Source organism: Streptomyces termitum (genome assembly GCF_014650175.1).
GTDB classification, from domain to species: domain Bacteria; phylum Actinomycetota; class Actinomycetes; order Streptomycetales; family Streptomycetaceae; genus Streptomyces; species Streptomyces termitum.
On sequence record NZ_BMUL01000014.1, the window covers coordinates 57,672 to 170,548 of the forward strand.

The 112,877-nt window shown below is 73.2% G+C and carries 104 protein-coding genes, 5 tRNA genes and 2 pseudogenes (2 of these 111 cut by a window edge); 27 read left to right on the forward strand and 84 right to left on the reverse strand.

The features are described 5' to 3' along the window. The 12 genes from IE219_RS24000 to IE219_RS24055 all read right to left on the reverse strand — a co-directional run. Nucleotides 1–1,221: the 5' portion of a proline--tRNA ligase gene (locus IE219_RS24000; RefSeq protein WP_189980949.1), read on the reverse strand. Its footprint begins 483 nt before the window's first position; 1,221 of the gene's 1,704 nt are visible here — the first part of the coding sequence; the start codon lies at nt 1,219–1,221; its stop codon lies beyond the left edge, outside the window. 71 nt (nt 1,222–1,292) lie between these two features. After that, nucleotides 1,293–1,838: a GNAT family N-acetyltransferase gene (locus IE219_RS24005; RefSeq protein ID WP_189980951.1), complete on the reverse strand. Its 546-nt coding sequence runs from the start codon at nt 1,836–1,838 to the stop codon at nt 1,293–1,295. A 41-nt stretch (nt 1,839–1,879) separates the two neighbouring features. Next, on the reverse strand, nt 1,880–2,722 hold the full coding sequence (locus tag IE219_RS24010; RefSeq protein ID WP_189980953.1) for a GNAT family N-acetyltransferase: 843 nt from the start codon (nt 2,720–2,722) through the stop codon (nt 1,880–1,882). Nucleotides 2,723–2,884: 162 nt separating this feature from the next. Further along, the gene (gene ispG, locus IE219_RS24015) at nt 2,885–4,042 is read right to left on the reverse strand and encodes a flavodoxin-dependent (E)-4-hydroxy-3-methylbut-2-enyl-diphosphate synthase (RefSeq protein ID WP_189980955.1); all 1,158 of its coding nucleotides are present in this window, start codon (nt 4,040–4,042) and stop codon (nt 2,885–2,887) included. 104 nt (nt 4,043–4,146) lie between these two features. After that, nucleotides 4,147–5,454 carry a M50 family metallopeptidase gene (locus tag IE219_RS24020; protein WP_189980957.1) on the reverse strand — a complete coding sequence of 436 codons (1,308 nt, stop codon included), beginning with the start codon at nt 5,452–5,454 and terminating at the stop codon, nt 4,147–4,149. Next, nucleotides 5,451–6,701 (reverse strand): 1-deoxy-D-xylulose-5-phosphate reductoisomerase, encoded by a 1,251-nt coding sequence (dxr, locus tag IE219_RS24025; RefSeq protein WP_189980959.1) that lies wholly within the window; start codon nt 6,699–6,701, stop codon nt 5,451–5,453. Before dxr ends, IE219_RS24020 begins: the two co-directional genes overlap by 4 nt. A 34-nt stretch (nt 6,702–6,735) precedes the next feature. Continuing rightward, nucleotides 6,736–7,983, reverse strand: coding sequence for a 3-phosphoshikimate 1-carboxyvinyltransferase (aroA, locus tag IE219_RS24030; protein ID WP_189980961.1), 1,248 nt, complete (start codon nt 7,981–7,983; stop codon nt 6,736–6,738). A gap of 129 nt (nt 7,984–8,112) precedes the next feature. Beyond that, on the reverse strand, nt 8,113–9,558 hold the full coding sequence (locus tag IE219_RS24035) for an aldehyde dehydrogenase family protein (RefSeq protein WP_189980963.1): 1,446 nt from the start codon (nt 9,556–9,558) through the stop codon (nt 8,113–8,115). Nucleotides 9,559–9,759: 201 nt separating this feature from the next. Further along, nucleotides 9,760–11,169, reverse strand: coding sequence for an outer membrane protein assembly factor BamB family protein (locus IE219_RS24040; protein ID WP_189980965.1), 1,410 nt, complete (start codon nt 11,167–11,169; stop codon nt 9,760–9,762). Nucleotides 11,170–11,264: 95 nt separating this feature from the next. Next, nucleotides 11,265–12,278, reverse strand: coding sequence for an EamA family transporter (locus tag IE219_RS24045; RefSeq protein WP_189981194.1), 1,014 nt, complete (start codon nt 12,276–12,278; stop codon nt 11,265–11,267). A 195-nt stretch (nt 12,279–12,473) separates the two neighbouring features. After that, entirely contained in the window at nt 12,474–14,030 is a 1,557-nt protein-coding gene (locus IE219_RS24050) for a PucR family transcriptional regulator (RefSeq protein WP_189980967.1), read from the reverse strand. A 154-nt stretch (nt 14,031–14,184) separates the two neighbouring features. After that, nucleotides 14,185–16,545: an ATP/GTP-binding protein gene (locus IE219_RS24055; RefSeq protein WP_189980970.1), complete on the reverse strand. Its 2,361-nt coding sequence runs from the start codon at nt 16,543–16,545 to the stop codon at nt 14,185–14,187. Nucleotides 16,546–16,799: 254 nt separating this feature from the next. On the opposite strand from IE219_RS24055, the gene gabT reads away from it, so the two are divergent. Together gabT and IE219_RS24065 are read left to right on the forward strand one after the other, a co-directional pair. Further along, entirely contained in the window at nt 16,800–18,134 is a 1,335-nt protein-coding gene (gene gabT, locus IE219_RS24060) for a 4-aminobutyrate--2-oxoglutarate transaminase (RefSeq protein ID WP_189980972.1), read from the forward strand. A gap of 105 nt (nt 18,135–18,239) precedes the next feature. Next, on the forward strand, nt 18,240–18,974 hold the full coding sequence (locus IE219_RS24065) for a phosphatase PAP2 family protein (RefSeq protein WP_189980974.1): 735 nt from the start codon (nt 18,240–18,242) through the stop codon (nt 18,972–18,974). Here IE219_RS24065 and IE219_RS24070 read toward each other — a convergent pair. The 8 genes from IE219_RS24070 to IE219_RS24105 form a co-directional block, all read right to left on the reverse strand. Then, nucleotides 18,940–20,712, reverse strand: a complete 1,773-nt coding sequence (locus IE219_RS24070; protein ID WP_189981196.1) for a chitinase — start codon at nt 20,710–20,712, stop codon at nt 18,940–18,942. The two genes, IE219_RS24065 and IE219_RS24070, sit on opposite strands and share 35 nt — an antisense overlap. A 346-nt stretch (nt 20,713–21,058) precedes the next feature. Further along, the gene (locus tag IE219_RS24075; RefSeq protein ID WP_189980977.1) at nt 21,059–21,541 is read right to left on the reverse strand and encodes a hypothetical protein; all 483 of its coding nucleotides are present in this window, start codon (nt 21,539–21,541) and stop codon (nt 21,059–21,061) included. A gap of 149 nt (nt 21,542–21,690) precedes the next feature. After that, nucleotides 21,691–23,109: an NAD(P)/FAD-dependent oxidoreductase gene (locus tag IE219_RS24080; RefSeq protein WP_189980979.1), complete on the reverse strand. Its 1,419-nt coding sequence runs from the start codon at nt 23,107–23,109 to the stop codon at nt 21,691–21,693. A 37-nt stretch (nt 23,110–23,146) separates the two neighbouring features. Next, nucleotides 23,147–23,941, reverse strand: a complete 795-nt coding sequence (locus IE219_RS24085; protein WP_189980981.1) for an ABC transporter permease — start codon at nt 23,939–23,941, stop codon at nt 23,147–23,149. Beyond that, entirely contained in the window at nt 23,941–24,870 is a 930-nt protein-coding gene (locus tag IE219_RS24090; RefSeq protein ID WP_189980984.1) for an ABC transporter permease, read from the reverse strand. The genes IE219_RS24085 and IE219_RS24090 overlap by 1 nt, the downstream gene beginning before the upstream one ends. Further along, nucleotides 24,867–26,015: an ABC transporter ATP-binding protein gene (locus IE219_RS24095; RefSeq protein ID WP_189980986.1), complete on the reverse strand. Its 1,149-nt coding sequence runs from the start codon at nt 26,013–26,015 to the stop codon at nt 24,867–24,869. Before IE219_RS24095 ends, IE219_RS24090 begins: the two co-directional genes overlap by 4 nt. A gap of 43 nt (nt 26,016–26,058) precedes the next feature. Continuing rightward, entirely contained in the window at nt 26,059–27,306 is a 1,248-nt protein-coding gene (locus tag IE219_RS24100) for a polyamine ABC transporter substrate-binding protein (protein WP_189980988.1), read from the reverse strand. Between the two features lie 49 nt (nt 27,307–27,355). Then, nucleotides 27,356–28,870 (reverse strand): gamma-aminobutyraldehyde dehydrogenase, encoded by a 1,515-nt coding sequence (locus tag IE219_RS24105; RefSeq protein ID WP_189980991.1) that lies wholly within the window; start codon nt 28,868–28,870, stop codon nt 27,356–27,358. A 175-nt stretch (nt 28,871–29,045) separates the two neighbouring features. On the opposite strand from IE219_RS24105, the gene ybiA reads away from it, so the two are divergent. After that, nucleotides 29,046–29,597: a riboflavin biosynthesis intermediates N-glycosidase gene (gene ybiA / locus IE219_RS24110; protein ID WP_189980993.1), complete on the forward strand. Its 552-nt coding sequence runs from the start codon at nt 29,046–29,048 to the stop codon at nt 29,595–29,597. A 37-nt stretch (nt 29,598–29,634) separates the two neighbouring features. On the opposite strand, the gene IE219_RS31945 is transcribed toward ybiA, so the two are convergent. Then, nucleotides 29,635–30,585 (reverse strand): DUF4190 domain-containing protein, encoded by a 951-nt coding sequence (locus IE219_RS31945; RefSeq protein WP_229849983.1) that lies wholly within the window; start codon nt 30,583–30,585, stop codon nt 29,635–29,637. An 87-nt stretch (nt 30,586–30,672) separates the two neighbouring features. On the opposite strand from IE219_RS31945, the gene IE219_RS24120 reads away from it, so the two are divergent. The 6 genes from IE219_RS24120 (at nt 30,673) to IE219_RS24145 (ending at nt 36,311) form a co-directional block, all read left to right on the forward strand. Then, nucleotides 30,673–31,704 (forward strand): adenosine deaminase, encoded by a 1,032-nt coding sequence (locus IE219_RS24120; RefSeq protein ID WP_189980995.1) that lies wholly within the window; start codon nt 30,673–30,675, stop codon nt 31,702–31,704. Between the two features lie 20 nt (nt 31,705–31,724). Then, entirely contained in the window at nt 31,725–32,414 is a 690-nt protein-coding gene (locus tag IE219_RS24125; RefSeq protein WP_189980997.1) for a glycerophosphodiester phosphodiesterase, read from the forward strand. Beyond that, nucleotides 32,411–33,190: an SAM-dependent methyltransferase gene (locus IE219_RS24130; protein WP_189980999.1), complete on the forward strand. Its 780-nt coding sequence runs from the start codon at nt 32,411–32,413 to the stop codon at nt 33,188–33,190. Before IE219_RS24125 ends, IE219_RS24130 begins: the two co-directional genes overlap by 4 nt. Further along, nucleotides 33,190–34,332: a sensor histidine kinase gene (locus IE219_RS24135; protein WP_189981001.1), complete on the forward strand. Its 1,143-nt coding sequence runs from the start codon at nt 33,190–33,192 to the stop codon at nt 34,330–34,332. The genes IE219_RS24130 and IE219_RS24135 overlap by 1 nt, the downstream gene beginning before the upstream one ends. Further along, complete coding sequence (locus tag IE219_RS24140) at nt 34,329–35,039, forward strand: response regulator (RefSeq protein ID WP_189981004.1); 711 nt, start codon at nt 34,329–34,331, stop codon at nt 35,037–35,039. Before IE219_RS24135 ends, IE219_RS24140 begins: the two co-directional genes overlap by 4 nt. Nucleotides 35,040–35,135: 96 nt before the next feature. Then, complete coding sequence (locus IE219_RS24145; RefSeq protein ID WP_189981006.1) at nt 35,136–36,311, forward strand: serine hydrolase domain-containing protein; 1,176 nt, start codon at nt 35,136–35,138, stop codon at nt 36,309–36,311. On the opposite strand, the gene IE219_RS24150 is transcribed toward IE219_RS24145, so the two are convergent. From IE219_RS24150 to IE219_RS24160, 3 genes are all read right to left on the reverse strand, one after another. Continuing rightward, nucleotides 36,277–36,822: a hypothetical protein gene (locus IE219_RS24150; RefSeq protein ID WP_189981008.1), complete on the reverse strand. Its 546-nt coding sequence runs from the start codon at nt 36,820–36,822 to the stop codon at nt 36,277–36,279. The genes IE219_RS24145 and IE219_RS24150 overlap by 35 nt on opposite strands. 150 nt (nt 36,823–36,972) lie before the next feature. Further along, on the reverse strand, nt 36,973–38,136 hold the full coding sequence (locus IE219_RS24155; RefSeq protein WP_189981010.1) for a polyamine ABC transporter substrate-binding protein: 1,164 nt from the start codon (nt 38,134–38,136) through the stop codon (nt 36,973–36,975). 151 nt (nt 38,137–38,287) lie between these two features. Next, entirely contained in the window at nt 38,288–39,724 is a 1,437-nt protein-coding gene (locus IE219_RS24160) for a gamma-aminobutyraldehyde dehydrogenase (RefSeq protein ID WP_189981012.1), read from the reverse strand. 190 nt (nt 39,725–39,914) lie between these two features. On the opposite strand from IE219_RS24160, the gene IE219_RS24165 reads away from it, so the two are divergent. From IE219_RS24165 to IE219_RS24185, 5 genes and pseudogenes are all read left to right on the forward strand, one after another. Further along, entirely contained in the window at nt 39,915–40,421 is a 507-nt protein-coding gene (locus tag IE219_RS24165) for an Lrp/AsnC family transcriptional regulator (protein ID WP_189981014.1), read from the forward strand. Then, complete coding sequence (locus IE219_RS24170) at nt 40,406–41,785, forward strand: aspartate aminotransferase family protein (RefSeq protein WP_189981016.1); 1,380 nt, start codon at nt 40,406–40,408, stop codon at nt 41,783–41,785. The genes IE219_RS24165 and IE219_RS24170 overlap by 16 nt, the downstream gene beginning before the upstream one ends. 291 nt (nt 41,786–42,076) lie before the next feature. After that, nucleotides 42,077–42,724, forward strand: a pseudogene (locus tag IE219_RS24175) (ABC transporter ATP-binding protein); the annotation flags it as partial. After that, entirely contained in the window at nt 42,706–43,854 is a 1,149-nt protein-coding gene (locus tag IE219_RS24180) for a hypothetical protein (protein ID WP_189981020.1), read from the forward strand. The pseudogene IE219_RS24175 and the gene IE219_RS24180, both read left to right, overlap by 19 nt. 114 nt (nt 43,855–43,968) lie before the next feature. Next, nucleotides 43,969–45,138: a hypothetical protein gene (locus IE219_RS24185; protein WP_189981022.1), complete on the forward strand. Its 1,170-nt coding sequence runs from the start codon at nt 43,969–43,971 to the stop codon at nt 45,136–45,138. Here IE219_RS24185 and IE219_RS24190 read toward each other — a convergent pair. From IE219_RS24190 to rpsB, 9 genes are all read right to left on the reverse strand, one after another. Beyond that, a complete protein-coding gene (locus IE219_RS24190; protein WP_189981024.1) occupies nt 45,123–46,160 on the reverse strand; it encodes an ABC transporter ATP-binding protein in 1,038 nt (345 codons plus the stop codon). The genes IE219_RS24185 and IE219_RS24190 overlap by 16 nt on opposite strands. Next, complete coding sequence (locus IE219_RS24195; RefSeq protein ID WP_189981200.1) at nt 46,160–47,773, reverse strand: ABC transporter permease; 1,614 nt, start codon at nt 47,771–47,773, stop codon at nt 46,160–46,162. The genes IE219_RS24190 and IE219_RS24195 overlap by 1 nt, the downstream gene beginning before the upstream one ends. A 38-nt stretch (nt 47,774–47,811) precedes the next feature. Then, nucleotides 47,812–48,906, reverse strand: coding sequence for a thiamine ABC transporter substrate-binding protein (locus IE219_RS24200; RefSeq protein ID WP_189981026.1), 1,095 nt, complete (start codon nt 48,904–48,906; stop codon nt 47,812–47,814). 212 nt (nt 48,907–49,118) lie between these two features. Then, on the reverse strand, nt 49,119–50,225 hold the full coding sequence (gene rlmN / locus IE219_RS24205) for a dual-specificity RNA methyltransferase RlmN (protein WP_189981028.1): 1,107 nt from the start codon (nt 50,223–50,225) through the stop codon (nt 49,119–49,121). 79 nt (nt 50,226–50,304) lie between these two features. Further along, a complete protein-coding gene (locus IE219_RS24210; protein WP_189981030.1) occupies nt 50,305–51,414 on the reverse strand; it encodes a phosphatidate cytidylyltransferase in 1,110 nt (369 codons plus the stop codon). After that, nucleotides 51,414–51,971, reverse strand: coding sequence for a ribosome recycling factor (gene frr, locus IE219_RS24215; protein WP_189981032.1), 558 nt, complete (start codon nt 51,969–51,971; stop codon nt 51,414–51,416). The genes IE219_RS24210 and frr overlap by 1 nt, the downstream gene beginning before the upstream one ends. 94 nt (nt 51,972–52,065) lie before the next feature. Next, nucleotides 52,066–52,830 carry a UMP kinase gene (pyrH, locus tag IE219_RS24220; protein WP_189981035.1) on the reverse strand — a complete coding sequence of 255 codons (765 nt, stop codon included), beginning with the start codon at nt 52,828–52,830 and terminating at the stop codon, nt 52,066–52,068. A gap of 164 nt (nt 52,831–52,994) precedes the next feature. Further along, entirely contained in the window at nt 52,995–53,831 is an 837-nt protein-coding gene (gene tsf / locus IE219_RS24225) for a translation elongation factor Ts (RefSeq protein WP_189981037.1), read from the reverse strand. A gap of 115 nt (nt 53,832–53,946) precedes the next feature. Further along, on the reverse strand, nt 53,947–54,849 hold the full coding sequence (gene rpsB / locus IE219_RS24230) for a 30S ribosomal protein S2 (protein WP_189981039.1): 903 nt from the start codon (nt 54,847–54,849) through the stop codon (nt 53,947–53,949). Between the two features lie 256 nt (nt 54,850–55,105). On the opposite strand from rpsB, the gene IE219_RS24235 reads away from it, so the two are divergent. Further along, nucleotides 55,106–55,558 (forward strand): M23 family metallopeptidase, encoded by a 453-nt coding sequence (locus tag IE219_RS24235; RefSeq protein ID WP_189981040.1) that lies wholly within the window; start codon nt 55,106–55,108, stop codon nt 55,556–55,558. 79 nt (nt 55,559–55,637) lie between these two features. Here IE219_RS24235 and IE219_RS24240 read toward each other — a convergent pair whose 3' ends face one another. From IE219_RS24240 to IE219_RS24320, 17 genes and pseudogenes are all read right to left on the reverse strand, one after another. After that, a complete protein-coding gene (locus IE219_RS24240; RefSeq protein WP_189981201.1) occupies nt 55,638–56,204 on the reverse strand; it encodes a TetR/AcrR family transcriptional regulator in 567 nt (188 codons plus the stop codon). Nucleotides 56,205–56,257: 53 nt separating this feature from the next. After that, nucleotides 56,258–57,094 (reverse strand): RNA polymerase sigma factor WhiG, encoded by an 837-nt coding sequence (whiG, locus tag IE219_RS24245; protein ID WP_189981042.1) that lies wholly within the window; start codon nt 57,092–57,094, stop codon nt 56,258–56,260. Between the two features lie 239 nt (nt 57,095–57,333). Beyond that, nucleotides 57,334–58,488 (reverse strand): DNA-processing protein DprA, encoded by a 1,155-nt coding sequence (dprA, locus tag IE219_RS24250; protein WP_189981049.1) that lies wholly within the window; start codon nt 58,486–58,488, stop codon nt 57,334–57,336. Next, entirely contained in the window at nt 58,485–60,098 is a 1,614-nt protein-coding gene (locus IE219_RS24255) for a YifB family Mg chelatase-like AAA ATPase (RefSeq protein ID WP_189981051.1), read from the reverse strand. Before IE219_RS24255 ends, dprA begins: the two co-directional genes overlap by 4 nt. Then, nucleotides 60,098–60,457: pseudogene (locus tag IE219_RS24260) on the reverse strand (YraN family protein); the annotation flags it as partial. The gene IE219_RS24255 and the pseudogene IE219_RS24260, both read right to left, overlap by 1 nt. A 264-nt stretch (nt 60,458–60,721) precedes the next feature. Further along, nucleotides 60,722–61,030, reverse strand: a complete 309-nt coding sequence (locus IE219_RS24265; protein WP_005311352.1) for a DUF2469 domain-containing protein — start codon at nt 61,028–61,030, stop codon at nt 60,722–60,724. Between the two features lie 13 nt (nt 61,031–61,043). Then, nucleotides 61,044–61,640, reverse strand: coding sequence for an NUDIX hydrolase (locus IE219_RS24270; RefSeq protein ID WP_189981055.1), 597 nt, complete (start codon nt 61,638–61,640; stop codon nt 61,044–61,046). Further along, a complete protein-coding gene (gene lepB / locus IE219_RS24275; protein WP_189981057.1) occupies nt 61,637–62,413 on the reverse strand; it encodes a signal peptidase I in 777 nt (258 codons plus the stop codon). Before lepB (IE219_RS24275) ends, IE219_RS24270 begins: the two co-directional genes overlap by 4 nt. Before the next feature lie 53 nt (nt 62,414–62,466). Beyond that, entirely contained in the window at nt 62,467–63,372 is a 906-nt protein-coding gene (lepB, locus tag IE219_RS24280; protein ID WP_189981059.1) for a signal peptidase I, read from the reverse strand. Then, a complete protein-coding gene (gene lepB, locus IE219_RS24285; protein ID WP_189981061.1) occupies nt 63,308–64,315 on the reverse strand; it encodes a signal peptidase I in 1,008 nt (335 codons plus the stop codon). Before lepB (IE219_RS24285) ends, lepB (IE219_RS24280) begins: the two co-directional genes overlap by 65 nt. Then, nucleotides 64,308–65,174: a signal peptidase I gene (gene lepB / locus IE219_RS24290; protein WP_189981063.1), complete on the reverse strand. Its 867-nt coding sequence runs from the start codon at nt 65,172–65,174 to the stop codon at nt 64,308–64,310. The genes lepB (IE219_RS24285) and lepB (IE219_RS24290) overlap by 8 nt, the downstream gene beginning before the upstream one ends. Before the next feature lie 69 nt (nt 65,175–65,243). Beyond that, nucleotides 65,244–65,594 (reverse strand): 50S ribosomal protein L19, encoded by a 351-nt coding sequence (gene rplS / locus IE219_RS24295; RefSeq protein WP_189981071.1) that lies wholly within the window; start codon nt 65,592–65,594, stop codon nt 65,244–65,246. Nucleotides 65,595–65,721: 127 nt separating this feature from the next. After that, nucleotides 65,722–66,543 (reverse strand): tRNA (guanosine(37)-N1)-methyltransferase TrmD, encoded by an 822-nt coding sequence (gene trmD / locus IE219_RS24300; RefSeq protein WP_189981080.1) that lies wholly within the window; start codon nt 66,541–66,543, stop codon nt 65,722–65,724. A gap of 4 nt (nt 66,544–66,547) precedes the next feature. After that, on the reverse strand, nt 66,548–67,102 hold the full coding sequence (gene rimM, locus IE219_RS24305) for a ribosome maturation factor RimM (protein ID WP_189981082.1): 555 nt from the start codon (nt 67,100–67,102) through the stop codon (nt 66,548–66,550). A gap of 77 nt (nt 67,103–67,179) precedes the next feature. Then, a complete protein-coding gene (locus tag IE219_RS24310) occupies nt 67,180–67,419 on the reverse strand; it encodes an RNA-binding protein (protein WP_003980229.1) in 240 nt (79 codons plus the stop codon). A 2-nt stretch (nt 67,420–67,421) separates the two neighbouring features. Next, entirely contained in the window at nt 67,422–67,859 is a 438-nt protein-coding gene (gene rpsP / locus IE219_RS24315) for a 30S ribosomal protein S16 (RefSeq protein ID WP_189981084.1), read from the reverse strand. A gap of 154 nt (nt 67,860–68,013) precedes the next feature. Then, nucleotides 68,014–68,607, reverse strand: a complete 594-nt coding sequence (locus IE219_RS24320; protein WP_030759473.1) for a hypothetical protein — start codon at nt 68,605–68,607, stop codon at nt 68,014–68,016. A 320-nt stretch (nt 68,608–68,927) separates the two neighbouring features. Here IE219_RS24320 and IE219_RS24325 point away from each other — a divergent pair, with 320 nt between their 5' ends. Further along, nucleotides 68,928–69,632 carry a class I SAM-dependent methyltransferase gene (locus IE219_RS24325; protein ID WP_189981086.1) on the forward strand — a complete coding sequence of 235 codons (705 nt, stop codon included), beginning with the start codon at nt 68,928–68,930 and terminating at the stop codon, nt 69,630–69,632. A 106-nt stretch (nt 69,633–69,738) separates the two neighbouring features. On the opposite strand, the gene ftsH is transcribed toward IE219_RS24325, so the two are convergent. The 6 genes from ftsH to nsdA form a co-directional block, all read right to left on the reverse strand. Then, on the reverse strand, nt 69,739–71,697 hold the full coding sequence (gene ftsH / locus IE219_RS24330; RefSeq protein WP_189981096.1) for an ATP-dependent zinc metalloprotease FtsH: 1,959 nt from the start codon (nt 71,695–71,697) through the stop codon (nt 69,739–69,741). A 344-nt stretch (nt 71,698–72,041) separates the two neighbouring features. Beyond that, on the reverse strand, nt 72,042–73,595 hold the full coding sequence (gene ffh, locus IE219_RS24335) for a signal recognition particle protein (RefSeq protein WP_189981098.1): 1,554 nt from the start codon (nt 73,593–73,595) through the stop codon (nt 72,042–72,044). Nucleotides 73,596–73,686: 91 nt separating this feature from the next. After that, complete coding sequence (locus IE219_RS24340; RefSeq protein ID WP_189981100.1) at nt 73,687–76,119, reverse strand: [protein-PII] uridylyltransferase; 2,433 nt, start codon at nt 76,117–76,119, stop codon at nt 73,687–73,689. A 341-nt stretch (nt 76,120–76,460) separates the two neighbouring features. Then, nucleotides 76,461–76,799 carry a P-II family nitrogen regulator gene (locus IE219_RS24345; protein ID WP_015036464.1) on the reverse strand — a complete coding sequence of 113 codons (339 nt, stop codon included), beginning with the start codon at nt 76,797–76,799 and terminating at the stop codon, nt 76,461–76,463. Then, nucleotides 76,796–78,157, reverse strand: coding sequence for an ammonium transporter (locus tag IE219_RS24350; protein ID WP_189981203.1), 1,362 nt, complete (start codon nt 78,155–78,157; stop codon nt 76,796–76,798). Before IE219_RS24350 ends, IE219_RS24345 begins: the two co-directional genes overlap by 4 nt. Before the next feature lie 347 nt (nt 78,158–78,504). Continuing rightward, nucleotides 78,505–79,974, reverse strand: a complete 1,470-nt coding sequence (gene nsdA / locus IE219_RS24355) for a transcriptional repressor NsdA (RefSeq protein WP_189981102.1) — start codon at nt 79,972–79,974, stop codon at nt 78,505–78,507. Nucleotides 79,975–80,471: 497 nt separating this feature from the next. Here nsdA and IE219_RS24360 point away from each other — a divergent pair, with 497 nt between their 5' ends. Further along, the gene (locus IE219_RS24360) at nt 80,472–81,122 is read left to right on the forward strand and encodes a bifunctional DNA primase/polymerase (RefSeq protein WP_189981104.1); all 651 of its coding nucleotides are present in this window, start codon (nt 80,472–80,474) and stop codon (nt 81,120–81,122) included. Nucleotides 81,123–81,232: 110 nt separating this feature from the next. On the opposite strand, the gene ftsY is transcribed toward IE219_RS24360, so the two are convergent. Beyond that, on the reverse strand, nt 81,233–82,456 hold the full coding sequence (ftsY, locus tag IE219_RS24365; RefSeq protein WP_189981107.1) for a signal recognition particle-docking protein FtsY: 1,224 nt from the start codon (nt 82,454–82,456) through the stop codon (nt 81,233–81,235). Nucleotides 82,457–82,585: 129 nt separating this feature from the next. Here ftsY and IE219_RS24370 point away from each other — a divergent pair, with 129 nt between their 5' ends. Continuing rightward, entirely contained in the window at nt 82,586–83,560 is a 975-nt protein-coding gene (locus IE219_RS24370) for an LLM class flavin-dependent oxidoreductase (protein WP_189981109.1), read from the forward strand. A 9-nt stretch (nt 83,561–83,569) separates the two neighbouring features. On the opposite strand, the gene IE219_RS24375 is transcribed toward IE219_RS24370, so the two are convergent. From IE219_RS24375 to IE219_RS24390, 4 genes are all read right to left on the reverse strand, one after another. Continuing rightward, nucleotides 83,570–85,000 carry a sugar porter family MFS transporter gene (locus IE219_RS24375; protein ID WP_189981111.1) on the reverse strand — a complete coding sequence of 477 codons (1,431 nt, stop codon included), beginning with the start codon at nt 84,998–85,000 and terminating at the stop codon, nt 83,570–83,572. A 101-nt stretch (nt 85,001–85,101) separates the two neighbouring features. Then, on the reverse strand, nt 85,102–88,815 hold the full coding sequence (locus tag IE219_RS24380) for a chromosome segregation SMC family protein (protein ID WP_189981113.1): 3,714 nt from the start codon (nt 88,813–88,815) through the stop codon (nt 85,102–85,104). Nucleotides 88,816–89,007: 192 nt separating this feature from the next. Beyond that, nucleotides 89,008–89,226 (reverse strand): hypothetical protein, encoded by a 219-nt coding sequence (locus tag IE219_RS24385; protein ID WP_189981115.1) that lies wholly within the window; start codon nt 89,224–89,226, stop codon nt 89,008–89,010. A gap of 406 nt (nt 89,227–89,632) precedes the next feature. Beyond that, nucleotides 89,633–89,914, reverse strand: a complete 282-nt coding sequence (locus tag IE219_RS24390; RefSeq protein WP_189981117.1) for an acylphosphatase — start codon at nt 89,912–89,914, stop codon at nt 89,633–89,635. A 239-nt stretch (nt 89,915–90,153) separates the two neighbouring features. Here IE219_RS24390 and IE219_RS24395 point away from each other — a divergent pair, with 239 nt between their 5' ends. Both IE219_RS24395 and IE219_RS24400 read left to right on the forward strand, forming a co-directional pair. Continuing rightward, nucleotides 90,154–91,110, forward strand: a complete 957-nt coding sequence (locus IE219_RS24395) for a CAP domain-containing protein (RefSeq protein WP_189981119.1) — start codon at nt 90,154–90,156, stop codon at nt 91,108–91,110. A 23-nt stretch (nt 91,111–91,133) separates the two neighbouring features. Next, on the forward strand, nt 91,134–91,517 hold the full coding sequence (locus IE219_RS24400) for a winged helix-turn-helix transcriptional regulator (protein WP_189981121.1): 384 nt from the start codon (nt 91,134–91,136) through the stop codon (nt 91,515–91,517). On the opposite strand, the gene mutM is transcribed toward IE219_RS24400, so the two are convergent. The 9 genes from mutM to fakA all read right to left on the reverse strand — a co-directional run bounded on the left by mutM (nt 91,507) and on the right by fakA (nt 100,628). Continuing rightward, nucleotides 91,507–92,367 carry a bifunctional DNA-formamidopyrimidine glycosylase/DNA-(apurinic or apyrimidinic site) lyase gene (gene mutM / locus IE219_RS24405; RefSeq protein WP_189981123.1) on the reverse strand — a complete coding sequence of 287 codons (861 nt, stop codon included), beginning with the start codon at nt 92,365–92,367 and terminating at the stop codon, nt 91,507–91,509. The genes IE219_RS24400 and mutM overlap by 11 nt on opposite strands. Nucleotides 92,368–92,583: 216 nt before the next feature. Beyond that, the gene (gene rnc, locus IE219_RS24410) at nt 92,584–93,363 is read right to left on the reverse strand and encodes a ribonuclease III (protein ID WP_189981125.1); all 780 of its coding nucleotides are present in this window, start codon (nt 93,361–93,363) and stop codon (nt 92,584–92,586) included. 19 nt (nt 93,364–93,382) lie between these two features. Next, complete coding sequence (gene rpmF / locus IE219_RS24415) at nt 93,383–93,556, reverse strand: 50S ribosomal protein L32 (RefSeq protein ID WP_043229344.1); 174 nt, start codon at nt 93,554–93,556, stop codon at nt 93,383–93,385. Between the two features lie 2 nt (nt 93,557–93,558). Continuing rightward, a complete protein-coding gene (locus IE219_RS24420) occupies nt 93,559–94,197 on the reverse strand; it encodes a YceD family protein (protein ID WP_229849986.1) in 639 nt (212 codons plus the stop codon). 148 nt (nt 94,198–94,345) lie between these two features. Beyond that, entirely contained in the window at nt 94,346–95,392 is a 1,047-nt protein-coding gene (locus IE219_RS24425) for a F0F1 ATP synthase subunit B (RefSeq protein ID WP_189981129.1), read from the reverse strand. Between the two features lie 110 nt (nt 95,393–95,502). Further along, nucleotides 95,503–95,982 carry a pantetheine-phosphate adenylyltransferase gene (gene coaD / locus IE219_RS24430; protein WP_308434043.1) on the reverse strand — a complete coding sequence of 160 codons (480 nt, stop codon included), beginning with the start codon at nt 95,980–95,982 and terminating at the stop codon, nt 95,503–95,505. A gap of 26 nt (nt 95,983–96,008) precedes the next feature. Further along, complete coding sequence (rsmD, locus tag IE219_RS24435; RefSeq protein WP_189981134.1) at nt 96,009–96,638, reverse strand: 16S rRNA (guanine(966)-N(2))-methyltransferase RsmD; 630 nt, start codon at nt 96,636–96,638, stop codon at nt 96,009–96,011. A 16-nt stretch (nt 96,639–96,654) separates the two neighbouring features. After that, entirely contained in the window at nt 96,655–98,853 is a 2,199-nt protein-coding gene (gene recG, locus IE219_RS24440) for an ATP-dependent DNA helicase RecG (RefSeq protein WP_189981136.1), read from the reverse strand. Nucleotides 98,854–98,924: 71 nt separating this feature from the next. Continuing rightward, nucleotides 98,925–100,628: a DAK2 domain-containing protein gene (gene fakA / locus IE219_RS24445; RefSeq protein WP_189981138.1), complete on the reverse strand. Its 1,704-nt coding sequence runs from the start codon at nt 100,626–100,628 to the stop codon at nt 98,925–98,927. Between the two features lie 233 nt (nt 100,629–100,861). Here fakA and rpmB point away from each other — a divergent pair, with 233 nt between their 5' ends. Further along, a complete protein-coding gene (gene rpmB / locus IE219_RS24450; protein WP_003957616.1) occupies nt 100,862–101,047 on the forward strand; it encodes a 50S ribosomal protein L28 in 186 nt (61 codons plus the stop codon). Nucleotides 101,048–101,179: 132 nt separating this feature from the next. Here rpmB and thiD read toward each other — a convergent pair whose 3' ends face one another. Together thiD and IE219_RS24460 are read right to left on the reverse strand one after the other, a co-directional pair. Beyond that, nucleotides 101,180–101,977, reverse strand: coding sequence for a bifunctional hydroxymethylpyrimidine kinase/phosphomethylpyrimidine kinase (thiD, locus tag IE219_RS24455; RefSeq protein ID WP_189981140.1), 798 nt, complete (start codon nt 101,975–101,977; stop codon nt 101,180–101,182). Then, a complete protein-coding gene (locus IE219_RS24460; RefSeq protein ID WP_189981142.1) occupies nt 101,974–102,936 on the reverse strand; it encodes a thiamine-phosphate kinase in 963 nt (320 codons plus the stop codon). Before IE219_RS24460 ends, thiD begins: the two co-directional genes overlap by 4 nt. A 233-nt stretch (nt 102,937–103,169) precedes the next feature. Here IE219_RS24460 and IE219_RS24465 point away from each other — a divergent pair, with 233 nt between their 5' ends. Together IE219_RS24465 and IE219_RS24470 are read left to right on the forward strand one after the other, a co-directional pair. Further along, the gene (locus tag IE219_RS24465; RefSeq protein WP_189981144.1) at nt 103,170–103,403 is read left to right on the forward strand and encodes an Lrp/AsnC family transcriptional regulator; all 234 of its coding nucleotides are present in this window, start codon (nt 103,170–103,172) and stop codon (nt 103,401–103,403) included. Between the two features lie 20 nt (nt 103,404–103,423). After that, nucleotides 103,424–103,939: a DUF3515 domain-containing protein gene (locus tag IE219_RS24470; RefSeq protein WP_189981146.1), complete on the forward strand. Its 516-nt coding sequence runs from the start codon at nt 103,424–103,426 to the stop codon at nt 103,937–103,939. Nucleotides 103,940–104,003: 64 nt separating this feature from the next. On the opposite strand, the gene IE219_RS24475 is transcribed toward IE219_RS24470, so the two are convergent. From IE219_RS24475 to IE219_RS24485, 3 genes are all read right to left on the reverse strand, one after another. After that, the gene (locus IE219_RS24475) at nt 104,004–105,143 is read right to left on the reverse strand and encodes a D-alanine--D-alanine ligase family protein (RefSeq protein ID WP_189981155.1); all 1,140 of its coding nucleotides are present in this window, start codon (nt 105,141–105,143) and stop codon (nt 104,004–104,006) included. Between the two features lie 113 nt (nt 105,144–105,256). After that, complete coding sequence (locus IE219_RS24480; protein ID WP_189981157.1) at nt 105,257–106,258, reverse strand: NAD(P)H-dependent glycerol-3-phosphate dehydrogenase; 1,002 nt, start codon at nt 106,256–106,258, stop codon at nt 105,257–105,259. After that, nucleotides 106,255–107,010: a lysophospholipid acyltransferase family protein gene (locus IE219_RS24485; RefSeq protein WP_189981159.1), complete on the reverse strand. Its 756-nt coding sequence runs from the start codon at nt 107,008–107,010 to the stop codon at nt 106,255–106,257. Before IE219_RS24485 ends, IE219_RS24480 begins: the two co-directional genes overlap by 4 nt. Before the next feature lie 127 nt (nt 107,011–107,137). On the opposite strand from IE219_RS24485, the gene cofC reads away from it, so the two are divergent. Further along, complete coding sequence (gene cofC, locus IE219_RS24490) at nt 107,138–107,785, forward strand: 2-phospho-L-lactate guanylyltransferase (protein ID WP_189981161.1); 648 nt, start codon at nt 107,138–107,140, stop codon at nt 107,783–107,785. 10 nt (nt 107,786–107,795) lie between these two features. Continuing rightward, on the forward strand, nt 107,796–108,005 hold the full coding sequence (locus IE219_RS24495) for a hypothetical protein (protein ID WP_189981163.1): 210 nt from the start codon (nt 107,796–107,798) through the stop codon (nt 108,003–108,005). A gap of 168 nt (nt 108,006–108,173) precedes the next feature. Here the strand turns inward: IE219_RS24495 and IE219_RS24500 are convergent, their stop codons facing one another. Continuing rightward, complete coding sequence (locus tag IE219_RS24500; RefSeq protein WP_189981165.1) at nt 108,174–108,869, reverse strand: HU family DNA-binding protein; 696 nt, start codon at nt 108,867–108,869, stop codon at nt 108,174–108,176. Between IE219_RS24500 and IE219_RS24505 the strand changes: the two genes are divergently transcribed. Then, nucleotides 108,792–108,965, forward strand: a complete 174-nt coding sequence (locus IE219_RS24505; protein ID WP_189981205.1) for a hypothetical protein — start codon at nt 108,792–108,794, stop codon at nt 108,963–108,965. The genes IE219_RS24500 and IE219_RS24505 overlap by 78 nt on opposite strands. Nucleotides 108,966–109,012: 47 nt before the next feature. On the opposite strand, the gene IE219_RS24510 is transcribed toward IE219_RS24505, so the two are convergent. From IE219_RS24510 to leuC, 3 genes are all read right to left on the reverse strand, one after another. Further along, nucleotides 109,013–109,240, reverse strand: a complete 228-nt coding sequence (locus IE219_RS24510; RefSeq protein WP_189981167.1) for an SCO5555 family protein — start codon at nt 109,238–109,240, stop codon at nt 109,013–109,015. Between the two features lie 104 nt (nt 109,241–109,344). Then, complete coding sequence (gene leuD, locus IE219_RS24515) at nt 109,345–109,938, reverse strand: 3-isopropylmalate dehydratase small subunit (protein ID WP_189981168.1); 594 nt, start codon at nt 109,936–109,938, stop codon at nt 109,345–109,347. A gap of 5 nt (nt 109,939–109,943) precedes the next feature. Beyond that, the gene (gene leuC, locus IE219_RS24520) at nt 109,944–111,368 is read right to left on the reverse strand and encodes a 3-isopropylmalate dehydratase large subunit (protein ID WP_189981170.1); all 1,425 of its coding nucleotides are present in this window, start codon (nt 111,366–111,368) and stop codon (nt 109,944–109,946) included. A gap of 139 nt (nt 111,369–111,507) precedes the next feature. Here leuC and ndgR point away from each other — a divergent pair, with 139 nt between their 5' ends. Further along, nucleotides 111,508–112,224 carry an IclR family transcriptional regulator NdgR gene (gene ndgR, locus IE219_RS24525; protein ID WP_189981172.1) on the forward strand — a complete coding sequence of 239 codons (717 nt, stop codon included), beginning with the start codon at nt 111,508–111,510 and terminating at the stop codon, nt 112,222–112,224. Between the two features lie 138 nt (nt 112,225–112,362). Here ndgR and IE219_RS24530 read toward each other — a convergent pair. From IE219_RS24530 to IE219_RS24550, 5 genes are all read right to left on the reverse strand, one after another. Continuing rightward, a tRNA-Glu gene (locus IE219_RS24530) sits at nt 112,363–112,435 on the reverse strand. 43 nt (nt 112,436–112,478) lie between these two features. Beyond that, nucleotides 112,479–112,550: transfer RNA gene (locus tag IE219_RS24535), tRNA-Gln, on the reverse strand. A 22-nt stretch (nt 112,551–112,572) separates the two neighbouring features. After that, nucleotides 112,573–112,645 (reverse strand) — tRNA-Glu (locus IE219_RS24540). 61 nt (nt 112,646–112,706) lie between these two features. Next, nucleotides 112,707–112,779 (reverse strand) — tRNA-Glu (locus IE219_RS24545). 43 nt (nt 112,780–112,822) lie between these two features. After that, a tRNA-Gln gene (locus IE219_RS24550) sits at nt 112,823–112,877 on the reverse strand; it runs 17 nt beyond the window's last position.

Below are 112,877 nucleotides of genomic sequence, written 5' to 3' on the forward strand. Positions count from 1 at the left end.
CAGCTTGAGGCCGGTGCCGCACTCGGGGCACGGGTCGCCGTCCTGGACGACGACGACGTCGACGTACGCGGACACCTCGAAGTCACGGCCCGCGACGACGTTCTTCGCGTGCGTGCCCTCCTTGTTGGCGCCGGTGATCCAGGAGGTGCCGGGGGCCACGCGCGGGTCGGCGAGGTAGGTGACCTTCTCCAGGCCCTGCGGGCCGACGTAGCCGCGCACCAGGTCGGGGCGGGCGGCGAAGTCCTCCTCCGTCACCAGCTCGACCACGGCCGTGGGGCCGAAGTGCTCCTCGACCTTGTCCATGTCGACCTCGCGGTCGCCGGGGACGCCGATGGCGACGATCTCGCCGTCGACCTTGACCAGCAGGTTCTTGAGGGTGGCGGAGGCCGGGACGCCGAGGGAGGCGGCGAGGGTCTCGATGGTGGGGGTGTCCGGGGTGGGGATCTCCTCGGCGGCGGGGACGGCCGAGCCGTCGACCGCCACGACCTTCTGGTACACGGCCTCGGTGTTGGCGGCGAAGTCGCAGTTCGGGCAGTCGGCGAAGGTGTCCTCGCCGGCCTCGGCGGGGGCGAGGAACTCCTCGGACTTGGAGCCGCCCATGGCGCCGGCGGTGGCGGCGCAGATGCGGTAGTCGAGGCCGAGGCGCTCGAAGATCCGCTGGTACGCCTGGCGGTGCAGGCCGTAGGAGTGGGCCAGGCCCTCGTCCTCGGTGTCGAAGGAGTAGGAGTCCTTCATGAGGAACTCGCGGCCGCGCAGGATGCCGGCGCGGGGGCGGGCCTCGTCGCGGAACTTGGTCTGGATCTGGTACAGGATGACCGGCAGGTCCTTGTAGGACGAGCACTGGTCCTTGACCAGGAGGGTGAAGATCTCCTCGTGGGTGGGGCCGAGGAGGTAGTCGCCGCCCTTGCGGTCCTGGAGGCGGAAGAGCTCGGCGCCGTACTCGTCCCAGCGGCCGGTGGCCTCGTAGGGCTCGCGGGGCAGCAGGGCGGGGAGGGAGACCTCCTGGGCGCCGACGGCGTCCATCTCCTCGCGGACGATCCGCTCGACGTTGGAGAGCACCTTCTTGCCGAGCGGCAGCCAGCTCCAGATGCCGGCGGCGGTGCGGCGGACGTATCCGGCGCGGACGAGGAGCTTGTGGGAGAGGACCTCGGCGTCCGCCGGGTCGTCGCGCAGCGTCTTCGCCATCAACTGGGACATGCGCTGGACCGGTGCCTTGGCCATGGTTCTCGTACTCCTGCCGGGACTGAAAGTGATGGCCCCGAGGTTAGCCGGGGGGCACCGTCCGCGAGAAATCAGTTCCGGCGGGCGAGCGGCAGCGGGGCGCCCATCACCGCGTAGGGGCGGGCGGCGCTCGGGAAGTGGACCGGGCGGGCGAGGTCGGTGTAGCCGAGGGAGCGGTAGAGGCCGCGGGCCGGGGATTCGGTGTCGATGGCGGAGAGGATGGAGCGCTTCTCGTCGGCGGTGCCGGTGATGGTGGTGATCAGGCCCAGGCCGAGGCCCCGGCCCTGGAAGGCGGGGTGGACGTGGAGTTCGGTGATGACGAAGGAGGCGTCGAGCCAGTCGGCGGTGCCGGTGGCGCGCAGGTACGGCTCCACGACGGTGGACCACCAGTGGGTGCGGTCGTTGGGCATGCCGTACACGAAGCCGACGAGCCGTCCGTCGGGGGTGGTGGCGCCGTAGGCGCGGGCGCCGGGGCAGAGCAGGTGGCGCAGCACGATGTGGCGGCGCACGGCGATCTCCTCGGCGTCGAGTCCGAAGGCGACCGCCTGTACGGCGAGGGCCTCGTCCACCCGGGCGGCGAGGTTGACGGGTCCGATCACGGCCTGTGCGTCGTCCATGCGGCGCAACCCTACAAGCGGCGGGGGGCCGGGGACAGCAACTAGAAGAGCACGCTCATGAAGGCGCCGGTCTCGCGGAAGCCGACGCGGCGGTAGGCGGCGCGGGCGGGGGTGTTGTAGTCGTTGACGTACAGGCTGACGACGGGGGCGACGTCGGCGAGGGCGTAGCGCAGGACGGCGGCCATGCCGGTCTCGGAGAGGCCCTTGCCGCGGTGCTCGGGGGCGACCCAGACGCCCTGGATCTGGCAGGCCTGGCGGGTGGCGGCGCCGATCTCGGCCTTGAAGACGACCTTGCCGTCCTCGATGCGGGCGAAGGCGCGGCCGGAGCCGACGAGTTCGGCGACGCGGGCCTGGTAGAGCAGGCCGCCGTCGCCGGCCAGCGGGGAGACGCCGACCTCCTCGGTGAACATGGCGACGCAGGCGGGGGTGATGACCTCCATCTCGTCCTTGCGGACGCGGCGGACGAGGGGGTCGGGGGTGACGGTGGCGGAGGGTTCCTCGGCGACCATGAGGGGCTGGTGGGCGCGGACGTCGCGGGCGGGGCCCCAGGAGGGTTCGAGGAGGCGCCAGAGGGCGGCGGTGGGTTCGGCGGGGCCGACGATGGAGGAGCAGCGGCGGCCGATGCGGCGGGCCCGGTCGGCGAAGGCGCGGACGGCCTCGGGGGTGGCGCAGATGGGGACCAGGTTGGCGCCGGCGTAGCAGAGCGAGGCGAGCCGGCCCTCGGTGTACCAGCCCCACATCTCGCCGCCGAGCCGCCAGGGGTCGAGGCCGGCGAGCTGGACGCGGGCGGTGACGAAGGCGTTCTCGACGGGGGCGCTGTCGAGGACAGCGAGGGCGGCGCCGAGGTCGGCGGGTTCGAGGACCCGGGCGGTCTGTGTCAACACGAGGGGGCCTCACCGTGCGGTTCTGCTGGTCTCCGCACTGTACCCCCTCCCGTTTTGCGGGGCGCGGCTCTCTTCCGGGCGGCTTCGCGCCGGTCCGGGGCGGACGCGCGCGACCCCTCCGGCCCGGTGGGGCGGAGGGGTCGCGGGGTGGTGCGGGAGGGGTCAGCCGGCGACGGCGACGGTGGGTTCGCCGCTGGTGACGCCGTCTTTCTCCATCTGCTCGGCGATCTTGAGGGCTTCCTCGATGAGGGTCTCGACGATCTTCGACTCGGGGACGGTCTTGATGACCTCGCCCTTCACGAAGATCTGGCCCTTGCCGTTGCCGGAGGCGACGCCGAGGTCGGCCTCGCGGGCCTCGCCGGGGCCGTTGACGACGCAGCCCATGACGGCGACGCGGAGCGGGACGGTCATGCCGTCGAGGCCGGCGGTGACCTCCTCGGCGAGCTTGTAGACGTCGACCTGGGCGCGGCCGCAGGACGGGCAGGAGACGATCTCCAGGCGGCGCTGGCGGAGGTTGAGCGACTCCAGGATCTGGATGCCGACCTTGATCTCCTCGGCCGGCGGGGCGGAGAGGGAGACGCGGATGGTGTCGCCGATGCCCTGGGAGAGGAGGGCGCCGAAGGCGACGGCCGACTTGATGGTGCCCTGGAAGGCGGGGCCGGCCTCGGTGACGCCGAGGTGCAGGGGGTAGTCGCACTGGGCGGCGAGCTGGCGGTAGGCCTCGACCATGACGACCGGGTCGTTGTGCTTGACCGAGATCTTGATGTCGCGGAAGTCGTGCTCCTCGAAGAGGGACGCCTCCCAGAGGGCGGACTCGACGAGCGCCTCGGGGGTGGCCTTGCCGTACTTGGCGAGGAGGCGGGCGTCGAGCGAACCGGCGTTGACGCCGATCCGGATCGGGGTGCCCGCGTCCTTGGCGGCCCGGGCGATCTCCTTGACCTTGTCGTCGAACTGCTTGATGTTGCCCGGGTTGACGCGGACGGCGGCGCAGCCGGCGTCGATCGCGGCGAAGACGTACTTCGGCTGGAAGTGGATGTCGGCGATCACCGGGATCTGCGACTTGCGGGCGATGGTGGCGAGCGCGTCGGCGTCGTCCTGGGTGGGACAGGCCACCCGGACGATCTGGCAGCCGGAGGCGGTCAGCTCGGCGATCTGCTGGAGGGTGGCGCCGATGTCGGAGGTACGGGTCGTCGTCATCGACTGCACCGAGACGGGTGCGTCACCGCCGACGGCCACGCTGCCGACCTGGATCTGCCGGCTCTTGCGGCGCTCGGCGAGCCGGGTCGGGACGGTCGGGATACCGAGGGAAATCGCGGTCATCTGAAGTGCAACCTCAAAGGTCGTGCGTCGGCGGGCTCAGGCTTTCGAGATTACCGCCCCGGGCGCGGGGGGCCGGACACGGCGGTGCCCGTCCCCCCTGGGAGCTACGTCAGCTTCACCGGGTTGACGATGTCGGCGGCGAGGACGAGCAGCGTGAAACAGACGAAGACGCCGGCGACCACGTAGGCGGCGGGCATCAGCTTGGCCACGTCGAACGGGCCGGGGTCGGGGCGCTTGAAGATCCGGGCCGCTCCCCGGCGGACCGACTCCCACAGGGCGCCCGCGATGTGGCCGCCGTCGAGCGGCAGCAGCGGGAGCATGTTGAACAGGAACAGCGAGACGTTGAAGTACACCAGCAGGTTCATGAACATGACCAGGATGCGCTCCGGGGGGAGGTCCACGGTCATCAGCTCGCCGGTGATCCGGGCGGCGCCGACGACGCCGACCGGGGAGTCCTCGGCGCGCTCGCCGTCGCCGAAGGTGGCGTCCCACAGGCCGGGGATCTTGCCGGGGAGGGCGATCACGGAGTGGACGCCGCTCTCCAGGAGCTGGCCCATGCGGTCGGTGGTCTCGGTGAAGGAGAGCGGTGCGACCTCGGTGGTGGCCTGGAAGCCGAGGTAGCCGGCGTCGACGTAGGCGAGCGGGCGGACGACCTGCCCGTTCTCGTCCTTCTTCAGGACCTTGTTGGCGACCAGGGTGGGGTGCAGGTCGAGGCGCTGCCCGGCCCGCTCGACGGTGACCGTGGCGGGGCCGACGGTGTCCCGGATTCGGTCGGAGAGGGTGTCCCAGTCGGAGACGGGGGCGCCGTTGAAGGCGACGATCCTGTCGCCGTCCTTCAGTCCTGCCGCGAAGGCCGGGGAGACCGGGTCGCCTGCGGCGCAGGCGTCGCGCTTGGCGTCCTGCTCGATGACGCACTTCTGGACGCCCGCGACCTTGGTGGTCTGGCCCTCGATGCCGAGGGTCATCAGGGAGCCGTAGAAGAGGCCGAGGGCGAGGACCAGGTTCATGAACGGTCCGGCGAACATGACGATGACGCGCTTCCACGGCTTGCGCGTGTAGAAGAGGCGGGTCTCGTCGCCGGGCCGGAGCTCCTCGTACGACGCCTCGCGGGCGTCCTCGATCATGGAGCGCCAGGGCGAGGTGGAGCGGGCCTCGATCCGGCCGTCGGCGCCGGGCGGGAACATGCCGATCATGCGGATGTAGCCGCCGGCCGGGATGGCCTTGATGCCGTACTCGGTCTCGCCGCGCTTCTTCGACCACAGGGTGGGGCCGAAGCCGACCATGTACTGGGGCACCCGGATGCCGAAGAGCTTGGCGGTGGACAGGTGTCCCAGCTCGTGCCACGCGATGGAGACGAGCAGTCCCAGGGCGAACATGACGATGCCCAGGGTGAACAGCAGTGCTTCCGTCATGCGCGCGCCTCCGCGACGGCCTTCGCGGCCAGTTCCCGGGCCCGGGCCCGCGCCCAGGTCTCCGCTTCGAGGACGTCCGGGACCGTGAGGGAGGTTCCCCGGACGGGGTCGCCGTGTTCGGTGACGACCGCCGTGACGGTGTCCATGATGGCGTTGAAGGGGAGCCGGCCGTCGAGGAAGGCGGTCACGCACTCCTCGTTGGCGGCGTTGAAGACGGCGGGGGCGGTGCCGCCCAGCGCGCCGACGTGCCGGGCCAGGTTCACCGACGGGAAGGCCTCGTCGTCCAGCGGGAAGAACTCCCAGGTGGAGGCGGTGGACCAGTCGAAGGCGGGGGCCGCGTCGGGGATCCGCTCGGGCCAGCCGATGCCGATCGCGATGGGGCCGCGCATGTCCGGCGGGGTGGCCTGGGCGAGGGTCGAGCCGTCGGTGAACTCCACCATGGAGTGGACGTACGACTGGGGGTGGACGACGACCTCGATGCGCTCGAAGGGGATGTCGTAGAGGAGGTGGGCCTCGATCACCTCCAGGCCCTTGTTGACGAGGGTCGCGCTGTTGACGGTGATGACCGGACCCATCGCCCAGGTGGGGTGGGCGAGCGCGTCCTCGCGGGTCACGTGCTCCAGGTCGGCCCGGGTGCGGCCGCGGAAGGGGCCGCCGGAGGCGGTGACGACCAGCTTGCGGACGTCGGCGCGGGTGCCGGCGGCGAGCGCCTGGAAGAGGGCCGCGTGCTCGGAGTCGACCGGGATGATCTGGCCGGGCTTCGCGAGCGCCTTGACGAGGGGGCCGCCGACGATCAGCGACTCCTTGTTGGCGAGGGCGAGGGTGCGGCCGGCCTCCAGGGCGGCGAGGGTCGGCGCGAGGCCGATGGAGCCGGTGATGCCGTTGAGGACGGTGTGGCACGGGGAGGCGGCCAGTTCGGCGGCCGCGCCGGGCCCCGCCAGCAGCTCGGGCAGCGGCTCGGAGCCGTACAGCGCGGTCAGCGCCTCGCGCAGCTCGGGCAGCTTCTCCTCGCGGGCCACGGCGACCGCGGCGACCCGGAGCCGGTGGGCCTGCTCGGCGAGCAGGCCCACCCGTCCGCCGGAGGCGGCCAGGCCGGTCACCCGGAAGCGGTCGGGGTTGCGCAGCACCAGGTCGATGGCCTGGGTGCCGACCGAGCCCGTCGAGCCGAGGACGACGATGTCCCGGCGTCCGGCGGAGGGGTCGAAGACGAGATGCGGGTCGGCGAGAGGGGAGGGGCGGTCGCTCATGCCCCCCATTCTTGCCCCAATCCCCGGGCGGTCTTCACGGGGTCCGGGCGAACGCGCCGAAAACGCGGTGGAAGTCCGGGAAGGTCTTCTTCACGCAGCCGGGGTCGTCGAAGGTGATGCCGGGCGTGCGCAGGGCGGTGACCGCGAAGGACATGACGATCCGGTGGTCCCGGTGGGTGGTGACCTCCACCGGTCCGGCGGGGGTGCCGGGGTGGATCTCGATCCAGTCGGGGCCGGTCTCCACGGTGACGCCGAGGCGGCGGAGGTTGTCGGCGCAGGCGTCGAGCCGGTCGCACTCCTTGACCCGGGTGTTGGCGACGTCCTCGATGCGGACCGGGCCGTCGGCGAAGGGGGCGAGGGCGGCGAGGGTCGGCATGGTGTCGGAGATGTCCCGCATGTTGACGGTCAGTCCGCGCAGGGCGCCGGTGGAGCGGACGGTGGTGGCCTCCGCGGTGGTCTCGACCTCGGCGCCCATCCGGCGCAGCACGTCGACGAAGGCGAGGTCGCCCTGGAGGGCGCCGGTGCCGAGGCCGGGCACGGTGACCGCGCCGCCGGGCCGGAGCGCGGCGGCGGCGAAGAAGTAGCTGGCGGTGGAGGCGTCCGGCTCGATCGCGTACGTACGGGCCCGGTAGCCGGTGGGCGCGACCCGGTAGGTGCGGCCCCGCCCGTCGTCCTCGCGGACGACCTCGGCGCCGAAGTCCCGCATCATCGCGAGCGTGATCTCCACGTACGGCTCCGAGACCAGGTCGGTCACGGTGATGTCGAGGCCCTCGGCGGTGAGCGGGCCGAGCAGCAGCAGGGCCGTCAGGTACTGGGAGGACTGCCCGGCGTCGAGGGTGAGCGCGCCGCCCTTGACGCCGTCGGCGTGGACGGCGAGCGGGTGGTGGCCCTCCGCGCCGCCGTGCCGCAGGTCGACGCCGAGGGTGCGCAGCGCGGTGGTGAGCGGGCCGAGCGGGCGGCGGCGCATCTGCTCGGAGGCGTCGAAGCGGAAGGTGCCGTGCCCGGCGGCGGCGAGGGCGGGCAGGAAGCGGGCGGTGGTGGCGCCGTCCCGGCAGTAGACGTCGGCCTCGGTGACGCCGGGGCCGGCCGGGCGGCCCTCGATGTGCCAGGCCCCGGGTTCCCGCCGGACGGTGTAGCCGAGCGCCTCCAGTCCCGCGGCGAAGCCCTCGGTGTCGTCGGAGACGAGCGGGCGCAGCAGGGTGGTGGTGCCCTCCGCGGCGGCGGCGAGGAAGAGCGCGCGGGCGGTGACGGACTTGGAGCCGGGGATGTCGATGACGGTCACGGTCGCCATCCTGCCGTCCGGGGCGCGGCGCCGTCACCCCGTTCCGGTGGATGGACTCCGGACGCCCGGAAGGCGGTCCGAGCCCCCGCACAGTGGGCTCGGACCGCCTGGTCTCCGGGGCGGGCGTCTCTAGAGGGCGAGGCCGGTGAGGACCAGGACGCGCTCGTAGGTGTAGTCGTCCATGGCGTACTTGACGCCCTCGCGGCCGACGCCGGAGCGCTTGGCGCCGCCGTACGGCATCTGGTCGGCGCGGTACGAGGGGACGTCGCCGATGATCACGCCGCCGACCTCCAGGGCGCGGTGGGCCCGGAAGGCGGTCTGGAGGTCGCGGGTGAAGACGCCGGCCTGGAGGCCGAAGTCCGAGTCGTTGACCGCGGCGAACGCCTCGGCCTCGCCGTCGACCCTGGCGACCGTGAGGACCGGGCCGAAGACCTCGGAGCGGGCCAGGGTGACACCGGCCGGGAGGTCGGTGAGGACGGTCGGGGCGTAGGTGGCGCCCTCGCGCTTGCCGCCGGCCAGGAGCTTCGCGCCGGCCGCGACGGCCTCGTCGACCCAGGCCTCGACGCGCTTCGCGGCGGCCTCGTCGACGAGCGGGCCGACGTCGGTGGCGTCGTCCGCCGGGTCGCCGGTGACCTGCGCCTCGACGGCCGCGACCAGCTTCGGCAGCAGGCGGTCGTGGACGGAGGCGTCGGCGATCACGCGCTGCACCGAGATGCAGGACTGGCCGCCCTGGTAGTTGGAGAAGGTCGCCATGCGGGTGGCGGCCCAGTCGAGGTCGGCCTCGGAGGACCAGTCGGCCAGGACGACGGCGGCGGCGTTGCCGCCCAGCTCCAGGGTGCAGTGCTTGTGCGGCACCGACCGCTGGATGGCGTAGCCGACCTTGTCCGAGCCGGTGAAGGAGATGACCGGGAGGCGCTCGTCCTGGACGAGGGCGGGCATCCGGTCGTTCGGCACGGTGAGGATCGACCAGGAGCCGGCCGGCAGGTCGGTCTCGGCCAGGATCTCGCCCAGGATGAGGGAGGAGATCGGGGTGGCCGGGGCCGGCTTGAGGATGATCGGGGCGCCGACGGCGATGGCCGGGGCGACCTTGTGGGCGCTGAGGTTCAGCGGGAAGTTGAAGGGCGCGATGCCGAGGACGACGCCCTTGGGCACGCGGCGGGTGAGGGCGAGGCGGCCCGCGCCGCCGGCCTCGGTGTCCAGGCGCTGGGCCTCGCCGGCGTTCCAGCGGCGGGCCTCCTCGGCGGCGAAGCGGAAGACGGAGACGGCGCGGCCGACCTCGCCGCGGGCCCACTTGATGGGCTTGCCGTTCTCGGCGGAGATGACCTGGGCGATCTCCTCGGTGCGCTCGGCGAGCCGCTTCGACACGTGGTCGAGGGCGGCGGCGCGGACGTGCGCCGGGGTGGCGGCGAACTCGTCGACGACCGCGTGGGCAGCGGCGACGGCCTCCTCGACCTGGGCCTCGGTGGGCACGCTGACCTTGCCGACCAGCCGTCCGTCGTACGAGTTCGTGACGTCGAAGGCGTCGTCGCCGGTGGCCTCGCGGCCGGCGAGCCAGAAGGCGTGGGTGGTCGTCATTGCGGCCCGGCCCTTTCGTCTTGGGGGTCGTGAGCGGTTGCTCCCCGCTCACCGGACACGTTAGGGCCGGGGAGCCGCGACGGCGTTTGTCCGAGATGGAGTGGTGGGGGTGGCGCGCCTGTCCGCTTTGGCCTGTCGGGGGCCCGCACCGCGGACCGGCGGGGCCGTACCGGCGGTGCGGGCGGGGGCGCGCCCGGGGCGTCAGCGCTCCTCGTACGCCGTGAACGGGGCGTAGTAGCCGTTCCCCCAGCGGGCCGCGATCAGCCGGTCCCGGTGGCCGTACACCTCCTTGACCTCGCCGGACGAAGCGCCCACCGAGTCGGGGAAGGTGCGCTGGTCCCGCTCGTCGCCGGTGTCGGCGTCGAAGACGAACAGGCCGTCCTCGTCCTTCGAGCCGTACAGGTCGATCAGGGCGGTGACCCGGCCGGCCGCGACCCGCAGGCCGATGATGTCGTCCAGGTCCGCGACCTCCCGGCGCCACAGCCGCTCGCCGCTGCGCAGGTCGAAGGCGGTGAGGACGTCGTCGTAGTCGGTCTCGGCGGCCACCGCGTACAGCCGGCCGTGGGCGATCCTGACGAGGGCGGGTTCGGTGACCGGGTCGGGCAGCCGGCCGTTGCGGACACCGGAGGCGATACGGCCCCGGGGGCGGGCGTCCGGCCCGAAGGCCAGGTAGGTCGGGTGCCCGGCCTCGTCCAGGTCGCGCACGCTCACCACGAGCGGATCGGCGGAGAGGAGCACCGGGGCGTGCCGGACCGGCTCGGTGTACTGCCGCTCGTCGAGCGGCGCGACCCCGCGCACCCGGCCGTCGGCCGGGTCGAGGACGGCGATCCGCATGTCCCGGTAGTCGCAGACGAGGAGCGCCGCGACCTGCCGGCCGTCGGCCGCGACGCCGTACGGCACGCAGCCCGCGGGCAGCTTCGCCGACCACTTCGGCTTCCCGGTGCGCAGGTCCACCGCGCGCAGCGAGCGGTCCGGGTCGAGCCGCCCGGGGTCGTCCTCGGCCGAGCGGTAGGCCCAGTCGGCGTCCTCGTCGCGCAGGACGGCGAGGCCCGCGCCGGCGGCGACCAGGTCGGGTGCGGCCCGGAGTTCGCCGGAGAGCGGGGTGCGGGCGGTGTGCCACAGGGCGCGCCCGTCGGCGAGCGAGAGGGCGGTGACGGTGGCGCAGCCCTCGCCGGGCCGCAGCTCGGAGGAGAAGCCGGCGGGGACGCCGTGGGCGACGAGGGCGATGCCGTCCTCGGCGGTGCGGCTCACCGCGCAGACCTCGGCGCCGGCCGGCGGTTCGAAGGTCCAGCGGGTGGCCCCCGAGCCGGCGTCGAAGCCGGTGACGGCGTCGTAGCGGCTGCGGACGAGGACGTCGCCGACGGCCCAGGTGCCGTTGCCGTGTGCGCGGGAGGTGCCGTCCGCGGAGGTGTTCCACACCTCCCGCATGCCGTCGCCGGGGAGGTAGCCCTGCCCGGAGAGGACACCGGCGGTGATCCCGCCGCAGCCCGCGAGGACGGCGAGGAGGACGCCGCCGACGACGGCCCGGCGGACCGCCCGCGAGCCGCCGCTCCCGTCTCCTCCGCTCTCCCCCGCCCCGTCGCGTCTCTGCGTCTCTTCCCGCGTCGTCATCCGGGATCCCCACCCCTGTCGTTCGTGTCCCCTCGTACCGGCCGGTGATCGGACCGGTACGAGGGGACAGGGTAGGGCCCGGCGGGATCTTCCCGTCACCCTCTCCGCTCGGTCGTGACGATGAGACAGACGGCGGCCACCACGATCGCGCCGCCCAGCAGGATCGGCCAGGTCAGCGCCTCCCCGAGAACCAGGGCGCCGAGCAGGACCGCGACGACCGGATTGACGTACGCGTAGGTGGCGACGAGCGAGACCGGGGCGGACTGGAGCAGCCAGGCGTACGCGGTGAAGGCGATCAGCGAGCCGAACACGACGAGACCGGCCAGGGCCGTCCAGGAGCGGCCGGAGACCTCGGTGACGTCGAAGCCGTGCTGCTCGCCGCGGAGCAGGCCGACGACGATGCCGCCGAGACCGCCCGCCAGCATCTCGTACACGCTCGCGGTGAACGGGTTCGCGGGCATCGGCAGCCGCGAGGAGGAGACCGTGCCGACCGACCAGAGCAGGGCGGCGAGGACCACCAGGAGCACGCCGCCGATGCCGATGTCGCCGCTGAGCCCCGGCAGGGTGAGCACCGCGAGGCCCGCCAGGCCGGTCAGCACGCCGCCGTACGCGCCGAGGCCGGGCCGCTCGCCGCCGAGGACGCGCAGCAGCACGACCCAGACCGGGACGACCGCGATGAGGAGGGCGGCGAGGCCGGAGGGGACGGTGGTCTCGGCGAGGTTGACCAGGCCGTTGCCGCCGAGGATGAGGAGGAGGCCGACGAGGGCGGCCGAGCCGAGCCGGCGCCGGTCCACCCTGAGCGCGGCGGGGCCGTACCGCCAGGCGACGATCCCGGCGAGGAGGAGGCCGGCGGTGACGAAGCGGGAGCCGGAGGCGAGGAACGGGGGGACGGTCTCGACGACGATCCGGATGCCGAGGTAGGTGGAGCCCCAGACGACGTAGACGATGGCGAGCGCGCCCCAGACGGCACCGGTGATACGGCGGCCGGGCGGGGCGGCGGGGACGGTACCGGGGGTGGGCGTTGTGGGGGCGGTCTCGGCGGGGGCCTTCCCGGTAAGGGCGGGCCTGGCGGGGGCCGTCCCGGCGAGGGCGGGCGCGGTGGGGGCCATCCCGGCGAGGGGCGTCCCGGCGGGTGCCTTCCCGGTGGGGGCCGTCCCGGCGGGGGCGGGGACCTCGGTCTTGTGCTCAGGGGCGGGACCGACGGCAGGACTTGTCATGAGCAGGAGAGTAGGGAGTGGAACCCCGTTCCGACCAGGCTTTTTGCCCGGCTTCGGGCAGGAGGAACGCGCCGGCTCACTCCGCCGTCACCGCTCCCCCTCCCCCGTCGCCTTCAGCGCCAGCCACAGCTCCATCCGGACGTCCGGATCGTCGAGCGAACGGCCCAGGATCTCCTCCACCCGCCGCATCCGGTAGCGCAGCGTGTGCCGGTGCACCCCGAGGTCCGCCGCCGCCGCGTCCCACTGGCCGTGCCGCGAGAGCCAGGCCCGCAGCGAGGCCACCAGATCGCCGCGGCCGGTCGCGTCGTGCTCCCGCAGCGCCCGCAGCAGCCCGTCCGCGAAGGCCCGCACCGCGTCGTCGGCCAGCAGCGGCAGCACCGAACCGGCCGCCAGGTCCTCGTGCTCGACCAGGGCGCGGCCCCGGCGGCGGGCCACCGACAGCGCCTGCTCCGCCTGCCGGTACGCGGCCGCCGCGGTGACCGGTCCGGCCGGGGCCGAGAGCCCCACCACGACCCCCGCCTCCTCCGCCTCCCGCTCGGCGTACCCCGCGCAGGCGGTGACCACGGCCCCGCCGTCACCGGCCAGGACGACCAGCCGCCCGTCGCCCTCCGGCACGGCCAGCACCGCCTCGCCGGCCCGTGCGGCGGCCGTCTCCAGCGCCTCGGCGAGCACCGGCAGCGGCGGCTCGGCGGGCGCCTCCTCGCCGCCCGCCGCCTCCGCGACCAGCAGCCGGAAGGGGGCGTCGAGGAGGCCGCCGTAGACGTCCCCGGCGACGGTACGGGCGTGCTCGGGCTGGCCGGAGAGCATCATCCGCAGCACCGCGGCGCCCAGCCGCTGCTCGGCGGCCTGGAGCGAGCGCGAACGCTCGGTGGTGAGGGTCAGCAGGGCGATCGCCGAATGCACCGCGTACCGCTCGGCGGTGCCCAGCGGGGCGGCGGTGCCGACGGCGAGGGCGCCGCGCACCCGGCGGCCGGTGCCGAGGGACTGGAGCTCGACCCGGTCGTCGGTGGCGCCGACGACCGCGCTGGCCGGGGCGGACCGCTCGCGCAGCCGCTCGACGTCCGGGGTCAGGCGGGCGGCGCGGCGGGCCGCCCAGTCCGGCGAGACCGCGACGACGGAACCGGCGGTGTCGTACAGCGCGACCCAGCCGTCGACGTGCGCGGCCAGCCGGGCGACGACCGCGTCCGGGCCCTCCGCGAGCGCGGCCCGGGTCAGCTCGCGCTGCACCTCGAACCCGGCGGTGACCGCCCGGTACTGGTCCGCCGCGATGGCCGCCGACACGGCCTTGCTGATCGCCAGGAACGGGGTGCGGCGCGGCACCTCCAGGAGCGGCAGGTGCTCGGCGCGGGCGGCGTCGAGGAGCGCCGGCGGAATGGCCTCGTGATTCACCCCCACGGCGAACCCGAGCCCCACCACCCCCGCCCCCAGCAGCCGCCGCACGTACCGGCGCATCGCCTCGGCGTCCCCCGTGTCGAGCGTGAGGGCGGTGGTCAGCAGCAGCTCCCCGCCCTCCATGTACGGCACCGGATCCGCCAGCTCGCTGACGTGCGCCCACCGGACGGGCGTGTCGAGCCGGTCCTCCCCGGCCCGGACGACGAGCCGGAGCGAGGAGTGCTGGACGAGCGAGGCGAGCGTGGGCGGCATCGGGAACCGGCGGACCTTTGGCACAGGACCGCACACGGAAACCCCGGGCACGGCGACGGAAACCACCGGAAACGGCGGCACGGCCGATTCTGCCAGGACCGCACCCCGCGCGCGCCCGCGCGCGGGCCGCCTGCCGGGTGCGGCCCCGGCGGCGTCAGGCCCGCAGGTCGACGAGGAGCGGGGGCATGTGGGCGCCGTCGGCCGTCGTCAGGGAGACCACGGCGTGCCCCGGCGGGACGGCGTGCGCCAACTCGGAGGCGGACCACCGCTCGCGCTCGACCCTCCGCAGGGTGACCGCGTCGGTGGTCACGGCCTTGCCGGTGATCCTCTTGCGCAGGGCGTGCATCGCCCGGGTCATCGGCTGGTTGGCGAAGACCGTGTGGTGGGCGACCTCCTCGGTCTCCACCCACTCGGTGCCCCACGCCTCGGCGAAGCCGCGGCCGTCCCAGGTGGTGACGCCGGAGAGCGCGGCGCGGCAGCCGACGGCCGCGAGCAGCGGGCCGTGCAGCGGTTCGGGCACGTCGCCGAGGGTCCGCAGCCCCAGGACGACACCCGCCTCGCGGGCGCGCAGCCGCTGGAGGGCGCGGACGGTCCCGCCGGTGAGGGCGCCGGTGGCGTCGTCCAGGACGAGGCCGGCGAAGTGGCCCCGGGACCCGGGCGCGCGGGTGGCGGCCAGGAACTGGGCGAGGACGAGGCGGGCGAGGAGCCGGGACGCCTCCTCGTGGCCCTGCTCGGGCAGCTGGACGCGGACGCGCAGCGGATGGTGGGCGACGGAGCCCAGCGAGAACGGCCGCACCGCCCCCGTGCCGGCGCCGAAGAAGTCCGCGAAGGCGGGGCGGTCGAGGAGGGCGAGCCGGTCGGCGAGGAGCGGGCCGGGGTCGGCGGCGGTGCCCGCCTGCCGGATCCGGGCCTCCAGCTCGCGCCGCAGGGACGCGGCGGCGCCGGGCAGCCGGTCCAGCAGGGCGGTGAGCGGGCCGGGGCCCGCTTCGAGGAGCTCGCGCAGCACCGGGACCGGGGGGAAGGCGCCGTGGACGGCCCGGTAGGGGCCGAGGAGCTGGGCGAGGACGGTGGCGGCGCGGCGCGGATCGAGGGAGTCGACGTCTCCGGCGAGGCCCTCGGCGAGGAGGGCGGCGGCCTCGTCGGGTTCGGTGAGGCCGCCGTAGAGGTCGAGGTCGTAGGGGGAGGCGGGGTCGCCGAGCCGGACCACCACGTCGTACGCCGCGTCCGGACCGTACGGGGCGGTGGGGCCGCCGACCGCGACGACCGCGCAGGAGCCCGTGAGGGCCTGGAGGGCGAGCGCCTCGGCGGCGGCGCCGACGAGACCGCCGGCCGGGCCCGGGCCGGCCGGGCCGACGACGAGCAGCGAGGTGCCGAGGGCGGCGGGGCCGAGGGCGATGCCGGCGCCCCGGTAGGCGGCCGGGGTCCGCTCGGCGGTCACGGCCCGGCCGATCCGGACCTGGCCGAGGAGCAGGTCGTGGGTGGCGAGCCGGCGGGGCAGGTCCCGGTCGCCGGAGGGGTGCGCCCAGGCGGTGGCGCCCTTCCGCAGGACGGTGTCGACGAACCCGGCGAGCCGCCCCGCGTCGTCCCGGCTCCGCTCCCAGTGGCGCTGGATCCGCGCGCAGTCGACCTCGTTCATCCGCCCGGCGAGCAGCTCGGCGGCGAGCACGTCGGCGGCCCGCCCCTGCCCGAGGTCCCGGAGGGCGGGGTAGGCGGAGGGGGGGGCGGGGGTGCCGGGGGCGGGAGCAGCCGTCTCCCCCCGTCGGGCCCGCAGGCGGGGCTTGAGGAGGTCGAGCCAGCCGCCGAGCCGGGCGAAGGGCCACAGCAGGGCGATCGTGATCACGGTGTAGCTGGTGTAGGTGACCGTCGGCGAGGTGAAGACGGCGCGGTCTCCGGCGAGGAGAGCGATGAGGTACAGAACCGGCCGCACCACGGGTACGGGGTCCCAGCTGACCAGGGGGAACGCCTCGGGCCAGACGAACATGAACGTGAGGAGCGCCGCTCCGGCGGTGAGTCCGGCCCGTACGGCGGGGCGGTGCGGTTCCAGGAGGTAGCGCGCCACCTGCCCCCAGGAGCCGAGCTTGCCCACCGTGTACACGATGACGGCGAAGACGACGCCGCTGTAGACGACGTGCGCGGCCTGCCCGTGCCAGTCGCGGGGGGTCGTCGTCGGCGCGTACCACCAGTCCTCGGGGGTGAGGGCGGTGAGCGGCATCCAGAGGTAGGGGATTCCGCCCCGGCGCCAGATCGACCACAGGACGAGGCCGACGGCCAGGGGGATGACGAGCCCGGCCAGGGTGACCGGAGGCAGGCGCCTGGCCTCCTGCGGCGGCGCCACATGCCGGAAGCGCCAGATGCCCGTCGCGGCGGGGGGGCGTGGTGCGTCCAGCCAGTCCGCGACGGCGCTGCGCGGGGGCGGGGCGGCGGGAGCCGGGGGGCGGGGCGGGGGCGGGGGGGTCGGGCGGGGAATCGACGCCCCCCGCGTGTCGTGTGACTCGTACGTGCCGTCGGTCTCCATGAACCCCTGCCCCCTGACCAGCCAGGTCGCCGCCTCTGTGCCACCGTCAATCTAGTGGGCGCGGGCCGTCCGGGGAGGGTTTCGGGCAGCCGTACGGGGGCGGCGCGGCGGGGACGGGGCGCGGGCCCGCCCTGTCCACCGCGGACAACGACACGCTTCCAACACTCCCGATCGGCGCATGCCTGGACCGCTCCGTCCCGCCTAGCCTGCGGAGGAAACCCGCAAGAGCGTCCAGAACACCCCAGGAGCCCCGCATGAACGCTGTCCCGCAGGAGCGGCGCGTCGTCACCGCCATCCCCGGTCCGAAGTCGCAGGAGCTCCAGGCCCGCCGGCTCGGCACCGTCGCCGCGGGCGTGGGCTCCACGCTGCCGGTGTTCACGAAGCGCGCGGGCGGTGGTGTCATCGAGGACGTCGACGGCAACCTGCTGATCGACTTCGGTTCCGGCATCGCGGTGACCTCGGTCGGCGCGTCGGCGGAGGCCGTGGTGCGCCGGGCGTCGGCGCAGCTCCAGGACTTCACCCACACCTGTTTCATGGTGACGCCGTACGAGGGTTACGTGGAGGTCTGCGAGGCGCTGGCCGAGCTGACCCCGGGCGACCACGCCAAGAAGTCGGCGCTGTTCAACTCCGGTGCGGAGGCGGTCGAGAACGCCGTCAAGATCGCGCGTTCGTACACCAAGCGCCAGGCCGTCGTCGTCTTCGACCACGGCTACCACGGCCGTACCAACCTCACCATGGGCATGACGGCGAAGAACATGCCGTACAAGCAGGGCTTCGGTCCGTTCGCCCCCGAGGTGTACCGCGTGCCGGTCGCCTACGGCTACCGCTGGCCCACGGGCGCCGAGAACGCCGGCCCGGAGGCCGCCGCGCAGGCGATCGACACCATCACCAAGCAGATCGGCGCCGACAACGTCGCCGCGATCGTCATCGAGCCGGTCCTCGGCGAGGGCGGTTTCATCGAGCCGGCGAAGGGCTTCCTGCCGGCGATCGTGAAGTTCGCCGACGACAACGGCATCGTCTTCGTCGCGGACGAGATCCAGGCCGGCTTCTGCCGCACCGGCCAGTGGTTCGCCTGTGAGGACGAGGGCATCGTCCCGGACCTCATCACCACCGCCAAGGGCATCGCGGGCGGTCTGCCGCTGGCCGCCGTCACCGGCCGCGCCGAGATCATGGACTCCGTCCACGGCGGCGGCCTGGGCGGCACCTACGGCGGCAACCCGGTGGCCTGCGCGGGTGCGCTCGGCGCCATCGAGACGATGAAGGAGCTGGACCTCAACGGGAAGGCGAAGCGCATCGAGGAGGTCATGAAGGGCCGCCTCGCCGCGATGCAGGAGAAGTTCCCGCTGATCGGCGACATCCGCGGCCGCGGCGCCATGATCGCGATCGAGCTGGTGAAGGACCCGGTGTCGAAGGAGCCGGCCGCCGAGGCCGCCGCCGCGCTCGCCAAGTACTGCCACAACGAGGGCGTCCTGGTCCTGACCTGCGGCACCTACGGCAACGTGCTGCGCTTCCTGCCGCCGCTGGTGATCGGCGAGGAGCTGCTGAACGAGGGTCTGGACGTCCTTGAGGCCGGTCTCGCGGCGCTCTGACGGACGACCGGCCGTCCTCACGGTGTGAAGAGTGTGTGGGGGGCCGATGGCGGGACGCGTTTCCCGCTGTCGGTCCCCCGCCGCGTGCCGTACGGTCTTCACCAGATGAGAGAAACACCCCGGTCGGAGCCTCCCCGGCCCCGTCCGGACCGTGCTGAGACGCACACCACCGGAGCCTCGTGCTCCGGAACTCCTCACCGATCGGATGGCCGCCCGCCCCACACCCCCCGGGGCGCGCGGCAGCCCGGTCCTCCCGGCCGCCCCGGAACCACCCCCCCTGTTCCCGGGCGGCCGGCCCTTTTCTCGGCGCTCGTCGCCCTCGCCGTCATCACCTGGCAGGTACTCGTCCACGGCCCGCTGGCCCGGCTCGACGAGCGGGTGTCCGGCGCCCTGGTGGACACGGTCCCCCGCCGCCTGAGCGAGCTGGCCTCCGACCTCGGCAACATGACGGTGGCCCTGCCGGTGCTGGCCGCCGCGATGGCGTACGCCCTGTGGCGCGGGCGCCGCGGCGACGCCCTGCGCGCGGGTCTCGCGATGGCCGCCGTGCCGCTGCTCGTCGTCCCCCTGAAGGAGTGGACGGCCCGCCCCGGCCCGCTGGAGCCCTGGGCCGAGGGCTACTTCCCGTCCGGCCACACGGCCACCGCGATGGTCGCCTACTTCGGCGCCGCGTACCTGGTGTCGAGACGGCTCGTCCCCGTCGCCGCCGTGCTGACGGCGGTGACGGGGACGGGCCTGGTCCTCAGGGGCTACCACTGGCCGCTGGACGTGCTGGCCAGTCTGTTCCTGGGGTTCCTGATCCTGGGGGTCAGTTCCACTTGTAGGCGTCGAAGTTCCGGCTGAACTCGCCGCCGTTGAAGCGGTCCCAGTTGATGGACCAGGTCATGAGGCCGCGCAGGCCGGACCAGGTGCCGTGGGTCTGGTAGGTGCCGCAGTTGGTCTTCTTGGTGAGGCAGTCGAGGGCCTTGTTGACCTCGGCGGGGCTGGTGTGGCCGTTGCCGGCCTGGGTGGAGGCGGGGAGGCCGATGGCGACCTGCTCGGGGCGCAGGCCCGGGAAGACGCGCTCGCTGTTGCCCGCGACGGGGAAGCCGGTGAGGAGCATGTCCGTCATCGCGATGTGGAAGTCGGCGCCGCCCATGGAGTGGTACTGGTTGTCCAGGCCCATGATCGGGCCGGAGTTGTAGTCCTGGACGTGGAGCAGGGTGAGGTCGTCGCGCAGGGCGTGGATGACCGGCAGGTAGGCGCCGGCGCGCGGGTCCTGGCCGCCCCAGGGGCCGGAGCCGTAGAACTGGTAGCCGAGCTGGACGAAGAAGGTCTCGGGGGCCATGGTCAGGACGAACTTGGCGCCGTACTTGGCCTTGAGGGTCTTGACCGCCTGGATCAGGTTGACGACGACCGGGGTGGTGGGGTTGCGGAAGTCGGTGTCGCCGGTCTGGAGCGAGAGGGAGTGGCCCTCGAAGTCGATGTCGAGGCCGTCGAGCCCGTACTCGTCGATGATCTTCGAGACGGAGGAGACGAAGGTGTCGCGGGCGGCGGTGGTGGCGAGCTGGACCTGGCCGTTCTGGCCGCCGATGGAGATGAGGACCTTCTTGCCGGCGTCCTGCTTGGCCTTGATGGCGGCCTTGAAGTCGGCCTCGGACTCGACGGTCGGGCACTCGGCGACGGGGCAGAGCTTGAAGCGGATGTCGCCGGAGGTCACCGAGGTGGGCTCGCCGAAGGCGAGGTTGATGACGTCCCAGGAGTCGGGGACGTCGGCCATGCGGGTGTAGCCGGAGCCGTTGGCGAAGCTGGCGTGGAGGTAGCCGACGAGGGCGCGGTCGGGGAGCTGGCCGTTGCCCCCGCCGCCGCCCGAGGTGGTGGTGGCCGTGACGGCGGCCGACTTCGCCGATTCTCCGGCGCTGTTGACCGCCGAGATCTGGAAGCTGTAGCCGGTGCTCGGGGTGAGGCCGGTGGCGGTGTACGAGGTGCCGGTGGCGGTGCCGACGGCGGTGCCGCCGCGGTAGATCTTGTACGAGGTGGCGCCGGCGACGGCGGGCCAGGTCAGCGGCACCGAGGTGGAGGTGGGGGTGCCGGCGGCGAGGCCGGTGGGGACGGCGGGGATCTCGACGGGGGCGCCGCCGGGGCCGTAGAGGGAGAGGTCGTCGGCCTGGTAGGCGGGGGTGCCGTACCAGCCGTGGGTGTAGATGGTGACCGAGGTGGTGGAGGCGCCGGTGGTGAAGCTGGTGCTGAGCTTCTGCCAGTCGGCGGCCTGCTGGGTCCAGGTGTAGCCGTCGGTGGTGCCGGTGCCGGTGGCGCCGAGGTAGACGTAGCTGCCGCGGAACCAGCCGCTGAGCGTGTACGTCGAGTTGGGCTTGACGGTGACGGTCTGGGTGCACTTGGCGTTGTCGCCGCCGGACGGGGTGGCCTGGAGGGCCTTGGTCCCGGCGTGCACGGGCGAGGAGACGACGGCGCCGCTGCCGGCGCTGCAGCTCCAGCCGTCGAGGCCGGCCTCGAAGCCGCCGTTGCGGGCGAGTTCGGTGTCGGCGGCCTGGGCGGCCGGGCTGAGTGCGGCGAGCCCGCCGGCGGCGAGGGCGCCCGCCATCAGCAGGGTGAGGGGTCTGGTGCGGTCCACGACGGCCTCCGGTGGGGGTGGGGGAATCGGGGTGGAGCGCGCCACAGCATGGTCCAGACCAATCGAGTGGTCAAGACCTTTGGACGGTACGGGGGTTGGCGGAGGGCCCGGCCGGCTCCGGGGCACGCGCGCGCGGGCGGGGTGCGCGGGACGCGGAGGGGGCACGCGCGCGGGACGCGGAGGGGGCTCGGCGCGCGGGACGCGGGGACTCGGTGCGCGGGGCCTCCGGGGGCACGCGCGCGCGTGCGGGGTGCGGGGGCGCGCGTGCGGCCGGAGGGTTCGGGTATGTGGGGCGGGGAGGTGTACGGGGGCGGGGTCAGGAGGCGCCGCCTCCCCTCGGGGCCGTCCGGGCCGGGCCGCCCGCCGCCTCGTGCATGGCGAGTTCGAGCAGGGCGGCGTCGGTGAGGGTGCCCAGGCCGTCCGGGGCGACCAGCCAGCGGGCCGCCGCGCTCACCCGGCCGGGGTACGGGACGGTGATCCAGCTGCCGGGTCCGGCGCCGCGCACTCCGGTGCCGAGCCAGCCGGCGGCCGTGCCGGGCGGGACGAAGAAGCCGATCCGGGCGTCGCCGAAGTCGGCGAGGACGGGGCCAGGCCGGTCGACCAGGCGGGCCAGGACGCCGAGGGCGGCCAGGCCGAGCGCGCCGGGCAGGATCAGGACGTCCCAGCGCAGCCCGGCGGGCAGCAGGGCGATCCCGTGCGGGTTGCGCTCCCATTCCCAGCGGCAGGCGTCGGGATCCGGGGCGACCGAGGCCAGCCATTCCACCGCGGCCTTGGTGCCGGGTGCCCCCGTAGGTGTCATGGTGCGTGCTCCTCTCCGTGGGGACGCGCGGGGTGCGCGTCCACACGGAGAGAGCGCGGGGGGCGCCCGCTCTTACGCGGGTTTCCCTACCGATCAGTTGTGATCTGGATCACACACTAAAAATCCAGGTCACGCGGCGGAGAAAGGGTTCAGCTGTCGAAGCCGAGGCCCAGCTTGTCCATCGCCTTCAGCCACAGGTTCCGCCGCCCGCCGTTGGCGTCCGCGCGGGCCAGCGACCACTTGGTGATCCCGATGCCGGCCCAGGCGATCGGCTCCGGCGGGAAGGGCAGCGGCTTGGAGCGGACCATCGCCAGCTCGGTGCGCTCGGTGCGCTCCCCCGCCAGCAGGTCGAGCATCACCTCGGCCCCGAAGCGGGTGGCGCCGACGCCGAGGCCGGTGTAGCCCTGCGCGTACGCCACCTTCCCCTGGTGGGCGGTGCCGAAGAAGGCCGAGAAGCGCGAGCAGGTGTCGATCGCGCCGCCCCAGGCGTGGCTGAATCGGAGCCCCTCCAGCTGCGGGAAGCAGGTGAAGAAGTGCTCGGCCAGCTTGAGGTAGGTCTCCGGGCGGTGGTCCATCTCCGCCTGCACCTTGCCGCCGAAGCGGTAGACGGCGTCGTAGCCGCCCCACAGGATCCGGTTGTCCGCGGTGATCCGGAAGTAGTGGAACTGGTTGGCCGAGTCGCCGAGGCCCTGCCGGTTGCGCCAGCCGACGGAGGCGAGCTGCGCGGCGCTGAGCGGCTCGGTGACCAGCGCGTAGTCGTACACCGGGACGGTGTACGGGCGCAGCCGCTTGACCAGCGACGGGAAGACGTTGGTGCCGAGGGCGACCCGGCGGGCGGCGACCCGGCCGTACGGGGTGCGGACGGCCATCCCCGAGCCGGCCGCCACCAGGTCGAGGCCGGGGGTGTTCTCGAAGATCCGGACGCCCGCGTCGAGGCAGGCCCGCTTGAGGCCCCAGGCCAGCTTGGCCGGGTGGAGCATGGCGACGCCGCGCCGGTCCCACAGCCCGCCGAGGAAGGTCGGCGAGTCCACCTCGGCGCGCAGCTCCGCGCCGTCGAGGAGGGTGAGGCCCTCGGCCAGGCCGAGCCGGTCGGCCTCCTCGTACAGCTCGTGCAGCTCCTCGACCTGGTACGCCTCCGTCGCCACGTCGATCTCGCCGGTGCGCTCGAACTCGCAGTCCAGGCCGTAGCGGGTGACGGCCTCCTCGATGGCGTCGAGGTTGGCCTCGCCGAGCCGCTCCAGCCGGGGCAGCTCGTCGGGCCAGCGGGCCAGGCCGTTGCCGAGGCCGTGGGTGAGGGAGGCGGCACAGAAGCCTCCGTTGCGCCCCGAGGCGGCCCAGCCCGCCTCGCGGCCCTCGATGAGCACGACGTCCTGGGCGGGGTCGCGCTCCTTGGCGAGGAGCGCGGTCCACAGTCCGCTGTAGCCGCCGCCGACGACGAGGAGGTCGCACTTCTCGGTGCCGGTGAGGGCGGGCAGGGCGCCGGGCTTGCCGGGGTCTTCCAGCCAGAAGGGGACGGGCTGGGCGTCGGAGAGAGATTGGGCAGCGAGACGCATGGCGACGGGGGCCATGGTTTCCAACTCCTTCGGTGCCTGAGACGGCTCTCGCTCAGGCTGTTGCTGTTTTCTTGCGCCGGTTCGTAATGATTTGCCCGGCCACGACGATCAGTACCGCGAGGACGAACATCGCGGTGCCGATCACGTTGATCTGAACGGGGGTACCGCGCTGCGCCGATCCCCAGACGAACATGGGGAAGGTCACGGTGGAGCCCGCGTTGAAGTTGGTGATGATGAAGTCGTCGAACGAGAGTGCGAAAGCCAGTAGGCCGCCGGCGGCGATGCCGGGCGCGGCGATCGGCAGGGTGACCCGCAGGAAGGTCTGCGCGGGCCCGGCGTAGAGGTCGCGCGCGGCCTCCTCCAGGCGCGGGTCCATGGACATGACCCGGGCCTTGACCGCCGTGACGACGAACGACAGACAGAACATGATGTGGGCGATCAGGACCGTCCAGAAGCCCAGCTGGATGCCCATGTTGAGGAAGAGGGTGAGCAGCGAGGCGGCCATGACCACCTCGGGCATCGCCATCGGCAGGAAGATCAGCGAGTTGATCGCGCCGCGCGCCCGGAAGCGGTAGCGGACCAGGGCGAAGGCGATCATGGTGCCGAGCAGGACCGAGCCGAGGGTGGCCCAGGCGGCGAGCTGGAGCGAGAGCGTGAGCGACTCGCACATGTCGGCGACGCCGCAGGGGTTCTTCCAGGCGTCCAGGGAGAACTGCTGCCAGGCGTAGTTGAAGCGCCCGTTCGGCTTGTTGAACGAGAACACCATGACCACGATGTTCGGCAGGATCATGTACGCGAGCGTGAGCAGCCCCGCGACGACGACGAGGTTCTTGCGCAGCCAGGTCATCAGACGAGGTCCTCCGTTCCCGCCTTGCGGATGTAGACGGTGACCATGAGGAGCACGATCGCCATGAGGATGAAGGACAGGGCGGCGGCCGTCGGGTAGTCGAGGACCCGCAGGAACTGCGACTGGATGACGTTGCCGATCATCTTGGTGTCGGTGGACCCGAGCAGTTCGGCGTTGACGTAGTCGCCGCTGGCCGGGATGAAGGTGAGCAGGGTGCCGGAGACGACGCCGGGCATCGACAGCGGGAAGGTCACCTTGCGGAAGGTGGTCGCCGGGGAGGCGTAGAGGTCCCGGGCGGCCTCGTGCAGCCGGCCGTCGATCCGCTCCAGGGAGGTGTAGAGGGGCAGGATCATGAACGGCAGGAAGTTGTACGTGAGGCCGCAGACGACCGCCATCGGGGTGGCCAGCACCCGCTCGCCCTCGGTCCAGCCGAGCCAGCTGGTGACGTCGAGGACGTGCAGCGCGTTGAGCACGTCCACGACGAGGCTGTCGTCGGCGAGGATCGTCTTCCACGCCAGGGTCCGGATGAGGAAGCTGGTGAAGAAGGGGGCGATGACGAGGACCAGGAGCAGGTTGCGCCAGCGTCCGGCCTTGAAGGCGATGAGGTACGCGAGCGGGTAGCCGAGCAGCAGGCAGAGCACGGTCGCGGTGCCCGCGTACAGCAGCGAGGTGACGAGCTGGGGCCAGTACTCGGTGAAGGCGTCGAGGTAGGTCCGGAAGTGCCAGGTGACCTGGAAGCCCTCTTCGAGGGAGCCGGTCTGGACCGAGGTGGACGCCTGGTAGACGAGCGGCAGGGCGAAGAAGACGACCAGCCAGAGGATGCCGGGGAGCAGCAGCCAGTAGGGGACGAGCCGCTTGCGGGCGGAGGGCTTGCGCAGAACCGGTTCCTCGACCGGTCCCGGGGCCTCCTTGGTCAGGGTGGTGGTCACGAGGCGTCCTCCACCGTCTCCACGCCCGCGTCGATGTCCTGGTCCGCGTCGAGCCCGAAGGTGTGGGCGGGGTTCCAGTGCAGGACGACCTCGGCGCCGGGGACGAGGCGGGCGTCCCGCTCGATGTTCTGCTCGTAGACCTGGAGCCCGGCGCCGGCCGGGGAGTCGACGACGTACTGGGTGGAGACGCCGATGAAGGAGGAGTCGGCGATCCTGCCGGTGACCCGGTTGCGGCCGCCGGCGATCGTGTCGGCGTCGTCGGCGTGGGTGAGCGAGATCTTCTCGGGGCGGACGCCGACGAGGAGCCCGCCGCCCGTGCGGACGGCGTCGGTACAGCGGTCGCCGGGCAGCCGGAGGGTCGCGCCGCCCGCGGAGACCACCACGTCGGAGCCGGTCTCCAGGACCTCGGCCCCGATCAGGTTGGAGGTGCCGAGGAAGTTGGCGACGAAGGTGGTGCGCGGGTTCTCGTACAGGTCGGCGGGGGCGCCGAGCTGCTCGACCCGGCCGCCGTTCATCACCGCGACCTGGTCGGCCATGGTCATGGCCTCCTCCTGGTCGTGGGTGACGTGCACGAAGGTGATGCCGACCTCGGTCTGGATCCGCTTGAGCTCCAGCTGCATCTGGCGGCGCAGCTTGAGGTCGAGGGCGCCGAGCGGCTCGTCGAGGAGGAGCACCTGCGGGTGGTTGATGAGCGCGCGGGCCACCGCGACGCGCTGCTGCTGGCCGCCGGAGAGCTGGTGCGGCTTGTGATGGGCCTTGTCGCCGAGCTGGACGAGTTCCAGCATGTCGTCGACCTGCTTCTTCACCGACTTGATGCCGCGGCGGCGCAGGCCGAAGGCGATGTTCTCGGAGATGTCCATGTGCGGGAAGAGGGCGTAGGACTGGAAGACGGTGTTGACCGGCCGCTTGTAGGGCGGGAGGTCGGTGACGTCGCGGTCGCCGAGGGAGATCGTGCCGGTGGTGGGGTCCTCCAGGCCGGCGATCATGCGCAGGGTGGTGGTCTTGCCGCAGCCGGAGGCGCCGAGGAGGGCGAAGAAGGAGCCCTGGGGGACGGTGAGGTCGAGCGGGTGGACGGCGGTGAAGGAGCCGTAGGTCTTGCTGATCCCGGTGAGTCGGACGTCGCCGCCGGTGGTCTGGTCAGTCATGGGTGCGGTCCCGGATCTACGTGGATGGGGGTGGACGACGGCCTCAGGCGCCGATGAGCCTGGCGAACTTCTCCTCGTACGCCGTCTCCTGCTCGGTGGTGAGCGAGCGGAAGGAGTGGGACTTCGCGGCCATGGCCTTGTCGGGGAGGATCAGCGTGTTGGCGGCCAGCTCGGGGTCGATCTTGGCCAGCTCGTCCTTCACCCCGTCGACGGGACAGACGAAGTTGATGTAGGCGGCGAGCTGGGCGGCGTTGGGGAGCTGGTAGTAGTGGTCGATCAGCTTCTCGGCGTTGGTCTTGTGCCGGGAGTTGGCCGGGACCAGCAGGTTGTCGGTGGAGGTGATGTATCCGGCCCGGGGGATGGCGTACCGGATGTCGGGGTTGTCCGCCTGGAGCTGGATGATGTCGCCGGCCCAGGCCAGGCAGGCGGCGATGTCGCCCTTGTTCAGGTCCGAGGTGTAGTCGTTGCCGGTGAAGCGGCGTATCTGCTTGGTGTCGACGCCCTTCTGGAGGCGGCCGACGGCGGCGTCGAAGTCGGCGTCGGTGAAGGCGCCCGGGTCCTTGCCGAGGTCGAGCAGGGTCATGCCGATGGTGTCGCGCATCTCGGTGAGGAAGCCGACCCGGCCCTTGAGGGCGGGGTCGTCGAGGAGCTGCGAGACGGAGTCCACCTTCTTCCCGCCGGTCGCCTTGATGTTGTAGGCGACGACGGTGGAGATGCCGGTCCAGGGGTACGAGTAGGAGCGGCCCGGGTCCCAGTCGGGGCTGCGGAACTGCGCGGAGAGGTTCGCGTAGGCGTGGGGGAGGTTCGCCGGGTCGAGCTTCTGGGCCCAGCCGAGGCGGATGATGCGGGCGGCGAGCCAGTCGGTGACGCAGATCAGGTCGCGGCCGGTGTCCTGGCCGGCCGCGAGCTGCGGCTTGATCTTGCCGAAGAACTCGACGTTGTCGTTGATGTCCTCGGTGTACTTGACCTTGATCCCGGTGCGTTTCGTGAACGCCTCCAGGGAGGGCCGGGACGTGCCGTCCTCGCCGGTGTCCATGTACTCGGTCCAGTTGGAGAAGTTGAGGGTCTTCTCCTTGGCCGAGTCGTCGGTGGACGCCGGGCCCTGGCCCTCCCGCTTGGCCGGCGGGATGCCGCAGGCCGTGAGGCCGGCCAGGCCCCCGAGCGTGAGCGCGCCCACGCCGCCGGCCCTCAGCAGCGAGCGGCGGCCGAGGGCGCCGCGGCCGCTCGTCATGCTGCGCCGGATCGCCGCGAGCTGTGCGGCGGAGAGGCGGTCGGGCTCGTACTGCTCCATGCGCTGTGCCCTTTCGGGAGGGTTGCGCCGCCGGTCGGGCGGCTGACGGCTATCGGTCCCCGAAGATCGTGCGGTGCCAGTCCTTGGCCGCCACCGCGGTGTTGTCGAACATCACGTGCTTGACCTGCGTGTACTCCTCGAAGGAGTAGGCGGACATGTCCTTTCCGAAGCCGGACGCCTTGTATCCGCCGTGCGGCATCTCGCTGATGATCGGGATGTGGTCGTTGACCCAGACGCAGCCGGCCTTGATCTCACGGGTGGCCCTGTTCGCCCGGTAGACGTCGCGGCTCCAGGCCGAGGCGGCGAGGCCGTACGGGGTGTCGTTGGCGAGCCGGATGCCCTCTTCGTCGCCGTCGAAGGGCAGCACGACCAGGACGGGTCCGAAGATCTCCGACTGCACGACCTCGCTGTCCTGCGCCGCACCGGTGATCAGGGTGGGCCGATAGTACGCGCCGTTCGCGAGCGCTCCACCAGGGGCTTCGCCTCCGGTGACGACGGTGGCGTAGCCGCGGGCGCGCTCGACGAAGGCGGCGACGCGGTCGCGCTGGGCGTGCGAGACCAGCGGGCCGAGGTCGGTGGCCGGGTCGGCGGGGTCGCCGAGGCGGACGGTCTCCATCAGCGCGGCGACCCGGGCGACGAAGGCGTCGAAGAGGGGGCGCTGGACGTAGGCGCGGGTGGCGGCCGTGCAGTCCTGGCCGGTGTTGATCAGCGAGGCGGCGACGGCGCCGTGGGCGGCGGCCTCCAGGTCGGCGTCGTCGAAGACGACGAAGGGGGCCTTGCCGCCGAGTTCCAGGTGGAGCCGCTTGACGGTGGCGGTGGCGATCTCGGCGACCCGCTTGCCGACCGGGGTGGAGCCGGTGAAGGAGGTCATGGCGACGTCGGGGTGGCCGACCAGGTGCTCGCCGGCCTCGCGGCCCGCGCCGGTGACGATGTTGACCACGCCGTCGGGGAGGCCCGCCTCCTTCGCCGCCTGGGCGAACATGAGGGAGGTCAGCGGGGTCAGCTCGGCCGGCTTCAGGACGATGGTGTTGCCCGCGGCGATCGCCGGGAGGATCTTCCAGGCGGCCATCTGGAGGGGGTAGTTCCAGGGGGCGATGGAGCCGACCACGCCGATCGGCTCGCGCCGGACGTACGAGGTGTGGTCGCCGCTGTACTCGCCGGCCGACTGGCCCTGGAGGTGGCGGGCGGCGCCCGCGAAGAAGGCGGTGTTGTCGATCGTGCCGGGCACGTCGAACTCGGTGGTCAGCCGGATCGGCTTGCCGCACTGGAGGGACTCGGCCAGGGCGAGGTCCTCCGCCTGCCCGGCGAGGACGCCGGCGAGGCGGTGCAGCGCGTCGGAGCGCTCGCCCGGGGTGGCGCCGGCCCAGCCGGGGAAGGCGTCGCGGGCGGCGGCGACGGCCGCGTCCACGTCGGCGGTGGAGGCGAGTTCGTAGGTGTACACGCTCTCGCCGGTGGCCGGGTCGACGACGCTGTGCTCGTGTCCTGAGGTCCCGGGGCGGAGCCGTCCGCCGATGTACTGCGCGCCGTCCGCGAAGCGGTCCGTCACCTGGAAGCGGTTGCCCATGACGCTCTCCGTTGTCCCAGCTCGAATTGAGTGCCGATCCTGACAGAGCGATACGGCCCTAACAAGGGATTCCGTTGTTGCCTTTTGGTTACTCGACGGAATCGGTCGACCAAGTGTCGAGGTCGCAGGAAAATCTTCGTACGGAATGTCGATCGCGGATGCCAGACTCGCGTGCATGATGACCGTCGAGGAGCTGACACAGCAGGTCAGCGGGGGTGAAAAGGTGAAGTGGCTGCATTTCTGGGGCCACCGTCCGGCCCCGGACGGGCGGCTCTCCGCGAGCTGTCTGAGCCAGTGGTGGCCGTCACCCTTCGTGGTCGGCGGCGTGCGGTACGCCACGGCCGAGCACTGGATGATGGCGGAGAAGGCGCGCCTCTTCGGGGACCCGGAGGCGGAGCGGACCGCGCTCGCCGCCCGCACCCCGGCCGAGGCGAAGAACGCGGGCCGGCTGGTCCGCGGCTTCGACGAGGCGGTGTGGGTCCGCGAGCGCGCCGGGATCGTGGTGGCGGGCAGCGTCCACAAGTTCGCCTCGGACGAGGAGCTGCGGGAGTACCTGCTCGGGACCGGGGCGCGCGTGCTGGTGGAGGCGAGCCCGCTGGACCGGGTCTGGGGCATCGGGCTCGGCGCCCGGGACCCCGGCGCCGCCGACCCGGCCCGCTGGCGCGGGCTCAACCTGCTGGGCTTCGCCCTGATGGAGGCCAGGGAACGACTGCGGGCCGCCCCCTGAGGCGGGGGCGGCCCGGGGCCGGTCGGGCGGGGCCGGCTCAGGGCCGGGCGTCGACGGTGAGCACCACCTCGGTGGAGCCCGTGGAGCCCCAGTCCTCGTCCTCGAACCGCTCGTAGTTGGCGACGACCCAGATGAAGAAGGCGAGGACCGCCGCGCCGAGCACGAGGGAGACCGCCCCGAGGATGATGCCCGCGAGGGCGGGGCCGCCGTTGCTCGCCTCGCCCCGGTTGGCACGGCGGCGGCCGATGATGCCGAAGATCAGCGCGAGGACGCCGAGCAGGATGCCCAGGACGCCGTAGAACCAGAAGAGGCAGACGCCGATGATGCCGAGCACCATGCCGGCCGTGCCCAGGCCGTTGTTCCCGCCGGGCTGCGGACCGTAGCCGTAGGGCGACGGCCCGGCGGCGGGGTAGCCGGACGGGTACGGCGAGGGGTAGCCGGACGGGGCGCCGTAGGAAGGGGACCCGTACGCCGGTACGGGAGGGGCCGGTGCCCCGTAGGCCGCCGGGCCGCCGGGGGCGACGGGCGGCGGCGGCAGCTCGGCCCCGGAACCGCCGGGCCCGGGACCCCCGGCCTTCCCGAAGGAGACACCGGGGACGGCGGGCGCGACGGGCGCGGACCCGACCGGGCTTCCCGGGGCGGGCGCGGCGGGCGCGGGGGCGGGTGCCGCCGCGGGCGCGGCGGCCTTGTCGAAGGAGACGCCGGGCGTGGCGGGCGCGGCGTCGGCCGGTCCCGCCTCGGGCGCCGTACCGGCCGGCTCGGCCGCCTTGCCGAAGGAGACGCCGGGCGCGGGCGCGGCGGGCGCGGCCCCCGGTGCTCCGTCGGCCGGCGGGCCGGTGGGTATCGCGGCGAGTGTCGGCTGCTGGTGGACCGGGGCGTCCGGCGCGGGCCGCCCGCCCGGGTCCGCCCGCTCGCCGTCGCGCGCCGGCGGGGCCCAGGGGTCGATCCCGCCCCGGTCCTCGGGGCGTGGCTCTCGGTTCTCGGTCACTCAGGGCTCCCTCCGTGGTCCCGTCATGCTACGGCGTCGGCCCCCCACAGCCCGGCCCCGCCCGTGAGGCCCGCCTACGATGAGCCGATGACCGACCTCCACCCCTTCATCGCGGGCCTCCCCAAGGCCGAGCTGCACGTCCACCACGTGGGCTCCGCCTCCCCCCGGATCGTCTCCGAGCTGGCCGCCCGGCACCCGGACTCCAAGGTCCCCACGGACCCGGAGGCGCTCGCCGACTACTTCACCTTCACCGACTTCGCGCACTTCATCGACGTGTACCTGTCCGTCGTGGACCTGGTGCGCACCCCCGAGGACGTCCGGCTGCTGACCTTCGAGGTCGCCCGGGACATGGCCCGGCAGAACATCCGCTACGCGGAGCTGACGATCACCCCGTACTCCTCGACCCGCCGGGGCATCGACGAGCGGGCCTTCATGGACGCGATCGAGGACGCCCGGAAGGCGGCGGAGGCCGAGTTCGGCACGGTGCTGCGCTGGTGCTTCGACATCCCGGGCGAGGCGGGGCTGGTGTCCGCCGAGGAGACCGCGCGGCTGGCGACGACCGACGCGCTGCGGCCGGAGGGCCTGGTCTCCTTCGGGCTGGGCGGCCCGGAGATCGGGGTGCCGCGCCCGCAGTTCAAGCCGTACTTCGACCTGGCGCGGGCGGCCGGACTGCGGTCGGTGCCGCACGCGGGCGAGACGACCGGTCCGGAGACGGTCTGGGACGCGATCCGCGAGCTGGGCGCCGAGCGGATCGGGCACGGCACGAGTTCCGTACGGGACCCGGAGCTGCTGGCGTACCTGGCCGAGCACCGGATCGCCCTGGAGGTCTGCCCGACCTCGAACATCGCGACCCGCGCGGTGGCGACCCTGGAGGAGCACCCGGTCCGGCTGATGGCCGACGCGGGCGTCCTCGTCACGGTGAACAGCGACGACCCGCCGATGTTCGGCACCGATCTGAACAGCGAGTACGCGGTCGCCGCCCGGCTGCTGGACCTGGACGAGCGGGGCCTCGCGGGCCTGGCGAAGAACGCCGTGGAGGCGTCCTTCCTCGACCCGGCCGGCAAGGAGCGGCTGGCCGCCGAGATCGACACGTACACGGAGGACTGGCTGACGCGCTGACGCCCCCGAAGAATGGCCCCATGCGATCTGTGACTGTCGTAGGCCACCGCGGCGACCCGTACCGCGCCCGTGAGAACACCCTCGCCTCGATCGGCTCCGCCTTCGGGCGGGGTGCGGACGCGGTCGAGGTCGACGTCCGGCTGACGGGGGACGGGGTGCCGGTGCTGCTGCACGACGAGACCCTGAAGCGGTTGTGGGGCCACGACCGGCCGCTGTCCGCGCTCACCCACGCGGAGCTGCGCGAGCTGACGTACGAGGGGGTGCCGACGCTGCGGGACGCGCTGCTCGCGGCCGGGGACCGGCGGCTGATGCTGGACCTGCCGGGCGGGAACGCCGCGTCGGTGCGGCGGATCGTCGGCGCGGTCCGCGAGGCGGGCGCCGGGGAGCGGGTGTACTACTGCGCGGGCGGGGTCGCGATGCTCCAGGTGCGGGCGGCGGACCCGCACGCGGAGATCGCGCTGACCTGGACCTCGCTGGCGCCGCCGCGCCCGGTGCTGCTGGACGCGGTCCGCCCGGCATGGCTCAACTACCGCTTCGGGCTGCTGGACCGGGCGCTGGTGGAGCGGGTGCACCGGGACGGTCTGAAGGTGTCGGCCTGGACGCCGGACACCCGCCGGAGCATGCGTAGGCTGGTCGCGCACGGCGTCGACTCGATCACCACGAACCGGGTCGACGCCCTCGCCTCCGTCCTGCGAAAGGCTCCCCGATGAACAACCGCATCCGGACCGACATCGCCCACAACGCCCGGGTGTGGAACTACTGGCTGGGCGGCAAGGACAACTATCCGGTGGACCGGGCCGTCGGCGACCAGGTCGTCGCCTTCCACCCGGGGATCGGCGAAGTCGCCCGCGCCGACCGGGCGTTCCTCGGCCGGGCGGTGACCCGGCTGGCGGCGGGCGAGGGGGTGCGGCAGTTCCTCGACGTCGGCACGGGGCTGCCGACGGCCGACAACACGCACGAGGTGGCGCAGCGGATCGCGCCGGACGCGCGGATCGTCTACGTCGACAACGACCCGATCGTCCTGACCCACGCGCGGGCGCTGCTGACCAGTGCCCCGGAGGGCGTGACGGCGTACGTGGACGCGGACGCCCGCGACCCGGAGCGGATCGTGGCGGCGGCGGGCGAGACGCTCGACCTGTCGCGTCCGGTGGCGGTGCTGCTGCTGGGCATCCTCAACTTCGTGCCGGACACCGGCGAGGCGCGGCGGGTGGTGCGGACGCTGATGGACGCGGTCCCGTCCGGCAGCTTCCTGGTGCTCACCCATCCGACGCTCGACCCGGAGCTGGGCGGGGAGGCCAACGAGGCGGCGATGGCGTTCTGGAACGAGAACGCGACCCCGCCGATCACGGCCCGCACCCGGGAGGAGTTCACCTCCTTCTTCGAGGGTCTTGAGCTGCTGGAGCCGGGGATCGTCTCCTGCTCGCGGTGGGGCGCGCCGGAGGCGGCCGCGGTGGCGCAGTTCGGCGCGGTGGGCCGCAAGCCGTAATGCGGATACGGGGGGTGGGGCAGGCCCGGGCGTGGGGGGCCGCGCATCCGGGGGCGGTGGACGCGGGGATCGCGCTGCTGGTGCAGGTGGCGGTGACGATGCCGTTCGTGGTGCCGCGGCCGCCGGAGCTGGAGCCGGCGACCTGGCCGGCGTACGGGCTGACGACGCTGACGGTGCTGCCGCTGGTGTGGCGGCGGCGGGCGCCGATGGCGGTGCTGCTCGCGGTGCTGGCGGCGAGCGCGCTGTACCGGCTGGCGCTGGAGGGGCCGGGGCAGCCGCTGCCGTACCAGGGGCTGGTCTGCGCGTACACGATCGCGGCGCAGGCGCCGGCCCGGCAGCGGTGGGCGGCGGCGGGGCTGCTGCTGGTCGCGGTGCCGGCGTCGGTGTGGCTCAACACCCAGTCGGCGCGCGAACTCACCTTCTCCCTCTTCGTGTTCGCCGCCGCCTACGTCTTCGGCCGGCTGACCGACGCCCGGCAGCGGGAGCACCGGATCGAGCGGGAGCGGGCGGCGGCGCGCGAACGGGCCCGGATCGCGCGGGAGATGCACGACATCCTGTCGCACGCGGTGAGCCTGATGATCGTGCAGGCGGAGGCCGGGCCGCTGGCGGTGCGGGCGGCGCCGGAGCGGGCCGAGGCCGCCTTCGAGGCGATCTCGGCGACCGGCCGGGACGCGATGGCGCAGCTGCGGAGCATGCTGGGCGTGCTGCGGGACGGCGGGCCCGGCGGCGGGCGGTCGCCGCAGCCGGACCTGGACGGGCTGCCGGGGCTCCTGGAGCGGGTGCGGGCCGGCGGTCTCGACGTGCGGTACGGCTCCTCCGGGGAGCTGGCCGGGCTGCCGGCGCCGCTGGCGGCGGGCGTCTTCCGGATCGTGCAGGAGGCGCTGACCAATGTGGTCCGGCACGCGCGGGCGCGGAGCGCGACGGTGCGGATCGACCGGTCCGGCGGGGAGCTGACCGTGCTGGTCCGGGACGACGGGCGGGGTCCGCGGCCGGCGCGGACGGCGGGGCACGGGCTGGTGGGCATACGGGAGCGGGCCGCCGCGCACGGCGGCTCGGCGGCGACGGGCCCCGGCCCGGACGGCCGGGGTTTCGAGGTGCGGGTGGTGCTGCCGGTGCCGTCCGGAGAGGGGACGACGGGATGATCAGGGTGGTGGTCGCCGACGACCAGGAGCTGGTGCGGAGCGGTTTCGCGCTGATCCTGGACGTGCAGGAGGACGTCGAGGTGGTGGCGGAGGCGGCCGACGGGGCGGCGGCGGTGGAGGCGGTGCGGCGCCACCGGCCGGACGTGGCCCTGCTCGACGTGCGGATGCCCCGGCTGGACGGGATCGAGGCGTGCCGGGTGATCACGGCGGAGAGCGGCTGCCGGGTGGTGATGCTGACGACCTTCGACTCGGACGCGTACGTGTACGAGGCGCTGCACGCGGGCGCGAGCGGGTTCCTGCTGAAGGACGTGCGCCGGGACGACCTGGTGCACGCGGTGCGGGTGGTGGCGGCGGGCGACTCGCTGCTGGCGCCGTCGGTGGCGCGGCGGCTGGTGGAGCAGTACACGGCGGGCGGTCCGCGCCGGGCGGCGGCGCCCGATCCCCGGCTGGGGGTGCTGACCGGGCGGGAGCGGGAGACGCTGCTGCTGCTCGCGCGGGGGAGGTCGAACGCGGAGATCGCGGCGGAGCTGGTGGTGAGCGAGCACACGGTGAAGACGCACGTGGGGAACGTGCTGGCGAAGCTGGGGCTCCGGGACCGGATCCAGGCGGTGATCTGCGCGTACGAGACGGGCCTGGTGGCGCCGGGTCCTCCCCCGGCGGGGGGATTCCCGGGCGCCGGGTCCTCCCCCGCTCCGGCGAGGGGCTGACCGGCCGGGACCGCCGGTGCGGGCGATCCGCGCGCGGGGGTGCTCCGGGGAGGCTGGGGGCATCGCACCGCCCGTCCGCAGCCGAGGAGTCCGACCGTGAAGAAATCCACCCGCGCCCTGCTCGCCGCCGCCCTGGTCCTGGGTGTCGCGGCGGGTCCGCTGTCCCTGTCCCCCGCCTTCGCGGCGTCCGCCCCGGCGGCGGTCGCGGCGGCGCCGTCGCCCGCCGGGGCGGTGGCGGAGGTGATCGCGGGGCTGCCCCGGGCCGACGCGACGGCGGCGCTGGTGCGGGTCGGCGGCACGGAGGGGTCCTGGCGGGGTTCGGCGGGGGTGCGGGACCTGGTGTCGGGGGCGCCGGCCGATCCGGCGGCCCGCTTCCGGGCCGGTTCGGTGACGAAGGTGTTCACGGCGGCGACCGTGCTCCAGCTGGCCGCCGAGGGCCGGATCGACCTGGACCGGACGGCCCGCTCGTACCTGCCGGAGCTGATTCCGGGCCGGTACGCGACGGTGACGGTCCGCCAGTTGCTGAACCACACGCACGGCATCCCGGCGGCGGACCTGCCGGGCGAGACGGTGGAGGAGTGGTACGACCGCCGCTTCGCGGTGTACGCGCCCGAGGAGCTGGTGCGGGCGGCGACGGCGAAGCCGCGCGAGTTCCGGCCCGGCACCCGGCAGCACTACCTGAACATCGGGTACACGATCGCGGGGCTGATCGTGGAGCGGGTGACGGGCCGGACGTACGAGGCCGAGGTGGGGCGGCGGATCCTGCGGCCGCTGGGCCTGCGGGACACCTACCTCCCGGGGCGCGAGGCGGAGATCCGGGGGGCGTACAACCACGGCTACCAGGTGATGCGGCTGGACGACGGGACGACCGGGCTGCGGGACGTGTCGGTGTGGCGGGCGACGGACGGCTGGGCGGCGGGCGACCTGGTGTCGACCACGGCGGACCTGGAGCGGTTCACCCGGGAGCTGTTCGCGGGCCGGGTGGTGCGCGGTCCGCTCCTGGAGGAGATGTTCACGCTGCCGGAGGTGGCGGACTTCTCGACCGGGGAGCCGGCGGCGTACTCGGCGGGGCTGTCGATGAAGCGGCTGGGCGGGCGCGAGGTGTGGGGGAAGACGGGCGGACGCTGGGGGTACAACGCGGCGATCGCCTCCACCCGGGACGGTGCCCGGACCCTGGTCTACAGCGTCAACGCGACGGACGCGAAGGGTCAGGGCACCGATCCGACGGTGCTGCGGCTCATGCTGGCGACGTTCGGGGCGCCGTCGGAGTGACCGCCCCGGCGGCCTCCAGCCGCTGGGTGAGGCGGCGGACGTAAAGCAGCGGGAGGATACCGACGACGCCGAAGGACATGTCGACGACCGACCACCAGAGGGGGATGTCGCGGATCGGTCCGCAGATCAGGGCGAGCGGGATGATCCCGGCGCAGGCGATCATGCCGAACTCGACGACCCAGACGTTGCGGACCGGGTCGCGGTAGGGGCCGAGGAAGGCGACGGCGATGACGAGGTGGGCGAAGGCCAGCCAGTCGGTGCCGTAGAGGAGGTACGGGGCCTCGGTCCCGGCCCGCTCGACGCCGACGGCGACCCGGTGGATCCATTCGGCGAGGCCGGGCAGCGCGTCGGCGACGGGCGCCGCCCAGCCTCCCAGCGCGTCGTCGAGCAGGCGGAGTTCGGTGACGAGCGGGAAGGCGGTGGCGCCGCTGAGGACGAGGCAGACGACGAAGAGGATCAGCCAGGCGCGGATGCGCGCGAGAAGGGCCGCGGGCCCGTGCGGTTCGCTCATGGGGGCAGCGTACGCCCTTCTTGAACGCGTTCAGAAGGCGGGGTTGAACATGTTCAGGAAAACGCTCCGGGAGGGGTGCGGGAGTCCGCGGGTGACGCGCGGATCGACCGGGTCGGCTCTCCCGCCGGGAGGCCCGCGCGGTGCCCGGGCTCAGAGGCCGACGATGCCGTTCCAGCGCTTGGCGAACTCCCGGCGCTCGGACGCCTTGATGTCGCGGGCGATGGCGAGCCGGCCGCGCATGTCGGCGTCGGGGAAGATCAGCGGGTCCTCGGCGAGGGCGACCAGTTCCTCGTCGCCCGAGTCGGCGAGGACCGCCTGGGCGGCCGGGACGGGGCAGACGTAGTTGACCCACGCGGCGAGCTCGGCGGCGACCTCGGGCTCGTAGTAGTAGTCGATCAGCTTCTCGGCGTTGGCCTTGTGCCGGGCGAGGTTGGGGACCATCAGCGACTCGGCCCACAGCTCGCCGCCCTCCTCGGGCACGACGAACTCGATGTCGGGGTTGTCGGCCTGGAGCTGGATGACGTCGCCGGAGTACGCCTGGCAGGCGAGCACGTCGCCGCTGGAGAGGTCCTTGATGTAGTCGTTGCCGGTGAAGCGGCGGATGTGGCGGCGCTTGACCAGTTCCTCGATCCGGTCGCAGACGGCGTGGAAGTCGTCGGCGGTCCAGCGGGTGACGTCCACCCCGTCGCCCTGCATGAGCAGGGAGATCGACTCGTCGAGGCCGGAGAGCAGGGTGACCTTGCCGCGCAGGTCGGCGTCCCACAGCTGGCGGGTGGAGCGCAGCTCGCGGCCCAGCCTGCGCCGGTTGTAGGCGATGCCGGTGATGCCGGACTGCCAGGGCACGGAGTGGAGCCGGCCGGGATCGAAGGCGGGCTTCAGGAGCTGCGGGTCGAGCTCGCGGGCGACGTGCGGCTGGGCGGCGCGGTCCATGGCCTGGACCCAGCCGAGGCGGACGAAGCGGGCGGCCATCCAGTCGCTGACGACGACGAGGTCCCGGTCGGTCCGCTGGCCGTTCATGAGGGCCGGGCCGATCTTGCCGAAGAACTCGTCGTTGTCGTTGATCTCCTCGGTGTAGCGGACGGCGATGCCGGTCCGCTTCCGGAAGGCGTCGAGGGTGGGCCGGCTGCCGGGATCGTCGTCGTCGGTGTCGATGTAGAGCGGCCAGTTGGCGAAGGTGACGCTGCGCTCGCGGGCGGACAGGTCCCGGCCGGCCCGCTCGTCCTCGGCGACGTAGGCGGGCTTCACCCCGCACGCGGCGAGCAGTCCGGCGGCCCCGGCTCCGCCGAGGCCCCGCAGGACGGACCGGCGCTTCATGGTGTTCCTGGCAGTCGCTCTCACCCGCGCAGCATCCCGCCCGCCCCCGACCTGCCGCAATGGACGCTCCGTCGAGCGGCACGGCGGGGCCCCGACACCTTGTCGATGATCCGTCGACGGGTGCCGGGGCCCGGGTGCGCTACCGGCCGGTTCAGCCCAGCGAGGTCATCACGTGCTTGATGCGCGTGTAGTCCTCGAAGCCGTACGCGGAGAGGTCCTTGCCGTAGCCGGACTTCTTGAAGCCGCCGTGCGGCATCTCGGCGACCAGCGGGATGTGGGTGTTGATCCACACGCAGCCGAAGTCGAGGGCCTTGGACATGCGCATGGCGCGGGCGTGGTCCTTGGTCCAGACGGAGGAGGCGAGGGCGTACTCGACGCCGTTGGCGTACTCCAGGGCCTGGGCCTCGTCCGTGAAGGACTGGACGGTGATGACGGGGCCGAAGACCTCGTTCTGGATGATCTCGTCGTCCTGCTTCAGGCCGGAGACGACGGTGGGGGCGTAGAAGTAGCCCTTGTCGCCGACGCGGTGGCCGCCGGCCTCGACCTTGGCGTGGGCCGGGAGGCGGTCGACGAAGCCGGAGACCTGCTTGAGCTGGTTGGCGTTGTTCAGCGGGCCGTAGAGCACGTCCTCGTCGTCCGGCTGCCCGGTCTTCGTCTCGCTCGCGGCCTTGGCCAGGGCGGCGACGAACTCGTCGTGGATGGACTCGTGGACGAGGACGCGGGTGGCGGCGGTGCAGTCCTGGCCGGCGTTGAAGAAGCCGGCCGTGGCGATGTCCTCGACGGCCTTGGCGACGTCGGTGTCCTCGAAGACGACGACGGGGGCCTTGCCGCCGAGCTCCAGGTGGACGCGCTTGACGTCCTTGGCGGCGGACTCGGCGACCTGCATGCCGGCCCGGACGGAGCCGGTGATGGAGGCCATCGCCGGGGTCGGGTGCTCGACCATGGCGCGGCCGGTGTCGCGGTCGCCGCAGACGACGTTGAAGACGCCCTTGGGGACGATCGCGCCGATGATCTCGGCCATCAGGACCGTGGAGGCGGGGGTGGTGTCCGAGGGCTTGAGGACGACCGTGTTGCCCGCGGCGAGGGCCGGGGCGAACTTCCACACGGCCATCATCATCGGGTAGTTCCACGGCGCGACCTGGGCGCAGACGCCGACCGGCTCGCGGCGGACGATGGAGGTCAGCCCCTCCATGTACTCGCCGGCGGAGCGGCCTTCGAGGAGCCGGGCGGCACCCGCGAAGAAGCGGATCTGGTCCACCATCGGCGGGATCTCCTCGCTCGCGGTGAGGGCGACCGGCTTGCCGGTGTTCTCGACCTCGGCGGCGATGAGTTCCTCGGCGCGCTCCTCGAAGGCGTCGGCGATCTTGAGGAGCACCCGCTGGCGCTCGGACGGCGTGGTGTCGCGCCAGGCGGGGAAGGCGGCCGCGGCGGCCTCCATGGCGGCGTCGACGTCGGCCTGGCCGGAGAGCGGGGAGGTGGCGTACACCTCGCCGGTGGCCGGGTTGGTCACCTCGATGGTGCGGCCGTCGGCCGCGTCGCGGAACTCTCCGTCGATGTAGTTGCGCAGCCGGCGCAGCTCGGTGGTCACTTGCCACCCCTCCTGTCACGTTCTGTTCCGCACGGCCTTGTGCGGTCGTCCCGATGGGTGAGACACCTCAGCCTACTTGTTCGGCTGACGCTTTCAACAGTGCGAACCCCGCGCAACTTCGGATTCGGTGAGATGAAGGCCCCCTCGCAACGAATTACATCGATCCGGGGTTGCACGACTGACCATCTCGGTGCACAGTGAGGACGTGGCCAGCCGAAGCGCAGACTCCAGAACCGGAACCGGTTCGTCCCCGACGATCGATGCCGTCTCCCTGGCGATCATCGAGCAGCTCCAGCAGGACGGCCGCCGCCCCTACGCCGCGATAGGGAAGGCCGTCGGCCTCTCCGAGGCGGCCGTGCGGCAGCGCGTCCAGAAGCTCCTCGACCAGGGCGTCATGCAGATCGTCGCCGTCACCGACCCGCTCACCGTGGGACTGCGGCGACAGGCGATGGTCGGCATCCACGTCGAGGGTGACCTGGATCCGGTCGCCGACGCGCTGACGGCCATGCCCGAATGCGAGTACGTGGTGATGACCGCGGGCTCCTTCGACCTGATGGTGGAGGTCGTCTGCGAGGACGACGACCACCTTCTGGACGTGATCAACAAGCGGATCCGCACGCTCCCCGGCGTGCGCTCCACCGAGAGCTTCGTCTACCTGAAGCTCAAGAAGCAGACCTACATGTGGGGAACCCGATAACCGTGACCCAGGACCTCTCCAAGACTGCCTACGACCACCTGTGGATGCACTTCACCCGCATGTCGTCGTACGAGAACAGCCCCGTCCCCACCATCGTCCGCGGTGAGGGCACCTACATCTTCGACGACAAGGGCAAGCGCTACCTCGACGGCCTCGCCGGCCTCTTCGTGGTCAACGCCGGTCACGGCCGCAAGGAGCTGGCCGAGGTCGCGTACAAGCAGGCCCAGGAGCTCGCGTTCTTCCCCGTGTGGTCGTACGCGCACCCCAAGGCCGTCGAGCTGGCCGAGCGCCTCGCGGACTACGCCCCGGGCGACCTCAACAAGGTCTTCTTCACCACCGGTGGCGGCGAGGCCGTCGAGACCGCGTGGAAGCTCGCCAAGCAGTACTTCAAGCTCCAGGGCAAGCACACCAAGTACAAGGTCATCTCGCGTGCGGTCGCCTACCACGGCACCCCGCAGGGCGCCCTGTCCATCACCGGTCTGCCGGCCCTGAAGGCCCCCTTCGAGCCGCTGGTCCCCGGCGCGCACAAGGTGCCGAACACCAACATCTACCGCGCCCCGATCCACGGCGACGACCCCGAGGCCTTCGGCCGCTGGGCCGCCGACCAGATCGAGCAGCAGATCCTCTTCGAGGGCCCCGACACCGTCGCCGCCGTCTTCCTGGAGCCGGTGCAGAACGCCGGCGGCTGCTTCCCGCCGCCGCCCGGTTACTTCCAGCGCGTCCGCGAGATCTGCGACCAGTACGACGTGCTGCTCGTCTCCGACGAGACGATCTGCGCCTTCGGCCGCCTCGGCACCATGTTCGCCTGCGACAAGTTCGGCTACGTGCCGGACATGATCACCTGCGCCAAGGGCATGACCTCGGGCTACTCCCCGATCGGCGCCTGCATCGTCTCCGACCGCATCGCGGAGCCGTTCTACAAGGGCGACAACACCTTCCTGCACGGCTACACCTTCGGCGGCCACCCGGTCTCCTCCGCCGTGGCCATCGCCAACCTCGACATCTTCGACAAGGAGGGCCTCAACCAGCACGTCCTGGACAACGAGGGCGCCTTCCACTCGACGCTGTCGAAGCTGCACGACCTCCCGATCGTCGGCGACGTCCGCGGCAACGGCTTCTTCTACGGCATCGAGCTCGTCAAGGACAAGGCCACCAAGGAGTCCTTCAACGACGAGGAGGTGGAGCGCGTCCTGTACGGCTTCCTCTCCAAGGCGCTGTACGACGCCGGCCTGTACTGCCGCGCCGACGACCGCGGCGACCCGGTCATCCAGCTGGCCCCGCCGCTCATCGCCGACCAGGGCACCTTCGACGAGATCGAGGGCATCCTGCGCAACGTGCTGACCGAGGCGTGGACCAAGCTCTAAAAAGCCGCACCTCCAGGCACCACGCCGCCCTCACGGCGTGACCCCACGGCCCGGGCGTGCCGCCATCCGAGTGGATGGCGGCGGCCCGGGCCGCGTGCCGTGCGTACAACCCGATCCGAATACCTACGGTGCCCAGTGACCGACAGGCCCGGTCCTCGTTCCCCCGGACGGGGGAACGCAAGAATCGGATCCGACATCGAGGTGTACGCGATGGCCCCACCGGACAACGACGTGCTCTGGGCGCGTTCCCTGCACTGCACCCTCGGCGGCACGGAGGCCCTCAGCGGCGTCTCCCTCGGCGTCCGCGAGGGCGAGATCCTCGCCGTGACCGGCCCCCGGGGCAGCGGCAAGACCACCCTCCTGCGCTGCCTCTCCGGCGAACTGCCCGTCCGCCAGGGCGAGGTCTGGTTCAACAGCGCCCCCGTCCACACCCTCGCCCCCGCCGCCCGCGAACGCCTCCGCCGCGAACGCTTCGGCTGGATCGGCCCCGAGCCCTGCCTCGTCCCCGAGCTCACCGCCTGGGAGAACGCCGCCCTCCCCCTGCTGCTGCGCAAGGTCCCCGGCCGCGCCGCCCGGGCCGCCGCCGCCGAGTGGCTGGACCGCCTCGACATCGGCGCCGCCGCCCGCACCCGCCCGCACGGCCTCACCCACGCCCAGCGCCAGCGGGTCGCCGTCGCCCGCGCGCTCGTCGCCGCCCCCACCGTCCTCTTCGCCGACGAGCCCACCGCCGCCCTGCACCGGGCCGACGGCGCGCAGGTGCTCCGCACCCTCACCGCCGCCGCCCGCTCGCACGGCATCACCGTGCTCCTCGCCACCCACGACGACGAGGTCGCGGCGCTCGCCGACCGCACGGTCACCCTGCTCGACGGACACCGGGCCGGCAGCGTGCCGCCCGCCTCGGGGGCGGAGGGCGTCGCCGCGTGCTCGCTCTCCGTCTAGTCCGCGGCTCCCACCCGCTCGTGCAGCTGCGGCGGCTCGCCGTCGCCGCCGCCTCCGCCGCCGCGGGCTTCCTCCTCCTGTGCACCCTCGGCCACGCCGCGGGCCACCCCGAGGACGCCGCCGCCTCCACGCTGCGGCTGCTGTGGTGCGTGCTGCCGATCGCCGCCACCGTCCAGTTCGCCGTCGCCACCGCCCGTACCGACCCGGCCGCCCGGCCCCCGACCGGCCTCTCCTCGGTCGGCCTCGGACCGGCCCGGCGCACCGCCCTCGCCGCCGCCTCCACCGCCGCCGCCTGCCTCCTCGGCTCGGCCCTCGCCCTCCTCCTCTACCTGCACCTGCGCGGCGACGTCACCGGCCTCCCCCTCGACGGCGCGGCCGGCGGCCTGCTCGCCGCCGACCGGCCGCTCCCGCTGGCCGCCGCCCTCACCCTCCTCGCGATCGTGCCGGTGACCGCCGCCGTCGCCGCCGGACTCGCCCTGCGGCCCCGGCCCGGCACCCCGGCGCCCGAGGGCGCGGCCCGGCCGGTCCCCGCCGGACTGCCCTGGGGCGTCGCCCTGGTCGCCGCCGGACTCGCCGTGGAGACGTACGCGGCCCGGGGCGGCGGCGACGGCGTCACCCTGCCCGGCCGCCTCGACGGCTCCCCCGCCGGCGTACTGGCCGGCTGGGTCCTCACCGCGATCGGCCTCGCCCTCGCCGGCCCCGGCCTCACCCACCTGTGCGGACGGGCCCTGCAATCCTTCCGGCCCGGCGCCGTACGGCTGCTCGCCGGCCGGGTCCTGACCGACGAGGCCACCCGGATCGGCCGCCCCCTCGGCGTGGTCTGCGCGGTCCTCTCCGGCAGCCTCGCCGCCACCCGGCTGTACGCCTCCGGGGACGGCGCCGCCGCCTTCGGACCGCTCACCGGGCTCGGCGCCGGCGTCGTCCTGGCCTGCACCCTGGCGACCCTGCTGACCGCCGCCCTGGAGTCCCGGCAGTGCCGGGCCCACACCGTCGAGGCGCTGGCCCGGCTCGGCGCCCCGCCGACCGTGCTGCGCACCACCGCCCTGGTCCGCACGGCCGCGCTCCTCGCCGTCTTCCTGCCCCTGACCTGGCTGGTCGGCGAACTGGCCGCGCTCCCCCTGACCTCCTGACCCGGCACTCCCCCCGAAGGCCCCGGCGGACCCCTCCGCCGGGGCCTTCGCACGCGCCCCGCGCCCGGGAAAAGGCCGTGCGCGACCGGCCGCGCCGGGGGCAGAATCCGGCCGGTGGACGTCTTCATCTGCGCGGGCTGCGGAGCCCGCCTGACCTGCCCGGTCGAGCGGGTCGCCCTCCCCGTCGAGATCCGCTACCGCGGCGGGCACCACTGGATGCCGCCGCTCATGGCCCCGGGCACCTACGCCGTCGACCCCGAACCCTCCGGCCTCCCGTGGCGGAGCTGGGAGGACGCCGGGGAGGCCGGGGCCGCCGCCGCGGGGGTGCACGCCCCCGTGTGGACGCTCTCCCTCGGCGCCCGGAACCGGATCGTCCTCTCCCCCGGCGACACCCGGGGCACCCGGCTGCTGCCCGAACGGTCCGGCGACTCCTGCCTGGGCGTGGTCGGCGGCGACGCGCCCAACCTGGTGTGCGCCGCCTGCGGCCTCGGTGTCGGCTCCCGCGAGGACGACTGCGGGGTGTGGAACACCGTCCGGTACGAGCCCCACGCCGTCGTCCGGCACCCCCTCGGCCGCCCCGCGCCACCGCCGGAGCCGGTCCGGCCCACCCCGCCCCTCGACCCCGACGGCGGCTGGAACGTCCGCTGGCAGGCGGCGGCCGGGACCGCCCTCGCCCATCTCCTCGCCGCCTCCGGCGGCACCGCCCCCGACCTCCCCGAGGGCCCCCTCACCGCGTTCCTCGGCCGCGACCTCGCCCGGCTCCTCCCGCCCGGCCCGCCCGCCCTGCGGGTCGCCCTCGCCGGACCGGGCCTGCCCGCCGGGGACGCCGACCTCGTCCTCGTACCGCTCCATCCGCGCACCGGACGGCCCTGGTCACCGCCCGGCGGCGCCGTCCCGGTCGGGCTGCCCGCCGACGTCTGGGCACACCTAGGGCGTTTCTTTCGGATCAGGCCAGGCTCGCGGGCCCTGGCACGCACACTCGCCGCGTTGTCGTCGGTCGACATGGCTCCGCCATGCCTCCCTCCTCCGCCTTGCGAGCGCACGCACCAGACCCCGCTCCCTGATCTGGCCCGATCCGAAAGAAACGCCCTAGCCCTGCCGCCCGAGACCTCGCCGATGCCGGTCTCCGGCCGCCCGCCGGCCGGGGTGCTGCGCGACGACTACCCGCTGCCCGACCGGCCCCTCCAGCGCTTCCACCCCGACCGCGGCACGCTCCGGCACGTGCTGGCCCGGCTGCCCGAGGTCCGCGAGCCCTGGCTGCGCGCCCTCTACGACCGGCTCTGAGGCTCCGCGCCGAGCACCACCACGTCCTCGGCGCGGAAGGCCACCGCCACCTCCGCGCCCTCCCCGGGCACCTCCCCGAGCGGGAACTCCGCCTCCAGCGGCGGACCGTCGGCCGGCCGGAGCAGCACCGACACGTGATGGCCCCGGAAGGTGCGGGACACCACCCGGCAGGCCAGACCCCCGCCCGCCGGGACGACCCGGACGCCGGCCGGCCGGACCAGGAGCGTGCGCTTCCCCTGCGGGGAGCCCTCCGGGACCGGCACCCGGCCCCACGCGGTCGCCGCCCCGGTGCCGGACACCTCCGCCGGGACGACGTTCTCGAAGCCGAGGAAGCGGGCCACGAACTCCGACGCGGGCCGCCGCCACACCTCCACCGGCGTGCCGGACTGGGCGATCCGCCCGTCCCGCAGCACCACCACCCGGTCCGCCAGCGCGAACGCCTCGCCCTGGTCGTGGGTGACCGCCAGGACCGTGGTGCCCAGCCGCCCGAACAGCTCCCGCAGCTCCACCACCAGCCGCTCCCGCAGCCCCCGGTCGAGCTGGCCCAGCGGCTCGTCCAGCATCAGCAGCCGGGGCCGGGGCGCCAGCGCCCGGGCCAGCGCCACCCGCTGCTGCTCGCCGCCGGAGAGCGCGGCGACCGAGCGGCCCCCGGCGCCCGGCAGGCCCACCAGGCCGAGCAGCTCCTCGACCCGCGCGGCCCGCTCCGCCTTCGGCACGCCGTGCATCCGCGGCCCGAAGGCCACGTTCCCGGCGACGTCCTTCTGCGGGAACAGCTGGTGGTCCTGGAACATCAGGCCCACCCCGCGCCGGTGCGTCGGCACCCCCGCCTGGTCGGCGCCGTCCAGCAGCACCCGCCCGGCGTCCAGCTCCCGCAGCCCGGCGACGGCCCGCAGCAGCGTCGACTTGCCCGAGCCGCTCGGCCCGAGCAGGCACACGATCTCGTGGTCGGCGACCGCCAGGTCCACCGCTTCGAGGACCGTCCGGTCCCCGAACCGCACGGTCGCGCCCTCCAGAGTCAGCATCAGAACTCCCCGGTGGTCCGGTCGCTGCGCAGCCGTTCGAGCAGCAGCAGGCAGACCGCGCACACCACCATCAGAATCGTCGACAGGGCCATCGCCTGCCCGTGGTTGAGTTCGCCCGGCCGGCCGAGCAGCCGGGCCACCGCCACCGGCAGGGTCGGGCTGTCGGGCCGGGCGATGAAGACGGTCGCGCCGAACTCGCCGAGCGAGACCGCGAAGGCGAACCCGGCCGCGATCAGCAGCGCCCGCCGCACCAGCGGCAGGTCCACCTCCCGCCAGGCCCGCCACGGCGACGCCCCGAGCACCGCCGCCGCCTCCCGCAGCCGCTCGTCCACCGCCCGCAGCACCGGCAGCATGGTCCGTACGACGAAGGGCACGCCGACCAGCGCCTGCGCGAGCGGCACCAGGATCCAGGAGGCCCGCAGGTCGAGCGGCGGCTCGTCCAGCGTGATCAGGAAGCCGAAGCCGACGGTCACCGCCGACACCCCGAGCGGCAGCATCAGCAGCGCGTCGAAGCCCCGCGTCAGCCGCCCGGCCCGCCGGGTCAGGGCCGCCGCCGCGAGCCCGCCGACCACCACCGCGACGGCCGTCGCGGCGACCGCGTACCGCAGCGAGTTCCCGATCGCCTCCAGCGGCGGCACCAGGAAGGTCCCGGCCTCGTCGAGGGAGCCCAGCGCCCGGTAGTAGCGCAGCCCGTACCCCTCCGGGGTGGCGAAGGAGCGCTCCACCAGGACGCCGAGCGGCAGCAGGATCAGCACCGCCGCCGAGGCCAGCACCCCGCCGAGCAGCGCCCACTGCCCGGCGCCGCGCGGCCGGCGCGCGGTCAGCTCCGGCGGCACCAGCCGCAGCGCGGTCTCCCGCCGCCGCGCCGTCCGGGCGTGCACGGCGAGGATCGCGCCGACCGCCGCGAACTGCGTCAGGGTCAGCACGGCCGCCGTCCGCAGGTCGAGCAGCCGGGCCGTCTGCCGGTAGATCTCCGCCTCCAGCGTCGTGTACGCGTCCCCGCCGAGGATCTGCACGACGCCGAACGACGTGAAGGTGAAGAGGAAGACCATCAGCGCGGCGGCCGACACCGCCGGCACCAGCGCGGGCAGCGTCACCGTCCGCCACGCCGTCCACCGGGAGGCGCCCAGCACCCGGGCCGCCTCCTCCTGGCGCGGGTCGAGCTGCGCCCACAGTCCGCCGACGGTCCGGACGACGACCGCGTAGTTGAAGAAGACGTGCGCGAGGAGGATCGCCCACACGGTGCTGTCGAGCCGCAGCCCCCACAGCTGGTCGGTGAACCCGCCGCGGCCCAGCAGCGCCAGGAACGCGGTGCCGACCAGCACCGTCGGCAGCACGAAGGGCACGGTGACGACGGCCCGCAGCACGTTCTTGCCGGGGAAGTCGAAGCGGGCGAAGACGTACGCCCCCGGCAGCGCGACCAGCAGCGTCAGCCCGGTGGAGGCCGCCGCCTGCCAGACGGTGAAGCCCAGCACGTCCAGGATCTCCGGCCGGCCCAGGGTGGCGCCGATCGCCCCGAGGTCCCACGCGCCGTCCGGCCGCAGGCCCCGCTCCACGATCGACGCCACGGGCCAGGCGAAGAAGAGGCCGAAGAACGCGACGGGCAGGACCATCAGGCCCAGCCGCGCCGCGCTCCCCCTCACGTCGCGGCTCACTTGAGGAGCGACGACCACTGCTGGATCCACGCCTCGCGCTTCTCGGCGATCTTCGCGGGCTCCACGGTCTCCGGCTTCTCCACGACCACGCCGTGCTTCGTGAACAGCTCGGGCAGCGCCGCGTCCTTGGCGACCGGGTTGACGAACATCTGGAGCGGCATGTCGTCCTGGAACTTCTTCGAGATCAGGAAGTCGATCAGCGCCTTGCCGCCCTCGGGGTTCTTCGCCCCCTTCAGCAGGCCCGCGAACTCGATCTGCCGGAAGCAGGTGCCGGCGGACACCCCGGTGGGGGCCTCCTTCGGCTGCGGCTCGGCGTACAGCACCTCCACCGGCGGGCTGGAGGCGTAGGAGACGACCAGCGGCCGGTCGCCCTTGGCCGTCCTGCCGCCGGCCGAGCCGGAGAACTCCTCGTTGTAGGCGAGCTCCCAGCTGTCGACGGTCTTCACGCCGTTGGCCTTGAGCTTCTTCCAGTAGTCCGGCCAGCCGTCGTCGCCGTACTTCGCGACGGTGCCGAGGAGGAAGCCGAGGCCCGGGGAGGACCGCTCGGGGTTCTCCACCACGAGGAGGTCCTTGTAGGCGGGCTTCGCCAGGTCGTCGAAGGTCTGCGGCGGCGCGAGCTTCTTGTCCGCGAAGTACTTCTTGTCGTAGTTGACGCAGATGTCGCCGGTGTCGACCGGGGTGACCCGGTTCTCCTTGTCGAGGCGGAAGGTGTCGGGCACCCGGTCCACGCCCTTCGCCTCGTACGGCACGAAGATGCCGTTGTCGAGGGCGCGGGAGAGCAGGGTGTTGTCGACGCCGAAGAAGACGTCGCCCTGCGGAGAGCCCTTGGTGAGGATCTCCTTGTTGACGGCCTCGCCGGCGTCCCCGGACTTGAGCACCTTGACGGTGAAGCCGGTCCGCTTCGTGAACTCCGCCAGCACCTCCTTGGAGGCGTTGAAGGAGTCGTGGCTGACGAGCGTCACGGTCTTCGGGGCGGGCCCGTCGGTCTTGCCGGTGGCCTCGCGGGCCTCCTCGGTGAAGCCGCAGCCGGCGAGGGCGGTGACGCCCAGCGCGGCGGCGACCGCGGCGGCGGCGGCCTTCCTGACGTTCATGCGGTGTGGTCCTCCTGGGTGGGTCCAGGAAGAGACGCGGCCCCGCCGCGTCCGGGAATCCGGGCGCGGCGGGGCGCAACAGCTCGAGTCACTACCGAACTTCCTACCCGGAATGACCCGGGCGAGGTTCAGAGGGTCTGCGGTCTACGGTCCCCGCACTCTCAGCGCTGTGGCGCTCCCCTGTCGGAATATGCAGATGTACGAGTCCCAGACTACCGTTCGGCCGCGGCGAGCTGTCCACAGGCACCGTCGATCTCCTGGCCGCGGGTGTCCCGGACGGTCACCGGCACGCCGTGGGCGGCGATCGCCTCGACGAACGCCTTCTCGTCCTCGGGCCGGGACGCGGTCCACTTCGAGCCGGGCGTCGGGTTCAGCGGGATCAGGTTGACGTGCACCCGCTTGCCCTTGAGGAGCCGGCCCAGCAGGTCGCCGCGCCACGCCTGGTCGTTGATGTCGCGGATGAGGGCGTACTCGATGGACACCCGGCGCCCGGACTTCTCGGCGTACTCCCAGGCCGCGTCCAGCACTTCCCGCACCTTCCAGCGCGTGTTCACCGGCACCAGGGTGTCCCGCAGCTCGTCGTCCGGGGCGTGCAGCGAGACCGCGAGCCGGCACTTGAAGCCCTCGTCGGCGAAGCGCAGCATCGCCGGGACCAGGCCGACCGTCGAGACGGTGATGCCGCGCTGCGACAGGCCGAGGCCGTCCGGCTCGGGGTCGGTCAGCCGGCGGATGGCGCCGACGACCCGCTTGTAGTTGGCGAGCGGCTCGCCCATGCCCATGAAGACGATGTTCGACAGCCGCGCCGGACCGCCGGGGACCTCGCCGTCCCGCAGGGCCCGCATGCCGTCCACGATCTGGTGCACGATCTCGGCGGTGGACAGGTTCCGGTCGAGCCCGGCCTGCCCGGTCGCGCAGAACGGGCAGTTCATGCCGCAGCCGGCCTGCGAGGAGATGCACATGGTCACCCGGTCCGGGTAGCGCATGAGCACCGACTCCACGAGGGTGCCGTCGTGCAGCCGCCACAGGGTCTTGCGGGTGGTGTCGTCGTCGCAGGAGATGTGCCGCACCACCGACATCAGGTCGGGCAGCAGCTCCCCGGCCAGCTTCTCCCGCGAGGCGGCCGGGATGTCGGTCCACTCGGCGGGGTCGTGCGCGTACCGCGCGAAGTAGTGCGTCGACAGCTGCTTGGCGCGGAAGGGCTTCTCGCCGATCGCGGCGACGGCCTCCTTCCGCTCGGCGGGCGTGAGGTCGGCAAGGTGCCGCGGCGGCTTCTTGGCTCCGCGCGGGGCGACGAAAGTGAGTTCTCCGGGCTTGGGCATGGTTCTACCAGTGTCGCAGAGATACGACGAAGGGCCCGCCACTCGGAAGTGGCGGGCCCTCGTGCGAGGAAACCGCAGGTCAGCCGGTGCCCACGAAGAGCGCCAGGAGCAGCCACACCACGGGGGCCGTCGGCAGGAGGGAGTCCAGGCGGTCCATGATCCCGCCGTGGCCGGGGAGCAGCGTCCCCATGTCCTTGATGCCGAGGTCCCGCTTGATCATCGACTCGCCGAGGTCGCCGAGCGTCGCGCTCGCCGCCACCGCGAGGCCCAGCAGCAGGCCCTGCCACCAGGCGCCGTCGTCGATCATGAACTCCATGCACAGCGCGCCTGCCGCCATCGCGAAGGCCACCGCGCCGAAGAGTCCCTCGCGGGTCTTCCCGGGGCTGATCCGCGGCGCCAGCTTGTGCTTGCCGAAGCGCCAGCCGACCGCGTACGCCCCGGTGTCGCTGACCACCGTGAGCAGCAGGAAGGTCAGCACCCGCTGCGGACCGTCGTCGGCGGTCAGCAGCAGCGCCACGAAGGTCGCCAGGAAGGGCACGTAGAAGGCGGCGAAGACGCCCGCCGTGACGTCCTTCAGGTAGCCCTCGGGGGGCTCCGTCATCCGCCACACGAGCACCGCGAGCGCCGTCAGGGCCATCGCGACCCAGGCGCCCTCGGGGCCCCGCACGTATCCGGCGACGACCATCGCCGCGCCGCCGACCGCGAGCGGCACGAGCGGCGCCTTGATCGCCTTGCGCTCCTGGAGCCGGGAGGTGAGCTCCCACAGCCCGACGACCACGGCGACCGCGATCACGCCGACGAAGGCGGGCTTCCAGATGAACAGGGACGCGACGATCACCGCGCCGAGCCCGACGCCGACCCCTATCGCCGCGCCCAGGTCCCGGCCCGCGCTCTTCTTCTGCCGCGGCGCGGGGGCCGGGGACGGCGGAGGAGGCGGGACGGGGCTGGGCATGGGCTCCTGCGGGTGCTCGTGCGGGGTCTCGTCACGGAACAGGGGACCGCCCGGCTGGGCGGCCCCCCGTCCGTGTCCGTCCTGGAATCCGCCGGCGGGTACGTCGGGCACGATGGGCATGGGGCGAGTCTGCGCCGCCGCGTGCCGATCAAGGGCGGGACCCGCCGGGACGGCGTGCCCCTGGTCGGGTCCGCCCCGGCCCGGACCGGCCGGCGTCCCCCAGGATGAGTCGTTCATCAGACCTCGAGGAGTTCGGCTTCCTTGTGCTTCAGGAGCTCGTCCACCTGCGCGACGTACTTCGCGGTGGTGTCGTCGAGCTCCTTCTCCGCGCGGCGGCCCTCGTCCTCGCCGACCTCGCCGTCCTTGACCAGCTTGTCGATGGTCTCCTTGGCCTTGCGGCGGACGGAGCGGATCGAGATCTTGGAGTCCTCGGCCTTGGTCTTGGCGACCTTGATGTAGTCGCGGCGGCGCTCCTCGGTCAGCTCCGGGAAGACCACACGGATGATGTTGCCGTCGTTGCTCGGGTTGACGCCGAGGTCCGAGTCGCGGATCGCCTGCTCGATGTTGCGCAGCGCGCTCTTGTCGAACGGGGTCACCACGGCCATGCGCGGCTCCGGCACCGAGAACGAGGCCAGCTGGTTGATGGGCGTGATGGCACCGTAGTAGTCCGCCACGATCTTGTTGAACATCGCCGGGTGCGCACGGCCGGTGCGGATCGCGGCGAAGTCCTCCTTGGCGACCACGACGGCCTTCTCCATCTTCTCCTCGGCCTCGAGGAGGGTCTCTTCGATCACCACTTGCTCCTGCGTCTCGTCGCGTTGTGTCCTGCACGGTGTACGACCGGCAGGGCTGTCGTCCAGCCCCGTGCGGGGCGGTTCCCGAATCGGGTCAGTCCCGCGTGCCCTGGTCGCTCACGAGCGTGCCGATCTTCTCACCCGTCACGGCCCGGGCGATATTGCCCTCGGTGAGCAGTTCGAAGACGAGGATCGGGAGCTTGTTGTCACGGCACAGGGTGATGGCGGTGGCGTCGGCGACCTTGAGGTCCCGGGTGATGACCTCGCCGTACTCCAGCGCGTCGAACTTGACCGCCGCGGGGTTGGCCCGGGGGTCGGAGTCGTAGACGCCGTCCACGCCGTTCTTGCCCATGAGGAGGGCCTCGGCGTCGATCTCCAGGGCGCGCTGGGCGGCGGTGGTGTCGGTGGAGAAGTAGGGCATGCCCATGCCAGCGCCGAAGATGACCACGCGGCCCTTCTCCAGGTGGCGCACGGCGCGCAGCGGGATGTACGGCTCGGCGACCTGGCCCATGGTGATGGCGGTCTGGACGCGGGAGTCGATGCCCTCCTTCTCCAGGAAGTCCTGGAGGGCGAGGCAGTTCATCACGGTGCCGAGCATGCCCATGTAGTCGGACCGGGCCCGGTCCATGCCGCGCTGCTGGAGCTCGGCACCGCGGAAGAAGTTTCCTCCGCCGATCACGATCGCGATCTCGGCGCCGTCCCGGACGACGGCCGCGATCTCGCGCGCGATGGCGTGCACGACGTCGGGGTCGACGCCGAGACCGGTGCCGCCGGAGAAGGCTTCCCCGGACAGCTTCAGCATGTAGCGGCCGAGCTTCTTGTCGCTGTTGTCGTCGCCCTGTACGGCGCCCTGATTCATGGAGATCTCCTCGTGCACATACGAAGAAGGCCATTGCCCTGGGTCCCTCGTGGGTTTCCCGTACGGCAATGGCCTCCTCGTCACATCCGCGGTCGTCCCGCGCGGGGCGGGACGACTGTCTCAGACCCTACCCGGGTCCGGTGTCCGTCGCGTGGGCGAAGGACTCAGATGCCGACCTTGATGCGGCTGAAGCGCTTCAGGGTGACACCGGCCTCGTCCAGGATCTGCTGGACGGACTTCTTGTTGTCCAGCGCGTACGGCTGGCCGAGCAGCGTGGCGTCCTTGAAGAAGCCGTTCACGCGACCCTCGACGATCTTGGCGATCGCGGCCTCGGGCTTGCCCTCGGCGCGGGTGGTCTCCTCGGCGATGCGGCGCTCGGACTCGACGACCTCGGCCGGGACGTCCTCACGGGTGAGGTACTTCGGCGCGAAGGCGGCGATGTGCTGGGCGACACCCTTGGCGACCTCGGCGTTCTCCTTGTCGAACTCGACGAGGACACCGATCTGCGGCGGGAGGTCCGGCATGGTGCGGTGCATGTACGCGGAGACGTAGCCGTCCGCGTAGGCCGCGAAGCGGTCCAGGACGATCTTCTCGCCGAGGTTGGCGTTGGCCTCGTCCACGAAGGCCTGGACGGTCTTGCCGGCCTCGATCTCGGAGGCGAGCAGGGCCTCGATGTCGGCCGGCTTGGTGGCGGCGACGTGGGCGGCGAGGGCGTTGGCGACGGCGAGGAACTTGTCACCCTTGGCGACGAAGTCCGTCTCGCACTTCAGCTCGACGATGACGCCGGAGGTGTTGTCGTCGGCGATGAGGGAGACCACGGCGCCGTTCTCGGCGGAGCGGCCCTCGCGCTTGGCGACGCCCTTCTGGCCCTTGATGCGCAGGGCCTCGACGGCCTTGTCGACATCGCCGTCGGCCTCTTCGAGGGCCTTCTTGCAGTCCATCATGCCGGCGCCGGTGAGCTCGCGGAGCTTCTTGACGTCAGCGGCGGTGTAGTTCGCCATGAGTCTGTTTCTCTCTCGAAGTCTGAACGATCTGCGAAGACCTTCGGCGGGACGGCGGGGGCTTCATGGGCCCCCGCCGTCACCTGCCGTGGTTTTCTTCCGGAGTGCGGAAGGGTCAGGCCTGCTCGGCCTCGGCGGCCGGAGCCTCGGCGGCCGGGGTCTCGACCTCGGCCTCGGCCTCGACGGCCTTCTCGGTCTCGGCGGAGGCCTGGACCTCGGCGGCGGGCTCGTCGGCCTTCTTCTCGCCCTCGAGCAGGTCGCGCTCCCACTCGGCGAGGGGCTCGCCGGCGGCCTTCTCGCCCGGCTTCGAGTCACCGGTCGCGGCACCGGAACGGGCGATGAGGCCCTCGGCGACGGCGTCGGCGATCACGCGGGTGAGCAGGGTGACGGAGCGGATCGCGTCGTCGTTGCCCGGGATCTTGTAGTCGACCTCGTCGGGGTCGCAGTTGGTGTCGAGGATCGCGACGACCGGGATGTTGAGCTTGCGAGCCTCGCCGACGGCGATGTGCTCCTTCTTGGTGTCGACGATCCAGACGGCGCTGGGCACCTTCTGCATCTCGCGGATACCACCGAGGGTCTTCTCCAGCTTGGCCTTCTCGCGGGAGAGGACCAGGAGCTCCTTCTTGGTGAGACCCGAGGCGGCGACGTCCTCGAAGTCGATCTGCTCAAGCTCCTTGAGGCGCTGCAGACGCTTGTAGACGGTGGAGAAGTTGGTGAGCATGCCACCGAGCCAACGCTGGTTGACGTACGGCATGCCGACACGCGTCGCCTGCTCGGCGATGGCCTCCTGGGCCTGCTTCTTCGTACCGACGAACATGACGGAGCCGCCGTGGGCGACGGTCTCCTTGACGAACTCGAAGGCGCGGTCGATGTACGACAGCGACTGGAGCAGGTCGATGATGTAGATGCCGTTGCGCTCGGTGAAGATGAAGCGCTTCATCTTCGGGTTCCAGCGACGGGTCTGGTGACCGAAGTGGACGCCGCTCTCCAGCAGCTCCCGCATCGTGACGACGGCCATGGCCGTATCTCCTTGGGTTTCTCGGTTGTGTTCCTGACGCCCCGGCGCGCCGTGCCACGAAGGACCGAAAGGCGCTGCCACCCGCCGCGAGCGACCGATGGCGGGGCGTGCGAAGTCGACCCGGTGACCCGGGTCGCCGTAGAAAGTGTACGGGACCCCGGGAGCCCCGGGTGACGGCGTTGTCCACAGCCACCCGGTCGTCCACAGAAAACGGCCGCCCCCGGCACACCCCGCCCACCCCGGGCAGGCTCGTCCCATGCACACCACGACCACGTTCCTGCTCGCCCTGCTGACCCTCTGGCCCGTCGGCCCGCCACCCCCCGACGTGGTGCGCGGCTGGCACCCGCCCGCCGGCCCCTACGCCCCCGGCCACCGCGGCGTCGACCTCGCCGCCCCCGAGGGCACCACCGTCCTCGCCCCCGCCGCGGGCACCGTCACCTTCGCCGGCCCCGTCGGCGGCCGCGGCGCCGTCACCCTCACCCTCTCCGGCACCGGTACGCCCCCGCTCCGCACCACCTTCACCCCGGTCACCCCCCTCGTGAAACCCGGCGACCGCGTCCCCGCCGGCACCCCCCTGGCCCGCGTCTCCCCCGGCACCCACTGCCCCCGCACCTGCCTCCACTGGGGCCTCCTGCGCGACCGCACCTACCTCGACCCCCTCCGCCTCCTCCACCGGAGCCCGTCCCGCCTCCTCCCCCTCAGGCGGTGAGGCGCGGGGAGGGAGGGGTGGGGTGGGCGGGGGGGGAGGGAGGGGGAGGGGGGAGGGGGAAACGGAAAGGGAGGGAAGGTCAGGCGGAGGGGCCGGTGGCGCCGTGGAGGGCCATGGAGACGGCGGCTTCGGCGATGCGGGCGGGGTCCTCGGCGGCGCCGAGTTCGAGGCGGCGGACGGCCGCGTCGACGACGCCCTGGAGGAGCATGGCGCCGAGGCGGGGTTCCGGCATGCCGAGGGCGGCGAGGGCCTCGACGACGAGGGTGACGAGGCCGCCGTGGGCGGCGCGGATCTTCTCGCGGGCGCCGTCGTCGAGCTCGCCGGCGGAGATGGCGACGACGGCCCGGTGGCGGCGGTCGCCGACCAGGTCGAGCTGGGTGCGGACGTACGCCTCGACCTTGGCCTCGGGGGTGTCGGCGGCGGCCATGGCGGCCTCGACCTCGGCGGCCCAGACGGGGAAGTCGACGGCGCAGAGCTCTTCGACGACGGCGGCGCGGGAGCGGAAGTACTCGTAGACCGACGAGCGGGCGAGTCCGGTGCGCTCGGCGAGTGCGGGGAAGGTCAGCGCCTCCGTCCCGCCCTCGGACAACAGGGAACGCGCGGCGTCCAGGAGGGCGCCGCGCTGCATGGTCCGGTGCTCGGCCACCGAGGCCGCTCGAATCCTGGGCACGGCTCCACTGTACGACCGGTGGGGCGGGCTCAGCGTCCGACGTCGGCCAGTTTGGCGCGGAGCTGGAGGACGGATTTGGTGTGGATCTGGCTGACGCGGCTCTCGGTGACGCCGAGGACGTGGCCGATCTCGGCCAGGGTGAGGCCCTCGTAGTAGTAGAGGGTGACGACGGTCTTCTCCCGTTCGGGGAGGGTGTTGATGGCGCGGGCCAGCAGTCGGCGCAGTTCGCGGTCCTCGGCGACCTCGACGGGGTTGTCGGCGGCCGTGTCCTCCAGGGTGTCCATGAGGGAGAGGCGGTCGCCGCCCTCGCCGCCGACGTGCAGGAGCTCTTCGAGGGCGACGACGTTGGCGAGGGACAACTGGCTGAAGACGGCGTGGAGTTCTTCGAGCTGGATGCCGAGTTCGGCGGCGACCTCGCTCTCGCTGGGGGTGCGGCGGAGCTGGGCTTCGAGGGTGGCGTAGGCGCGCTCGACGTTGCGGGCCTTCTGGCGGACGGAGCGGGGGATCCAGTCGAGGGCGCGCAGTTCGTCGATCATCGCGCCGCGGATGCGGGTGATGGCGTAGGTCTCGAACTTGATGGCGCGCTCGACGTCGAACTTCTCGATGGCGTCGATGAGCCCGAAGACCCCGGAGGAGACGAAGTCGGCCTGTTCGACGTTGGAGGGCAGGCCGACGCTGACGCGTCCGGCGACGTATTTGACGAGGGGCGAGTAGTGCAGGATCAGCTGCTCCCGCAGCCGCTCGTCGCCGGTGGCCTTGTAGGAGCGCCACAGCTCGTCGAGCGAGGTCGGCGCGGGCGGCCTCGCGGTGCCCCGGGCTGCGGGGGGCACCGCGGCGCGGTCAGACCCGGAGGTGTGCTGGGGCATGCGTCGCCTTGAGCCGTTCTGCTGTCGGGTGTGTCGGTCGGGGTGTCCTGCGGGGATTGGGGGTGAGCGTAGCGTGAGTGCGCTGTCGCGGTGAGCGAACGGGGGTGGACGGCGCCGGGCGGGGTGGGCGTGGTCGGCCACATCTTCGAACCGGGGCCGTGGCGCGCGTCGGCCCCTCGGGTACGGCCGAGAGAACTCGATTGCTCATCGCCTTCACCTTTTCACCCGAATGCTCCGGGTCAAGTACCGCCTCGCCGCACGTTCGACCCCGGCTTGTCCCTGTTCGTCAACCTCCATCCGTCGACGTCCCGTTCCGCGTGACCGAGGGCGTGGAGTTCGTACAGCCGGGCGAGGGCCTCGTCGGGGGTGGTTCCGGCGCAGCGGGCGATCTCGGTGGTGGGGGCGGGGGTGCGGGTGGGGAGGGCTTCGAGGACCTGGGCGGTGGCGGGGTGGAGGAGGTCGCGGGGGAGGACGGGGCCGCGCCGGGCGGGGGCGAGGTCGCCGATGGCGCCGACGAGTTCGATGATCTCGTCGGCGTCGGTGACGAGGGTGGCGCCGTCCCGGATGAGGGCGTGGGTTCCGGTGGAGAGGTCGCTGGTGACGGGGCCGGGGACGGCCATCGTGTGGCGGCCGAGGCGGGTGGCGGCGCGGGCGGTGGCGAGGGAGCCGCTGCGGTGCCGGGCCTCGATGACGACGGTGCCGCGGGTGAGGGCGGCGATGACGCGGTTGCGGAGGATGAAGCGGCTGGGGGTGGGGTGGCTGCCGGGCGGGAGTTCGCCGATGAGCAGTCCTTGGCGGGCGATGCGGTCGAGGAGGCTGGTGTGGCCCCGGGGGTAGGGGGTGTCGACGCCGCTGGCGAGGACGGCGGCGGTGGCTCCGCCGGCGGCGAGGGCGCCCCGGTGGGCGGCGCCGTCGATGCCGTAGGCGGCGCCGGAGACGACGATCCAGCCGTGCCGGCTGAGTCCGGCGGCGAGGTCGGTGGCGAGGTGGGCGCCGTAGGGGGTGCAGGCGCGGGCGCCGACGAGGGCGACGGAGCGCAGGGCCCAGGTGCGCAGGGAGGCGGGGCCGCGGAGCCAGAGGCCGAGGGGGCGGGCGTCGCCGAGGTCGTCGAGCTGGCGGGGCCATTCGGGGTCGCCGGGGACGAGGAAGCGGCCGCCGAGGCGGGTGATGTCGTCGAGGTCGGCTTCGGGGGTGGTGGTGCGGGCGCGGTGGTGCCAGCCGGCGAGGCGGCGGGGGCCGACGCCGGGGAGCGGGGGCGGGGTGGCGGCGCCGAGGAGGTCGAGGAGGGCGGGGGCGCCGTGGGCGCGCAGGGCGCGGCCGGCCTGTTCGTCGCCGGGTTCGAGGACGCGGGTGAGGGCGGCGCGGGCGAGTCGCTCGTGGTCGGGGGCGGTCATCGGCGCTCTCCGGTGGTGAGGGGGACGCCCCGGGTGATGCCGGTGCGGAGTTCGAGCGCGAGGGCGATGTCGTCGCGGTCGGGCCGGTCGTGGCCGGCGAGGTCGGCGATGGTCCAGGCGACGCGGAGGACGCGGTCGAGGCCGCGGGCGGTGAGCAGGCCGCGTTCGACGTCGCGTTCGGCGTGGGCGAGGGCGCCGGGGGCGGTGAGGTGGCGGGTGCGGAGTTCGTGGCCGGGGATCTCGCTGTTGAGGGTCCAGGGGGTGCCGGTGAGGCGGGCGGTGGTGCGGGCGCGGGCTTCGCGGACGCGGTCGGCGACGGTGCCGGTGGGTTCGCCCCGGCCGCCCTGGCCGAGGAGGTCGGCGCGGGTGACGGGTTCGGCTTCGACCCGGAGGTCGATGCGGTCGAGGAGGGGGCCGGAGAGGCGGGCCTGGTAGCGGCGGACGGCGGCGGGCGGGCATTCGCAGCCGGCGCCGTGGAGGGTGTGGCGGCCGCAGGGGCAGGGGTTGGCGGCGAGGGCGAGGAGGAAGCGGGCGGGGAGGCGGACGACGCCGGCGGTGCGGGCGATGACGACGTGTCCGGATTCGAGGGGCTGGCGCAGGGAGTCGAGGGATTTGGTGGAGAACTCGGGGGCTTCGTCGAGGAACAGCACGCCCCGGTGGGAGAGGGAGACGGCGCCGGGCCGGGGGATGCCGTTTCCGCCGCCGACGAGGGACTGCATGGTGGCGGAGTGGTGGGGTGCGCAGTAGGGGGCGCGGCGGACGAGGGGTTCGCCGGGCGGAAGGATGCCGGCGACGGAGTGGATGGCGGTGACTTCGAGGGATTCCTGGCGGGTGAGGGGCGGGAGGATGCCGGGGAGTCGTTCGGCGAGCATGGTCTTTCCTGCTCCGGGCGGTCCGGTGAGGAACAGGTGGTGGCCGCCGGCGGCGGCGATCTCCAGGGCGCGGCGGGCGGTGTGCTGTCCGGCGACGTCGGCGAGGTCGGGGCCTTCGCCGGGGTCGGGGGCGAGTCCGGTGCCGATGCCCGCGCCGGGGACGAGGAGTCCGGCGAGCATGGGGTCGGGGCGGCCTTCGACGACGGGTTCCTCGTCGGGGACGGGTTCGTCGGCGAGGATGGCGATGAGTTGGCGGAGGGTGCGGACGCCGAGGACGGAGACGCCGGGGACGAGGGCGGCTTCGCCTGCGGTCTGTTCGGGGACGACGACCTGGTGGTAGCCGGCGTCGGCGGCGGCGAGGACGGCGGGCAGGGTGCCCCGGACGGGGCGGACGCGGCCGTCGAGTCCGAGTTCGCCGATGAGGACGAGGTCGGCGATGGAGCGGGGGTCGATGCGTTCGGCGGCGCCGAGGACGGCCGCGGCGACGGCGAGGTCGAAGCCGGATCCGCTCTTGGGGACGGAGGCGGGGCTGAGGCCGACGGTGAGCTTCTTCTGGGGCCATTCGGCGCCGGAGTTGACGACGGCGGCGCGGACGCGGTCGCGGCTTTCGCTGAGGCTCTTGTCGGGGAGGCCGACGAGGGTGAAGGCGGCGACGCCGGGTTCGAGGTCGGCCTGGACCTCGACGAGGACGCCTTCGACGCCGACGAGGGCGACGGAGCAGGTGCGGGCGAATCCCATCAGGCCACCCCTCGGGCGTGGGTGAGGACGGGGGCGCCGCGCCGGGGCAGGACGATGCCGACGAGGTCGATGCGGACGCCGCCGGGGGGTGGTGGGGTGCCGCTGCGGTCGAGCCAGCAGGCGGCGAGGTGGCGGAGTCGGGCGGCCTTCTCGGGGGTGACGGCGGCCATGGGGTGTTCGAAGCGGCCGTCGCGGCGGGTCTTCACCTCGCAGATGACGAGGGTGTCGCCGTCGCGGGCGACGATGTCGATCTCTCCGGTGCGGCCGTGGCGCCAGTTGCGGGCGAGGACGCGCAGGCCGGTGGCGGTGAGCCGGCGGGCCGCCAGGTCTTCTCCGTACCGTCCGAGCGCGCGGGCGGCGCGGCTGCGGTGGCGTCCGGACGCGGGGGTGCGTACGGGGGCCGGTGTGGGGGCGAGGGCGGGGGCGTCGGGTACGGACCCGGGCGCGGGGGTGTGTGCGGTCGTGCGTGCGGTCGTGTTCATCGGGACCACCTCCGTCACCGACTGTGACGGAGGGATCCGGACCGCGTGCGGGGCTGTGGACAAGCGGGCCGTACATGAAAAGTCCGTCACTCACACGGGTGAGTGACGGACGGGGAGCTGCCGGACGGCGTACGCGTCCGGTCAGCTGCCGGGCAGTTCGAGGTCGCTCTTGTTGAGCTCCTCGATGTTCACGTCCTTGAAGGTGAGCACGCGGACCTGCTTCACGAACCTCGCCGGCCGGTACATGTCCCAGACCCAGGCGTCGGCCATGCTGACCTCGAAGAAGACCTCGCCCTGGACCGAGTGCACCTGCATCTCGTAGTCGTTGGTGAGGTAGAAGCGCCGCTCGGTCTCGATGACGTATTTGAACAGCCCGACGACGTCTCGGTACTCCCGGTAGAGCTTCAGCTCCATCTCGGTCTCGTACTTCTCGAGGTCCTCGGCGCTCATGGCATGTTCCCCTTCAGCCGTGCGTCCCCCTATTGTGCGCCAGCCGTCCGCGCCCCTGGACGATTTCGGGGGCGAGAACCACGGGCGACCCGGGGGGTCCCTCGTCGAGCAGCGTGCGCAGCAGCTCGGCGAGCCTGATGGGGTACACGGTCTCATGGGCCGCCGACAGTTCGGCGGAGGTCCACCATCTCAGGCCGGAGAGGCTGCGGGTCTCCAGGTCGGTGAGGGCGCGGGGGCCGGGTGCGGGGCCGGTGCGGTGGACGCGGGCGAGGAAGTACCACTCGTCCTGTTCCCAGCGGCGGCCGGCGAAGGGGAAGGCGCAGTGGCGGCGCCAGAGGACGGGGCCGAGTTCGGCGTCGGTGATGCCGGTCTCCTCGGCCAGTTCGCGCAGGGCGGCCTGGGCGTGGCTCTCGTCGCCCTCCAGACCGCCGCCGGGGGTGAACCACCAGGTGACGGACGGGTCGTCGGGTTCGTGTCCGTGCAGGAGGAGGAGGCGGTCGTCGGGGTCGAGGAGGATGACCCGGGCGACCTGCCGCCGTTCGTCGGGCGTCTCCCCCGGCTCCGTACCGTCCCCGTCCGTCGCGTCGTCGTCCGTCGTGCCGTCTGTCATGTCGTCCTCTCGCGGGCGGGTGCGCGGCGGCGCAGGAGGCCGGCGACGGGGCCGTACGCGGCGCCGGCCAGGACCAGGACGGCGCCGGCCGCGACGGAGGTCAGGAGGAGGGCCACCGGGCCGGGTTCGGAGGTGCCGCCGGGCAGGGCGGCGAAGCCGGCGGGGCGCTCGACGAGGGAGCCGGGGGCGGGCCAGACGACGGCGTCGACGCGGGCGACGACGCTGGTGCGCGGCACCGATCCCTGGGCGGCGTCCTCCAGGTGGGTGCGGGAGTCGAGGGAGGTGAAGCGGTCGTCGCCGAGGAGGAAGAGGCTGCCGTCGGGGACGGTGGCGGAGAAGTCCTCGGCGGAGGCGCGCGGGGAGCCGTCGAGGCCGGGGGCGAGGTACGGCTCGTCGACCGGGGTGCCGTTGACGGTGAGCCGGTCGCCCTCGCCGCAGCAGGCGACGGTGTCGCCGCCGACGGCGACGACCCGCTTGACCATGGGGACGCCGCCCCAGAGGGGGTCCTCGAAGACGACGATGTCGCCGCGCCTGACGTCCGTGCCGTCGACGCGCTGGGCGAGGACCTTGGAGCCCACGGCGAGGGTGGGGGTCATGGAGTCGGAGGGCACGGTGTAGGGCCGGTAGAGCAGGGCCCCCGCGGCGAAGCCGCCGAGGAAGAGGAGACAGCCGACGGCCACGACCAGCCCCGACAGCACGCTGCCGAGGCGGCCGTGGCCGTCACGCTTTCCCGTACCGCTTCCGGCCGTCCCGCTGCCGGTCGTTCCGCTCATGGGCACCCCAGAGGTCTGTCGACGTTCCGGGACGGCACCCTACCCGCGGGTCACTACTCGGCGGTATGCCGTGCGGTGCGCTTCTTGCGGCGCCACAGGACCAGGGGCAGCGCCCCGGCGAGGCCGAGGGCGGCCGGTGCCGCGGCGGCGGCGAGTCCGGGCTGGTCGAAGGTGGCCGGGACGGGGAGGGTGGACCAGCGGTTGACGGGCCAGGCGACGACGATGGCGCGGCCGACGACCTGGTCCTGGGCGACGGTGCCGCCGCCGGGGAGCTCCTGGTGGAAGCGGGAGTCCAGGGAGTTCTGGCGGTTGTCGCCCATGACCCAGATGCGGTCCTCGGGGACCTTGATCGGGCCGAAGGAGTCCTGGCAGGGCATGGAGCCCGGGTACAGGTAGGAGGTCTCGTCGAGTTCCTTGCCGTTGAGGACGACCTTGCCGCCCTCCTTGCAGGAGACGGTGTCGCCGCCGACGGCGATGACCCGCTTGATGAGGTCCTTCTCCTCGGCGGACGGCATGAGGCCGATGAAGCTGAGGAACTTCTGGAGGGCGTTGGGGGCGGGGGTCTCCGCGGTCTCCAGCCAGCCGCCCGGGTCGTGGAAGACGACGACCTCGCCGCGCTCGGGTTCGGAGCCGAACCACGGCGTCAGCTTGTCGACGAGGACCCGGTCGCCCTTCTTGAGGGTGTTCATCATCGATTCCGAGGGAATCGAGAACGCCTGCACCAGGAAGGTCTTGATCAGCAGCGCGAGGATGAGCGCGATGCCGATCAGGAGCGGCAGTTCCTTCCAGAAGGAACGCGGCTTCTGGGGACGTCCGCCGGTGTCCTCGTCGGTCGTGTCCGGGTTCTCGCCGGGCGCCGGTGTGCTGTCGCCGCTGTTGTCTTCCGTCACGCTCTCACCTCTGGCCCCGTCGGCCCTGTCCTCGGGCCCGTCCTGTCCGGAACGGGCGCCGACGGTCACTTCCCCCACGTCCACTCCTCGATTCGTGCGTCCGCCCGTCCCGGAACAGGAACAGGCCCGCCATTCCCATAACGAGCAGGAGTTCCCCGGGGGTCGGCGGCCGGGGCGATCCGTTCGCGTTCCGCGAGGACTCAGTATGCGGGATGCCGCGTGCGGTCCCGGCATCCGCGGGCGCGTCCGGCACCGCGGCGAAGGCGTCGCGCTCCTCCAGGCGGCGCCAGTGGCCGAAGGGCCAGGCGATCACCACGGCGCGCCCCACGACCTGCTCCTCGGCGATCGTGCCCCGGCCCGGTTCGTCCAGGTGGTAGCGGGAGTCGGCGGAGTCGGCGCGGTGGTCGCCGAGGACGAAGATCCGGCCCTCGGGGACCTTCACCTCGAAGGGGATGGCGGAGGGCTGGTTGCCGGGGTACAGGTAGGGCTCGTCGATCGGGGTGCCGTTGACGGTGAGCCGGCCGTCCTTGCCGCAGCAGCGGACGGTGTCGCCGCCGACGGCGACGACCCGCTTGATGAGGTCCCGTTCGTCGGCGGAGGGCATCAGCCCGATGAAGGTGAGCGCCTGTTTGAGCTGTTTGACGCCGATCGGGTCCTCGGTGGCGGGGGCCGTCTCCTGGTGGAGCCAGCTGCCGGGGTCCTTGAAGACGACGACGTCCCCGCGCTGCGGTGCGGAGCCGAACCACGGGGTGAGCTTGTCGACGAGGACCCGGTCGTCGATCCGGATGGTCTGCTCCATGGAGCCGGACGGGATGACGAACGCCTGGACGAGGAAGGTCTTGAGGACGAGCGCGATGAGCACCGCGACCCCGACCAGGAGGGGGATCTCGCGGAGTGCGGAGCGCTGCCGGCGCCGCTTGACCCGGCGGGCCAGCCGGCGCCGGTCGGCCCGGCCGGGCGGGGCCGCCGCGTCGTCCGGTCCGGCGTCCGCCCGGCGGCCGTGGCTACCCATGCCCGCTCCCCCGGGGCCCGGTCGGGTGCCCGGCGGCCGGCGGCGCCGGTACGGAGTCGTAGGCTCCGGTCCGCTCGAACGCGGTCCAGCGGCCGACGGGCCAGACGATCCAGGCGGCGCGGCCGACGACCCGGTCGACGGGGACCATGCCGCCGCCGGGGCTGCCGAGGTGGTCGCGGGAGTCGCTGGACTGGCTGCGGTGGTCGCCCATCACCCAGAGGGTGCCCGGGGGGACGACGATGTCGAAGGGGACGTCGGAGGGCCGGTCGCCGGGGGCGAGGTACGGCTCCTCGACGCGGGTGCCGTTGACGCTGATCCGGCCGTCCGTGTCGCAGCAGACGACCCGGTCGCCGCCGGTGCCGACGACGCGCTTGACGAAGTCGGTCTCGTCGGGGGCGGCGAGGCCGAGAGAGGCCGCGGCGTCGTGCAGGAGGCCGGTGACGGGATTGCCCGCGGGCTGTTCCGGGACGAAGGATCCGGTGCCGTCGAAGACGACGACGTCGCCCCGGGCCGGCTCGTTGCCGAAACGGTACGCCAGCTTGTTGACGAGGAGCCGGTCGCCGACCTGGAGGGTGGGTTCCATGGAGCGGCTCGGGATCAGGAAGGGCTGGGCGACGAAGTGGCTGACGAGCAGCAGGAGGACCACGCAGGCGGCGCCGGTCAGGCCGGTGCGCAGCCAGGAGGGGCCGCGCTCGGCGGGGTCGTCCCCGGAGGTCTCCTCCGGATCCTCGGAGGGGGCGTCGCCGTCGGGCGTCCCGGGAACGCGCACGGAGCGCGACCCGTCGTCCGTGGCGGGATCCACTGGGGGATCCGCCGGGGAGGAGGGGTCGCGCTCCGTGTGCTGTGCTTCGGTGTCCATCGGGGGGTGAGCCTATCCGGCCCGCCTGTACGAGGAGCGTGAAGCGTCGCGCGAGGGGTGAGCCGGAGCTCAGTTGTCGCGCTTCTCCTTGATCTTGGCGGCCTTGCCGCGCAGCTCGCGGAGGTAGTAGAGCTTGGCGCGACGGACGTCACCGCGGGTCACGAGCTCGATCTTCTCGAAGATCGGGCTGTTGACCGGGAAGGTCCGCTCGACGCCGACGGAGAAGGAGACCTTGCGGACGGTGAAGGTCTCGGAGACGCCGGAGCCCTGGCGGCGGATGACGACGCCCTTGAACTGCTGGATACGGGAGCGGTTGCCCTCGATGACGCGCACGTGGACGTTCACGGTGTCGCCGGGACGGAAGGAGGGCAGGTCGGAGCGGAGGGAAGCCGCGTTCACCTGGTCGAGCAGGGAGGCCATGGAGGTCTCTTTCCTCGCCGATGCCACAGGCCATCAGCGGTGAGGTACGAATCGATGGATCGCCGTGCGGTCGATGGCGGGCGGCTCCCCCTGTGGCAGGGGCGCGCGCCGGACGCACGGCAGTCGCCTATTCTTCCACGCCCTCGACCCTGCGCCAAAATCGGCCGCCGGGCTCGGGGGCCCAGCCCAGGATCGAGAGGGTCTCGCGGTCCTTCTTGTCGAAGGAGGCGGGGTCGCAGCGCTCGATGAGGTCGGGCCGGTTGGCCGCGGTGCGGCGGAACGCCTCGTCGCGGCGCCAGCGGGCGATCTTGCCGTGGTGGCCGCTGAGCAGGACGTCGGGGATCTCCCGGCCGCGCCACTCGGGCGGCTTGGTGTAGACGGGGCCTTCCAGGAGGTTGGCCATGGCGCCGGGGGCGAAGGAGTCGTCGCGGTGCGACTCGGCGTTGCCGAGGACGCCGGGGAGGAGGCGGGCGACGGCCTCGGTGACGACGAGGACGGCGGCCTCGCCGCCGGCGAGGACGTAGTCGCCGATGGAGACCTCGTAGACGGGCAGGCGGGTGGCGTACTCGTCGATGACGCGGCGGTCGATGCCCTCGTAGCGGGCGGGGGTGAAGACCAGCCAGGGCCGCTCGGAGAGTTCGACGGCGAGTGCCTGGGTGAAGGGCCGGCCGCTGGGGGTGGGGACGACGAGGGCGGGGCCGTGGGCGCCGGCCTCGTAGCCGTCGGCGAGGACCTGGTCGAGGGCGTCGCCCCAGGGCTCGGTCTTCATGACCATGCCGGGGCCGCCGCCGTAGGGGGTGTCGTCGACCGTGTTGTGCCGGTCGTAGGTCCATTCCCGCAGGTCGTGGATGTGGACGTCGAGCCGGCCGCGCGCGCGGGCCTTGCCGACGAGCGAGACGTTCAGCGGGTCGAGGTACTCGGGGAAGATCGTGACGACGTCGAGCCTCATGTCCTCACTCGCCTTCGGTCTCGGCGTCGCGGGCGGAGGCGATCTCCGCGCGGTCGTCGATGAGGCCGGGCGGCGGGTCGATGACGGCCCGCTGGTTCTCCAGGTCGATCTCGGTGACGATCTCGCCGACGAAGGGGATCATCAGCTCGGTGCCGTCGGGGCGTTCGACGATGAAGAGGTCCTGCGAGGGCAGGTGGGAGATCTCCGTGATGACGCCGATCTCGGTGCCGTCGGCGAGGACCACGTCGAGGTCCATGAGCTGGTGGTCGTAGTACTCGTCCTCCTCCTCGGGCAGTTCCTCGGGGTCGATCTCCGCGATGAGGAGGGTGTTGCGCAGGGCTTCGGCGGCGGTCCGGTCGCGGACGCCCTCGAAGCGCAGCAGGAGGCGGCCGCTGTGCACCCGGCCGGTCTCGATGGTGAGCGGCCCGGTGGAGGCCGGGTCGGTGAGGAGGACGGCGCCGGGGCCGAGCCGCAGCTCGGGCTCGTCGGTCCTGACCTCGACGGTGACCTCGCCCTTGATCCCGTGGGCGCGGCCGATCCGCGCTACTACCAACTGCACTGGTGAACTCTCCTGTCGTACGGCAACGGGCCGGGGAGGGCGGTCTGCCCTCCCCGGCCCGTGCCGGTGTCAAACTTTCAGCGGACCTGGTCCACGTCGACGAGGTCGACGCGGATGCCACGGCCGCCGATGGCGCCCACGACGGTCCGCAGCGCACGCGCGGTGCGGCCGTTGCGGCCGATCACCTTGCCGAGGTCGTCGGGGTGGACCCGGACCTCCAGCACGCGGCCGCGACGCAGGGTGCGCGAGGCGACCTGCACGTCGTCGGGGTTGTCGACGATGCCCTTCACGAGGTGCTCGAGAGCCTCCTCGAGCATGCTCAGGCCTCGGTCGACTCGGTCGACTCGGCCTCGGCCTCGTCCGCCTTGGCCTTCTTGGCCTTCGGGGTGATGGCCTCACCCTTGTCGTCGCCGCCCTCGAGAGCCTTGGCGAACTCGTCGAAGGAAGCGCGCTTCTCTTCCTTGGTCACCGGGGAGAGCAGCGGCTTCTCCGGGGCCGGGAGGCCCTTGTGCTTCTGCCAGTCGCCGGTGAGCTTGAGGATGGCGAGGACGGGCTCGGTCGGCTGGGCGCCGACGGAGAGCCAGTACTGCGCGCGCTCGGAGTCGACCTCGATACGCGACGGGTTGTACGTCGGGTGGTAGATGCCGATCTCTTCGATCGCGCGGCCGTCACGGCGGGTGCGGGCGTCGGCGACGACGATGCGGTAGTGAGGCTGGCGAATCTTGCCGAGGCGCTTGAGCTTGATCTTGACTGCCACTGGAGTGGTGTCTCCTGGTCTTGACGTGGTGGGGCACTTGAGATGCCACGTGGGGTTGCGGTACTCGGGTGCCCGATGGACGCGTCAGCCGGAGGAGAGAGGGGTCCTGTGCGACTGTCGAGTACAGCTGACCATTCTGCCACACCTCACGGGGTCAGCTCGCGGCGCCCACCGTCTCGGGGATGCGGAAGGGCTTGCCGCACCCTCCGCACACGATCGGGGCCTGGGCCAGCACCGACGGGACCACGCGCACGTTGCGCCCGCAGTCGCAGACGGCCTTGACCCGCACGCCGCCTCCGGAGGAGCCGTGCCGGGCGGCCGGTCCGCGGAAGGAGCGCTTGGTGTCGGCCGCGGTGGCGACGGTGTGGGCCTTGAGCGCGCGCTGGAGCCGCTCGATGGTCGGCCGGTAGCGGCGCTTCGCCTCGGGGTTGAGCGTGACCAGGGAGAAGCCGCTGCTGGCGTGCGGCTCCTCGGGGTGGTCGAGGCCCATCTCCTCGGCGATCGCGAGGAACCTCCGGTTGTGATAGCGGCCGGCGCGGGAGGTGTCGCGGACACCCCGGGCGGCGGCGATGCCGTGGACTGCCTCGTGGAGCAGTCGCTCGAAGGAGAGCTCGGCGCCGCAGGCGGACGACGACTCTCCGATCAGGGACTCGGGCGCGGCGAGGTCCGGCAGCTCGGGGTGGTGCCGTTGAATGTCGGCCCACGCCTGTGCCAGCTCTGCGGCGAGAACAGGTGGTGTCGTGCTCACGTCGGGTACAACGAGCCGGAGCGCTTCCGGGTTCCATTACGGGGCAACTCAAATATTTTGCACGTACCCGTCAGTCGGTATTCAGACATCCGGAGCCGTCCCACAGGGCGCATAGGCCCCGGCGTGCGCTCTTTCCACGCGCTTCCCGCCCGCGCGGGCGTGGTGTGGGAGGGGAGACTACCGGTCCGCTGCCCGTCTTCGGGCACCGGGTCCGGCGCGCGGGGCCGGGCCCGGCCGGCGCCAGCGCTGGACGGCGGACGCGAAGCGCAGTTCCCTGGCTACGGGGGGCTGTCGTCCAGGCACGGATTGGGGCCTCGTCCATGACACCTGTGCTTCTCCCGCACCATCCCGCGCGCGACTGGGCCGAGATCCAGGAGCGGATGCTCGTCCCGCTGTACGAGGCCGTCCACGAGCGGCTCGGCGTGGGGCCCGGCACCCGGCTGCTCGGGCTGGACTGCGGCACCGGGCTCGCCCTGCTGATGGCGGCGGCCCGGGGCGCGTCGGCCGCGGGCGCGGAGCGGGACCCCGCGCGCGCGGAACTGGCCGTGGAGCGGCTTCGGTGGGAGGTGCCGGTGACGCCGGAGGCGCCCGCGGAGGGGTCGTACGACGTGGTGACCGCCTTCCACGCGGCCTTCCCCCCGGCCGTCTCCCCCGCCGTCCTCACCCGGGCGGCCCAGTCGGGCGCGGCGGTGGTCGTGGCGGGCTGGGGGCCGCCGGAGCGGTGCGCGGCGGAGCCGCTGCTGCGGTCGGCGGACCGGCCCGGCGCGGGCCCGGAGGCGCTGGTCGCGCGGGCCGGGCTGCGGCCGGTGGCGGCGGGCCGGGTGGCCTGTCCCTTCGGGTACGCGGACGGGGCGAGCGCGGTGCGCGGGCTGCTCTCCACCGGCGCCTTCGACGCGGCGCTGCGGAGCGCGGGGCCCGGACCGGTGGAGAAGGAGCTGGAGGAGGCGCTCGCCCCGCACCGGCGGGACGACGGCACGGTCTGGATGCCGAACGTCTTCCGCTATGTGATCGCGCGCGTGCCGTAGCGGTACGGGGCCCGGCTCCACGCGCGCGTGCGTGCGGGGCCGGCGCCGGTCGGCTCTCCCGTCTCCACGCGCGCGTGCGTGTGCGGCGGCGGTGGCGGCCCGTGGTTCAGGCGGGCGGTTCGGGGTGGGGGCCGGCGCCCGGGTCGGGGTGGTCCGGGGCGGGGCGTTCGATGCCCGCCGCGCGGTAGGCCGCGTCCTCCTCCAGGGTCTCCTGGGCCAGGAGGGCGGCGGAGAGGGCGTCCAGCTTGTCGCGGTGCTCGCCGAGGAGCCGTACCGCGTCCTCGTAGCACTCGTCGACGATCCGGCGCATCTCGGCGTCGACGGTGTCGAGGGTCGCGGGGGCGGCCGAGAGTCCGTACGCCTGCTGGGCGTCGCTCGGGATGGCGGTGAGGCGGCCGACGGTCTCGCTCATGCCCCAGCGGCCGACCATGCCCCGGGCGATGTTGGTGACCTGTTCCAGGTCGCTCTCGGCGCCGGTGGTGATGACGCCGAAGACGACCTGCTCGGCGGCCATGCCGCCGAGGGCGCCGATGATCCGGCCGCGCAGGTACTCCTCGGTGTAGGCGTACTTGTCGGCGTCGGGGGTGGAGAGGGTGACGCCGAGAGCCCGGCCGCGCGGCACGATGGTGATCTTGCGGACGGGGTCGGCGCCGGGCTGGAGCATGCCGAGGAGGGCGTGGCCGCTCTCGTGGTAGGCGGTGCGGCGGCGCTCCTCCTCGGGCATGACGAGGGGGCGTTCGGCGCCGAGCTGGACCTTCTCCAGGGCGTCGGAGAGGTCGGACTGGGTGACGGCCTTCTGGTCGCGCTTGACGGCGAGGAGGGCGGCCTCGTTGGCGAGGTTGGCGAGTTCGGCGCCGGTCATGCCGGGGGTGGTGCGGGCGACCTGCTCCAGGTCGACGTCCTTGGCGAGCGGGATCTGCCGGGTGTGGATGCGGAGGATGGCCTCGCGGCCGCCCCGGTCGGGCGGGTTGACGTGGACGACCCGGTCGAAGCGGCCGGGGCGGGTGAGGGCGGGGTCGAGGACGTCGGCGCGGTTGGTGGCGGCGAGGACGATGACGCCCTCGGAGCCGCTGAAGCCGTCCATCTCGGTGAGGATCTGGTTGAGGGTCTGCTCGCGCTCGTCGTGGCCGCCCATGCCGGAGCCGCCGCCGCGGGCCCGGCCGATGGTGTCGATCTCGTCGATGAAGATGATCGCGGGGGCGACCTTGCGGGCCTCGGCGAAGAGTTCGCGGACGCGGGAGGCACCGACGCCGACGATCATCTCGATGAACTCGGAGGCGGAGGCGGAGAAGAAGGGCACGCCGGCCTCGCCCGCGACGGCGCGGGCGAGGAGGGTCTTGCCGGTGCCGGGCGGGCCGGCGAGGAGGACGCCGCGGGGCATCTTGGCGCCCATCCGCCGGTAGGCGTCGGGGTTCTTGAGGAAGTCGACGACGTCGTTGAGCTCGCCCTCGACCTCGTCGATGCCGGCGACGTCGGCGAAGGTGGTGCGCGGGCCGCCCTCCAGTTCCACGGGTTTGGGCGGCTGCTTGCGGCCGAGCATGCCGCCTCCGCCGCCCATGCCGGCGCTCATCCGGCGGGCGATGAAGACCCAGAGGAGGACGAGGAGGAGCATCGGGGCGAGGGAGAGGAGGAGGTTGGCGAGAAAGGAACGTTCCTGCACCACGGGTTCGGCGGTGACCGTGACGTTCTGCTTGGTGAGCTGCGCCCACAGCTGGTCGTCGGCGAAGGCGGGCCGCTGGGTCTGGAACTTGGTGTAGTCGCCCTTGCCGTCGGGGACGGGCTGCTTGTTCTTCAGCTGGCCCTGGATCGCGTCGCCCTTGGAGTAGATCTTGGTGACGTTCCCGGCGGCCACCTGCTTGTCGAACTCGGTGTACGAGATCGTCGGCCCGTCGCCCTCGTTGAAGAACGACAGCACGATGTTGGCGATCAGGTAGACCGCGAGCGCGGTGAGGATCAGGCTGCCCCAGCCCCCCGGCATCCGCTTCTTGGGCGGCGGGGGCGGCGGGGCCCCTTCCGAGCGCCAGGGCTGGTCGGTCCGGTCGCGCGGGGGTACGGGGTTGGCCACGGGGCTCTCCTCGGGGTGGCAGTGGCCCCAGTATCGAAGAGCGGGACGAAGGCGGCATTCCGGATGGTCCGGGCGGACGAGCCGCCACGGGAGCGGCACGCGGGGCGGCACGCGGGGCGGAGCCGGGGGCGGCGCGGAGCCCGTACCAGGAGGGGGGCGGGACGGAGCCGGGCCCGTACCGGAAGGAGGGCGGGGCGGCGCGGAGCCCGTACCGGGAAGAAGGGCGGGGCGGTGTGGAGCCCGTACCGGAAAGAGGCGGGAGGCGGTGTCGGGGACGGGGAAGGGCCCGGGGCGGTTCTCGTGGGTACGAGACCGGCCCGGGCCCTTCGTCCGGCGCGGGGGCGTCAGCCCATGAACTTCTTGAACTCGTCCGGCAGCTCGAAGTCCTGCGGGGGCTGGCCGGCGCCCGGCAGGCCGAAGGCGCCGCCCTGCTGGGCCTGCTCCCGCTTCTCCTGGGCGGCCTGCTCCTCGGCCTTCCGCTTCATCGGGTTGCCGCTCTTGCGCTTGCCCTTGGCCTGCTTGACCTGCTTCTTCTGCCGGCCGGGGCCGCCGCCCATCCCCGGCATGCCGGGCATGCCGGGCAGACCGCCGCCCTGGGCCATGCGGGACATCATCTTGCGGGCCTCGAAGAACCGCTCGACCAGGCCCTTCACCGCGCTGACCTCGACGCCGGAGCCCTTGGCGATGCGGGCGCGGCGCGAGCCGTTGATGAGGGTCGGGTCCTGGCGCTCGGCCGGGGTCATCGACTTGATGATCGCCGCCGTGCGGTCCACGTCCCGCTCGTCGATGTTGGCGATCTGCTCCTTCATCTGGCCCATGCCGGGCAGCATGCCGAGGAGCTTGGAGATGGAGCCCATCTTGCGGACCTGCTCCATCTGGGCGAGGAAGTCGTCCAGGGTGAAGTCCTGGCCCTTCTTCGACGCGAGCTTCGAGGCCATCTTGGCGGCCTCTTCCTCGTCGAAGGTCTGCTGGGCCTTCTCGATGAGCGACAGCATGTCGCCCATGCCGAGGATGCGGGACGCCATCCGGTCCGGGTGGAACGCGTCGAACTCGTCCAGCTTCTCGCCGTTGGAGGCGAACATGATCTGCTTGCCGGTGACGTGCGCGATGGAGAGCGCGGCACCGCCCCGGGCGTCGCCGTCGAGCTTGGAGAGCACGACGCCGTCGAAGCCGACGCCGTCGCGGAACGCCTCGGCGGTGTTGACCGCGTCCTGACCGATCATGGCGTCGACGACGAAGAGGATCTCGTCGGGGCTGACGGCGTCGCGGATGTCCGCGGCCTGCCGCATCAGCTCCTGGTCGATGCCGAGGCGGCCGGCGGTGTCGACGATGACGATGTCGTACATCTTCGACCGGGCGTGCTCGATCGAGTCCTTGGCGACCTGGACCGGGTCGCCGACGCCGTTGCCGGGCTGGGGGCCGTAGAAGGCGACGCCGGCGCGGTCGGCGACGACGGAGAGCTGGTTGACGGCGTTGGGGCGCTGGAGGTCGCAGGCGACGAGCAGCGGCGAGTGGCCCTGCCCCTTCAGCCAGAGGCCGAGCTTTCCGGCGAGGGTGGTCTTACCGGCACCCTGGAGACCGGCGAGCATGATCACGGTCGGCGGGTTCTTGGCGAACCGCAGCCGGCGGGTCTCGCCGCCGAGGATCGAGACCAGCTCGTCGTTGACGATCTTGATGACCTGCTGGGAGGGGTTCAGCGCCTTGGAGACCTCGGCGCCGAGGGCCCGCTCCTTCACGTTCTTGATGAACGCGCGGACGACCGGCAGGGCGACGTCGGCCTCGAGGAGGGCGATACGGATTTCCCGGGCCGCGCTGTCGATGTCCTGCTCGGAGAGGCGGCCTTTGCCCCGGAGGGACTTGAAAGTCGCGCTGAGGCGGTCGGAAAGCGTATCGAACACGGTGGTCGCGGTCCTCGGGTCGGGGCGGATGGTCGCCACCCAGGGTATCCGGCCCCGGGGCGGAGCAGCCCTCGCCCGCCGGAGGAACCTGTCATCCCAGTGCCTTCTCCAGCTCCCGGGCCAGTCCGGCGGCCTCCTCGGGGGCGAGGAGGGTGCCGTCGGGGCGGGTCACGTACAGGGTGTCGACGGCGTTGGCGCCGAGGGTGGAGACGTGGGCGCTGCGGACCCGGACGGCCGCTCCCTCCAGGGCGCGGCCGATGCGGTGGAGCAGCCCGGGGGCGTCCTGGGCGCGGATCTCCAGGACGGTGGCGAGGCGGGACTCGGGGACGACGGTGACGCGGGGCGGCGGGGCGGGGACGCCCCGGCGGCGGGGGTGGGCGGCCTCGCGTTCGGCGAGGCGGGCGGGGATGTCGAGGGTGCCGTCGAGGGCGCGCAGCAGGTCGGCGCGGAGCCGGTGGCCGGGGGGCGGGGAGCCGTACTCGGCGGCGACCCGCCAGGCGAGGACGAGGACGGGGGCGGTGCCGAGGCCGTCGGGGAGGCGGGCGGCGCGGAGTTCGGCGGTGCGGACGGTGAGCCGGTGGAGGGCGAGGACGCCGGCGACGGCGGGCAGGACGCCGGGCCGTTCGGGCAGGGCGACGAGGAGTTCCGCGCCGACGGGTTCGGGGGCGTCCCCGTCGAGGGGTTCCTCGGGACGGGTGCGCAGGGAGAGGACGGGTTCGCCGGTGCGCAGGGCCTCGACGGCGAGGCGTTCCTGTTCGGCGCTGGGGGCGGCGGCCTCGGGGTCGGGGAGGGGTTCGCCGGCGAGGACGCCCGCGACGCGTTTGACGAGGTCGGCGACGAGGGAGGCGCGCCAGGCGGACCAGGCGGCGGGGCCGGTGGCCAGCGCGTCGGCCTCGGTGAGGGCGTGCAGGAGTTCCAGGGTGCCGACGGTGCCGACGGCGGTGGCGACGGCGTGGACGGTGGCGGGGTCGTCGAGGTCGCGGCGGGTGGCGGTGTCGACGAGGAGGAGGTGGTGGCGGACGAGGGCGGCGAGGGTGGCGGTGTCGGTGCGGTCGAAGCCGATGCGGGCGGCGAGGTCGCGGGCGATGGTCTCGCCGGCGGCGGAGTGGTCGCCGGGCCAGCCCTTGCCGATGTCGTGGAGGAGGGCGGCGGTGAGGAGGAGGTCGGGGCGGCCGACGCGGCGGGTGAGGGAGGCGGCGCGGACGGCGGTCTCGACGAGGTGGCGGTCGACGGTCCAGGTGTGGACGGGGTTGCGCTGGGGGCGGTGGCGGACGCGCTCCCAGTCGGGCAGCAGGCGGGTGACGAGCCCTTCGGCCTCCAGGGCCTCCCAGACGGGGACGGTGGAGGGGCCGGCGCCGAGGAGGGTGACGAGCGCCTCGCGGGCCTCGGCGGGCCACGGCACGGGGAGCGGTCCGGCGGTGGCGGCCAGGTGGCGGACGGCGTGCGGGGAGAGCGGCAGGCCGTGCTGGGCGGCCGCGGCGGCGGCGCGGAGCGGGAGGACGGGGTCGCGTTCGGGTTTCGCGGAGCGGGCGAGGACGGCCTCGCCGTCCATCTCGACGACGCCCTCGGCGAGCGGGGTCCGTTCGGCGGGGGCCTGCTGGGGGGCGCGGCCGCCGAGGAGGGCGCGGAGCCGGGGGCGTGCGGAGCGGGCGCGCAGGACGCGGCCGACGGCGCGCCAGGTGAGGTCGGAGGCGTACGTGACGGTGTCGGCGGCCTCGTACACCTCGCGGAGCAGGGTGTCGGCGTCGAGGAGGCCGAGGTGGGCGGCGACGGCGTCCTGTTCCTGGAGGGCGAGGCGGTCGGTGGCGCGGCCGGTGGTGAGGTGGAGGGCGTCGCGGGTGTCGAGGAGGCGGCGGCGGGCGGCGTCGAGGCCGTCGCGGGGGGCGTCGGCGAGCCAGGAGGCGGCGACGGCGCGCAGGGCCTGGGTGTCGCGGAGGCCGCCGCGGGCCTCCTTGAGGTCGGGTTCGAGGAGGAAGCGGAGTTCGCCGGCGCGGGCGGCCCGGTCGCGGCAGAGTTCGGCGAGTTCGGGGAGGCGGCGGGCGGCGTGGTCGCGCCAGTCGGCGAGGGCGGCGGTGCGCAGGGCGGTGACGGTGCCGGTGGCGCCGGCGAGGGGCCGGGCGTCGAGGAGGCCGAGCTGGACCTTGAGGTCGCCGGCGGCGGTGGCGCGGGCCTGGGCCGGGGTGCGGACGGCGTGGTCGAGGGCGAGGCCGAGGTCCCAGACGGGGTACCAGAGGCGGTCGGCGAGGGCGGCGATCTCCTTGCCGGTGGCGGTGCCGTCGTGGAGCAGGAGGAGGTCGAGGTCGCTGCGGGGGGAGAGTTCGGCGCGGCCGTAGCCGCCGACGGCGGCGAGGGCGGTGCCGGGCGGGGGCGCGGCGGCGGCGAAGAGGGCGGCGAGCCAGTCGTCGGTGAGGCGGGCGAGGGCGGTGCGGCGCTCCGGTCCGGGCCGGCCCTCCCCCCGGAGGAGCGCGAGGCGCTCCGCCGCGTACTCCTCCCCGGTCGCGTGCTGCGGTACGGAGGCGGTCACGGCGGCTCCTTCGTCCTGCGGGCGGGAGAGGGGGTGCGGCGGTACGGGCGCGGGCGCGCGTACCGCCGCGGGCGTCCCGGGGCGGGCGTCCCGGGGGCCGTACTCCGGAGTCGTACCGCCGGGCCGGGTCGGGAGGGCGCCGCCGCGCGGGCGGCCCCGCCCCGACACGACCCGGACGGCGGCAGACCCGGGGGCGCACGACCCGTGGACGCCGGACCCGGGGGCACCGGCCCCGGAGGGCGCGTCCTGGAAGGCGCGCCCCGGGAGTCATGCCTCCGGGGAGCGCCCCTCCCGGGAGGGTGCCGGGTCCGGGAGGGTGCCGGGTCCGGGGGCGTCGCCCTCTAGAGGGCGTCCGGGCCGCGTTCGCCGGTGCGGACGCGGACGGCGGTCTCGACGGGGACGCTCCAGACCTTCCCGTCGCCGATCTTGCCGGTGCGGGCGGCCTTGACGACGACGTCGATGAGCTGTTCGGCGTCCTCGTCCTCGACCAGGACCTCTATCCGGATCTTGGGGACGAGGTCGACGGTGTACTCGGCGCCCCGGTAGACCTCGGTGTGGCCGCGCTGGCGGCCGTATCCGCTGGCCTCGGTGACGGTGAGGCCGTGGACCCCGAAGGCCTGGAGGGCCTCCTTGATCTCGTCGAGCCGGTGGGGCTTGACGACGGCGGTGATGAGCTTCATGCGTCCACCTTCTGGTTCTTCGGCCGCGGGTTCTCCGCGGTGGCCGGCGCGGGGGCCGCGGGGGTGCGGCCGGAGGCTCCGCCGCCGGCTCCGCTGAAGTCGTAGGCGGTCTCGGCGTGCTCGACCTGGTCGATGCCGGAGACCTCGTCGTCCTCGTCGACCCGCATGCCCATGGTCCTGTCGATGATCAGGGCGAGGACCGCGGAGACGACCAGGGAGTAGGCGAGGACGGCGCCGACGCCGACGGCCTGCTTGCCGAGCTGCTCCAGGCCGCCGCCGTAGAGGAGGCCCTTGGCGTCGGACTGGACGCCGCCGGTGGCGAAGAGGCCGACGAGGAGGGAGCCGATGACGCCGCCGACGAGGTGGACGCCGACGACGTCGAGGGAGTCGTCGTAGCCGAACCGGTACTTGAGGCCGACGGCCAGGGCGCAGACGAGTCCGGCGATCGCGCCGATGGCGAGGGCGCCGAGCGGGGAGCAGGAGCCGCCCGCGGGGGTGATGGCGACGAGTCCGGCGACGGCGCCGGAGGCGGCGCCGAGGGTGGTGAAGGCGCCGTGGCGGAGCTTCTCGTAGGCGAGCCAGGCGAGCATGGCGGCGCCGGTGGCGACCTGGGTGTTGACGAACATGACGGCGCCCACGCCGTCGTCGTTGCCGAGCCAGGAGCCGGCGTTGAAGCCGAACCAGCCGAACCAGAGGAGGCCGGCGCCGAGCATGACGAGCGGGAGGCTGTGCGGGCGCATCGGGTCCTTCTTGAAGCCGACGCGCTTGCCGATGACGAGGATGACGCCGAGGGCGGCGGCGCCGGCGTTGATGTGGACGGCGGTGCCGCCGGCGAAGTCGATGACGCCCATCTCGAAGAGCCAGCCGCCGGTGCCCCAGACCCAGTGGGCGACGGGGAAGTAGACGACGGTGGCCCAGAGGGTGATGAAGAGGGCCCAGGCGGTGAACTTGACGCGGTCGGCGAGGGCGCCGCTGATGAGGGCCGGGGTGAGGACGGCGAACATGAGCTGGAAGACGGCGAAGACGTAGACCGGGATGGTGTAGCCGTCCCAGAGTTCGGTGACGCCGATGCCGCTGAGGCCGAGGTAGTCGGTGGACCAGCCGACGACGGAGCCGATGTCGGTGCCGAAGGCGACGCTGAAGCCGTAGAGCACCCAGAGGACCGTGACGATCCCGAGGCTGATGAAGCTCATCATCAGCATGTTGAGGGTGGACTTGACGCGGACCATGCCTCCGTAGAAGAAGGCGAGGGCCGGGGTCATCAGCATGACCAGGGCGGAGCAGATGAGCATGAACCCGGTGTTGGCGGCGGACAGCGCGGGGGCGTCCGCGGCCAGGGTCGTGACGGCTGGTGCCATCGGCGTCTCCTCGTCGTCGGGTCCGGCCGGGGCGGGGCCGGTGGGCGGGCGGCCGGAGGGTCGGCCGGTCATGCGCCAGAGATTCGCGCGGCGCGGTTTCCGCCGATGCCGCTCGGTGTTTCGGAGCGGTGACGAAGGAGGAGGGCGTGTTACGCCGCCGTGAACGGCGGGGCGCGGGGCCGGGGGCGTGCGGCGGCGGGCGGCGGCGGTCCGGGGGAAAGGAACCGGCCGCGCGGGCCGTCCGTGTCACCTGTGCGGCGGGGGAGCCGAGTCGGGCGGTACGGGACGGCCTGCGCGGCCGGGGCGGGGTGGGCCCGCGGGGCGGGCCGGAGGGGGTGGGGCGGGGCTCAGACGGCTTCGGCGGATTCGGGCAGGAGCTGGGTGAGCCGGTCGGTGAGCTGGACGACCTCGGCGATGTCGCCGTAGTCGCGGGCGGCGGTGTCGACGGTCTTGCGGAGGCGGTTGTTGACGCGCTCGGAGCGGATGGAGCGGGCGACCCCGAGGGCCTGCTCGGCGAGGACGACGGACTGCTCGGGTTCGCGCTTGAGCAGGTGGACGGTGGCCATGCCGATGAGGTTGAGGGCGTAGGAGCGCTTGTGGGCGGTGTCCTTGGCGAAGAGGGCGACGGCCCGCTCCATGACGGGCTCGGCGAGGGAGGCGTAGGTCGGGGAGCGGCCGGCGACGTAGGCGAGGTCGCGGTAGGAGTGGGAGTTCTCGCCGTTGAGCTCGGCCTCGGTGAAGAAGCGGATCCAGTCGGGATCGGGCTCGGCCTCCAGCCCGGCGTCGGAGAAGGTGTCCTCGGCCATCCGGACGGCCCGCTTGCACTTGGAGGGCTGGCCCATGTTGGCGTAGGCGCGGGCCTCCATCGCATACAGCATGGCCTGGGTGCGGGCGGTGGCGCAGTCCCGGCTGCCGTACTGGGCGAGGTGGATGAGTTCGAGGGCGTCGTCGGGGCGGCCGAGGTGGATCATCTGCCGGCTCATGGAGGAGAGGATGTACGAGCCGAGGGGCTTGTCGCCGGCCTCCTTGGCGGCGTGCAGGGCGAGGACGAAGTACTTCTGGGCGGTGGGCTGGAGGCCGACGTCGTAGCTCATCCAGCCGGCGAGTTCGGCGAGTTCGGCGGCGACGGTGAAGAGGCGCTTGGCGGTGGCCGGCGGGTGGGCCTCCTGGAGGAGGTCGGTGACCTCGTGGAGCTGGCCGACGACGGCCTTGCGGCGCAGTCCGCCGCCGGACTGGGCGTCCCAGGTGCGGAACATGGAGATGGTGGATTCGAGGAGGTCGAGTTCCATCGGAGAGAGCCGGCGGGGGCGGCGGGCCTCGGTGCCGGCGGCTCCGGCCTCGCCGGCGGGGGTGGGCACCAGCCAGCGCTGCATGGGCTCGATGAGGGCGGGTCCCGCGGCGAGCTGGAGCGAGGAGCCGAGGAAGCCGCGCCGGGCGAGCATGAGGTCGCTGCGGGAGAACTCGCTGAGCAGGGAGACGGTCTGCGGGCCGGCCCAGGGGAGGTCGACGCCGGAGACGGAGGGCGACTGGTGGGCGGCGCGCAGGCCGAGGTCCTCGACGGCGACGACGGAGCCGAAGCGCTCGGAGAAGAGTTCGGAGAGGATCCGCGGGATGGGTTCGCGGGGCTGTTCGCCGTCGAGCCAGCGGCGGACGCGGGAGGTGTCGGTGGAGACGTGGTGGGCGCCCATCTGGCGGGCTCTGCGGTTGACCTGGCGGGCCAGTTCGCCCTTGGACCAGCCGCTGCGGACGAACCAGGAGCCGAGGCGCTCGTTGGGGCGCTTGCCGGCGGTCGTGCCGTCTGTGCCGTTGCCGCCCACGGGAACGCCCCCATCCACCTGATTGCCTGTCGTGCGAACCCTTACCAGAATGCCCTGTCGCGCGGCAGTCCGCCCGGGGTTCCCACTCCTTCGAACTGGAAACCGGGTTGCCTCCGGCATACCCGCCCGCGGACACCCCCCTGGGGCTCGGGATACCGAAAGTAATCCTACGATCACCCCTGCCGTGAGGGCGTTTCAAGAAACGCCACCATTCGCCACCCCTTCGGGGGAACGCGCCGGGCCCTCTTCGCGATTCACTTGACAGGCGGCGACCGGGAGTTGGCGGACGGGAGCACGAGGAGGCGCGCGCGACGGTGCGCACCACCCCGTCCACGACCGCGCGCCACTCTTCCGTGGGAACGGAGGGAACGCGGGGCCGCGGAGGCATGGAAGCACGAGCACACCAGAGCACGGCAAACCGAGGGCGGCGCATCACTCTTCGTAGTGGTGGTGTGCCGGGTCGTAACCACCGGAGCGTCCGACCCGTTGGAGGGGGCATGGGTTTCACGATCGGCGGCATTCGTGAGATGCGGTCCGGCTCACGGCGCCGCGCACGCACCACCGAGTGCACCGCGGTGGCCGAGTACACCGGACTGTGGGGCTGGGACGTCCAGCCCGGCGCGCGGGCCGCGGGCGGCCAGTGCTCCTGCGGCGACCGGGCCTGTACGGCCCCCGGCGCGCATCCCCTCTCCTTCGCGCCGCCCGTTCCGGCGGGCGCGGCGCTCGACGACGTGACCAGGGCCTGGTCGGCGTACCCCGGGGCGGCGCTGATGCTGCCGGTGGGCCGCGCCTTCGACGTCATCGAGGTCGCCGAGGCGGCGGGCCGGCGGGCGCTGGTCCGGATGGAGCGGATGGGGCTGCCGCTGGGGCCGGTCTGCGCGACCCCGACCGGCCGGGCCCGGTTCTTCGTCGCGCCGGGCGCGGCGGCCGAGCTGCCCCGGCTGCTGTACCGGATGGGCTGGGACGACGCCGACCTCGACCTGCACTGCCTGGGGCCGGGCACCCACATCACCGCTCCCCCGTCGCAGCTGGGCGGCTTCGGTCCGGTGCACTGGCTGCGGGCGCCGACGCTGGACACGGCGGGGGCGCCGCCGCAGGCCCGGCTGCTGCTCGGCACGCTCGCGTACATGTGCCACCGGACCGCCTAGGCGTATCTCCGCGGCGCCGCGCCCCCACCCCTCCCCGGGGCGCGCGTACGGAAAGGCCCCCTCCCGAGCGGGAGGGGGCCTTTCCGTATGGAGACCCGGGGGCCGGGGCGTCAGTCGCCGATCAGGGCGTCGACGAAGGCGGCCGGCTCGAAGGGGGCCAGGTCGTCCGGGCCCTCGCCCAGGCCGACCAGCTTGACCGGGACGCCCAGCTCGCGCTGGACGGCGACGACGATGCCGCCCTTGGCGGTGCCGTCCAGCTTGGTCAGGACGATGCCGGTGATGTCCACGACCTCGGCGAAGACGCGGGCCTGGATGAGGCCGTTCTGGCCGGTGGTGGCGTCGAGGACGAGGAGGATCTCGTCGAGCGGGCCGTGCTTCTCGACGACCCGCTTGACCTTGCCCAGCTCGTCCATGAGGCCGGTCTTGGTGTGCAGCCGGCCGGCGGTGTCGACGAGGACGACGTCGGCCTTCTCGGCGATGCCCTCCTTGACCGCGTCGAAGGCGATCGAGGCCGGGTCGCCGCCCTCGGGGCCGCGCACGGTGCGGGCGCCGACCCGGTCGCCCCAGGTCTGGAGCTGGTCGGCGGCGGCGGCGCGGAAGGTGTCGGCCGCGCCGAGGACGACGGACTTGCCGTCCGCGACGAGGACGCGGGCCAGCTTGCCGGTGGTGGTGGTCTTCCCGGTGCCGTTGACGCCGACGACCATGACCACGCCCGGGGTGTCCTCGGGGCTCTCCGTGTGCACGGTGCGGTCGTAGTCGCCGAGGAGGGCGATCAGCTCCTCGCGGAGCAGGCCGCGCAGCTCCTCGGGGGTGCGGGTGCCGAGCACCTTGACGCGCTCGCGCAGCCGCTCGACCAGTTCCTGGGTGGGGGCGACGCCGACGTCGGCGGTGAGGAGGGTCTCCTCGATCTCCTCCCAGGTGTCCTCGTCCAGGTGCTCGCGGGAGAGCAGGGTCAGCAGACCCTTGCCCAGCGAGTTCTGGGAGCGGGCGAGGCGGGCCCGGAGCCGGACCAACCGGCCGGCGGTGGGCTCCGGGACCTCGATCTCGGGGGCGGGCGCCTCCGCGACGACCGGGTCCTCGACCGCGGCGGGGGCCTCGGCGGCCTCCTCGGCGGTGGGGAGGCCGACCTCCTCGACGGTGCGGCGTGGTTCTTCCCGCGGCGTCTCCGCCTCGTCGCCGACGTGCGGCTCGGCGGGCGGAGCGGTGATGGTCGGCGGGGTGGACGGCGGCTCGGCCGGCGGCAGCTGCTTCTTCTTGCGACCGCTGATCACGAGCCCGCTCGTCACGGCGACCGCGACGACCAGAGCGATGACTACAGCAAGGATGAGTTCCATAACCCGTCCAGTATCGGCCACGCGCCCCTTCGCGCGGCGCGGACGCGGGGCAGGTCGCACCCGTTCTCATCTGACGGCACGTCAGCTATGGTCGCCCCTCGCCGGCAGCCGAGCCCCGGAGGGGACCCCATGGCCTTCAGCGTCGTACGGTTCAACCTCGTCGCCCCGCACGCCGCCCCCGACGCCCTCGCGGAGCGGTACCGCGCCGCCCTGGCCATGGCCGCGTACGCCGACGGGCACGGGGTGGACACGGTGCAGACCGAGGAGCACCACGGCGTCGCGGACAACTGGCTCCCCTCCCCCTTCGTCTTCGCGGGCGCCGTCTTCGGCGCCACCCGGCGGATCGCGGTCACCGTCTCCGCGATCATCGGCCCGCTGCACGATCCGCTGCGGCTCGCGGAGGACGTCGCGGTGCTCGACCTGCTGAGCGGGGGCCGGCTGGTGACGGTGGCGGGGATCGGCTACCGGCCGGAGGAGTACGAGGAGCGCGGGGTCGACTGGGGGCGGCGCGGGAGGCTTCAGGACGAGCTCCTGGAGACCCTGCTCGCCGCGTGGACCGGGGAGCCCTTCACGTACCGGGGCCGTACCGTACGGGTCACCCCGCGGCCCTTCACCCGGCCGCACCCGCCGCTGCTCGTCGGGGGCTCCTCGAAGGCGGCGGCGCGGCGGGCGGCCCGGCTGGGGCTGCCGTTCTTCCCCTCCGCGCACCTGCCGGAGCTGGAGGCGTACTACCGGGCGCGGTGCGCGGAGTACGGCACCGACGGGTGGACGATGATGCCCGGCCGGGAGACTCCGCTGCTGCACGTCTCCGAGGACCCGGACCGGACCTGGGCGGAGTACGGGGAGCACTTCCTGCACGAGGCCAGGACCTACGCCTCCTGGCAGTCGAAGGACATCCGGTCGGCGGTGCGGTCGGCGGCGACGAGCGTGGCGGAGCTGCGGGCGGAGGGGGTGTACCGGGTGGTGACGCCGGAGGAGTGCGCGGGGCTGGGCCTGGAGAGCCTGGTGCTGCACCCGCTGTGCGGCGGGATGCCGGTGGAGGAGGGGTGGCGGAGCCTGCGGCTGTTCTGCGACGAGGTGCTGCCGGGGCTCCGGACCCCCTGATCCGGCCGGTCAGCCCATCTCCTCCAGGGCCTTGCCCTTGGTCTCCTTCACGAAGAGGAGCACGAAGGGGATGGAGAGGACGGCGAAGACCGCGTAGATGACGTAGGTGCCGGAGAGGTTCCAGTCGGAGAGCGACGGGAAGCTGGCGGTGATGGCCCAGTTGGCGAGCCACTGGGCGGAGGCGGCGACGCCGAGGGCGGCGGCGCGGATCCGGTTGGGGAACATCTCGCCGAGGAAGACCCAGACCACCACGCCCCAGGAGAGGGCGAAGAAGAGGACGAAGACGTGGGCGGCGACGAGCGCCACGACGCCCTGGGTGTTGGGGAGCTTGCCGTCGACGAGGTCGGCGGAGAAGGCCCACGCCTCGAAGGCGAGGGCGACGGCCATGCCGGCGGAGCCGACGAGGGCGAGCGGCCGGCGGCCGACCCGGTCGACGAGGACCATCGCGATGACGGTGCCGATGATGTTGATGATCGACGTGGTGAACGAGTAGAAGAACGAGCTCGACGGGTCGATGCCGACGGACTGCCAGAGCGTCGCGGAGTAGTAGAAGGCGACGTTGATGCCGACGAGCTGCTGGAAGACGGAGAGGCCGATGCCGACCCAGACGATGGGGAGCAGGCTGAAGCGGCTGCCGGGGACCAGCAGGTCGCGGAAGGTCGACTTGTGCTCGCGGCGCATGGCCTGCTCGATCTCGGCGACCCGGTGGTCGAGGTCCACGCTCTCGCCCTCGACCTCGGCGAGGACCTCCTTGGCGCGGTCGGTGCGGCCGACGGAGATGAGGAAGCGCGGGGACTCGGGGATCGCGAAGGAGAGCAGGCCGTAGAGGAGGGCGGGGACGACCATGACGCCGAGCATCCACTGCCACGCCTCCAGGCCGCCGATCTTGCCGCGCTGGTCGCCGTCGGCGAGCTGGAGGATGCCGTAGTTGACGAGCTGGGAGATGGCGATGCCGATGACGATGGCGGCCTGCTGGAAGGAGCCGAGGCGGCCGCGGTAGGCGGCGGGGGCGACCTCGGCGATGTAGGCGGGGCCGATGACGGAGGCCATGCCGATGGCGAAGCCGCCGATGATGCGCCACATCGCGAGGTCCCAGAGCGCGAAGGGGAGGGCGGAGCCGACGGCGCTGATGGAGAAGAGGACGGCGGCGATCTGCATGCAGCGGATGCGGCCGATGCGGTCGGCGATCCGGCCGGCGGTGGCGGCGCCGATGGCGCAGCCGATGAGGGCGATGGCGATGACCTGGGCGAGGGTGGCGGAGCCGATGTCGTAGCGGTCGCGGATGGCCTCGACGGCGCCGTTGATGACGGAGCTGTCGTAGCCGAAGAGGAAGCCGCCCATGGCCGCGGAGGCGGTGATGAAGATGACGTGCCCGAGGTGGTCCGGGTGGGCCGCCCGGCCTTCGGAGGGCGGCGGGGGAACCTTCTCCGCGTTGGTCACATGGACTCCTCGGTGTGGCGGTCCGGCGGTCGCCCGGAGCTCCGGGGGGTTCCGGATACCCGGGATCCCCAGTTCCGCACACCTTTCGTCCGGCCACCACTTCAGCGCAGCCGCTGGCTGATCACCTTCGAGACGCCGTCGCCCTGCATGGAGACGCCGTAGAGCGCGTCGGCGACCTCCATCGTGCGCTTCTGGTGGGTGATCACGATGAGCTGGGAGGACTCCTGGAGCTCGCGCATGATCCGGATGAGCCGCTGGAGGTTGGTGTCGTCGAGGGCGGCCTCGACCTCGTCCATGACGTAGAAGGGGCTGGGGCGGGCCTTGAAGATGGAGACGAGGAGGGCGACGGCGGTCAGGGAGCGTTCGCCGCCGGAGAGCAGGGAGAGCCGCTTGACCTTCTTGCCGGGCGGGCGGGCCTCGACGTCGACGCCGGTGGTCAGCATGTTCGCGGGGTCGGTGAGGACGAGCCGGCCCTCGCCGCCGGGGAAGAGCCGGGAGAAGACGCCCTCGAACTCGCGGGCGGTGTCGTGGTACGCCTCCGTGAAGACCTGCTCGACGCGCCGGTCGACGTCCTTGACGACCTGGAGGAGGTCGGCGCGGGTCTTCTTGAGGTCTTCGAGCTGCTCGGAGAGGAAGCGGTGCCGTTCCTCCAGGGCGGCGAACTCCTCCAGGGCGAGCGGGTTGACCTTGCCGAGCTGCTGGAAGGCGCGCTCGGCCGCTCTGAGCCGCTTCTCCTGCTCCGAACGGATGAAGGGGCGGGGGGCGGGGGGCGCGTCGTCGGGGAGGGGGGCGCCGTCGGCGGGCGGGGAGGGCGGGACGGGCTGGTCGGGGCCGTACTCGGCGGCGAGGGCGTCCGCGTCGACGCCGAACTCCTCCAGGGCCCTGGCCTCCAGCTGTTCGATCCGCAGCCGCTTCTCGGCGCCGAGGACCTCGCCGCGGTGGACGGAGTCGGTGAGCTTGTCGAGGTCGGTCTTGAGCGCGCGGCCCCGGTCGCGGGCGGCGGCGAGGTCCTGTTCGCGGGCGGCGCGGGCGGCGGCGGCCTCGGCGCGCTCGCCTTCGGCGCGGCCCTGGGCCGTCTCGACGTGGACGAGGAGGGTACGGGCCCCGGCGGCGACGGCGCGGGCGACGGCGGCCTCGTGGCGGAGGCGGGCGCGGAGGCGCTCGGCACGCGCGCGTGCCTCGCGTTCGGCGCGGGCGGCGCGGTCGAGGGAGTCGGCGCGGCCGGCCAGGGCCTTGACCCGCTCCTCGTGGGTGCGGACCTGGAGGCGGGCCTCCATCTCGGTCTGGCGGGCGTTGGAGCCGTCGATGGCGAGCCGGTCCCGGACGGCGGTGTCGGGCTCCTCCTCGGCGGGGAGTTCCTCGGCGGCCAGCAGCCGGGCGGCGAGTTCCTCGGCCTGGTCGGTGGCGTCCCGGAGGGCCTCCCCCGCGCGGGCGACGGCGGCGGCGGTCCGCTCGGCCTCGCCCTCGGCGGCCCTGGCCTGTCCGGCGAGGCGGCCGAGGGACTGGGCGACGGCGGCGCTCTCCCGGTCGGCGGCGCGGCGGGCCCGGTCGAGTTCCTCGGCGAGGGCGGCGGCGGCGCCGCGGCGTTCCGCGGCCTCTTCCCGGGTACGGGCCAGCTCCTCGGCGCGGGCGGTGAGTTCGGCGAGTTCGGCGGCGGCCTCGTCGACCTGGGCCCGCACTTCGAGGAGGCTGGGGGCGCCGGCCGAGCCGCCCTGCGCGCGGTGGGCGGCGAGGAGGTCGCCGTCGGCGGTGACGGCGGTGAGGTGGGGGTGGGCGCGGACGGTCTCGTGCGCCCGGTCGAGGTCGTCGACGACGACGGTCCGGGCGAGGATCCGCCGTACGGCTCCGAGGAGCTCGTCGGGCCCGCTGACGAGCGCGGCGACGGAGACCAGCCCGTCGGGAACGGCGACGTCTCCGGGTCCGGGTCCCGCGTCGGCTCCGGGTCGGGGCCGGGGCCCGGGTCCGGGTCCGGGTCCCGGCCCGGGCCCTGCTCCGCGCGCGGCCTCGGGTCCGGCTCCGGTCTCGGGTCCGGGGCCGGTCTCGGGTCCGGGGCCGGTCTCGGGTCCGGGGCCGGTCTCGGGTCCGGGGCCGGTCTCGGGTCCGGGGCCGGCGAGGAGGAGGGTGGCGCGGCCGGCGTCCTGTTTGCGGAGGAGGCGGAGGGCCTCGACGGCGGTGGCGGGGCCGTCGGCGGCGAGGGCGTCGGCGGCGGCGCCGAGCGCGGCGGCGACGGCGGCCTCGTGGCCGGGGGCGACCGTGAGGAGGTCGGCGGCGGGGCCGAGGAGGCCGGTGAGTCCGGCGGCGAGGAGGGCGCCGGTGCCGTCCTTGCGGCGCAGGCCGAGGGCGAGGGTGTCGTGGCGGGCGAGGACGGCGGCGCGCCGGTTCCCGGTGGCGGCGGCGGCCTCGCGGGCGGCGCCCAGCGCGGTCTCGGCGTCGGCGAGGGCGCGGCGGGCCTCCTCGTGCCGTTCGGCGCGGGCGGTGGCGTCGGCGTCGAGGCCGTCGACCTCGGTCCGAAGGGCCGCGTACTCCTCCTGGGCGGCGGCGGCCCGTTCGGCGGCCTCGTCACGGGCGGCGGCGAGGCGGCCGATCTCGGCCTGGGCGGCGGCGGCGCGGGAGCGGGCCGCGTTGGCCTGGCCGTGGAGGCGGGCGAGTCCTTCGCGGCGGTCGGCGAGGGCGCGGGCGGCGTCCTTGAGACGGCGTTCCTCTGCGGTGAGGGCGCGTTCGAGTTCGGCGCGGTGGGCGGTGGTGTCCTCCAGGGCCCGTTCGGCGGCCTCCAGGGCGGCTTCGAGTCCGGCCTCCTGCTCGCGGACGCGGGCGGCTTCGCGCTCCAGGTCCTCGGGGTCGCGGCCGCGCCGTTCCTCGGCGGGCGCGGCGGTGGCGCTCCGGACCCGGGCGTCGGCGAGGGAGACGGTGCCGCGGACGCGTTCGGCGAGCTGGGAGAGGGCGTACCAGTTCTGCTGGGCGCGGTCGAGGCGGGGGGCGAGGGCGCGGACCTCGGCCTCCAGTTCCGCCTCGTGGGCGAGGGCGGTGCGCAGGTCGGCCTCGGTGGCCTCCTTGCGGGCCAGGAGGGCCGCCTCGTCGGCGAGTTCGGTGTGCAGGGCCCGCCGGAGGCCGGTGAGGTCGTCGGCGAGGAGGCGGAGGCGGGCGTCGCGCAGGTCGGCCTGGATGACGACGGCGCGGCGGGCGACGGCGGCCTGCCGGCCGAGGGGCTTGAGCTGGCGGCGGAGTTCGTCGGCGAGGTCCTGCACGCGGGCGAGGTTGGCGCGCATCGCGTCGAGCTTCCGCAGCGCCTTCTCCTTGCGCTTGCGGTGCTTGAGGACTCCGGCGGCCTCCTCGATGAAGGCGCGCCGGCCCATGGGGTCGGCGTGCAGGACCGAGTCGAGCTGTCCCTGGCCGACGATGACGTGCATCTCGCGGCCGATGCCGGAGTCGGAGAGCAGGTCCTGGATGTCGAGGAGGCGGCAGGTGTCGCCGTTGATCTGGTACTCGCTGCTGCCGCCGCGGAACATGATCCGGGTGATCGTGACCTCGGCGTAGTCGATCGGCAGGGCGCCGTCGGTGTTGTCGATGGTGAGCGAGACCTCGGCGCGGCCGAGCGGGGGGCGCCCGGTCGTGCCGGCGAAGATGACGTCCTCCATCTTGCCGCCGCGCAGCGACTTGGCGCCCTGTTCGCCCATGACCCAGGAGAGCGCGTCCACGACGTTGGACTTTCCGGAGCCGTTGGGGCCGACGACGCAGGTGATCCCGGGTTCGAACCGCAGCGTGGTGGCGGAGGCGAAGGACTTGAATCCGCGCAGGGTCAGGGCCTTGAGGTGCACTCCGGGGACTCTACCGGGGGCGTCGCGTTTCGCCGGTGATCGCGCGGGGCAGACCCTCGGGTGAGAACGGTGGTGTCACGGGGACGGGACGGGTTTTCCGGAGGGGCGGGAGAAAGAAAAGAAGGGACGCCGGAGCGCCCCTTGCCTGTTCATTCAGCTGTTCCCACCTGAATCCCCCTGGGGCGGGGGTGGTCAGGTGAGCGCGGGCTCTGCCTGGGGTACGTCGAGATCGATGCGGTCGAGCAGCGACTCGCCCTCGTGCTGAGCGGCGGCAGCGGCGAGCGCGTCGTTCTCGGACTGGATCCGTACCAGCTCGGATTCCAGGTCCTGGACACGCTGCTGGAGCCGTCGCATCTCGGCGAGGAGTCGCGGGTCGGAGCCGCCGACGTAACCGAGAAGCGCCTTTGCCATGATGAGTGGTCCTCCACACTGAGTGACCGACCGAATGCGGTGTGGGTCGTGAGGGATGGATTCGCACCCGCGGTGCTCGGCAGTACTGAGTTGTGCCGGTTTCTACTGCCACACAGCTAAGGTGCGCGGGGCTTTCAGAGTCTCACCAAAAAGTTTGACGGTCAACACGATCACGCCCCGATCGGTGTGGCGTACGGGGAGTCGGCGGCCGCGCGGCGGGCGGCGGCGCCTCTCGACCCGTCGCACCGGGGCGTGGCGATCACATGTGCCGGGGCAGCCTCGCACGCGGACCTCAACTTGGCAACCACCTGGGAGTTCTTCTGTTCATCGGTACGGTTCCGGCCCTCCGTCCGGGGCCCGGAGGGGGCGTCCGACAGAGGGCCGGAGGGGGTGCGGGGGCGGGCCGTCAGCGGATGGCGAAGCCGTCGTAGCCGCCCCGGGGGGTGTCCCATATCTCAGTGACGCCGTCCACGCGGCCGGGCGTGTCGTCGGATCGCAGCCAGTCGAGGAGTCGGTGGCAATGGTCACTCGGGCCCTCGGCCACCACCTGCACCCGGCCGTCGTCGAGGTTCAGGGCGAAGCCGGTGAGACCGCCGATCTCCAGGGCGTTTGCCCTGGTGAACCAGCGGAAGCCCACTCCCTGTACCCGTCCGCGTACCCAGGCGGTCATCCGTACGTCGTCGCTCATGGGTGCACGCTAGCGGGCGGATCCCCCGAAGGGCACGTCGCGGCGGCTTTCCATGGCGTACAGTCCGACGGAATGCGCCTCACCCACATGGGTGCACGCCTTTCGCTCGCCCGTACGCGGCTCACGCTCCGTATCGAAAGAAAACGAAAGCGATCGAAAGCAAAGAGCGCAGCAAACCAGCAAAGATCCGCCGGATCCCTTGGGGAACCGGTCAGGACCAGCTCAGGGAGGCAGGGCAGATGGGACGCCACCGTCGCTCCGGCGCCGCGCCCGCCGGGGCAGACTACGCGACCGGCACCGACCCCGATCCGCGAGCCCCCCGCCCCAGGCGGCGCGGCGTCCGCACCGGGCTGATCGGCGCCTCCGCCGCCGTCGCCGTCGGCGCCGTGGCGGTCGCCTCCGGCCTCCTGCCCGGCGGCGAGGCCCTCACCGTCGGCACCGCGAGCAGCGGCAGGCCCACCGCCGAGCAGGCCCAGCGCGCCCCGCAGCTCACCACCCAGGGCGGCGCGACCGAGACCCCCGAGGACCGGACGGCGGGCACCGCCCCGGCCGCCCCGAAGACTCCGGCGAAGCCCCGGCAGACCCCGGCCCCCACCGGGAAGACCCCCGACGGGAAGACCCCCGCCGGGAAGGCTCCCGCGGAGAAGACCCCCGCCGCGAGCACGCGGCCCGCGCGGGCGGAGACCCGCACCGCTCCCCCGGCCGCGCCAAAGACCCCCGCGACGGCGGACGCGAGCCCGGAGCCCGCGCCGGCCGGGCCGACCCGGACCGCGCGGAGCGCCGTCCCGCAGGCCCCGGCGCGCTCCACCGCCGACCGCGCGGCCGCCGCCGAGGCCGAGGTCGTCCGCCTGGTGAACGTCGAGCGCGGCAAGGCGGGCTGCTCCCCCCTGAAGACCTCCGACAGCCTCTCCAAGCTGGCCGGCGCCCACAGCGCCGACATGGCCGCCCGCGGTTTCTTCGGCCACACCGACCCCTCCGGCACCACCCCCTGGGACCGTGCCGGGGCCGCCGGCGTCACCGGTCTCGGCGCCGAGAACATCGCCCGCGGCCAGGTCGACGCGGCGGCCGCGATGGTCTCCTGGATGAACGGCGACCAGAACCGGGCCAACATCATGAACTGCTCCTTCACCTCCCTCGGCGTCGGTGTCCAGTTCGGCGACGGCGGCCCCTGGTGGACCCAGGACTTCGGCTACTGAGCCGCCGCGCGTACCGTGGGGACATGACCGACGCCCCCGCCTTCGACGTGTTCGCGCGCGGCTGCGCCTCGCGCACGACGCTGGAGCACGTCACGGGCCGGTGGGGCGGCCTCACCCTCGGCGCCCTGTACGAGGGCGAGCTGCGGTTCAACGAGGTGCGGCGGCGGGTGGACGGGGTCAGCGAGAAGATGCTCGCGCAGACCCTCCAGGCGCTGGAGCGGGACGGCCTGGTGCACCGGGAGGCCCGGTCGGTCAGCCCGCCCCGGGTCGACTACCGGCTCACCCCGCTCGGCCGCGAGGTCGCCGAGCGGCTGCTGGGGCTGATCTCCCTGGTGGAGGCGCGGATGCCGCAGGTCGTCGCGGCCCGCGAGGCGTACGACGCGGAGCGCGCCGCCGTCACGCGGTGACGCGCGGCGGGCGCTGGCAGCGCGGGCAGAAGTAGCTGGAGCGGTTCATCCAGGCCCGGCGGCGCATCGGGGTGCCGCAACGGCGGCAGGGCTCGTCCTCCCGCCCGTAGGCGTCGAGGGACCGGTCGAAGTAGCCGGATTCGCCGTTCACGTTCACGTACAGGCTGTCGAAGCTGGTGCCGCCGGCGTCGAGCGCCGCGTTCATCACGTCCCGGACGTGGCCGAGGAGTTCGGCGGAGCGGGGCCGGGTGAGGGTGGCGGTCGGCCGGTCGTAGTGGAGCCGGGAGCGCCAGAGCGCCTCGTCGGCGTAGATGTTGCCGACGCCGCTGATCAGCGACTGGTCGAGGAGCGCCCGCTTGACGGTGGTGCGGCGCAGGCGCAGCGCGGTCTGGAAGGCGGCGTCGTCGAAGGCCGGGTCCAGCGGGTCGCGGGCGATGTGCCCGATGACGTCGGGCAGGCCGTCCGGGGTCTGGTCGTGCAGCGAGAGCCCGCCGAAGGTGCGCTGGTCGACGAAGCGCAGCTCGGTGCCGGTGGTGTCGTCGAAGCGGACCCGGACCCGGAGGTGCTTCTCGTCCGGGGCGTCCGCGGGCTGCACCAGGAGCTGTCCGCTCATGCCCAGGTGGCCGAGGACGGAGGTGCCGGTGCCGGCCAGCGGCAGCCACAGGTACTTGCCCCGGCGGCGGGCCGCCTCGAAGGTCCGCCCGGTGAGCCGGGCGGCGAAGTCCGCGCCGCCCGCGGGGTGGCGCCGTACCGCGCGGGGGTGCAGCACCTCGACGCCGGCCACGGTCCGTCCGGCGACCCAGCGCTCCAGTCCGCGCCGGACGACCTCGACCTCGGGCAGCTCGGGCACGGGACTCCTCCGGAGGGGTACGGGACGGTGGTCCTCGCAGCCTACCGCCCGGGACGGACGCCCCCCGGCTCCCGCCTGGAACTCTCCCGTCCCTCCCGGAGAACGGCCTCCGGTCTCCCAGCGACGCCCCCGCTCCCCGGAGAAGAACGGCCTCCGCCCGCCCCCGGTGCGGGGACGGGCGGAGGAGGGGCTTCCGTGAAGGACGCGGGAGCGCGGTCAGGCGGTGGCCGGGGCGGCCCCGTCCTTCCGGTCCGTCTCGTCGGCGCCGGCCTCGGCCCGCGCCGCCCGCTCGTCCGCGGTCGCGCGGATCGCGCGCCACGCGGATTCGGCGGCCTGCTGTTCCGCTTCCTTCTTGCTGCGGCCGGTGCCGGTGCCGTACGAGACACCACCGACGCGGGCGGCAGCGGTGAAGGTCTTCTCGTGGTCGGGGCCCTCCTCGGAGACGAGGTACTCCGGCACACCGAGTCCCTCGGCCGCGGTGAGTTCCTGGAGGCTGGTCTTCCAGTCCAGTCCGGCACCGAGGTTCGAGGACTTCTCGATCAGCGGGTCGAAGAGCCGGTGCACCAGCTCGGACGCCGCGTCGAGACCCTGGTCGAGATAGACCGCGCCGATCACCGCTTCGAGGGTGTCGGCGAGGATGGACGCCTTGTCCCGGCCGCCCGTGCCCTCTTCGCCCCGGCCGAGCCGGATGAAGGAGCCCAGGTCGAGGCCACGGCCCACTTCGGCCAGCGCACGCGAGTTGACCACCGCGGCCCGCAGTTTGGCCAGCTGGCCTTCCGGCAGGTCGGGGTGGGTGCGGTAGAGGGTGTCGGTGACCACCAGGCCGAGCACGGAGTCCCCGAGGAACTCCAGCCGCTCGTTGGTGGGCAGACCGCCGTTCTCGTACGCGTACGAGCGATGCGTCAGCGCACGCACCAGAAGGGCGGACTCGAGGTGATACCCGAGCCGCCCTTCCAGAAGCGTGTGGGACGAGGCGCTGTTGATGCTGTCAGACATCGTGCCTCTCACCAGCCGCTCAGACCGCGAGGACCTGGCGCTTGTTGTAGGTGCCGCAGCTCGGGCACGCGATGTGCTGCAGCTTCGGCTCCTGGCAGCGCTCGCACGAAACCAGGGTGGGGACCGCAGCCTTCCACTGCGACCGGCGGTGGCGCGTGTTGCTGCGCGACATCTTCCGCTTCGGAACAGCCACGGCTACTTCTCCTGCTTCTCGTCGACACCGGTAGCGGCGTCGCTCATGTTGTCCTTCTCGTCGGCTCCCAGCGAACCGGCGAGTTCCTGCAGTGCCGCCCAACGGATGTCGGTGGCGTCGTGGTGGTGGTCCGGGTTCTCGTTCAGGTTGATTCCACAGTCGGAACACAGACCCGCACAGTCCTCCCGGCACACCGGCTGCATCGGCAGAGCAAGCACCACCGCGTCACGCAGCACGGGTTCGAGGTCGAACATGCCGTCCTCGAGGGGGGTCATGCTCTCGTCCTCTTCGTCCTCTTCGTCCGTGGCCGCCTTGACGCGGCCCCGGTCGTCGGAGTCGGGGTACGAGAACATCTCCTGGAAGTCCGCGTCGAGCTCCAGCTCGACGGGCTCCAGACACCTTACGCACTCCCCCTCGGCCGATGCACGGGCGGTGCCTGTGACAAGCACCCCTTCCATGACCGATTCGAGTCGGAGCTCGATCTCCACCGGCGCGCCCTGGGGCACTCCGACGACTCCCGCGACACCGAGGTCCGCCGGCGCGTCGACCGTGCGGGAGATCCGCTGGAGGGCACCGGGACGCCGCCCCAGCTCGTGCGTGTCGAACACGAGGGGATTGCGGTGGTCGAGGCGCGTGCTCAGGGTTCTTCCTGCTTTCGGATCGTGCGTGGCGTACGTCGTCACGGGAGGCCGCCCCATTCTCGGGCAGCATGGATCGCGGACATACACGCGACCGAAGAGCCAGGATACTGGACGCGCCGCCCAGGGCCCAATCCGGGCCCTTCGGCGGCTACTGCCCCTGTTCGTACCGGCGCAGCTGCTCCAGATCGATCATGCTCGTGTCGAAGAAGCTGGTCTCGTCGAGCGCGGCCGGCGGGGCCGGGACCTGCTGGGGCGGGTAGCCGTACGGGTCGGACTGCTGCTGCGGGTAGCCGTAGGGGTCCGCCTGCGGCGCCTGGGGCTGGTAGGCGTACGGGTCCGGCTGCTGCTGCGGGTAGCCGTAGGGGTCCGGCTGCGCGGGCTGCGGCTGATAGGCGTACGGGTCGTGCGCGGGCTGCGCCGGTACGGGGGCGGGCGCGGGGGCCGGGGCCGCCGGGGCGGGCTCCGGGTCGGCCAGCGCGGCGAGGCCGGCCAGGTAGTCGGCGTCGCTGGTGTGCACGGTGGTGCCGAGGCCCTCCTGGGCGGCCATGTGCTCGCCGAGTGCGTCGGTGGCGATCCGGCCGTGCAGCTTCTGCCGGCCGCGCCCGACGGCCTCCAGGGTCTTGGAGAGGACCGCCTCGAAGGCGCCCAGCTTGGCGTCGACGTACTCGTCGGCGCGCCGGACCAGGGTCTGCGGGTCCGCGCTGTACTCGGGGGCGTCCTGGTCCGGGTAGCCGTGCTCGTCGAGGCCGGGGCCCCGGCCGAGGAGCTTCTCGCGGCCCCGGTCGACGGAGCCGATGGTCTTGTTGAGGACGACCTCGAAGTTGGCGAGCTTGGAGTCGACGTACTCGTCGGCCTCGGCGCGGACCTCCTCGGCCTCCCGGCGGGCCTCGGAGAGGATCCGGTCGGCCTCCTCCTGAGACTGCCGGGCGATCTGGGTGTCGGAGACGATCGTGCCGCGCTCGGCGTGCGCGGCCTCGATGATCCGCTCCGCCTCCTGCCGGGCCTGCTCGACCATCTGCTCGCGGCCGCCGATGAGCTCCTGGGCCTGGGCGAGGGAGTTCGGCAGGGCGTCGCGCACCTCGGCGAGGAGGGCGAGCAGATCGGCGCGGTTGACCACGCAGGAGGCCGACATGGGCATCGAGCGGGCGTTCTGTACGGTCGCGACGATCTCGTCGAGCTTCTTCTGCACGTCCACCGGGTGCTCGCCACTCTCTACAGCTGGATGGAGACGGACGGGACGACTGTATGCGCAGTCGTGGCCCGTCCGACACCAGGTGACGGAGCGTCAGCGATGGTGGCCGCGCGTCACTTCCGGCGGAGCCGCTCGGTGAGCTGTCCGAGGACCTCCGGGGGCACCAGGTGGGAGACGTCGCCGCCCCAGGCCGCGACCTCCTTGACCAGGGAGGACGACAGGAAGCTGTACGTGGGGTTGGTGGGCACGAAGAGGGTCTCGACGCCCGACAGGCCGTTGTTCATCTGGGCCATCTGGAGCTCGTAGTCGAAGTCGCTGACCGCGCGCAGGCCCTTGACGATGGCGGGGATGTCGCGCTGCTTGCAGAAGTCGACGAGCAGGCCGTGGAAGGACTCCACCCGCACGTTGCCGAGGTCGGAGGTGACCTCGCGGATCAGCTCGATCCGCTCGTCGACGGTGAAGAGGCCCTGCTTGGACTGGTTGATCATCACCGCGACGTGCACCACGTCGTACAGCTTGGAGGCGCGGGCGATGATGTCGAGGTGTCCGTTGGTGATGGGGTCGAACGACCCCGGGCAGACGGCGCGGCGCAAGCTGGTTCCCTCGCTCTCCGGTCGGGTCATCGTGCGTCTTCGCACGTAGAGGCGGCGCGACCGTACCAAAACGTTCCCTCGCCGTAGCGCCGGGACCGCAGTGGTTCGAAGCCGGCCGGCCAGCCGAAGGAGCCGCCTCGGGTGCTGCGCTCCACGGTGACGAGGGCATCCTCGCGCAGCCACCCCCCGGAGCGCAGTGTGAGGAGGATCTCGCGGATCTCCTCGTCGGGGACGGCGTACGGCGGGTCGAGGAAGACCAGGTCGTACGGCTCCGCCGGGGCCGGTCCCGCGGCGACCTGCTCGGCCTTCCCGGCCCTGGCCTCGGCGCCGGGCAGTCCGAGGGAGCGGACGTTCTCCCGCACGGTGCGGGCGGCCCGCGCGTCGGCCTCGACGAGCAGGGCGTGGGCGGCGCCCCGGGAGAGCGCCTCCAGGCCGACGGCTCCGGAGCCGGCGTACAGGTCGGCGACCCTGGTCCCTCCGAGGGGGCCGTACAGGGCCTCCCAGGTGGAGAAGAGGCCCTCGCGCGCCCGGTCGGATGTGGGGCGGGTGCCGTTGCCCGGGGGCACGGCCAGGCGCCGTCCGCCGGCGGTGCCGGCGATCACGCGGGTCATCGTCGTCCTCTGCTCGATAGTGCGCTCGCGGTACCCGAGCAGCATAGGTCGGCTCCGGCCGTCATCCCTTCTCCAGGTACTCCTCCCGCTCCTCGCTGAGCAGGGCGTCGAGCGTGGTGCGCAGGCCCGGGTGGGCGGTGAGGTCCGGGTCGGCGAGGACGACGGCGGTGGCCTCCTCGCGGGCGGCGGCGATGACCTCCTCGTCGTCGATGACGGTGAGGACCCGCAGGGAGGAGCGGACGCCGGACTGGGCCTGGCCGAGGACGTCGCCCTCGCGGCGCTGTTCGAGGTCGATGCGGGAGAGTTCGAAGCCGTCGAGGGTGGCGGCGACGGCGCCGAGGCGCTGGCGGGCGGGGCTCGCCCCGGGCATCTCGGTGACGAGGAGGCAGAGGCCGGGGGCGGAGCCGCGGCCGACGCGGCCGCGGAGCTGGTGGAGCTGGGAGACGCCGAAGCGGTCGGCGTCCATGATCACCATGGCGGTGGCGTTGGGCACGTTGACGCCGACCTCGATGACGGTGGTGGCGACCAGGACATCGAGCTCGCCGGCGGCGAAGCCGCGCATGACCTCGTCCTTGTCGTCGGGGTGCATGCGGCCGTGCAGGACGGCGATCCGCAGCCCGGCGAGGGGGCCGGCGCGCAGCTTCTCGGCCACGTCGAGGACGGCGAGCGGGGGGCGCTTCTCCGCCTCGTCCTCCTTCGCGCCCCGGGCCTTCTTCTTCTGGTCCTCCTCGTCCCCGATGCGGGGGCAGACCACGTACGCCTGGTGGCCGTTCTGCACCTCCTCGCGGACCCGCTCCCAGGCGCGGGCGAGGAAGTGCGGCTTGTCGGCGGCGGGGACGACGTGGCTGGCGATCGGGGAGCGCCCGGCGGGGAGCTGGTCGAGGACGGAGGTCTCCAGGTCGCCGAAGACGGTCATGGCGACGGTCCGGGGGATGGGGGTGGCCGTCATGACGAGCAGGTGCGGGGGCTGCTTGCCCTTGCCCCGCAGCGCGTCGCGCTGCTCGACGCCGAAGCGGTGCTGCTCGTCGACGACGACGAGGCCGAGGTCGTGGAACCTGACCTTGTCCTCGATGAGGGCGTGGGTGCCGATGACGATGCCGGCCTCGCCGGTGACCAGGTCGAGGAGGGCCTGCCGGCGGGCGGCGGTGCCCATGGAGCCGGTGAGCAGGACGACCTTGGTGCCCCGCTCGGAGCCTCCGAGCATGCCGCCCTCGGCCAGCTCCCCCATCATCTCGGTGACCGACCGGTGGTGCTGCTGGGCGAGCACCTCGGTGGGCGCGAGCATCGCGGCCTGCCCCCCGGCGTCGACGACGGCGAGCATGGCCCGCAGCGCCACCATGGTCTTGCCGGAGCCGACCTCTCCCTGGAGGAGGCGGTGCATGGGGTGGTCGGTGGCGAGGTCGTCGAAGATCTCCTTCGAGACCTTGTTCTGGCCGTCGGTGAGGGTGAAGGGGAGCGTGGCGTCGAAGGCGGTGAGGAGGCCGTCGGGGGCGGGGCGGCGGGGGACGGCGGGGAGCTGGGTGTCGGCGTGGCGGCGGCGGGCGAGGGCGACCTGGAGGACGAACGCCTCGTCCCACTTGAGCCGTTCGCGGGCGGCGGCGACGTCGGCCTTGGTGCGGGGGCGGTGGATCAGCCGCAGGGCGTCGGGGAGTTCGGCGAGGCCGCGGCCCTCGCGGAGCGCGTCGGGGAGGGGGTCGGCGGCATCGGCGGCGGCGGGCAGGACGGCGTCGACGGCCTTGGAGATCTTCCAGGACTCCAGTTTGGTGGTGGCCGGGTAGATCGGGATGAGGGCGCCGGCCCAGCTCCCGGCGGCCTCCGCCGCGTCGCCGTCGCCGCGCAGGAGCTCGTAGGAGGGGTGGGCGAGCTGGAGGCGGCGGTTGAAGAGGGAGACCTTTCCGGCGAACATCGCGCGGGTGCCGGGCGGCAGGTCGTGGTGCGGCTTGTGGACGCCCTTGCCGAAGAAGACCAGCTGGAGGCGGCCGTAGCCGTCGGTGATGGTCACTTCGAGGCGCTGGCCGCGTCCCTTGGAGCCGTTGAAGGTGTGCACGCGGGCGTCGGCGACCTGGGCGACGACGGTGACGTGCTCGTCGAGCGGCAGGTCGGAGAGGGTGGTCAGCTCGCCCCGCTCGGCGTACCGCCGGGGGTAGTGGTGGAGGAGGTCCCCGACCGTGTGCAGGTCGAGGGCCTCGGCCATGACCTTGGCGGTGGCGGGGCCGAGTGACTTCGTGAGGGGTACGTCGAGCGCGGACACGTCGTCCATTGCACACCACCGGACCGACAGACGGGGCGAGGGCTGTGGACAACGCGCCCGGGGCGGGGCCTTCCCGGCGGCTACTCGACGCCGATGAGGAGCGGCGGGGCGCCCTCTCCCGCGTGGTACGTGACGGTGTCCACGGCCAGGTAGCCGCGCCGCACGTGGGCTTCGAGGGTGTCGGCGAGGCCGGGCGGGGTGCCGTCGGCGACGACGAGGGTGACGAGTTCGCCGCCGGCCTGGAGCATCCGGTCGAGGACGGTGCGGGCGGTGGCGGTGAGGTCCTGGCCGATGACGGCGACGTCGCCCTCGATGAGGCCGAGGACGTCGCCGGCCTGGCAGACGCCGGCGGAGGTGAAGGACCGGCGGGCGGCGACGGCGAGTTCGGCGTAGCGGGTGGCGCCGGCGGCGGCGGTCATGGCGACGACGTCCTCGTCGAAGCTGCGGCCGGGTTCGTGGACGGCGAGGGCGGCGATGCCCTGGACGGCGGCCCGGGTGGGGATGAGGGCGACCCGGATGCCCTCGGCGCGGGCGCGTTCGGCGGCGGTCGCGGCGGCGGCCCGCAGGTCGGCGTCGTTGGGCAGGAGGACGACCTCGCGCGCGTGGGCGCGGCGGACGGCGTCGAGGAGTTCGCCGTCGGCGGGGGGTTCGCCGGGGCGGGTCTGGACGGTGGTGGCGCCGGCCTCGGCGCAGAGTCCGGCGAGTCCTTCGCCGGGGAGGACGGCGACGACCGCGCGGGGGGCGCGTTCGGCGGTGCCGGGCGTCCCCGCCGGGTCCCGGGTGGCGTCCGCGGGCGCGTGCGTCCCGGGTCCGGGGGCGGTGCTCGCGAAGTGGGTGACGCGGACGCGGTGGGGGCGGCCGGCCTCGATGCCGGCCTCGACGGCGGCGCCCGCGTCGTCGGTGTGGACGTGGACGTTCCACAGGCCGTCGCCGCCGACGACGACGAGGGAGTCGCCGAGGGCGTCGAGCCGGGCCCTGAGGAGGGCGACGGCCTCGTCGTCGGCCTCCAGGAGGTAGAGCACCTCGTAGGCGGGGCCCTGGTTGTGGGGGCCGCAGGGTTCCGGGGCGGGGTGCGCGGCGGGGGCCGGGGCGGTCGGCGGGAGGGGGGCGGGGGCCCGGCCGGTGACGGTCTCCAGGAGGGCGCCGAGCACCGTCACCAGGCCCCGTCCTCCGGCGTCCACGACTCCGGCGCGGCCGAGGGCGGCCAGTTGGCCGGGGGTGGCCGCGAGGGCCGTCCTGGCGCCTTCGTAGGCGCTCGCGGCCACCTCGGGGAGGGGGCCGCCAGCCGCGCAGCGGTGCGCCGCGGCGGCGGCGACGGTGAGGATCGTGCCCTCCTCGGGGTGGGCGACGGCCGCGCGGGCGGAGTCGGCGGCGGCGGCGAGGGCGCGGGCGAGGTGGTCGCCGTCGGCGCCGTCGGCGAGGACGGCGGCCATGCCGCGCAGGAGCTGGGACAGGATGGTGCCGGAGTTGCCGCGGGCGCCGAGGAGGGCGCCGTGGGCCATGGCCCGGACGGCGTCGGCGGTGTCGGGGGCGGAGCCGCCGGTGGCTCCGGGGGCGGCGAAGACGGCTTCGACGGCCCGGTGGGCGGCGTCGGCGGTCAGGTGGAGGTTGGTACCGGTGTCGCCGTCGGCGACCGGGAAGACGTTGATGGCGTCGATCGCGGCCCGCTCCCGGCCGAGGGCCTCCGCGGTGCGCGCGCTCCAGTCCCGGACCGCCTCCGCGTCGAGGACGAGACGTCCGTCACTCGGGGCGGGGCGGTCGGAGGGGTGCGGGGGGCGCGACAACGGGGGTCCTCCTTCGGCGGTGGAGTTTTCCCGCAGGGTAGACCGGGGGGGCCGGGAACGGGGGGCTCGGGACGGGGTCGGCCCGGACCGTGGTAGTTTCGTTCCACGGAAGCAGTCGTTGTATGCTGCTTCGGTTGCCCGGCACTCGCCGGGCCATCCCCGGCAAGCCACTTCAGACTCCTGATTCCGGTGCGCCGGATCTCACTGTAAATCTGAAGTCTTTGGAGTGACCCGTGGCTGCCAACTGCGACGTCTGCGGCAAGGGGCCGGGCTTCGGCAACAACATTTCGCACTCGCACCGCCGTACGTCTCGTCGCTGGAACCCGAACATCCAGCGCGTGCGTGCCGTGGTCGGTCGGACGCCGAAGCGGCTCAACGTCTGCACCTCGTGCATCAAGGCCGGCAAGGTCTCGCGCTAACCGCGACGTTCGTGTCGTAGCGCAGCCCCTGCGGTTGCCTTGAAGGGCCGGTCCACCTCGGTGGACCGGCCCTTCGCCGTACCCGGAACCAGGACCCGGAGCCAGGCCCCGGGTCCAAGGGCCGGGACCGGGTCAGCGGCGCGTCCCCCACCCGTGGTCGACGGGCCCGATGCCCCGTCCCAGGGCGAATCCCGCCGCCAGGGCCCCGGTCACGTACGCCTTCGCCTCCCGTACGGCCGTCGGCACGGACAGCCCCTTGGCGAGGCCCGACGCGACCGCCGAGGCGAGCGTGCAGCCCGTCCCGTGGGTGTGCCGGTTGTCGTACCGGGGGGCGTACAGCCAGTGCTCCTCGGTGCCGTCGGTGAGCAGGTCCACGACCTCGGCGGCGTTCCCGGGCAGGTGGCCGCCCTTGATCAGCGCCCAGCGGGGCCCGTGGCCGAGGATCGCGTCGGCGGCCCGGCGCATCCCGTCCTCGTCCTCGACCACGATGCCGGTGAGCTGCGTCACCTCGTCCAGGTTGGGGGTGGCGACGGTCGCGGCGGGCAGCAGCCGTGTGCGTACGGACTCCAGGGCGGAGGCGGCGAGCAGCGGGTCGCCGTGCTTGGAGACGCCGACGGGGTCGACGACCACGGGCGCGTCCGTGCCGGCGAGGAGCTCCGCGACGGTCTCCACCAGCGGGGCGGTGGCCAGCATGCCGGTCTTGACCGCGTGCACCCCGATGTCGTCGACGACGGCCCGGTACTGGGCGCGGACGGCCTCCTCGGGGAGTTCCCAGACGCCGTGGACGCCCAGCGAGTTCTGGGCGGTGACGGCGGTGAGGACGCTCATGCCGTGGACGCCGAGGGCGAGCATCGTCTTGAGGTCGGCCTGGATGCCTGCGCCGCCGCCGGAGTCCGATCCGGCGACGGTGAGGACCAGCGGGAGGCTCACTCGGTCTCCCCGAAGTGGTCCCAGCCGCCCGCGCTGTGCCAGGGCGCGCCGTCGACGGTCACCTGGGGCAGCGCGGAGGGGGCGATGACCTCGCCGATGACCTTCCAGCGGGCGGGCAGCTTCACGTCGGGCGGGAAGGTGGCGACGATCGCGTGGTCCTCGCCGCCGGTGAGGACCCACTGGAGCGGGTCGACGCCGACGGCCTGGCCGATGTCGTGCATCTGGCCGGGGATGTCGATGAGGCCGGAGCGCAGGTCGATGCGGACGTTGCTGGCCTCGGCGATGTGGCCGAGGTCGGCGATGAGGCCGTCGCTGACGTCGCACATGGCGGTGGCGCCGAGTCCGGCGGCGGCCGGGCCCGCGTGGTACGGCGGCTCGGGGCGGCGGTGGGCCTCGACGAAGGCGCGGGGGGAGCGGAAGCCGCGGGAGAGGACCGCGTAACCGGCGGCGGACCAGCCGAGCCAGCCGGTGTAGGCGACGACGTCGCCGGGTTCGGCGCCGCCCCGGGTGACCGGGTCGTGGTTGCGCAGGTCGCCGAGGGCGGTGATGGAGACCATGATCGTGTCGCCCCGGACGACGTCGCCGCCGACCACCGCCGCGCCCGCGACCTGACATTCGTCGCGCAGGCCGTCCATGAGTTCCGTGGCCCAGGTGACGGGCAGTTCGGCGGGGACGACGAGGCCGAGGAGGAGGGCGGTGGGGACCGCGCCCATGGCGGCGATGTCGGCGAGGTTCTGCGCGGCGGCCTTGCGGCCGACGTCGTAGGCCGTCGACCAGTCGCGGCGGAAGTGGCGTCCCTCGATGAGGATGTCCGTGCTCGCCACCACGCGGCGGTCGGGGGCGGAGACCACGGCGGCGTCGTCGCCGGGCCCGATCCGTACCGCCGGGGTGGAGGTGAGCCGGGACGTGAGCTCCCTGATGAGCCCGAACTCGCCCAGCTCTCCGACTGTGCCCTTCACCGCGTCTCACCTCGTGTCGTCGTGCGGCCCGGCCCTCGGCGGAGCGTCCGCTCGCACCGCGGGTCGCGGGCCGGCACCGTGCTGGGTACCGTCAAGTAGACCGTCAACTTCTGTCCTGTGTACGCCACACCCCGGGCGTCTCCGCGGGCGCGGGTCTCCCCGCGGCCCTCGGCGACGCGGTACCGTGGCGTCCCTTTCTCCCACAAGATCCTCGTGGTCGCCCTGGAGGTTCCGTGGTACAGGCGTACATCCTGATTCAGACCGAAGTGGGCAAGGCGTCGGCCGTGGCCGACACCATCGCCAAGATTCCGGGGGTGATCCAGGCCGAGGACGTGACCGGGCCGTACGACGTGATCGTGCGGGCGCAGGCCGACACGGTCGACGAGCTGGGTCGCATGGTGGTCGCGAAGGTCCAGCAAGTGGACGGCATCACGCGCACACTGACCTGCCCGGTCGTCCATCTGTAGCCCCCGTCTACCCTGGGCCGGTGAAGTCTTCCCACCGGCCTGTCGGCCTGCTCGCCCCGGCCGTCGTCCTGCTGCTGGCCGTCACCGGTTGCTCCTCCGGCGCCGGGGCGCCGGTGCCGGTTCCGGATCCGCCCGCGGCGGAGGCGGCGCTCTGCCGTGCGCTGGCTCGGGAGCTCCCGGAGACCGTGGCCGGGCAGGAGCGCAGCGACCCGTCCCCCGACTCGGAGCTGACCGCCGGGTGGGGTGACGGAGCGATCGTACTGCGCTGCGGAGTCCCCCGGCCCGAAAAGATGAGCGATCCGCAGTCGCAGGGCATCGACGCGAACGGCGTCAACTGGATGCTGGAGCGGCCGGAGGGTTCCGGGCCCCGGTTCACCTCGGTCTACCGGAAGACGTACGTCGAGGTCAGCCTGGACGCGCGGTACGCGAACGACGCCGGCCCCCTCGTCGACCTCGCCGCCCCGGTGGCGCGCGCGATCCCCTGCGCCCTCAGCGAGGAGTGCTCCGAGAGCGACGCCCCGGGCGCCGCTTCCTGAACCGGAAGGGCCTTCCTGAGCCGGAAGGGCCCGGAGGGGCCTCCCCCGGGCCGCCGTGCACCGGTCAGCGCAGGCCCGTGGAGCGGGTCAGGGCCGCCTGGAGCAGGCGGTCGACCAGCTCGGGGTAGCTCACGCCGCTCTCCTGCCACATGCGCGGGTACATGGAGATCGGGGTGAAGCCGGGCATGGTGTTGATCTCGTTGATGACGAAGTCGCCGTCCTCGGTGAGGAAGAAGTCGGCGCGGACCAGGCCCTCGCAGGAGACGGCCTCGTAGGCGGCGACGGCGAGGCGCTGGACCTCTGCGGTGGCGGCGTCGCCGATCGGGGCGGGGACCAGGCCGGAGGCCGAGTCGATGTACTTGGCCTCGAAGTCGTAGAACTCGTGGTCGGTGACCGGGGGGATCTCGGCGGGCACGCTGGCGCGCGGGCCGTCCTCGAACTCCAGGACGCCGCACTCGATCTCGCGGCCGCGCAGCAGCGCCTCCACGATGATCTTCGGGTCGTGGCGGCGGGCCTCCTCGACGGCCTCGTCGAGACCGGAGAGGTCGTCCACCTTGGTGATGCCGACGGAGGAGCCGCCGCGGGCGGGCTTCACGAACAGCGGCCAGCCGTGGTCGGCGGCGAACTCGACGATCTTCTTGCGGGCCTCGGCCGGGTTGCGGTCCCACTCGCGCGGCCGGATCACCTCGTACGGGCCGACCGGCAGGCCGTAGGAGGTGAAGACGCGCTTCATGTACTCCTTGTCCTGGCCGACGGCGGAGGCGAGGACGCCCGCGCCGACGTACGGGACGCCGGAGAGCTCCAGCAGGCCCTGGAGGGTGCCATCCTCGCCGTACGGGCCGTGCAGCACGGGGAAGACGACGTCGACCTCGCCGAGGGCCTTCGGCAGCGCGCCGGGCTCGCTGAGCACGACCTCGCGGCTGGACGGGTCGACGGGGAGCAGCACGCCGCCCTTCTCCCCCTCGGCGAGCTGGGCGACGTCCGGGAGTTCACGGCCGGCGATGGCCATCCGCTCGGGGGCGTCGGCGGTCAGCGCCCAGCGGCCCTCGCGGGTGATGCCGATGGGCAGCACGTCGTACTTGGTCCGGTCGATGGCCCGCAGGACGGCGCCGGCGGTGACGACGGAGATGGCGTGCTCGGAGCTGCGTCCGCCGAAGACGACGGCCACGCGCGGCTTGCGGGGGCTCTGGGTGTTCTCGCTCATATCGCCCTGAGCGTACCTTGCGGTGTCCGAACTCCTGAGCGCCCCGCGTGCCGTCGCGCGCGTCCGGCCCAGTGGCCGGAGGCTGTCCTTCCGCGGGCCCTCCCGCGGAGCGTTCAGCAGCGCTCGGGCTTGGCGCTGCGCGACATCAGCTCCTTGAGCGCGACCACGGGCGGCTTGCCGTCGTGGACGATGGAGACGACGGTCTCGGTGATGGGCATGTCGACGCCGTGGCGGCGGCCCAGGTCGAGCACGGACTCGCAGGACTTGACGCCCTCGGCGGTCTGCCTGGTGGCCGCGACGGCCTCCTGGAGGGTCATCCCGCGGCCCAGGTTGGTGCCGAAGGTGTTGTTCCGGGAGAGCGGCGAGGAGCAGGTGGCGACCAGGTCGCCGAGGCCCGCGAGGCCGGAGAAGGTCAGCGGGTCGGCGCCCATGGCGAGGCCGAGGCGGGTGGTCTCGGCGAGGCCGCGGGTGATGAGGGTGGCCTTGGAGTTGTCGCCCAGGCCCATGCCGTTGGCGATGCCGACGGCGAGGCCGATGACGTTCTTGACCGCGCCGCCGAGCTCGCAGCCGACGACGTCGGTGTTGGTGTACGGGCGGAAGTACGGGGTCATGCAGGCGGCCTGGAGCCGCTGGGCGACCGACTCGTCGACGCAGGCGGCGACGGCGGCGGCGGGCTGCCGGGCGGCGATCTCGCGGGCCAGGTTGGGGCCGGTGAGGACCGCGACCCGCTCGGCGGGCACGCCGGCGACCTCGGAGATGACCTCGCTCATCCGCTTGGCGGTGCCGAGTTCGATGCCCTTCATCAGGGAGACCAGGACGGTCTCGGGGCCGAGCTTCGGCGCCCAGGCGGCGAGGTTCTCGCGCAGGGTCTGGGAGGGGACGACGAGGACGGCGAAGTCGGCGCCCTCGGCGGCCTCGGCCGGGTCGGCGGTGGCCGTGACGCCCCGGGGGAGCTCGACGCCGGGCAGGTAGTCGGGGTTGGTACGGGTGGTGTTGATGGCCTCGGCGAGCGCCGGGCGGCGGCCCCAGAGGCTCACCTCGCAGCCGGCGTCGGCCATCACCATGGCGAAGGCGGTGCCCCAGGACCCGTTTCCGAAGACGGCGGCCTTGGTCATTTGGCGCCCCCCTCGGCGGCCTTGCGGCTCTGCCGCAGGCGGGCGGCGCGGCGCGGGTCGTACGGCTCGGCGGGGGCCTGCTCGCCGCGGACCTCCGCCAGCAGGGCGGTGATCGCCGCCATGATCGTCTCGGTGGCCTCGCGCAGCACCTCGGGGGTGGGCTCCAGGCCGTCGAAGCGGGAGAGGTCGACCGGCGGCCCGGCCTGGACGATCAGCGTCTTGCGCGGGAAGAAGCTGAACTTGTCCTTCTTGGCGTACGGCGGCATGGCGAGGTTGGCGCCCCACTGGGCCACCGGGATGACGGGCGCCCTGGTGAGCAGCGCGACGCGGGCGGCGCCGGTCTTGCCGGGCATCGGCCACATGTCGGGGTCGCGGGTGAGGGTGCCCTCGGGGTAGAAGGCGACGCACTCGCCGCGCTCGATGGCGTCCACGGCGGCCCGGAAGGCGTCCAGGGCGTTCGCGGTCTCCCGGTAGACGGGGATCTGGCCGGTGTTGCGGAGCATCGTGCCGACGAAGCCCGCCTTGAAGAGGCCCGCCTTGGCGAGGAAACGGGGCACCCGGCCGGTGTTGTACTGGTAGTGCGCGTAGGACAGCGGGTCCAGGTAGGAGTTGTGGTTGACCGCGGTGATGAATCCGCCGTCGGCCGGAATGTGCTCCATGCCGCGCCAGTCCCGCTTGAACAGAACCACCAGGGGGGGTTTGGCGATGACCGCCGCGAGGCGGTACCAGAAGCCGATTCTGCGGCGGGGCACTCGGGGCACCTTTCTCCGGGTCCTGCTGGCAGGGGGTCAAGTGTCGCCCCCCGCTCCTGCTGTGTCGAGGACACCGTACGCCCCGGGACCGGGGGCGTCCCTTCCGGGCGGGACAGAATGGGCCGTGATGAAGACGGATGCGGACGACGGCTGGTCCCTGGTCGTACCCCTGAAGCCCCTGGCCCTGGCCAAGAGCCGGCTCGGCCCCGCCGCCGGGGAGCGGCTGCGGCCCCGGCTGGCCCTCGCCTTCGCGGTGGACACCGTGGCGGCGGCGCTGGCCTGCGCCGGGGTACGGGACGTGGTGGTGGTCACGGACGACCGGGTGGCGGGCCGGGCGCTGGCCGCACTGGGGGCGCGGATCGTGCCGGACGCCCCGGCGGCGGGGCTCAACGCGGCGCTGGCGCACGGGGCGCGGGCGGTGCGGGCACTCCGGCCGCGGGCCCGGGTGGCGGCGCTGAACGCGGACCTCCCGGCGCTGCGCCCGGCGGAGCTGGGCCGGGTCCTGGACGCCGCCCGGGAATTCCCCCGGGCATTTCTCGCGGATGCCGCCGAAATGGGGACGACATTCCTCTCGGCGGGACCGGGGGTGGAATTGGAACCGGCTTTCGGGGGCCCGTCGCGGCTTCGGCATTTAGCGTCCGGGGCGGTGGAAATCAGGCTGGCCGGGGTGGATTCCGTGCGCCGGGACGTGGACACCGGCGAGGATCTGGCGGCGGCGGGGGCGCTGGGGCTCGGCCCCCGGACGGCGGCCCGGCGGCCGGCGCCGGCCGGATAGGCTGCGGCGCATGCAGGCGACCGCGTACACGTACGACTCCGAGACCCGCAGCGGCAGTGTGCTGCTCGACGACGGCACCCCGGTGGAGTTCGGGGCGGCGGCCTTCGACGCGGGCGGTCTGCTGCTGCTCCGGCCGGGGCAGCGGGTGCGGATCGAGACGGAGCCGGGCACCTCGGGCGCCGGGTCGCGGATCACCCTGGTGACTCTCCAGACCTTCTGACCTCCGCCCCCCCATTCCCCTGGGCTTCCGGCCCTCGGGATCGCCGCCCCTCCCCTGCTCCGTACGAGTGGCGGCGGGGCCGCTCCGGACGCACCGCGGGCCGGGCTCCCGTGCGGGAGCCCGGCCCGGCGGACGGGCGACAGCCGTCCTGGCCCGCTGCTCGGCGGCCTACTTCTTGGCGGCCGTCTTCTTGGCCGTGGCGGTCTTGCGCGCCGTGGTCTTCTTGGCGGGCGCCTTCTTCGCCGTGGTCTTCTTCGCCGGGGCCGTCTTCTTGGCGGCCGCCTTCTTCGTGGCGGTGGCGGCGGTGGCCTTCTTCGCGGCGGCCGTGGTGGTCTTCTTGGCCGGGGTCGCCTTCTTCGCGGCCGAGGCGGTCTTCTTGGCGGCGGCCGCGGTGACCTTCTTCGCCGGGGTCGCCTTCTTGGCGGCGGCGGTGGTCTTCTTGGCCGGAGTGGCCTTCTTCGCGGCGGCCTTCTTGGCCGTGGTGGCCTTCTTCGCCGCGGCCTTCTTCACGGTGGCGGAGGCGGCGCCGCCGGTGAGGCTGCCCTTGGGGGCCTTCTTGACGGAGACCTCGCCGCCCTTGGGGAGCTTCTTCGAGCCGCTGACCAGGTCCTTGAAGCCCTGGCCCGCGCGGAAGCGCGGCACGGAGGTCTTCTTGACCCGGACGCGCTCGCCCGTCTGCGGGTTGCGGGCGTAGCGGGCCGGGCGGTCCACCTTCTCGAACGACCCGAAGCCGGTGACCGAGACCCGGTCGCCGGAGACCACGGCGCGCACGATGGCGTCGAGCACGTGGTCGACGGCATCGGCGGCCTGCTGGCGACCGCCCAACTTGTCGGCAATCGCTTCTACGAGCTGCGCCTTGTTCACGTCTTCCCCTTCGGAGACTTTGCCGGAACGAAAGTGTTCAAGCTTTTTCGCACGTTAGGCATGTATATACCGCAAATCAAACACGAAACGGTCTAATCACCCTAGTGCCGCAACGCGGAAGTGCCGTTGCGGAGTTCCGGGTGTCAGTCGCCTACAGGGAATCGGCCCTCTTCGAGGTCCTTCATCAACCGGTCCAGACGCGTCGCCGCGTCCGCGAGATCGTGCTTCGCCGCGGCCGTGACGACCAGCAGCTTCCGGGACAGCGCCATCCTTACGCCCTCCGGGACTTGCAGTGAGCGCACTCGGGAGTGCGCTTCCTTCAATCGGGCGGCGACTGCCTCGTAGAGCTCGAGTTGGCTGTCGCGTTCCATGCACCGATTGTGCCATCTAGGGCGAGTTGTCGCCCGACAGGGTCCCAACAAGCAACTGCGCCCCCCACCGGGAGGTGGGGGGCGCAGTCTTGGAAAAGCGCTGCTCAGACGGTCATTGTACGGGGCTTGTAGGAGGGCCTGGCCGCCTCGTAGGCCGCGATGTCGGCTTCGTTCTGAAGGGTGAGGCTGATGTCGTCGAGGCCGTTGAGCAGGCGCCAGCGGGCGTTCTCGTCGAGCTCGAAGTCGGCGTCGATCCCGGGCGCCAGGACCTTGCGGGCCTCCAGGTCGACGGTGATCTCGACGGTCGGGTCGGCGTCGGTCAGCGCCCAGAGGGCGTCCACGGTCTCCTGCGGGAGGACGACGGTGAGCAGCCCGTTCTTCAGCGAGTTGCCGCGGAAGATGTCGGCGAAGCGGGCCGAGATCACGGTCTTGAAGCCGTAGTTCTGGAGCGCCCAGACGGCGTGCTCGCGGGAGGAGCCGGTGCCGAAGTCGGGGCCGGCGACCAGGACCGTGGCGCCCTGGCGCTCGGGGCGGTTGAGGACGAACTCCGGGTCCTTGCGCCAGGCCTCGAAGAGGCCGTCCTCGAAGCCGTCGCGGGTGACCTTCTTGAGCCAGTGCGCGGGGATGATCTGGTCGGTGTCGACGTTGCTGCGGCGCAGCGGGACGGCCCGGCCGGTGTGCGTGGTGAAGGCTTCCATGGTGCTCAGACCCCCGCGGTGGTGACGGTGTCGGACAGGTCGGCCGGGGAGGCCAGCCGGCCGAGGACGGCGGTGGCGGCGGCCACCTGGGGGGAGACCAGGTGGGTGCGGCCGCCCTTGCCCTGCCGGCCCTCGAAGTTGCGGTTGGAGGTGGACGCGGAGCGCTCACCGGGCGCCAGTTGGTCGGGGTTCATGCCCAGGCACATGGAGCAGCCCGCGTGCCGCCATTCGGCGCCGGCCTCCTTGAAGACCTTGTCGAGGCCCTCCTCGACGGCCTGGAGCGCGACCCGGACGGAGCCGGGGACGACCAGCATGCGGACGCCGTCGGCGACCTTGCGGCCCTCCAGCAGGGAGGCGGCGTTGCGCAGGTCTTCGATGCGGCCGTTGGTGCAGGAGCCGACGAAGACGGTGTCGACCTTGATGTCGCGCAGCGGCTGTCCGGCGGTCAACCCCATGTACTCCAGGGCCTTTTCGGCGGCGAGGCGCTCCGAGGGGTCCTCGTACGAGGCCGGGTCGGGGACGCTGGCGGAGAGCGGGGCGCCCTGGCCGGGGTTGGTGCCCCAGGTGACGAAGGGGGCCAGCCCGGCGGCGTCGATGACGACCTCGGCGTCGAAGACGGCGTCCTCGTCGGTGCGCAGGGTCTTCCAGTACGCGACGGCGGCGTCCCAGTCCTCGCCCTCGGGGGCGTGCGGGCGCCCCTTCAGGTAGGCGAAGGTGGTCTCGTCGGGGGCGATCATGCCCGCGCGGGCACCGGCCTCGATGGACATGTTGCAGATGGTCATGCGGGCCTCCATCGAGAGCTTCTCGATGGCGGAGCCGCGGTACTCCAGGACGTAGCCCTGGCCGCCGCCGGTGCCGATCCGGGCGATGACGGCGAGGATCAGGTCCTTGGCGGTGACGTCCTCGGGCAGTTCGCCGTCGACGGTGATCGCCATGGTCTTCGGGCGGGCCATGGGCAGCGTCTGGGTGGCGAGGACGTGCTCGACCTGGCTGGTGCCGATGCCGAAGGCCAGGCCGCCGAAGGCGCCGTGCGTGGAGGTGTGGGAGTCGCCGCAGACCACGGTCATGCCGGGCTGGGTGAGGCCGAGCTGGGGGCCCACCACGTGGACGACGCCCTGCTCGACGTCGCCGAGCGGGTGGAGCCGTACGCCGAACTCGGCGCAGTTCTTGCGCAGGGTCTCCAGCTGGGCGCGGGAGACCGGGTCCGCGATCGGCTTGTCGATGTCGAGCGTGGGGGTGTTGTGGTCCTCGGTGGCGAGGGTGAGGTCGAGGCGGCGGACCGGCCGGCCGTTCTGCCGGAGGCCGTCGAAGGCCTGGGGGCTGGTCACCTCGTGGAGCAGGTGAAGATCGATGAAGAGGAGATCGGGCTCGCCCTCGGCGCGCCGGACGACGTGGTCGTCCCAGACCTTCTCCGCGAGTGTCCTACCCATCGCTTTCCCTCCGGCCGGCGGCTGCGCCGGCACCACTAGAGACCGTTGCGCGGTCCGTTGTGCGGCCGCCCCACCAGAGTGACAAGTTCCTGGGAAAATTGAACTTGCGTTTCACAGAGTGAGACGCGAATATCGTTGCATGGACAACTCTAGCGGCGTAGGCGTTCTCGACAAGGCAGCCCTTGTCCTGGGCGCCCTGGAGTCCGGTCCGGCCACCCTCGCAGGACTGGTCGCGGCGACGGGACTCGCACGGCCCACGGCCCATCGGCTGGCCGTGGCATTGGAACACCACCGGATGGTCGCGCGCGACATGCAGGGCCGGTTCATCCTCGGTCCGCGGCTGGCCGAGCTGGCCGCCGCGGCCGGCGAGGACCGTCTGCTGGCGACGGCGGGCCCGGTGCTGACGCATCTGCGGGACGTGACCGGGGAGAGCGCGCAGCTCTACCGGCGCCAGGGTGACATGCGCATCTGTGTGGCGGCGGCCGAGCGGCTGTCGGGTCTGCGGGACACGGTGCCGGTGGGTTCGACGCTCACGATGAAGGCCGGTTCCTCGGCGCAGATCCTGATGGCCTGGGAGGAGCCGGAGCGGCTGCACCGGGGTCTCCAGGGCGCCCGTTTCACGGCGACGGCCCTGTCGGGCGTACGGCGCCGCGGCTGGGCCCAGTCGATCGGCGAGCGGGAGCCGGGCGTGGCGTCCGTCTCCGCGCCCGTGCGCGGCCCCTCGAACCGCGTGGTGGCCGCCGTGTCGGTGTCGGGTCCGATCGAGCGTCTGACGCGCCACCCGGGCCGGATGCACGCCCAGGCGGTCATCGACGCCGCCGCCCGTCTCTCCGAGGCCCTCCGCCGCAACGGCTGACGCCTCCCCCCTCCCCCGTACGTCTCCCGGCCCACCGCTCCAACGCCGCAGCGGTGGGCCGGACTTGTACCCGCGCCCGGAAGGGAGAGGGGAACAGCGAAGAAGCCCTCCCCCGAAGGGAAGGGCTTCTCTGTCGCGTACCCCCGACCGGATTCGAACCGGCGCTACCGCCTTGAGAGGGCGGCGTGCTAGGCCGCTACACAACGGGGGCGTGGATCATGCGGGCGTTGAATGAACATCGCCGCAGATCCGAGCTGGTCTACCAGGACTCGAACCTAGACTAACTGAACCAGAATCAGTCGTGCTGCCAATTACACCATAGACCAATACGTGGTTAGACCAACGTCGTACCCCCGACCGGATTCGAACCGGCGCTACCGCCTTGAGAGGGCGGCGTGCTAGGCCGCTACACAACGGGGGCCCTAGCGATCCTGCATCGGTGTCACCGGGTGCGACCCAGGTGATCCCGCGGGAAGGATCTGTACCCCCGACCGGATTCGAACCGGCGCTACCGCCTTGAGAGGGCGGCGTGCTAGGCCGCTACACAACGGGGGCTTCGTGGATGCCAATCCACTGGTTTGCAGATGAGCTCTGCGAGCTGGCCTACCTGGACTCGAACCAAGACTAACTGAACCAGAATCAGTCGTGCTGCC

Bases quoted from the DNA above. Each gene is read 5' to 3' on its own strand.
- IE219_RS24005 (WP_189980951.1), bottom strand. From the start codon at position 1,838: ATGGACGACGCACAGGCCGTGATCGGACCCGTCAACCTCGCCGCCCGG.
- ispG (WP_189980955.1), bottom strand. From the start codon at position 4,042: ATGACCGCGATTTCCCTCGGTATCCCGACCGTCCCGACCCGGCTCGCC.
- IE219_RS24020 (WP_189980957.1), bottom strand. From the start codon at position 5,454: ATGACGGAAGCACTGCTGTTCACCCTGGGCATCGTCATGTTCGCCCTG.
- dxr (WP_189980959.1), bottom strand. From the start codon at position 6,701: ATGAGCGACCGCCCCTCCCCTCTCGCCGACCCGCATCTCGTCTTCGAC.
- IE219_RS24035 (WP_189980963.1), bottom strand. From the start codon at position 9,558: ATGACGACCACCCACGCCTTCTGGCTCGCCGGCCGCGAGGCCACCGGC.
- IE219_RS24040 (WP_189980965.1), bottom strand. From the start codon at position 11,169: ATGACGACGCGGGAAGAGACGCAGAGACGCGACGGGGCGGGGGAGAGC.
- IE219_RS24045 (WP_189981194.1), bottom strand. From the start codon at position 12,278: ATGGCCCCCACCGCGCCCGCCCTCGCCGGGACGGCCCCCGCCAGGCCC.
- IE219_RS24050 (WP_189980967.1), bottom strand. From the start codon at position 14,030: ATGCCGCCCACGCTCGCCTCGCTCGTCCAGCACTCCTCGCTCCGGCTC.
- IE219_RS24055 (WP_189980970.1), bottom strand. From the start codon at position 16,545: ATGGAGACCGACGGCACGTACGAGTCACACGACACGCGGGGGGCGTCG.
- gabT (WP_189980972.1), top strand. From the start codon at position 16,800: ATGAACGCTGTCCCGCAGGAGCGGCGCGTCGTCACCGCCATCCCCGGT.
- IE219_RS24065 (WP_189980974.1), top strand. From the start codon at position 18,240: ATGAGAGAAACACCCCGGTCGGAGCCTCCCCGGCCCCGTCCGGACCGT.
- IE219_RS24070 (WP_189981196.1), bottom strand. From the start codon at position 20,712: ATGGCGGGCGCCCTCGCCGCCGGCGGGCTCGCCGCACTCAGCCCGGCC.
- IE219_RS24075 (WP_189980977.1), bottom strand. From the start codon at position 21,541: ATGACACCTACGGGGGCACCCGGCACCAAGGCCGCGGTGGAATGGCTG.
- IE219_RS24080 (WP_189980979.1), bottom strand. From the start codon at position 23,109: ATGGCCCCCGTCGCCATGCGTCTCGCTGCCCAATCTCTCTCCGACGCC.
- IE219_RS24085 (WP_189980981.1), bottom strand. From the start codon at position 23,941: ATGACCTGGCTGCGCAAGAACCTCGTCGTCGTCGCGGGGCTGCTCACG.
- IE219_RS24095 (WP_189980986.1), bottom strand. From the start codon at position 26,015: ATGACTGACCAGACCACCGGCGGCGACGTCCGACTCACCGGGATCAGC.
- IE219_RS24100 (WP_189980988.1), bottom strand. From the start codon at position 27,306: ATGGAGCAGTACGAGCCCGACCGCCTCTCCGCCGCACAGCTCGCGGCG.
- IE219_RS24105 (WP_189980991.1), bottom strand. From the start codon at position 28,870: ATGGGCAACCGCTTCCAGGTGACGGACCGCTTCGCGGACGGCGCGCAG.
- ybiA (WP_189980993.1), top strand. From the start codon at position 29,046: ATGATGACCGTCGAGGAGCTGACACAGCAGGTCAGCGGGGGTGAAAAG.
- IE219_RS24120 (WP_189980995.1), top strand. From the start codon at position 30,673: ATGACCGACCTCCACCCCTTCATCGCGGGCCTCCCCAAGGCCGAGCTG.
- IE219_RS24125 (WP_189980997.1), top strand. From the start codon at position 31,725: ATGCGATCTGTGACTGTCGTAGGCCACCGCGGCGACCCGTACCGCGCC.
- IE219_RS24130 (WP_189980999.1), top strand. From the start codon at position 32,411: ATGAACAACCGCATCCGGACCGACATCGCCCACAACGCCCGGGTGTGG.
- IE219_RS24135 (WP_189981001.1), top strand. From the start codon at position 33,190: ATGCGGATACGGGGGGTGGGGCAGGCCCGGGCGTGGGGGGCCGCGCAT.
- IE219_RS24140 (WP_189981004.1), top strand. From the start codon at position 34,329: ATGATCAGGGTGGTGGTCGCCGACGACCAGGAGCTGGTGCGGAGCGGT.
- IE219_RS24150 (WP_189981008.1), bottom strand. From the start codon at position 36,822: ATGAGCGAACCGCACGGGCCCGCGGCCCTTCTCGCGCGCATCCGCGCC.
- IE219_RS24155 (WP_189981010.1), bottom strand. From the start codon at position 38,136: ATGAAGCGCCGGTCCGTCCTGCGGGGCCTCGGCGGAGCCGGGGCCGCC.
- IE219_RS24190 (WP_189981024.1), bottom strand. From the start codon at position 46,160: ATGCTGACTCTGGAGGGCGCGACCGTGCGGTTCGGGGACCGGACGGTC.
- IE219_RS24195 (WP_189981200.1), bottom strand. From the start codon at position 47,773: ATGGTCCTGCCCGTCGCGTTCTTCGGCCTCTTCTTCGCCTGGCCCGTG.
- IE219_RS24200 (WP_189981026.1), bottom strand. From the start codon at position 48,906: ATGAACGTCAGGAAGGCCGCCGCCGCCGCGGTCGCCGCCGCGCTGGGC.
- rlmN (WP_189981028.1), bottom strand. From the start codon at position 50,225: ATGCCCAAGCCCGGAGAACTCACTTTCGTCGCCCCGCGCGGAGCCAAG.
- IE219_RS24210 (WP_189981030.1), bottom strand. From the start codon at position 51,414: ATGAACGACTCATCCTGGGGGACGCCGGCCGGTCCGGGCCGGGGCGGA.
- pyrH (WP_189981035.1), bottom strand. From the start codon at position 52,830: ATGAATCAGGGCGCCGTACAGGGCGACGACAACAGCGACAAGAAGCTC.
- tsf (WP_189981037.1), bottom strand. From the start codon at position 53,831: ATGGCGAACTACACCGCCGCTGACGTCAAGAAGCTCCGCGAGCTCACC.
- rpsB (WP_189981039.1), bottom strand. From the start codon at position 54,849: ATGGCCGTCGTCACGATGCGGGAGCTGCTGGAGAGCGGCGTCCACTTC.
- IE219_RS24235 (WP_189981040.1), top strand. From the start codon at position 55,106: ATGCACACCACGACCACGTTCCTGCTCGCCCTGCTGACCCTCTGGCCC.
- whiG (WP_189981042.1), bottom strand. From the start codon at position 57,094: ATGCCCCAGCACACCTCCGGGTCTGACCGCGCCGCGGTGCCCCCCGCA.
- dprA (WP_189981049.1), bottom strand. From the start codon at position 58,488: ATGACCGCCCCCGACCACGAGCGACTCGCCCGCGCCGCCCTCACCCGC.
- IE219_RS24255 (WP_189981051.1), bottom strand. From the start codon at position 60,098: ATGGGATTCGCCCGCACCTGCTCCGTCGCCCTCGTCGGCGTCGAAGGC.
- IE219_RS24265 (WP_005311352.1), bottom strand. From the start codon at position 61,030: ATGAGCGCCGAGGACCTCGAGAAGTACGAGACCGAGATGGAGCTGAAG.
- IE219_RS24270 (WP_189981055.1), bottom strand. From the start codon at position 61,640: ATGACAGACGGCACGACGGACGACGACGCGACGGACGGGGACGGTACG.
- lepB (WP_189981057.1), bottom strand. From the start codon at position 62,413: ATGAGCGGAACGACCGGCAGCGGGACGGCCGGAAGCGGTACGGGAAAG.
- lepB (WP_189981061.1), bottom strand. From the start codon at position 64,315: ATGGGTAGCCACGGCCGCCGGGCGGACGCCGGACCGGACGACGCGGCG.
- lepB (WP_189981063.1), bottom strand. From the start codon at position 65,174: ATGGACACCGAAGCACAGCACACGGAGCGCGACCCCTCCTCCCCGGCG.
- rplS (WP_189981071.1), bottom strand. From the start codon at position 65,594: ATGGCCTCCCTGCTCGACCAGGTGAACGCGGCTTCCCTCCGCTCCGAC.
- trmD (WP_189981080.1), bottom strand. From the start codon at position 66,543: ATGAGGCTCGACGTCGTCACGATCTTCCCCGAGTACCTCGACCCGCTG.
- IE219_RS24310 (WP_003980229.1), bottom strand. From the start codon at position 67,419: ATGCTCGAGGAGGCTCTCGAGCACCTCGTGAAGGGCATCGTCGACAAC.
- IE219_RS24325 (WP_189981086.1), top strand. From the start codon at position 68,928: ATGACACCTGTGCTTCTCCCGCACCATCCCGCGCGCGACTGGGCCGAG.
- IE219_RS24345 (WP_015036464.1), bottom strand. From the start codon at position 76,799: ATGAAGCTCATCACCGCCGTCGTCAAGCCCCACCGGCTCGACGAGATC.
- IE219_RS24350 (WP_189981203.1), bottom strand. From the start codon at position 78,157: ATGGCACCAGCCGTCACGACCCTGGCCGCGGACGCCCCCGCGCTGTCC.
- IE219_RS24360 (WP_189981104.1), top strand. From the start codon at position 80,472: ATGGGTTTCACGATCGGCGGCATTCGTGAGATGCGGTCCGGCTCACGG.
- ftsY (WP_189981107.1), bottom strand. From the start codon at position 82,456: ATGGAACTCATCCTTGCTGTAGTCATCGCTCTGGTCGTCGCGGTCGCC.
- IE219_RS24370 (WP_189981109.1), top strand. From the start codon at position 82,586: ATGGCCTTCAGCGTCGTACGGTTCAACCTCGTCGCCCCGCACGCCGCC.
- IE219_RS24385 (WP_189981115.1), bottom strand. From the start codon at position 89,226: ATGGCAAAGGCGCTTCTCGGTTACGTCGGCGGCTCCGACCCGCGACTC.
- IE219_RS24390 (WP_189981117.1), bottom strand. From the start codon at position 89,914: ATGAGCGACGACGTACGGATGACCGCCTGGGTACGCGGACGGGTACAG.
- IE219_RS24395 (WP_189981119.1), top strand. From the start codon at position 90,154: ATGGGACGCCACCGTCGCTCCGGCGCCGCGCCCGCCGGGGCAGACTAC.
- IE219_RS24400 (WP_189981121.1), top strand. From the start codon at position 91,134: ATGACCGACGCCCCCGCCTTCGACGTGTTCGCGCGCGGCTGCGCCTCG.
- rnc (WP_189981125.1), bottom strand. From the start codon at position 93,363: ATGTCTGACAGCATCAACAGCGCCTCGTCCCACACGCTTCTGGAAGGG.
- rsmD (WP_189981134.1), bottom strand. From the start codon at position 96,638: ATGCTGCTCGGGTACCGCGAGCGCACTATCGAGCAGAGGACGACGATG.
- recG (WP_189981136.1), bottom strand. From the start codon at position 98,853: ATGGACGACGTGTCCGCGCTCGACGTACCCCTCACGAAGTCACTCGGC.
- IE219_RS24475 (WP_189981155.1), bottom strand. From the start codon at position 105,143: ATGAGCGAGAACACCCAGAGCCCCCGCAAGCCGCGCGTGGCCGTCGTC.
- IE219_RS24480 (WP_189981157.1), bottom strand. From the start codon at position 106,258: ATGACCAAGGCCGCCGTCTTCGGAAACGGGTCCTGGGGCACCGCCTTC.
- cofC (WP_189981161.1), top strand. From the start codon at position 107,138: ATGAAGACGGATGCGGACGACGGCTGGTCCCTGGTCGTACCCCTGAAG.
- IE219_RS24495 (WP_189981163.1), top strand. From the start codon at position 107,796: ATGCAGGCGACCGCGTACACGTACGACTCCGAGACCCGCAGCGGCAGT.
- IE219_RS24510 (WP_189981167.1), bottom strand. From the start codon at position 109,240: ATGGAACGCGACAGCCAACTCGAGCTCTACGAGGCAGTCGCCGCCCGA.
- leuD (WP_189981168.1), bottom strand. From the start codon at position 109,938: ATGGAAGCCTTCACCACGCACACCGGCCGGGCCGTCCCGCTGCGCCGC.
- leuC (WP_189981170.1), bottom strand. From the start codon at position 111,368: ATGGGTAGGACACTCGCGGAGAAGGTCTGGGACGACCACGTCGTCCGG.
- ndgR (WP_189981172.1), top strand. From the start codon at position 111,508: ATGGACAACTCTAGCGGCGTAGGCGTTCTCGACAAGGCAGCCCTTGTC.